Origin of the sequence: Caulobacter sp. LjRoot300, from assembly GCF_964253875.1 — a bacterium.
Classification (GTDB): domain Bacteria; phylum Pseudomonadota; class Alphaproteobacteria; order Caulobacterales; family Caulobacteraceae; genus Caulobacter.
The window spans coordinates 279359-392685 of the sequence record NZ_CAXUSA020000001.1; the positions used below are offsets into that span (position 1 = coordinate 279359).

The 113327-nt window shown below is 69.4% G+C and carries 104 protein-coding genes and 1 pseudogene (2 of these 105 running past the window's edge); 41 read left to right on the plus strand and 64 right to left on the minus strand.

The window, feature by feature from the left end; genetic code table 11:
• From ACSQ2G_RS01320 to ACSQ2G_RS01340, 5 genes are all read left to right on the plus strand, one after another.
• Window positions 1-834 carry the 3' portion of an SGNH/GDSL hydrolase family protein gene (locus ACSQ2G_RS01320; protein WP_436027641.1) on the plus strand. It extends 432 nt beyond the left edge of the window, so the window shows 834 of its 1266 coding nt (coding positions 433-1266); its start codon lies off the left edge, out of view; it ends in the stop codon at window positions 832-834.
• Window positions 835-965: 131 nt separating this feature from the next.
• Window positions 966-4745, plus strand: coding sequence for a LamG-like jellyroll fold domain-containing protein (locus ACSQ2G_RS01325; protein ID WP_436027642.1), 3780 nt, complete (start codon window positions 966-968; stop codon window positions 4743-4745).
• A gap of 51 nt (window positions 4746-4796) precedes the next feature.
• The gene (locus ACSQ2G_RS01330) at window positions 4797-5000 is read left to right on the plus strand and encodes a hypothetical protein (protein ID WP_436027644.1); all 204 of its coding nucleotides are present in this window, start codon (window positions 4797-4799) and stop codon (window positions 4998-5000) included.
• Window positions 5001-5305: 305 nt separating this feature from the next.
• Window positions 5306-5584, plus strand: a complete 279-nt coding sequence (locus ACSQ2G_RS01335) for an HU family DNA-binding protein (RefSeq protein ID WP_028037777.1) — start codon at window positions 5306-5308, stop codon at window positions 5582-5584.
• 186 nt (window positions 5585-5770) lie between these two features.
• Window positions 5771-6364, plus strand: coding sequence for a hypothetical protein (locus ACSQ2G_RS01340; protein WP_436027646.1), 594 nt, complete (start codon window positions 5771-5773; stop codon window positions 6362-6364).
• Here ACSQ2G_RS01340 and ACSQ2G_RS01345 read toward each other — a convergent pair.
• A complete protein-coding gene (locus ACSQ2G_RS01345; protein ID WP_436027647.1) occupies window positions 6361-7152 on the minus strand; it encodes a LytR/AlgR family response regulator transcription factor in 792 nt (263 codons plus the stop codon). The two genes, ACSQ2G_RS01340 and ACSQ2G_RS01345, sit on opposite strands and share 4 nt — an antisense overlap.
• The gene (locus ACSQ2G_RS01350) at window positions 7149-8207 is read right to left on the minus strand and encodes a sensor histidine kinase (protein ID WP_436027649.1); all 1059 of its coding nucleotides are present in this window, start codon (window positions 8205-8207) and stop codon (window positions 7149-7151) included. Before ACSQ2G_RS01350 ends, ACSQ2G_RS01345 begins: the two co-directional genes overlap by 4 nt.
• A 179-nt stretch (window positions 8208-8386) precedes the next feature.
• Here ACSQ2G_RS01350 and ACSQ2G_RS01355 point away from each other — a divergent pair, with 179 nt between their 5' ends.
• From ACSQ2G_RS01355 to ACSQ2G_RS01365, 3 genes are all read left to right on the plus strand, one after another.
• Window positions 8387-8827, plus strand: a complete 441-nt coding sequence (locus ACSQ2G_RS01355) for a MarR family transcriptional regulator (RefSeq protein ID WP_436027651.1) — start codon at window positions 8387-8389, stop codon at window positions 8825-8827.
• Window positions 8824-9345: a hypothetical protein gene (locus tag ACSQ2G_RS01360; protein ID WP_436027653.1), complete on the plus strand. Its 522-nt coding sequence runs from the start codon at window positions 8824-8826 to the stop codon at window positions 9343-9345. Before ACSQ2G_RS01355 ends, ACSQ2G_RS01360 begins: the two co-directional genes overlap by 4 nt.
• A 123-nt stretch (window positions 9346-9468) precedes the next feature.
• On the plus strand, window positions 9469-10101 hold the full coding sequence (locus ACSQ2G_RS01365; protein WP_436027655.1) for a hypothetical protein: 633 nt from the start codon (window positions 9469-9471) through the stop codon (window positions 10099-10101).
• A gap of 8 nt (window positions 10102-10109) precedes the next feature.
• Here ACSQ2G_RS01365 and ACSQ2G_RS01370 read toward each other — a convergent pair whose 3' ends face one another.
• Genes ACSQ2G_RS01370 through ACSQ2G_RS01385 form a run of 4 tightly spaced genes read right to left on the minus strand, consistent with a single transcriptional unit; the run spans window position 10110 to window position 14176 of the window.
• Window positions 10110-11060 (minus strand): helix-turn-helix domain-containing protein, encoded by a 951-nt coding sequence (locus tag ACSQ2G_RS01370; protein ID WP_436027657.1) that lies wholly within the window; start codon window positions 11058-11060, stop codon window positions 10110-10112.
• A gap of 8 nt (window positions 11061-11068) precedes the next feature.
• Window positions 11069-12145 (minus strand): acetamidase/formamidase family protein, encoded by a 1077-nt coding sequence (locus ACSQ2G_RS01375; protein WP_436027659.1) that lies wholly within the window; start codon window positions 12143-12145, stop codon window positions 11069-11071.
• Window positions 12146-12158: 13 nt separating this feature from the next.
• Entirely contained in the window at window positions 12159-12947 is a 789-nt protein-coding gene (gene ygiD, locus ACSQ2G_RS01380) for a 4,5-DOPA dioxygenase extradiol (RefSeq protein WP_436027661.1), read from the minus strand.
• A complete protein-coding gene (locus ACSQ2G_RS01385; RefSeq protein WP_436027663.1) occupies window positions 12944-14176 on the minus strand; it encodes an aromatic ring-hydroxylating oxygenase subunit alpha in 1233 nt (410 codons plus the stop codon). The genes ygiD and ACSQ2G_RS01385 overlap by 4 nt, the downstream gene beginning before the upstream one ends.
• Before the next feature lie 275 nt (window positions 14177-14451).
• Between ACSQ2G_RS01385 and ACSQ2G_RS01390 the strand changes: the two genes are divergently transcribed.
• The 3 genes from ACSQ2G_RS01390 to ACSQ2G_RS01400 all read left to right on the plus strand — a co-directional run bounded on the left by ACSQ2G_RS01390 (window position 14452) and on the right by ACSQ2G_RS01400 (window position 16895).
• Window positions 14452-15306, plus strand: coding sequence for a TauD/TfdA dioxygenase family protein (locus ACSQ2G_RS01390; RefSeq protein ID WP_436028904.1), 855 nt, complete (start codon window positions 14452-14454; stop codon window positions 15304-15306).
• Window positions 15307-15461: 155 nt separating this feature from the next.
• Window positions 15462-16283: an oxidoreductase gene (locus ACSQ2G_RS01395; protein ID WP_436027665.1), complete on the plus strand. Its 822-nt coding sequence runs from the start codon at window positions 15462-15464 to the stop codon at window positions 16281-16283.
• A gap of 126 nt (window positions 16284-16409) precedes the next feature.
• The gene (locus ACSQ2G_RS01400) at window positions 16410-16895 is read left to right on the plus strand and encodes a VOC family protein (RefSeq protein ID WP_436027667.1); all 486 of its coding nucleotides are present in this window, start codon (window positions 16410-16412) and stop codon (window positions 16893-16895) included.
• Between the two features lie 6 nt (window positions 16896-16901).
• Here the strand turns inward: ACSQ2G_RS01400 and ACSQ2G_RS01405 are convergent, their stop codons facing one another.
• From ACSQ2G_RS01405 to ACSQ2G_RS01445, 9 genes are all read right to left on the minus strand, one after another.
• Window positions 16902-18095 carry a M23 family metallopeptidase gene (locus ACSQ2G_RS01405; protein WP_436027669.1) on the minus strand — a complete coding sequence of 398 codons (1194 nt, stop codon included), beginning with the start codon at window positions 18093-18095 and terminating at the stop codon, window positions 16902-16904.
• A 213-nt stretch (window positions 18096-18308) separates the two neighbouring features.
• Window positions 18309-19121: a TauD/TfdA dioxygenase family protein gene (locus ACSQ2G_RS01410; protein ID WP_436027671.1), complete on the minus strand. Its 813-nt coding sequence runs from the start codon at window positions 19119-19121 to the stop codon at window positions 18309-18311.
• Between the two features lie 15 nt (window positions 19122-19136).
• Window positions 19137-19631, minus strand: a complete 495-nt coding sequence (locus ACSQ2G_RS01415) for a flavin reductase family protein (protein ID WP_436027673.1) — start codon at window positions 19629-19631, stop codon at window positions 19137-19139.
• Complete coding sequence (locus ACSQ2G_RS01420; RefSeq protein ID WP_436027675.1) at window positions 19628-21016, minus strand: peptidase M20; 1389 nt, start codon at window positions 21014-21016, stop codon at window positions 19628-19630. Before ACSQ2G_RS01420 ends, ACSQ2G_RS01415 begins: the two co-directional genes overlap by 4 nt.
• A 2-nt stretch (window positions 21017-21018) precedes the next feature.
• Window positions 21019-21657, minus strand: coding sequence for a cysteine hydrolase family protein (locus ACSQ2G_RS01425; protein ID WP_436027677.1), 639 nt, complete (start codon window positions 21655-21657; stop codon window positions 21019-21021).
• Complete coding sequence (locus ACSQ2G_RS01430; protein ID WP_436027679.1) at window positions 21654-22718, minus strand: LLM class flavin-dependent oxidoreductase; 1065 nt, start codon at window positions 22716-22718, stop codon at window positions 21654-21656. The genes ACSQ2G_RS01425 and ACSQ2G_RS01430 overlap by 4 nt, the downstream gene beginning before the upstream one ends.
• A gap of 12 nt (window positions 22719-22730) precedes the next feature.
• Window positions 22731-24029 (minus strand): MFS transporter, encoded by a 1299-nt coding sequence (locus tag ACSQ2G_RS01435; RefSeq protein ID WP_436027681.1) that lies wholly within the window; start codon window positions 24027-24029, stop codon window positions 22731-22733.
• Window positions 24030-24103: 74 nt separating this feature from the next.
• Entirely contained in the window at window positions 24104-26554 is a 2451-nt protein-coding gene (locus ACSQ2G_RS01440; RefSeq protein ID WP_436027684.1) for a TonB-dependent siderophore receptor, read from the minus strand.
• 238 nt (window positions 26555-26792) lie between these two features.
• Window positions 26793-26945, minus strand: coding sequence for a hypothetical protein (locus ACSQ2G_RS01445; RefSeq protein WP_436027686.1), 153 nt, complete (start codon window positions 26943-26945; stop codon window positions 26793-26795).
• Window positions 26946-27197: 252 nt separating this feature from the next.
• Between ACSQ2G_RS01445 and ACSQ2G_RS01450 the strand changes: the two genes are divergently transcribed.
• On the plus strand, window positions 27198-28238 hold the full coding sequence (locus ACSQ2G_RS01450) for a substrate-binding domain-containing protein (RefSeq protein ID WP_436027688.1): 1041 nt from the start codon (window positions 27198-27200) through the stop codon (window positions 28236-28238).
• A gap of 131 nt (window positions 28239-28369) precedes the next feature.
• Window positions 28370-28534 carry a hypothetical protein gene (locus ACSQ2G_RS01455; protein WP_436027690.1) on the plus strand — a complete coding sequence of 55 codons (165 nt, stop codon included), beginning with the start codon at window positions 28370-28372 and terminating at the stop codon, window positions 28532-28534.
• Here ACSQ2G_RS01455 and ACSQ2G_RS01460 read toward each other — a convergent pair.
• The 3 genes from ACSQ2G_RS01460 to ACSQ2G_RS01470 all read right to left on the minus strand — a co-directional run bounded on the left by ACSQ2G_RS01460 (window position 28531) and on the right by ACSQ2G_RS01470 (window position 31266).
• On the minus strand, window positions 28531-28878 hold the full coding sequence (locus ACSQ2G_RS01460) for a hypothetical protein (RefSeq protein ID WP_436027691.1): 348 nt from the start codon (window positions 28876-28878) through the stop codon (window positions 28531-28533). The genes ACSQ2G_RS01455 and ACSQ2G_RS01460 overlap by 4 nt on opposite strands.
• Window positions 28879-28906: 28 nt before the next feature.
• Window positions 28907-29590 carry a DUF882 domain-containing protein gene (locus tag ACSQ2G_RS01465; protein WP_436027693.1) on the minus strand — a complete coding sequence of 228 codons (684 nt, stop codon included), beginning with the start codon at window positions 29588-29590 and terminating at the stop codon, window positions 28907-28909.
• Between the two features lie 179 nt (window positions 29591-29769).
• Window positions 29770-31266: a L,D-transpeptidase family protein gene (locus ACSQ2G_RS01470; protein WP_436027695.1), complete on the minus strand. Its 1497-nt coding sequence runs from the start codon at window positions 31264-31266 to the stop codon at window positions 29770-29772.
• Window positions 31267-31482: 216 nt separating this feature from the next.
• Here ACSQ2G_RS01470 and ACSQ2G_RS01475 point away from each other — a divergent pair, with 216 nt between their 5' ends.
• From ACSQ2G_RS01475 to ACSQ2G_RS01495, 5 genes are all read left to right on the plus strand, one after another.
• Window positions 31483-32547, plus strand: coding sequence for a glycosyltransferase family 4 protein (locus ACSQ2G_RS01475; protein ID WP_436027697.1), 1065 nt, complete (start codon window positions 31483-31485; stop codon window positions 32545-32547).
• A 121-nt stretch (window positions 32548-32668) separates the two neighbouring features.
• Window positions 32669-34828, plus strand: a complete 2160-nt coding sequence (locus tag ACSQ2G_RS01480; RefSeq protein ID WP_436027699.1) for an amylo-alpha-1,6-glucosidase — start codon at window positions 32669-32671, stop codon at window positions 34826-34828.
• A gap of 47 nt (window positions 34829-34875) precedes the next feature.
• Entirely contained in the window at window positions 34876-36672 is a 1797-nt protein-coding gene (locus ACSQ2G_RS01485; protein ID WP_436027701.1) for a glycoside hydrolase family 15 protein, read from the plus strand.
• Window positions 36673-36755: 83 nt separating this feature from the next.
• A complete protein-coding gene (locus ACSQ2G_RS01490) occupies window positions 36756-37007 on the plus strand; it encodes a type II toxin-antitoxin system Phd/YefM family antitoxin (RefSeq protein WP_436027703.1) in 252 nt (83 codons plus the stop codon).
• Between the two features lie 212 nt (window positions 37008-37219).
• Entirely contained in the window at window positions 37220-38257 is a 1038-nt protein-coding gene (locus ACSQ2G_RS01495) for an acyltransferase family protein (protein WP_436027705.1), read from the plus strand.
• Here ACSQ2G_RS01495 and ACSQ2G_RS01500 read toward each other — a convergent pair.
• A complete protein-coding gene (locus tag ACSQ2G_RS01500; protein ID WP_436027707.1) occupies window positions 38244-39146 on the minus strand; it encodes an alpha/beta fold hydrolase in 903 nt (300 codons plus the stop codon). The genes ACSQ2G_RS01495 and ACSQ2G_RS01500 overlap by 14 nt on opposite strands.
• Before the next feature lie 134 nt (window positions 39147-39280).
• Between ACSQ2G_RS01500 and ACSQ2G_RS01505 the strand changes: the two genes are divergently transcribed.
• Window positions 39281-39754 carry a hypothetical protein gene (locus ACSQ2G_RS01505; RefSeq protein ID WP_436027709.1) on the plus strand — a complete coding sequence of 158 codons (474 nt, stop codon included), beginning with the start codon at window positions 39281-39283 and terminating at the stop codon, window positions 39752-39754.
• Here the strand turns inward: ACSQ2G_RS01505 and ACSQ2G_RS01510 are convergent.
• From ACSQ2G_RS01510 to ACSQ2G_RS01525, 4 genes are all read right to left on the minus strand, one after another.
• Window positions 39751-40599, minus strand: a complete 849-nt coding sequence (locus ACSQ2G_RS01510; protein WP_436027711.1) for a Ku protein — start codon at window positions 40597-40599, stop codon at window positions 39751-39753. The genes ACSQ2G_RS01505 and ACSQ2G_RS01510 overlap by 4 nt on opposite strands.
• Before the next feature lie 158 nt (window positions 40600-40757).
• The gene (locus ACSQ2G_RS01515; protein WP_436027713.1) at window positions 40758-42236 is read right to left on the minus strand and encodes an alpha,alpha-trehalose-phosphate synthase (UDP-forming); all 1479 of its coding nucleotides are present in this window, start codon (window positions 42234-42236) and stop codon (window positions 40758-40760) included.
• The gene (gene otsB, locus ACSQ2G_RS01520; RefSeq protein ID WP_436027715.1) at window positions 42233-43012 is read right to left on the minus strand and encodes a trehalose-phosphatase; all 780 of its coding nucleotides are present in this window, start codon (window positions 43010-43012) and stop codon (window positions 42233-42235) included. Before otsB ends, ACSQ2G_RS01515 begins: the two co-directional genes overlap by 4 nt.
• Before the next feature lie 135 nt (window positions 43013-43147).
• Window positions 43148-43834: an AcvB/VirJ family lysyl-phosphatidylglycerol hydrolase gene (locus tag ACSQ2G_RS01525; protein WP_436027717.1), complete on the minus strand. Its 687-nt coding sequence runs from the start codon at window positions 43832-43834 to the stop codon at window positions 43148-43150.
• Between the two features lie 161 nt (window positions 43835-43995).
• On the opposite strand from ACSQ2G_RS01525, the gene ACSQ2G_RS01530 reads away from it, so the two are divergent.
• Entirely contained in the window at window positions 43996-44370 is a 375-nt protein-coding gene (locus ACSQ2G_RS01530; protein ID WP_028037810.1) for a BlaI/MecI/CopY family transcriptional regulator, read from the plus strand.
• Window positions 44367-46076 (plus strand): M56 family metallopeptidase, encoded by a 1710-nt coding sequence (locus ACSQ2G_RS01535; protein WP_436027719.1) that lies wholly within the window; start codon window positions 44367-44369, stop codon window positions 46074-46076. Before ACSQ2G_RS01530 ends, ACSQ2G_RS01535 begins: the two co-directional genes overlap by 4 nt.
• Before the next feature lie 187 nt (window positions 46077-46263).
• On the opposite strand, the gene ligD is transcribed toward ACSQ2G_RS01535, so the two are convergent.
• Together ligD and ACSQ2G_RS01545 are read right to left on the minus strand one after the other, a co-directional pair.
• On the minus strand, window positions 46264-49059 hold the full coding sequence (ligD, locus tag ACSQ2G_RS01540; RefSeq protein ID WP_436027720.1) for a DNA ligase D: 2796 nt from the start codon (window positions 49057-49059) through the stop codon (window positions 46264-46266).
• Between the two features lie 127 nt (window positions 49060-49186).
• Window positions 49187-49585 carry an MmcQ/YjbR family DNA-binding protein gene (locus ACSQ2G_RS01545; RefSeq protein ID WP_436027722.1) on the minus strand — a complete coding sequence of 133 codons (399 nt, stop codon included), beginning with the start codon at window positions 49583-49585 and terminating at the stop codon, window positions 49187-49189.
• A gap of 153 nt (window positions 49586-49738) precedes the next feature.
• Between ACSQ2G_RS01545 and ACSQ2G_RS01550 the strand changes: the two genes are divergently transcribed.
• The 4 genes from ACSQ2G_RS01550 to ACSQ2G_RS01565 all read left to right on the plus strand — a co-directional run bounded on the left by ACSQ2G_RS01550 (window position 49739) and on the right by ACSQ2G_RS01565 (window position 53641).
• Window positions 49739-50554 (plus strand): 2-keto-4-pentenoate hydratase, encoded by an 816-nt coding sequence (locus tag ACSQ2G_RS01550; RefSeq protein WP_436027724.1) that lies wholly within the window; start codon window positions 49739-49741, stop codon window positions 50552-50554.
• A 66-nt stretch (window positions 50555-50620) separates the two neighbouring features.
• Window positions 50621-51895 (plus strand): MFS transporter, encoded by a 1275-nt coding sequence (locus tag ACSQ2G_RS01555; RefSeq protein ID WP_436027726.1) that lies wholly within the window; start codon window positions 50621-50623, stop codon window positions 51893-51895.
• Window positions 51896-52139: 244 nt separating this feature from the next.
• Window positions 52140-53177, plus strand: coding sequence for an oxidoreductase (locus tag ACSQ2G_RS01560; RefSeq protein ID WP_436027728.1), 1038 nt, complete (start codon window positions 52140-52142; stop codon window positions 53175-53177).
• A complete protein-coding gene (locus tag ACSQ2G_RS01565; protein WP_436027730.1) occupies window positions 53174-53641 on the plus strand; it encodes a heme-degrading domain-containing protein in 468 nt (155 codons plus the stop codon). The genes ACSQ2G_RS01560 and ACSQ2G_RS01565 overlap by 4 nt, the downstream gene beginning before the upstream one ends.
• 144 nt (window positions 53642-53785) lie before the next feature.
• On the opposite strand, the gene mrdA is transcribed toward ACSQ2G_RS01565, so the two are convergent.
• Window positions 53786-55753, minus strand: coding sequence for a penicillin-binding protein 2 (gene mrdA, locus ACSQ2G_RS01570; protein WP_436027732.1), 1968 nt, complete (start codon window positions 55751-55753; stop codon window positions 53786-53788).
• A gap of 232 nt (window positions 55754-55985) precedes the next feature.
• Window positions 55986-56417 carry a hypothetical protein gene (locus ACSQ2G_RS01575; RefSeq protein WP_436027734.1) on the minus strand — a complete coding sequence of 144 codons (432 nt, stop codon included), beginning with the start codon at window positions 56415-56417 and terminating at the stop codon, window positions 55986-55988.
• A gap of 921 nt (window positions 56418-57338) precedes the next feature.
• Here ACSQ2G_RS01575 and ACSQ2G_RS01580 point away from each other — a divergent pair.
• A complete protein-coding gene (locus ACSQ2G_RS01580) occupies window positions 57339-57554 on the plus strand; it encodes a hypothetical protein (protein WP_436027736.1) in 216 nt (71 codons plus the stop codon).
• Here the strand turns inward: ACSQ2G_RS01580 and ACSQ2G_RS01585 are convergent.
• The 7 genes from ACSQ2G_RS01585 to ACSQ2G_RS01615 form a co-directional block, all read right to left on the minus strand.
• Window positions 57551-58657 carry a sugar kinase gene (locus ACSQ2G_RS01585; RefSeq protein ID WP_028037821.1) on the minus strand — a complete coding sequence of 369 codons (1107 nt, stop codon included), beginning with the start codon at window positions 58655-58657 and terminating at the stop codon, window positions 57551-57553. The two genes, ACSQ2G_RS01580 and ACSQ2G_RS01585, sit on opposite strands and share 4 nt — an antisense overlap.
• Window positions 58658-59332, minus strand: a complete 675-nt coding sequence (locus ACSQ2G_RS01590; protein ID WP_028037822.1) for a bifunctional 4-hydroxy-2-oxoglutarate aldolase/2-dehydro-3-deoxy-phosphogluconate aldolase — start codon at window positions 59330-59332, stop codon at window positions 58658-58660.
• A 607-nt stretch (window positions 59333-59939) separates the two neighbouring features.
• Window positions 59940-62657: a phosphoenolpyruvate carboxylase gene (gene ppc / locus ACSQ2G_RS01595; protein ID WP_436027739.1), complete on the minus strand. Its 2718-nt coding sequence runs from the start codon at window positions 62655-62657 to the stop codon at window positions 59940-59942.
• 183 nt (window positions 62658-62840) lie between these two features.
• Complete coding sequence (gene kduD, locus ACSQ2G_RS01600; RefSeq protein WP_436027741.1) at window positions 62841-63611, minus strand: 2-dehydro-3-deoxy-D-gluconate 5-dehydrogenase KduD; 771 nt, start codon at window positions 63609-63611, stop codon at window positions 62841-62843.
• A 150-nt stretch (window positions 63612-63761) separates the two neighbouring features.
• Window positions 63762-64610, minus strand: a complete 849-nt coding sequence (kduI, locus tag ACSQ2G_RS01605; RefSeq protein WP_436027743.1) for a 5-dehydro-4-deoxy-D-glucuronate isomerase — start codon at window positions 64608-64610, stop codon at window positions 63762-63764.
• Between the two features lie 18 nt (window positions 64611-64628).
• The gene (gene uxaC / locus ACSQ2G_RS01610) at window positions 64629-66095 is read right to left on the minus strand and encodes a glucuronate isomerase (protein ID WP_436027745.1); all 1467 of its coding nucleotides are present in this window, start codon (window positions 66093-66095) and stop codon (window positions 64629-64631) included.
• A gap of 102 nt (window positions 66096-66197) precedes the next feature.
• Window positions 66198-67292, minus strand: a complete 1095-nt coding sequence (locus tag ACSQ2G_RS01615; RefSeq protein ID WP_436027747.1) for a LacI family DNA-binding transcriptional regulator — start codon at window positions 67290-67292, stop codon at window positions 66198-66200.
• A 146-nt stretch (window positions 67293-67438) separates the two neighbouring features.
• Here ACSQ2G_RS01615 and ACSQ2G_RS01620 point away from each other — a divergent pair, with 146 nt between their 5' ends.
• Together ACSQ2G_RS01620 and ACSQ2G_RS01625 are read left to right on the plus strand one after the other, a co-directional pair.
• Window positions 67439-68962, plus strand: a complete 1524-nt coding sequence (locus ACSQ2G_RS01620) for a UxaA family hydrolase (RefSeq protein WP_436027749.1) — start codon at window positions 67439-67441, stop codon at window positions 68960-68962.
• A complete protein-coding gene (locus ACSQ2G_RS01625) occupies window positions 68959-70401 on the plus strand; it encodes a mannitol dehydrogenase family protein (protein WP_436027751.1) in 1443 nt (480 codons plus the stop codon). Before ACSQ2G_RS01620 ends, ACSQ2G_RS01625 begins: the two co-directional genes overlap by 4 nt.
• Before the next feature lie 45 nt (window positions 70402-70446).
• Here ACSQ2G_RS01625 and ACSQ2G_RS01630 read toward each other — a convergent pair whose 3' ends face one another.
• The 3 genes from ACSQ2G_RS01630 to ACSQ2G_RS01640 form a co-directional block, all read right to left on the minus strand.
• Window positions 70447-71007: a sugar transferase gene (locus tag ACSQ2G_RS01630; protein WP_436027752.1), complete on the minus strand. Its 561-nt coding sequence runs from the start codon at window positions 71005-71007 to the stop codon at window positions 70447-70449.
• Between the two features lie 14 nt (window positions 71008-71021).
• Window positions 71022-73964, minus strand: coding sequence for a polar localization protein TipN (locus tag ACSQ2G_RS01635; RefSeq protein WP_436027754.1), 2943 nt, complete (start codon window positions 73962-73964; stop codon window positions 71022-71024).
• A gap of 162 nt (window positions 73965-74126) precedes the next feature.
• Window positions 74127-74327 carry a hypothetical protein gene (locus ACSQ2G_RS01640; protein WP_310081750.1) on the minus strand — a complete coding sequence of 67 codons (201 nt, stop codon included), beginning with the start codon at window positions 74325-74327 and terminating at the stop codon, window positions 74127-74129.
• Window positions 74328-74629: 302 nt separating this feature from the next.
• On the opposite strand from ACSQ2G_RS01640, the gene cysD reads away from it, so the two are divergent.
• Together cysD and cysN are read left to right on the plus strand one after the other, a co-directional pair.
• Window positions 74630-75562 carry a sulfate adenylyltransferase subunit CysD gene (gene cysD / locus ACSQ2G_RS01645; protein WP_310081751.1) on the plus strand — a complete coding sequence of 311 codons (933 nt, stop codon included), beginning with the start codon at window positions 74630-74632 and terminating at the stop codon, window positions 75560-75562.
• The gene (gene cysN / locus ACSQ2G_RS01650; protein WP_436027756.1) at window positions 75563-77506 is read left to right on the plus strand and encodes a sulfate adenylyltransferase subunit CysN; all 1944 of its coding nucleotides are present in this window, start codon (window positions 75563-75565) and stop codon (window positions 77504-77506) included. It begins immediately after the preceding gene.
• 105 nt (window positions 77507-77611) lie between these two features.
• On the opposite strand, the gene ACSQ2G_RS01655 is transcribed toward cysN, so the two are convergent.
• The 8 genes from ACSQ2G_RS01655 to era form a co-directional block, all read right to left on the minus strand.
• Window positions 77612-78793 carry an MFS transporter gene (locus ACSQ2G_RS01655; RefSeq protein ID WP_436027758.1) on the minus strand — a complete coding sequence of 394 codons (1182 nt, stop codon included), beginning with the start codon at window positions 78791-78793 and terminating at the stop codon, window positions 77612-77614.
• Between the two features lies 1 nt (window position 78794).
• Window positions 78795-80504, minus strand: a complete 1710-nt coding sequence (gene metG, locus ACSQ2G_RS01660) for a methionine--tRNA ligase (RefSeq protein ID WP_436027759.1) — start codon at window positions 80502-80504, stop codon at window positions 78795-78797.
• 1127 nt (window positions 80505-81631) lie between these two features.
• Window positions 81632-81967, minus strand: coding sequence for a UrcA family protein (locus ACSQ2G_RS01665; protein WP_436027760.1), 336 nt, complete (start codon window positions 81965-81967; stop codon window positions 81632-81634).
• Window positions 81968-82097: 130 nt separating this feature from the next.
• The gene (locus ACSQ2G_RS01670) at window positions 82098-83462 is read right to left on the minus strand and encodes a serine hydrolase domain-containing protein (protein WP_436027761.1); all 1365 of its coding nucleotides are present in this window, start codon (window positions 83460-83462) and stop codon (window positions 82098-82100) included.
• Between the two features lie 126 nt (window positions 83463-83588).
• Window positions 83589-85865 carry a DNA topoisomerase IV subunit A gene (gene parC, locus ACSQ2G_RS01675; RefSeq protein ID WP_436027763.1) on the minus strand — a complete coding sequence of 759 codons (2277 nt, stop codon included), beginning with the start codon at window positions 85863-85865 and terminating at the stop codon, window positions 83589-83591.
• A 169-nt stretch (window positions 85866-86034) separates the two neighbouring features.
• Entirely contained in the window at window positions 86035-86766 is a 732-nt protein-coding gene (recO, locus tag ACSQ2G_RS01680; protein WP_310087133.1) for a DNA repair protein RecO, read from the minus strand.
• Entirely contained in the window at window positions 86767-87642 is an 876-nt protein-coding gene (locus ACSQ2G_RS01685; protein ID WP_436027764.1) for an arylamine N-acetyltransferase family protein, read from the minus strand. It lies immediately after the preceding gene.
• Window positions 87643-87806: 164 nt separating this feature from the next.
• Window positions 87807-88760: a GTPase Era gene (gene era, locus ACSQ2G_RS01690; RefSeq protein WP_436027766.1), complete on the minus strand. Its 954-nt coding sequence runs from the start codon at window positions 88758-88760 to the stop codon at window positions 87807-87809.
• Between the two features lie 88 nt (window positions 88761-88848).
• Here era and ACSQ2G_RS01695 point away from each other — a divergent pair, with 88 nt between their 5' ends.
• The gene (locus ACSQ2G_RS01695; RefSeq protein WP_436027768.1) at window positions 88849-89139 is read left to right on the plus strand and encodes a hypothetical protein; all 291 of its coding nucleotides are present in this window, start codon (window positions 88849-88851) and stop codon (window positions 89137-89139) included.
• Between the two features lie 7 nt (window positions 89140-89146).
• Here the strand turns inward: ACSQ2G_RS01695 and rnc are convergent, their stop codons facing one another.
• From rnc to pyrE, 6 genes are all read right to left on the minus strand, one after another.
• Window positions 89147-89848, minus strand: coding sequence for a ribonuclease III (gene rnc / locus ACSQ2G_RS01700; RefSeq protein ID WP_436027770.1), 702 nt, complete (start codon window positions 89846-89848; stop codon window positions 89147-89149).
• Between the two features lie 10 nt (window positions 89849-89858).
• Window positions 89859-90707 carry a signal peptidase I gene (lepB, locus tag ACSQ2G_RS01705; protein WP_310087141.1) on the minus strand — a complete coding sequence of 283 codons (849 nt, stop codon included), beginning with the start codon at window positions 90705-90707 and terminating at the stop codon, window positions 89859-89861.
• A gap of 169 nt (window positions 90708-90876) precedes the next feature.
• Window positions 90877-91017: a hypothetical protein gene (locus tag ACSQ2G_RS01710; RefSeq protein WP_310087144.1), complete on the minus strand. Its 141-nt coding sequence runs from the start codon at window positions 91015-91017 to the stop codon at window positions 90877-90879.
• 383 nt (window positions 91018-91400) lie between these two features.
• Window positions 91401-91802, minus strand: a complete 402-nt coding sequence (acpS, locus tag ACSQ2G_RS01715; protein ID WP_436027773.1) for a holo-ACP synthase — start codon at window positions 91800-91802, stop codon at window positions 91401-91403.
• Window positions 91799-92554, minus strand: coding sequence for a pyridoxine 5'-phosphate synthase (locus ACSQ2G_RS01720; protein ID WP_436027775.1), 756 nt, complete (start codon window positions 92552-92554; stop codon window positions 91799-91801). The genes acpS and ACSQ2G_RS01720 overlap by 4 nt, the downstream gene beginning before the upstream one ends.
• 5 nt (window positions 92555-92559) lie before the next feature.
• Window positions 92560-93144, minus strand: a complete 585-nt coding sequence (gene pyrE / locus ACSQ2G_RS01725; protein WP_436027777.1) for an orotate phosphoribosyltransferase — start codon at window positions 93142-93144, stop codon at window positions 92560-92562.
• A 135-nt stretch (window positions 93145-93279) separates the two neighbouring features.
• On the opposite strand from pyrE, the gene ACSQ2G_RS01730 reads away from it, so the two are divergent.
• Both ACSQ2G_RS01730 and kdsA read left to right on the plus strand, forming a co-directional pair.
• A complete protein-coding gene (locus ACSQ2G_RS01730) occupies window positions 93280-93693 on the plus strand; it encodes an NUDIX domain-containing protein (RefSeq protein ID WP_436027779.1) in 414 nt (137 codons plus the stop codon).
• Between the two features lie 39 nt (window positions 93694-93732).
• On the plus strand, window positions 93733-94584 hold the full coding sequence (kdsA, locus tag ACSQ2G_RS01735; protein ID WP_436027781.1) for a 3-deoxy-8-phosphooctulonate synthase: 852 nt from the start codon (window positions 93733-93735) through the stop codon (window positions 94582-94584).
• A gap of 201 nt (window positions 94585-94785) precedes the next feature.
• Here the strand turns inward: kdsA and ACSQ2G_RS01740 are convergent, their stop codons facing one another.
• The 9 genes from ACSQ2G_RS01740 to folK form a co-directional block, all read right to left on the minus strand.
• Window positions 94786-97017 carry a RelA/SpoT family protein gene (locus ACSQ2G_RS01740; protein WP_436027783.1) on the minus strand — a complete coding sequence of 744 codons (2232 nt, stop codon included), beginning with the start codon at window positions 97015-97017 and terminating at the stop codon, window positions 94786-94788.
• 113 nt (window positions 97018-97130) lie between these two features.
• The gene (gene rpoZ, locus ACSQ2G_RS01745) at window positions 97131-97490 is read right to left on the minus strand and encodes a DNA-directed RNA polymerase subunit omega (protein WP_007671240.1); all 360 of its coding nucleotides are present in this window, start codon (window positions 97488-97490) and stop codon (window positions 97131-97133) included.
• A 223-nt stretch (window positions 97491-97713) separates the two neighbouring features.
• Window positions 97714-98151 (minus strand): DUF4279 domain-containing protein, encoded by a 438-nt coding sequence (locus ACSQ2G_RS01750; protein ID WP_436027786.1) that lies wholly within the window; start codon window positions 98149-98151, stop codon window positions 97714-97716.
• 581 nt (window positions 98152-98732) lie between these two features.
• The gene (locus ACSQ2G_RS01755) at window positions 98733-99248 is read right to left on the minus strand and encodes a cupin domain-containing protein (protein WP_436027788.1); all 516 of its coding nucleotides are present in this window, start codon (window positions 99246-99248) and stop codon (window positions 98733-98735) included.
• An 85-nt stretch (window positions 99249-99333) separates the two neighbouring features.
• Window positions 99334-99933 carry a YdeI/OmpD-associated family protein gene (locus ACSQ2G_RS01760; RefSeq protein WP_436027790.1) on the minus strand — a complete coding sequence of 200 codons (600 nt, stop codon included), beginning with the start codon at window positions 99931-99933 and terminating at the stop codon, window positions 99334-99336.
• Window positions 99934-99964: 31 nt separating this feature from the next.
• Window positions 99965-102040, minus strand: coding sequence for a M13 family metallopeptidase (locus ACSQ2G_RS01765; RefSeq protein ID WP_436027792.1), 2076 nt, complete (start codon window positions 102038-102040; stop codon window positions 99965-99967).
• A gap of 130 nt (window positions 102041-102170) precedes the next feature.
• Window positions 102171-102488: a HigA family addiction module antitoxin gene (locus tag ACSQ2G_RS01770; RefSeq protein WP_310087165.1), complete on the minus strand. Its 318-nt coding sequence runs from the start codon at window positions 102486-102488 to the stop codon at window positions 102171-102173.
• A 24-nt stretch (window positions 102489-102512) separates the two neighbouring features.
• Window positions 102513-102794, minus strand: coding sequence for a type II toxin-antitoxin system RelE/ParE family toxin (locus ACSQ2G_RS01775; RefSeq protein ID WP_310087167.1), 282 nt, complete (start codon window positions 102792-102794; stop codon window positions 102513-102515).
• Window positions 102795-102865: 71 nt separating this feature from the next.
• Window positions 102866-103342 carry a 2-amino-4-hydroxy-6-hydroxymethyldihydropteridine diphosphokinase gene (folK, locus tag ACSQ2G_RS01780; RefSeq protein ID WP_436028906.1) on the minus strand — a complete coding sequence of 159 codons (477 nt, stop codon included), beginning with the start codon at window positions 103340-103342 and terminating at the stop codon, window positions 102866-102868.
• Window positions 103343-103398: 56 nt separating this feature from the next.
• Here folK and ACSQ2G_RS01785 point away from each other — a divergent pair, with 56 nt between their 5' ends.
• Entirely contained in the window at window positions 103399-104010 is a 612-nt protein-coding gene (locus tag ACSQ2G_RS01785; protein WP_436027794.1) for an NYN domain-containing protein, read from the plus strand.
• A 2-nt stretch (window positions 104011-104012) separates the two neighbouring features.
• Window positions 104013-104690, plus strand: coding sequence for a uracil-DNA glycosylase (locus ACSQ2G_RS01790; RefSeq protein ID WP_436027796.1), 678 nt, complete (start codon window positions 104013-104015; stop codon window positions 104688-104690).
• 26 nt (window positions 104691-104716) lie between these two features.
• Here ACSQ2G_RS01790 and ACSQ2G_RS01795 read toward each other — a convergent pair.
• From ACSQ2G_RS01795 to glpK, 3 genes and pseudogenes are all read right to left on the minus strand, one after another.
• Window positions 104717-104796 (minus strand): annotated as a pseudogene (locus ACSQ2G_RS01795) (hypothetical protein); the annotation flags it as partial.
• Window positions 104797-104803: 7 nt separating this feature from the next.
• Entirely contained in the window at window positions 104804-105754 is a 951-nt protein-coding gene (locus ACSQ2G_RS01800; protein ID WP_436027798.1) for an SMP-30/gluconolactonase/LRE family protein, read from the minus strand.
• Window positions 105755-105768: 14 nt separating this feature from the next.
• Entirely contained in the window at window positions 105769-107259 is a 1491-nt protein-coding gene (gene glpK / locus ACSQ2G_RS01805; protein WP_436027800.1) for a glycerol kinase GlpK, read from the minus strand.
• Window positions 107260-107430: 171 nt separating this feature from the next.
• On the opposite strand from glpK, the gene ACSQ2G_RS01810 reads away from it, so the two are divergent.
• The 4 genes from ACSQ2G_RS01810 to ACSQ2G_RS01825 all read left to right on the plus strand — a co-directional run bounded on the left by ACSQ2G_RS01810 (window position 107431) and on the right by ACSQ2G_RS01825 (window position 111075).
• Window positions 107431-108519, plus strand: a complete 1089-nt coding sequence (locus ACSQ2G_RS01810; RefSeq protein WP_436028908.1) for a DUF2336 domain-containing protein — start codon at window positions 107431-107433, stop codon at window positions 108517-108519.
• 213 nt (window positions 108520-108732) lie between these two features.
• Window positions 108733-109515, plus strand: a complete 783-nt coding sequence (locus ACSQ2G_RS01815) for an NAD kinase (protein ID WP_436027802.1) — start codon at window positions 108733-108735, stop codon at window positions 109513-109515.
• Between the two features lie 119 nt (window positions 109516-109634).
• Entirely contained in the window at window positions 109635-110117 is a 483-nt protein-coding gene (locus tag ACSQ2G_RS01820) for an Hpt domain-containing protein (protein ID WP_436027804.1), read from the plus strand.
• A 121-nt stretch (window positions 110118-110238) separates the two neighbouring features.
• Complete coding sequence (locus ACSQ2G_RS01825; RefSeq protein ID WP_436027806.1) at window positions 110239-111075, plus strand: class I SAM-dependent methyltransferase; 837 nt, start codon at window positions 110239-110241, stop codon at window positions 111073-111075.
• A gap of 39 nt (window positions 111076-111114) precedes the next feature.
• Here the strand turns inward: ACSQ2G_RS01825 and folD are convergent, their stop codons facing one another.
• Complete coding sequence (gene folD / locus ACSQ2G_RS01830; protein ID WP_436027807.1) at window positions 111115-111993, minus strand: bifunctional methylenetetrahydrofolate dehydrogenase/methenyltetrahydrofolate cyclohydrolase FolD; 879 nt, start codon at window positions 111991-111993, stop codon at window positions 111115-111117.
• 109 nt (window positions 111994-112102) lie between these two features.
• On the opposite strand from folD, the gene crtY reads away from it, so the two are divergent.
• Both crtY and ACSQ2G_RS01840 read left to right on the plus strand, forming a co-directional pair.
• A complete protein-coding gene (gene crtY, locus ACSQ2G_RS01835) occupies window positions 112103-113290 on the plus strand; it encodes a lycopene beta-cyclase CrtY (protein ID WP_436027809.1) in 1188 nt (395 codons plus the stop codon).
• Window positions 113287-113327: the 5' portion of a phytoene desaturase gene (locus ACSQ2G_RS01840; protein ID WP_436027811.1), read on the plus strand. Its footprint extends 1459 nt past the window's final position; 41 of the gene's 1500 nt are visible here — the first part of the coding sequence; the start codon lies at window positions 113287-113289; its stop codon lies beyond the right edge, outside the window. Before crtY ends, ACSQ2G_RS01840 begins: the two co-directional genes overlap by 4 nt.

The window sequence follows — 113327 nt, forward strand, 5'->3', positions numbered from 1 at the left end:
CTGACGAACCTGGCCGTCACGATTCGCTTCGACGGCCCGCTCCCCGCCCAGCAGACCAGCCATCCCGGCTCGCGCACCACCTCGTGGTTCGGGGCCGGCGACCAATTGGCGGCCGCGGAGCTGACCGGCGGCAAGTCGCTGGACCATTGGTTCCAGATCTCGGGCGTCGACGTGCAGCGCCCGGCCGGCGCCAGCCTGGCGACCTTCGGCGACTCGATCACCGACGGCTATGGCGTCACCACCAACGGCAACAATCGCTGGCCCGACATCCTGGCCGCGCGCCTGCAGGCCGATCCGCGCACCCGGGGCGTGGGCGTGCTCAACGCCGGCATCGGCGGCAACCGCCTGCTGCTGGACGGCCTGGGCCCCAACGCCATGGCCCGCTTCGACCGCGACGTGCTGAACCAGGCGAGCGTCCGGTACGTCATCCTGCTGGAGGGCGTGAACGACCTGGGGACCCTGACCCGCGAACAGCCGGCCAGCCCCGAGGCCCACGCCGCCCTGGTGGCCCGGATGATCGCCTCGTACGACCAGATGATCCGCCGGGCCCGCGACCGCGGGATCAAGGTCTATGGCGCCACCGTCATGCCCTATGGCGGCTCGGGCTACTACCATCCCGACGCCAGCAACGAGCAGGACCGCCAGGCCGTCAACGCCTGGATCCGGACGCCCGGCCGCTTCGATGCGGTGATCGACTTCGACCGGCTGATGCGCGACCCGGCCAATCCCAGCAAGCTGGCGCCGGCCTATGATTCCGGCGACGGCCTGCACCCGTCCCTCGCCGGCTACAAGGCCATGGCCGACGCCGTGCCGCTGGACCTGTTTACGCGCTGAAGGCGGAAACACGCGGCCGGAAACAAACGGGCAGAAACAAACCTGCAATGTCCTGACCCTAGACCATGGTCTCGCTCGATTGACACCGGTTTCCATGAAAGACTGGACAGGGCGGATTCAGGGAGGGGCGAATGGCCCGCGCAAGACATAGCCTCAAGGCGGCGCTGCTGTTTTCGGCCGCGCTGACCGCCGCGCCCACGCTCGTCCACGCCGCCCCAGACCCTCGGGGCGACAGCGGCCTGCTGTTCCACCTGACCGGCGACAAGGGCCTGACCGCCGACCTGGCCGGCGGCGAAGCCGCCCCCAACTTCGCCGACAAGGCCAGGATCAAGACCGACCCGGTCCACGGCCCCTATGTCGAGGCGGCCGGCGAGGAGACGCTCAGCTGGATGGCGCCGGGCAATATCTACGCCCAGCGCGGCACGCTCAGCTTCTACTGGCGGGCCCGCGACCCGGTCGGGACCACGCCCTTCCCGCTGTTCCGCGTCGGCTACGCCGACCACACCAGCTGGGACATGGCCTGGCTGCGCATCGACTGGAACGGCAAGGGCTTCGACGCCTTCGTCACCGACAACAACCTCGCCCGGGTGCGGGTCAGCACGACCGCCGCCCCGCCCCGGCCCGACCGGTGGATCCTGGTCACCTTCACCTGGGACGAGGCCAAGGGGGTCGCCCTCTATATCGACGGCAAGCCCGTCGCCTCGAAGGCCCAGGCCGCCGCCCTCGACGCCGGGCTGGACCAGTTCGGCCCGCACAGCCGGGTGATCTCGCCCCACCAGGTGCAGAGCGCCTATCAGTTCATCCGCGGCGGCGACGTCGACGACATCCGCGTCTACGACCACGCCCTGGACGAGGCGGCCGTCGCCAGCCTGGCCGTCGGCAAGGACCCGGCCCCAGCCGTCGCCGCCACGGACGCCAAGACCTGGCTCCACCGCTACGGCTGGGATCGTCCGACCGACCCGCCGCCCTATCTGGCCGACGCCACGACCACGATCCGCAAGGTCGAGTTCACCGACCAGTATGACCTAAAGGAACGCATGAGCCTGGGCTCGGACGGCATCGCCGAGACCACCTGGCCTGGCGTCTACAACCGCTCCAGGCTGCCCGGCCGCCACGACTATTTCGAGCTGCCCGACTGGAACGTCTATGTCGAGGGCGGCAAGGCGATCACCTTCACCCTACCCGACGAACCCTGGAACCGCCTGGAGTTCCAGGGCGCCGCCTACGGGTCGCTGACCACCGTCGACGCGGCCGGCAAGGAAACCCCGCTGGCCAAGCGCCCCAAGGGCGAGCTGCGCACCTTCAACCAGTTCGCGGCCCTGAAGGGCGGCAAGCTGCGGTTCGACAACCTGGTGCAGGAAACCCCGATCCAGGAACTGGCGGCCTACAACGTTACGGGCGCCGCAGAACCGGACGAGTTCACCTTGAGCTACGTCGTGCGCCCCGGCGCCGACCCGGCCGCCTATCCGACGCTGGACGAGCTTTCGACCTTCGTGAAGGGCCGGTACGCGGCGGGGGAGCGGACTATCGTGGCCGCCCTGCCCGCCTCGGCCCCGACCAAGCCGCGCGCCGATGCGGGCGCCGGTCCGACCCAGCCCATCGTCCACCTGCTGATCCCCGCCGACTTCCGCCTGGCCCGCCCCGGCGGTCCGGTCGGCAAGTTCCAGTATGGCTGGCAAGGCGCCGACCTCGGCCTGGACGGCGTGGCGCTCGACATCCCCGCCCTGAAGGTCAAGGCCACGCATGGCGAGCTGTTCCCGCTGAACATCAAGGTCAAGGACCCGCTGTGGCCGGGCCGCGACCTGATCGACGTCAATGTCTCGGTCAAGCCGGGCGAGGTCCGCACGGTCTTCCTCGACACCCGCGACCGCCTGTTGCCGGCGGGCAAGAGCCTCTATCTCAGCATCGCCGCGGCCGGCGCCGACTTCGACGCTCGGCAGCTGGACGGCATGGCCGTGCGCCTGAAGTTCAAGCCCTCGGCCGACGCCAAGGCCGAACACGTCGCCGACCGCCTGGCCCAGGCGCGCGACAACCTGGCCTTCCTGGTCGAGGAGCACGACGTCTCCAAGCGCCTGGCCCGCTATGCGCGGCTGGACCTGGAGCTATCGGACCTGCTGCGCGTCGACCCGGGCAACCCGCGTGGCCGCGAGATGTGGGCCGAGCTCAATCCCGAGCAGCCCGGCGTGCCCGTCACCCTGCCGACCGCCCCGGCCGGCGTCCCCAAGTGGGCGTTTCTGCAGGTCGAGGACCTCAAGCGGGTGCGCAGGTTCATCGAATGGTGGATCGACAACCGCCAGGTCCCGTACGGCGACTTCGGCGGCGGCATCTCGGACGACGACGACCTGACTCAGCAGTGGCCGCCCCTGGCCCTGATGGGCGACATCCCCGACAAGACCACCGCCTCGCTGAACGCCCTGCTCGACGCGGCCTACAGGAACGACATGATCCCGGCCGGCCTGTCGAGGATCAAGACCGACGAGCTGCACTCATACGAGGAGGCGATCAACCTCAAGGCCGAGGCCATGTACACGAGCTACGGTGATCCCAAGGTCGTCGAGCGGATGATGGAGACGGCCCGGGCCTATCCGATCGTCGCCAACAGGGGCGAGGACGGCCATGTCCACATCCTCAGCCGCTTCTTCTCGGCCACGGACGTGTCGCGCGACGGGCCCTGGGGCTGGTCGCATCCCTATTCGTACCTGATCCTGCACCCGGGCATGCTGATCGCCGACTTCAACGGCGATCCCACCCTGCGCAAGCTGGTCATCGACCTGGCCGACGGCCACCTGGCCCACGGCAAGCAGGATCCGGACGGGACCTGGCGCTACCCGGAGGACATCAACGCCGCCACCGGCCAGTCGCGCGGCGAGCTGACCGGCAAGGGCCGCGGCAACGTCTCGGCCATGCAACTGTTCTGGGCGGCCTGGCGCTGGACCGGCGACGACAAGTACCTGCGCCCGCTGAAGGGCGAGATCGCCCACCAGTCGGGCCGCGGCCTGGACGAGCTGAACAGCGACGTCATCGACATGCTGGGCCTGCGCGCCCAGGCCGCGCCGATGATCAAGGCCATGGTCGACAAGGGCTCGGATGATCCCTTCGTGCTGTACGAAGCCTGGCGCTCGACCGGCGACACCGCCTATCTGGAAAAGGTCTATGGCGACGAGATCACCACCGCCGAGCAGCGGATGTGGATGGTCACCGAGGCCCATTGGTGGTCGGACCGCGTGGAGCTGTTTAGCGACATCCTGCAGCGCTCGCGGCTGGGCGGCATGGCCCTGCGCCGCAACCAGATGTTCCCCGGCCACCTGGTCAGCTGGCGGTTCGACACGCCGACCGCCGCCGAGGACGTCGGCATCCTGGTCACCGGCGGACAGAAAAGCTTCAAGGTCACCGGTTACAACCTGACCGGCCAGCCGCTGCACGCGGTGATGACCGGGTGGGACGTCGCGGCCGGCCAGTGGTCGGTGACGCGGGCCGTCGACGGGGCGGCCGAGCCCGCGGCTTCTGTGGCGTTCGAGCGCACCACCGGCCTGGACGTGACCTTCGCGCCCGGCAAGACCACGACCTGGGAGCTCACCCTGCAGACGCCCGCCGCCACGCCTGTGACCGAACGCCCCGACCTCGGGATCGGCCGCGACGACGTCAAGGTCGGCAAGTCGGGCCTGACCGTCACCGTCCACAGCCTGGGCGCCAAGCCGACCCCGGCCTCGGTCGTGGTCGTCGAGGACGCCTCGGGGAAGGAACTGGCGCGGGCGACCACGCCCGTCCTGCCGGCTCCCCTCGACCTGAAGCCGAAGACCGCCCAGGTCGCGCTGAAGGCCGGCTGGAAGACTGGCTACCGCGTGCGCATCATCCCCCCGGCCGGCGCGCCGGAGATCACCCAGCTCAACAATATCGTCACCGCCCCCTGATTTAGCTTGGAGACCCCGGAGCCGATCCGCTCCGGGGGCGTTGCTTCGCCCATGGCCGAAACCCTCACCGTACCCCGCGACCTCGTCCAGCGCCTGCGCGCCCGGCTGCCCGCCGTGACGCGCGAGCACCTGTTCGACTGCTACGCGATCAGCGAAACCACCTGGACCAAGCTGCGCGACGGCAGGCCGATCAAGCGCTCGACCCTCGAGCGGATCCTGCAACGCTACGAACGGCTGCTCGCCCACGCGGCCTGACGGCGGACGGTCGCGACCCTACAGCCAAGCTTCGATCGACGGCTGTCAGGCCGATTCTCCGGATTCGTCGCCGTCCTTCGCAAGCGCACAATCGGTTCGCACCTGCGCAGAAGCGCTTTTGGAGTCGGAGATCGGCTTCGGACTATTCCTATAGTAGGTTGATATAGCGGACGTTTTCCACAATTTAACGCTCGCCGGCTCCCGCCGAACCGGCGTGTTAACCCTCATTCTCATGATGAGGTGACAAAGCGCGTTTGGCCCGGCAGGGTTGGCTCTCTTTTGATTCCCAGCAGATGAGCTGATTTATGAACGTTTCTGATCTGGTCGACGCCGCCGTGGCCGCCGACGACAAGCTGACCAAGACTCAGGCCAAGGCCATCATCGACGGCGTCTTCAAGTCGCTGACCGAGGCCGCCGTGAAGGGCGAGGAAGTCTCGATCCCGGGCTTCGGCAAGTTCAAGGTCCAGGCCAAGCCGGCCCGCACCGGCCGCAACCCCTCGACGGGCGCCGCCATCGAGATCGCGGCCAGCAAGAAGGTCGCCTTCACGCCGGCCAAACAATTGAAGGACGCCGTCAACGGCTGATCCCTCGGCGAGCGGTCGGTCTCACCACCGGCCGCTCATCCTGGCTCGCCTCGCGCCGCCAGACGTCTTCCGGGTCGCCCGCGCGCCCGATGCAGGGGCCTCGCCCCTCTCCGCCTTTCCCCGACAGCTCGACCATCCCCGACAGCGCCTGGTCTCTTTCCCGGCGCCATGTCAGGCTCGCCGCGCATGAAGCACCTCCGACAGTTCACCGCTCTGGTCCTGGCGTTCGCCAGCCTCAGCGCTGGCGCTCGCGCCCAGACCCTCGACCGCGCGCCGGGCGAGAGCGACCTGGCGTTCGCGACCCGCGCCCTTCGACTGCCGAAGAACGCCGACCCGCATACGACGCCCGCCACCTGGAACGGCGCGCCGACGCTGTTCGTCGACTACACGACGGCCGAGGCCGAGCCGGAGCGCCCGCTGGTCGCGCTGCAGCGGCAGGCCGCCGGCGGCTACCGCGCGATCGACGTCACCGTGGGCGAGCAGGAGGGGGGCACGCCCGACGTCCTGGCGATCGGCTTCGCCAACGCCGACCGCGACGCCGACAGGGAGCTGATCGTCATCCTGGCCTGGTCGCAGGTTCATTACGATTTTTCGGGCACGCTCTACGAGGTCCGCCTGTTCGACCCGCCCAAGCCTGGCCAGGCGCAGCTGACGCTCCTGCCCGTCAGCGGCAAGTTCGGGGCCGGATGCGAATGCGGTCGGCGCGACGGCCCGGACGAACACTACCGCTTCAAGACCGTGGCGGCGGTCAAGGCCGAGCTGAAGCGGCTGGGCTACTAGCCGCCGGGTCGAAACAACCGGCGGACGGCGGCGGCTTGGCCGCGCGCCACCGGCAGGCGGTCGCCGCTCGTCAGTACCGCGACAAGGCCGCCGCCCGGACGCGGCGCCAGCTGCGTCACCCGGTCGCGCCGGACCACTGCCGAGCGATGGATGCGCACGAACACTTCAGGGTCCAGCCGCTCGACCAGGCGGCGGATCGAGTCGCGGACCAGATAGCCGCGCGCGCCCACATGCAGGCGGACATAGTCGCGCTCGGCCTCGATCCAGTCGAGGTCGCGCACCAGCACCCGCTGGGCCCCGCCCCGGGTCTCGATCCACAGCTCGGTCTCGAAACCGTTCGTCGCGCCGCCCCCCTCCGCCCGCAGGTCCCGGACGATGGCCCGCAGCTCGCCGATCCGCTGCTCGGCGTCGCGCGCCTGGACCTGGGCCCGGGCTCGGGCCAGGGCTTGCGCCACCCGCGCCCCGTCGAACGGCTTGAGCAGATAGTCCGCCGCCGCCAGGTCGAAGGCCTGGATGGCGTAGCGGTCGAAGGCGGTGGCGAAGATCACCACCGGCCCCTCTGGACCCGCCAGCGCCCGGGCCACGCCGACCCCGTCCAGTCCCGGCATCTTGATGTCGATGATCATCACCTGGGCGGCGGTCTCGCGGGCCAGGGCCAAGGCCTGGTCGCCATCGACGGCGGCGCCGACGATCCGCACGTCCTCGACCTGGCCGACCAGGCGCTGCAGACGGCGCAGGGCCAACGGCTCGTCGTCGGCCAGCAGGACGGTCAGGGCCGCCTCGCTCATCCCGCCCGCTCCAGCGGCAGGTCCAGGCGCACCTGGAAGCCCCGTGGGGCCCGCGGGCCGCAGGTCAGGGCGGCCTGGTCGCCATAGCGGGTCTCCAGCCTTCGGCGGACGTTCTCCAGCCCCACGCCCAGGCCCGGCGGTCCGTCCAGCGCCCCGCCCCCGTCGTCGGTGACGGTGATCGACAACCGGCCGTCCTGCTGCGCGGCGACCACCTCGACGACCACCGGCTCGCTGCTGCGCGCCAGACCGTGCTTGACGGCGTTCTCGATGATCGGCTGCAGGATCAGGTTCGGCACCAGGGCGTCCGCCAGGTCGGGGGGCGCGCGCTCGACATAGCGCAGACGCTCGCCGAAGCGGATCTGCTCGATGGCTACGTACTGTCGCTCGCCGTCCAGCTCCTCGGCCAGGGTGACCCTCTCGCGCACGTCGCGCTCCAGCGAACGGCGCAGGAAGCCGGACAGGCCCAGGATCATCTGCTCGGCCCGGTCGTTCTGGCGCTCCATCACCAGGGTCGCCAGGGCGTTGAGGGTGTTGAACAGGAAATGCGGGCTGATCTGGTAGCGCAGCATGCGGTTCTGGGTCTCGGTGGCCAGCACCCGCGCCGCCTCCAGCTTGAACCGCGCCTCGCGGGCGGCCAGGTCGGCGTGCACGGCCATGAAGATCGCCGCCCAGGCCACGAAGAACCAGAACACCGTGCGGCCGATCAGCATCACGCCCCAGAAGGTCGACTCCGGCCAGCGCGGCAGGATGGCGACATAGACGGTGTAGTCGACCACGCCGAACGCCAGCGAGCCGGCCAGCGACAGGCCCGCGACCAGGGCCAGGCGGCGCACGAACGGCCAGGGGGTCGAGCGCAGCAGCAGCGGCCCCATCGCTTGGCACATCAACGCCCCGACCAGGCAGACCACCGCCCGCCGCAAGGCTCCGTCCCAGAAGTGCGGCGCCCGGGCGCTGACCCAGCCCAGGGTCATGGCGGCGTAGGCCAGCAGCCACACCCCCGCCGTGGCTATCAGGATGGTCCGGGTCTGCCGCCGGTCGGCCGGGCTGGAGGTCATGGACCATTGTCGCCGCTGGCGCGCCGCACGCAAAGCGCCGTTCGCAGACGCAGCGGCGCGTTTCGCAGACGAACGAACCGCTCGCAGCAGGCCGCCGGCCGTTGGTCTCGCCGGGCCTGACAGGTCCATCCCGGCTGGCAGGATCGCGGCCGAGACTCGCAACCCACGGAGAAAACCGCATGACGGCGCAAGCCGCTCGCGTCCATCGCCGCGACGCCGTGCTGGCCGCCCTGGAGCTGTTCCGGCGGATCCATCCGCCGATCAGCCTGACCAGCGTGCGGGTGTTCCTCTATGTGGCCGACAATCCGGGCGTCAACGTCTCGGCCCTGGCCCAGGCCTGCGGCCTGACCGAGGCCGGCGCCTCGCGCGTCGCCCGCGCCCTGGCCGGACGCGGCATCGAGCGGCCGCTGCCGCCGTCGCTGGGCCTGCTGGACAGCGTGACCAGCCCCATCGACCCCCGCGAGCGCCTGCTGGGCCTGACCGAGCGCGGCCGCGCGCTGGTCGCCCGCATCGAGCTGCTGATCGCCGCCCACACGCCGATCATGCTGTCGGTCGCCCCCGTCGTCCGGGCCGACCGCGGCGACAGGCCTGCCGCTCAGACCCATGGAGAGGCTTCGTGACCGTCGCCCGCAAGACCGCGATCAGCCCCCTGGCCGCCGTATTGGGCGGCGGGCTCACGGCCGCCGTGCTGGACATCACCTACGCCTTCGTCGCCTTCGGCCTGCGCGGCGTGAGCCCGGCCAGGATCCTGCAGTCGATCGCCAGCGGCGCGCTGGGCAAGGCCGCCTATCGGGCGGGAGCGGGTTCGGCCCTGCTGGGCGCCTTGCTCCACCTCGCCATCGCCCTGGTCATGGCCGCGGTCTATGTCGCCGCCAGCCGCCGACTGCCCGCCCTGAACCGCCGCCCCTGGCTGTGGGGACCGCTGTACGGGATCGGCTGCTATCTGGTCATGAACTATGTCGTCCTGCTGGCGCGATTCGGCCCGAGGCCCGCTCCCCCGCTCGAGGTGCTGGTCGGCGGGGTGGCGATCCACATGGTCGGCGTCGGCCTGCCAATCGCCCTGTTCGCGGCCCGCGCGGCGCTGTCGCCCCCGCTCCCTACGGCGTCATCTCCGCCGGAGCGCCCGTCCAGGTCTTGACGCCGACCAACGACCGTGGCGCTCGCCAGGCCTTCAAAGCCTTGCCTTGGGCGCGTTTCAGCCTTGTTCCAGCCATTCCGCCCATGACCCTGTCCACAGCTTCAGGCTGTGGGGATGCGGGGGATGGACGCCAGGGGCGGAGCGCGTGAACGGAGCGCGGCGGTCGGGCTGTCGATCCTGGCTCACCTGGCGCTGCTGGCCGGTCTGCTCTGGGGCATGCGGTCGCCGCCCGCGCCGCCCGAGATCGTGGTCGAGCTGGACCTGGCGCCCGACACGCGATCGCCCGCGCCGCGCCGGCCGTCGCATCGCCCGCCCTCGCCCACGACCTCTCGAGCCTCGCCCGGACAGCCCACGGCCAGACCCGCGGCTCCAGCGCCGCCCGAGGTCATCCCGTCGCCGATGACATCCGCGCCCGCGACGGTCACGGCGCCACCTCCCCCCAGCCCCTCGCTGGGCGCCGCCCTGCGTCGGACCCTGGGCTGCGCCAACGCCAACCTGCATCGCCTGTCGGAGGCCGAACGGCGCGATTGCGAGCTGCGCCTGGCCGGCGCGGCGGGGCGCGGCGGACCTCTGGCCGGCGTGGATCCCGGCAAGCTGGCGGGCTATGCCGCCGAAAAGCAGCGCGAGCCCTTCCTGGCCCGCAAGCCCAAGAACAACTGCGTGCCCCGCGTCCAGGAAACCGACATGGCCGGCGGGCCGGGCGCGGCGCCCGACAAGGATTGGCGGACGGGTGTCGCCTGCGCCTTTTCCTTCTAGGCGCCGCGCTAGGCGGCCGCGCCCTGCCGGAACTCTCGCGGCGACTGGCCGTACTGGTCGCGGAACGCTCGGCTGAAATGGGCCGAGCCGTTGAAGCCCCAGCGAAAGCAGATCTCGGAGATCGACAGCCGGGCATGCTGCGGGCTGGCCAGGTCGGTGCGGCAGCGCTCCAGGCGGCGGGTGCGCAGGTAGTGGCTGAACGTCTCGTCGGCGCTGGCGAACAGCTTCTGGACGTAGCGGGGCGAGACCCCCTCCTCGTCGGCCACCCGGCGCAGCGACAGGTCGGGATCGGGCAGCAGGGTCTCGATGGTCTGGCACAGGCGCTGCAGGTGGGCGGTGGGCGCGCCGGTGTTGGCGCCCAGCACGTCGGTGGTCGCCCCGCCCTCGGCCAGGCAGATGGCCAGGAACTCGGTCAGCGACAGCTCGACGGGGCGGAGCTGGTCGACCGTCAGGTCCTCCAGCCCCTCGGCCGTGGCCCGCAGCAGGCCCGACAGGATGTGAGTGACGCCGGTCGCCGCCTGCAGCCGTCCCACCCGCAGGCTGACCGGGGTGATCAGCCGGTGGTCGAGGGCCACGCGCGGGGCGCGGACGAACATCAGGCGGCAGCGGGTCTCCAGCCGCAGGGCCGCGGCCTGGCCGGTCGGGCCGTAGGCGATGTCGCCGGGGACCAGCTCCTCGGCCAGGTCCTCGGTGACCAGGGTCGCCTGGCCGCTCAGCAGCACCGCCAGCCAGACCGCGGCCGGCTGGCCGCTCAGGCGCCCCGAGATCGCCTGGGCCCCGGCCTCGACCAGGGCGAACTCGATGCCCAGGGGCGAGGCCAGGCAGACCACCGAGGCGCTAGCCGGCTCGGCGTCGGACAGGCCCTCGACCGGCAGGCCCAGCCGGTTCATCGCCTCGCGCCAGGCCTGGGCCCGCTCGGCGCGGGGATGGCTGTCGGTGCTGAACGACCAGGCCTTCATGGCGCCCGCTAGCCCTTCATCTGGGGAAAGATGTCGCGCGGGATGCGCACGTGGCAGCCCTGCTTGCCGTCCACCACCTGGGTGACGCCGAAGTCGCTGGCCACACTCATCAGCGAATAGGCGTCGTTCCGCGACAGGCCGACATGGTCGGACAGCAGGGTCAGCATGTTCAGCGAGGCGTCCTTCATGGCCACGTTAAGATCCTCGTGGAAGCCATGGACAATCCACCACTTCGGCGTCTCAAGCAAAGGTCCGGGCGCGATGAAATCCTTGCGCAGCACGATCTGCATCAGCACGTTCAGCGAGCTCTCGATCGCCGTGCCGGAGATCTCGCCGTCGCCCTGGCTGACGTGCGGATCGCCGATCGAGAACAGGCCGCCCTCGACCTGAACGGGATAGTACATCGTCGCCCCCGCCCCGATCCGCCAGTTGTCGATATTGCCGCCGTGGGCGCCAGGCGGGATGGTGCTGACCCGGCCGTCGACAGCGGGCGCCACGCCGGCCGTGCCCAGGTGCGGACGGGCCGCCACCCGCACGCCGTTCAGGGCCGGCTGGCGGTCGCACTCGGGGCAGCGGGTGATCGTCCCTGGGATCAGGTACTTGCCCTCGAAGTCGTAGGCATAGAGGGCGCTGGCGGTGTTGGTGTTCTGATCCAGTTCGTAGATCGTCACCCGCTCCTTCTCGCCGAACTCCTTGTAGAGATAGCCCCAGTTGGCCGCGAGGTTGGAGCCGTAATTGTTGCGCGGGACCATGCGCAGGTAGCGCACCTCCAGCACGTCGCCGGGCTTGGCGTCTTCCACATAGATCGGGCCGGTCATGATGTGGACGCCGGGATTGCGGTCGGCCTCGGGGATTTCGGTGAAGATCCGGGTGACCGCCTCGTCCATCATCAGCTCGGGCGCGTCGCCGGCGTGGTGGGTGATCGCCTCGGCGCTGACCAGGTCGCCGCTCTTGATGCGCAGGGCCGGCTTGATCGACGGATCGAAATAGCCCCAGTGCACGGTGGCCGGCGTGGCGTTCAGGGTGTGCAGGGCGGTGGGCAGGACGTCGGGACGGGTCTGGCCGGGTTCGCAGATGAAGGGCATCGGTCTTCGATCCTCAGGCGGCCGAGAGCGTGACCGAGGTCATGCTCAGCGAGCCGTGCTCGATGTGGTCGGGGGCGAAGGCGGCGACGTCGCCGGGCAGGCGCGCGCCCAGCACGTAGAGCAGCGGCCAGTAGTGGTCCGGCGTCGGGACCGACCGGGCTGCGTCCTCGCCCTGCGAGGCGAAGTTCACCGCGCGCTCGGGCGCGTCGTCGATGATCGCCTGCTTGATGTGGTCGTTGAACCGCTGCGACCAGTCGTAGGGCGCGCAGTGGCGCTCGCCCCAGTTCATGGCCGGCAGGTTGTGGACGATGTTGCCGGTGCCGACGATCAACACGCCCTCGTCGCGCAGCGGGGCCAGGCGCTTGGCCAGCTCGAAGTGCCATTCGGGCGGCTTGTTGGCGTCCATGCTGAGCTGCACCACCGGCACGTCGGCGTCGGGATAGGCCTTGCTCAGCACCGACCAGGTCCCGTGGTCCAGACCCCAGCCCTGCTGGTCCAGCGCCACCGGCTGGGGGGCCAGCAGATCCTTCACCCGCGCCGCCAGTTCGGGCGAGCCCGGGGCCGGATAGCGCATGTCGAACAAGGCCTTGGGAAAGGAAGCTCCGAAGTCGTGAATGGTGCGCGGGGCGGTCATGGCGGTGACGGCGACGCCCTGCGTCAGCCAGTGGGCCGAGACGCAGAGGATGGCCTTGGGCTTGCCGAACGCCTCGCCCATCGCCTTCCAGGTCTTGGTCGTGTCGTTGGTCTCAAGCGCGATCATCGGGCTGCCGTGGCCGAAGAAGACGACGGGCATCCGGCTCATGCGACGACCTCCGGCTGGGTGGCGGAGGTCTTCATCGCCGCCCAGGCCTTCTGGTAGCGGGGGGTGAGCCAGCGGTTGAACTGCACCTGGGCCCCCTCCTGCCAGGAATAGCGGCCGCGCACCGCGAACCGCGAGCGCAGCCCCACCTGGACCAGTTCGTCGACATGCATGTCCTGGGCGATGATCTTGCCCGCCGAGGTCATGATCATCTCAAGCCGCTCCTCGAAGCCCGGCGTCTCGGTGGCGCCCGGCGCGACCAGCAGGCCGGTGTCCTGCTCCATGGTCTCGGGCCCCGTGGGCCGCAGGATCAGGTAGATGACCATGTCGCTGGTCATCACCAGCGACAGGGTCGGCGGGATGTTGGCGAAGGTGGCGCGGTTGCGGTCCTCGTCGGTCAGGCCGGGGAAGATCGGCAGCACCGCCTTCTGGGTCGGGTTGAAGCTGACGTCCGGATGGGTCGTGCCGTTGTAGCGCAGGAAGCCGGCGTCGCCCTCGGCGGCCTCGGGAAAGCTGCACAGCTCGCTGGGGATGAAGTCGTGCAGCGGGCCGCGGTGCAGTTTGTTGGCGTGGTAGCCGTCGTTGTTGTTCTCGAACATCACCTTCCAGTTCCAGGCGAACTGGCCGGTCATCGGCGGGCTCAGGCCCTCGGCGTTGGCCAGGTCATAGCTGGCGATGGCGTCCTCGACCGCCTTCAGGCGCGGGGCCAGCGGCGGCGCCTCGGCGTCGAAATTGATGAAGATGAAGCCCAGCCAGACCTCGACCTTGAAGCCCGGCAGCCGGACGGCCTTCTTGTCGAAGTCGCAGGCCCGCTCCATGGCCGGGGCGTTCACCAGGTCGCCGTTCAGCGAATAGACCCAGTGGTGGTAGGGGCAGACGAAGCCGCGGGTGTTGCCCCGGCCCTCGGCCACCAGCATGGCGCGATGCTGGCACACCGCCGACATCGCCTTGATCTCGTCGGAGCGGTTCTTGGCGACGATGATCGGCTCGCCGATGATCGTGGTGGTGAAGTAGTCGCCCTGTTCCTTCACCCAGTCGACCCGGCCCACGCACAGCCATTCGTGGTTGAACAGCGCCTCCTTCTCGAAGGCGTAGAAGGCCGCGTCGGTGTAGCAGGCCGGCGGCAGGGTCTCGGCCGCGTCGACGTCGCGCATCGAGCGCGACAGGCCGTCGAAGAAGGCGTCGTTCAGGTGGGGTGCGGCCAGGTGGGGTGCGGCGGGCGTGGGGCCCATGGCGGATGCGCTCCTTCGACTAATCGATACGAAGGCTAGGCGCGGCGTGCCCGCCGGTCTTGCACCAGCGCGCACGATAACTTGGCCGTCGCCCGATGCGCGGGCGGCGTCGCCGGGTTCTCGGGCGGAAATGAGCAAAAGACGCGCAAGGCGCGCGCATCGCCGACTTTGCGGGACGCGCACGGAAAGCGATCGGGCGCGCTGGGGAAAGACGCGCCTGGCGACGATGCCTAGCCTCGGGTCCAGACAGCTTCCAGAGGACCACGCCCGTGGACATGACGCTCGCCGACGACCTGACGATCTCGGACCTGAAGCCCGGCTTCGGCGCGCGGATCCACGACATCGACCTGCCGTCCGCCTCGGACGCCGAGCTCGACAAGGTGGTCGCCGCCTTCCACCGCCACGGGGCCGTCGTGGTGTCCGGCCAGACCATGACCCCGGACGACCTGATGCGCTTCATCGGCCGGTTCGGCGAGCCCGAGGACCATACCCAGACCCGCTTCACCCTGCCCGGCTATCCGAAGATCTTCATCCTCAGCAACCGGGTGGTCGACGGCAAGCCGATCGGCGCCCACAACGACGGCGTCGGCTGGCACACCGACTACAGCTACAAGCCCGAGCCGGTGATGCTGACCATGCTCTATGCGGTGGAGGTTCCCGACGAGGGCTCCGACACCCTGCTGGCCGACGGCTGCGCCGCCTGGAACGCCCTGTCGCCGGAAAAGCAGGCGCAGCTGCTGCCGCTGAGCCTGCATCACAGCTACCGGCACTTCATGGCCACCCGCGAGTTTGGGGCGCAGATCCTGTCGCCCGAGATGGCGGCGGCCAATCCCGACGTCGAGCATCCGCTGATCCGCACCCACCCCGCCGACGGCCGCAAGGCGCTGTGGCCCTCGACCGGCACGGTGACCGAGGTGATCGGCAAGCCCGGCCCCGAGGGCCTGGCCCTGATCGACGAGCTGGTGGCGTTCATGACCGGCGACGACTTCGTCTATCGCCACAAGTGGGCCAAGGGCGACCTCCTGATGTGGGACAACCGCTGCACCCTGCACACCGGCACGCTCTATGACGACACCAAGTACTTCCGGACCATGCATCGGCTATGGGTGAAGGGCGACAAGCCTTATTGATCCTAGGTGCTCCCCCCGTGGGGGAGCTGTCGCGAAGCGACTGAGGGGGGAGTATTCGGGCGGTTCGACAAGACACCGCCGCCTGATCACTCCCCCCTCCGGCCCTCCGGGCCACCTCCCCCACAGGGGGAGGATCTTGTTTTCCAGGAGTTTCCATGACCCAGACCTGGCTGATCACCGGCGTATCCGGCGGGCTCGGGCGCGAGATCGCCCTGGCGGCGCTCGCCCGCGGCGACGTCGTGTTCGGCACCGTGCGCAAGCCCGAGGCCGCCGAGGCCCTCGAGCGGCTGGGCGTGCGGGCCCTGGTGCTGGACGTCACCGACGAGGCGGCCGTCCGCGCGGGCGTCGCCCGGGCCGAGGCGACGGCGGGGCGGATCGACATCCTGGTCAACAACGCCGGCTACGGCCTGGTCGGGGCGGTGGAGGAGGCCTCGCTGGACGAGGTCCGCGCCCAGTTCGAGACCAACGTCCTCGGCCCCCTGGCGATGCTGAAGGCGGTGCTGCCGGCCATGCGCGCCCGCCGCGCCGGGCGGATCATCAACATCACCTCGGTCTCGGGCCTGGCGGTCTGGGCCGGCACGGGCGTCTACTGCGCCAGCAAGTGGGCGCTGGAGGGGCTGACCCAGACCCTGGCCGCCGAGGTGGCCGAGCTGGGGATCAAGGTCACCAACGTCGCGCCGGGCGGCCTGCGCACCGCCTTCGCCGGCGGCTCCAAGGCCGTGGTGGCCGGCAAGATCGCCGACTATGACGGCCTGGCCCGCGACGCCGAGCGGATCATGGCCGACCACGCCGGCCACGAGCCGGGCGACCCCGTGAAGGCCGCCCAGGCTATCCTGCGCATCGCCGACGAGCCCGCCCCACCCCTGCACCTGCTGCTGGGCGAGGACGCCCTGAAATACGCCGGCTACGCCGCCGCCGGCCTCCAGGCCGACATCGACGCCTGGAAGGACCTCACTCTGTCGATCGGCTTCGAATGAGCTGTGAATTCCTCGTCCTTCGACAAGCTCAGGATGAGGATTTCAACTGATCCGCCCTCGCATTCGCCCTCATCCTGAGCCTGTCGAAGGACGAGGGCGTCCCACCCGCCTTGCAAGGACACCTTCATGACCAACACCCTGATCTTCGTCGACCTGGCCTCGGACGATCCCGACGCGGCAGGCCGGTTCTACGCCGAGGTGTTCGGCTGGGAGAACGACGCCCGGCCTAGGGGCGAGTACCACCGCATGGTGCCGGGCGGCTTCTTCAAGAAGAGCGACGGGACCGACAGCGAGATCGGCAACCTGCACCTGGGTATCTTCAAGGCCGCCAACGCCCGTCCCCATCCGGAGCCCGCCGGCGTCGAACCGCGCGGCCTGTCGACCGAGGGCCGCAAGCCTCGAATCTGGGTGCTGATCGGCGACGACGACAGCGCCGATCGGATCCTGGGCGCGGCCGCCGGACTGGGCGCGGAGCTGCTGTGGCGCGACCACTACTGGGCCGAGTTCAACGGCTATAACCACGCCTTCCGCGACCCGTGGGGCAACGAGATCGTGCTGTGGGGCAAGGCGGGGGCCAGCCCGGAGATCCCGGAAAGCTTCACGCGGGAATAGGCCGGGTCACCGAAACTCCAGCACATCGCCGTCCAGCGGCGTCTGGTCGCGCCGGGCCGACGGCGGACCGGACGAGACCTTCGTCGTCTGGTCGAGCGCGTCGCTGATGGGCTCGCGGCCCAGGTCATCGAAGCGGTCGATCGCGAACGGCAGGCCCTCGGCCCCCTCGAAGGTCGGCGCGTTGGTGACCTGGAAATGCAGGTGGGGCGCGTTGGCGGCGCCCGACTGGCCCAGCTGGCCGATCACCGCGCCGCGCTTGACCCGGTCGCCGGCCTTGACGGTCAGACTGCCGGGCTGGAGGTGGGCGTAGGAGGCGAAGACCCCGGGCGCGATCTCCAGCACCACGAAATTGCCCATCAGGGAGCGGGCGGTCAGGTCGGCCGGCGAAGGCGGGCTAGTCATTGGCCTGTTGTCCGGCTGGCCGTCGCGGGCGTCGCGCACCACGCCGTCGGCCACGGCCAGCACCGGCGCGCCATAGCCCGCCCAGTCGGCGTTCGTCGACTCGGTCAGCGTGTCGAGGGCGGCGCGCACGGCGTGTCCCGCCCCATCCAGCCCGAAGAAGTCGATGGCGTAGCGTTGGGGAATGGCCACCCGGCCATTGGCGGCCACCGGGCTTCCCCAGTGGTGGGACAGGTGATTGCCCGGGCCCTCATGGGCCAGCCACCGCCCCGCGCCCAGCGGCGGGCCAATGACGATCGGCGGCGCGGCGTCGACGACGGTGAGGACGCCGTCGACCAGCTGCTCCGGCCCGGACGGCGGCCGGAACTCCAGCCGGTGGCGCAGGACCCTGGGCGGCCTGGCGCCGGCCGGCAGGTCGAGCCAGAGGAACAGCACCACCCGATCGCCGCCCTCGACCGGAACGCCGCCCCGCGCCACGTCCGCCGGATGGGCCAGCAGGTCGTTGACCTGGGCGTCCACGAAGCTGGCCAGCGGCGCGGCGCCGTCGTCGCCATAGACGCTCACCCGCTGCAGGATCAGCGCGCCGGTGTCCCGGTAGAAATTGCTGACATGCAGCTCGTAGGCCAGGTGGGTCGCCCCGTCGGTGGCGACCGTCGGCCGGGGCGGAGCCGGGACCCGAACCTCGACGGGCGCCTGGGCGAAGGTCGGGACGGGCGGCGCTATCGCGGCTTGGGCTTGGGTTTGGGCTGCCGCCAGCACGGCGACCAAGGCCAGGCTGAGGAGGAATCGACGCGACTTCACCAGGACGGCCTCCCGTGTTCCGCCTGTTTGAGAACGCCCTGCCCGCCCCTGTCAAACGCCAAGCGATTGGCGAGGCCTGGACGGATCGATCTATGGCCGTGCGTGGTCCTCGTCCTTCGACAGGCTCAGGATGAGGACCCTCTACCGACCCGGCAGTAGAAACCTCATCCTGAGCCTGTCGAAGGACGAGGTTTCGGCCCCGGAGCTGAAGCCCTAGAACGGCCGGTCGCCCGCCACGGTCACCCGGTAGCCCGTCCGCGTGTCGGGGAAATAGTCCCAGATCGCCTGGTGCCAGGTGCAGCGGTTGTCCCAAAAGGCCACCGAGTTCTTCTTCCAGCGGAAGCGCACCTGGAAGTCAGGGTTGGAGGCGTGCTGGTAGAGATAGCTGAGGATCGCGTTGCTCTCGGCCTTGGACACGCCGGCGACATGGGTGGTGTAGGACGGGTTGACGAACAGGCTCTTCCTGCCGCTGACCGGATGGGTGCGGACGATCGGGTGGGTCGAGCAATTGTACTTGCGGTCGAGGTCCGGGAAGATCGCCTTGTAGACCGGATTGGCGTCGTGCACCGCCGACAGCCCCTCCAGATAGGCCTTCATCCGGTCCGACAGGGTCTCGTAGGCCGCGTACATGCTGGCGAAGCAGGTGTCGCCGCCGTCGTCGGGCAGGACCTTCATGTAGAGGATGCTGCCCAGGGGCGGCTCGGGATCGCAGGTCAGGTCCGAGTGCCAGTTCTCGCCGGCCACGAACTTGGAATCGGCGTCGGCGTGGATGGCTACGATCTCCGGGTGCTCGGGCAGGCCGGGCACCCCCGAATGGATCGCCAGGTTCCCGAACTTGCGGCCCAGGTCCTTGTGGGCCTGGTGGTCCATCTGCTGGTCGCGGAAGAAGATCACCTGATATTGGGTCAGGGCCCGGTGGATCTCCTCGAACTGGCGATTGCTCAGCGGCTTGCCCAGGTCGACGCCGAAGATCTCGGCGCCGATCCGGCGGGTCATCGGCCTCACATCGAGCACGTCGTAAGTCATGCGGCGCAACTCCAACTAAACGGTGAGAAAACCGCCGCGCACATAGACGAGCGGGGCCTTGGCTTCGTCGACCACGACGCGCAGGACGCGGCCGACCAGGATCTCGTGATCGCCGCCATCGTGGGCGGCGTGCAGCTCGCATTCGACCGCGGCCACCGCGCCGGCCAGCAGCGGCGCACCGCAGACCCCGGCCTCGACAGCGGTCAGGGCGAAGCGGTCGTCCGCCCCGCTCCGGGCGAAGCGATGGGCCAGGTCGCCCTGGTCGCTGGCCAGGATGTTGACGCAGAACGTCCCGGCCTGGCCCAGCGCGGCCAAGGTGCGGCTGTCGCGCTTGAGGCAGACCATGACCAGCGGCGGGTCCATCGACACCGAGCTGAAGGCGCTCACGGTCGTGCCGACCAGGCGCTGCTCGTGACGGACGGTGACCACGGTCACCCCCGCCGCGAAACTGCCCATGGCCTTGCGAAAGTCGTGCGGCTCGGGGGCCATGTCCCTGGCGACGGCGCTCATCCTTCGGCCCCGAACGGGTTGTCGGGATAGACCGCCGAGGCCGGGCGTTTCCCGCTGTCCTCGGGGCTGGCCCGGCCGCAGATCGCCAGGGCGGTCAGGGCGTAGACCAGGGCGCTGTCGACCAGGTCCTGCGGGGTCGGCCGCCAGCGCTTGAAGCCCGTGGTGATGGCGGGGATGCGGTGCATGTTGAAGACGTTGTGGTCGCGCCACATGCTGGAATAGACCGGGTTGGCCAGGGCCACCGGATGGCCCAGGCTCAGCCGGGTGGCGTCGTCGACGGCGGCGACCAGCGGGGCCACCTCGCGGGCGTCGGCCTCGAAGCCGTGGCGCACGACCACCGGCTCGATGTCGATGCGGCCCAGGCCATTGTCGCGGACCATGGCCTCCAGCGCGTGCTGGATGTCGGCCACCCGCTGCTTCGGCGTCAGGCCGACCTCGAGATAGAGGTTCACCAGCTCGGTCCCGGCCCCGAAAGCGAACGGGATGCCGCCGCGGATCGAGGCGATCTGCGACTTGGGCTGGGCCACGCCGCCGGGACTGTCGTAGCGACTGGCCTTCTCGTACGCCCCGCTCCAGGCGTGGATGGCCTCGGTCAGCTTGCCGATCTTGTAGATCGGGTTGGGGTGCTGGGCCGCCGTCTCGGGATGGTCCAGCAGCGGGGTGAAGACGCCCTCCCCCCACACCTGGAAGCGGAACACCGCATAGCCGCAGCCCACCCAGGTCAGGCCGAAGTCGCAGCCCTCGGCGGCGATGGCGTAGTCGGGGGCGACACCGCCGTGATGGAACAGGTAGTGGGCGCCGATGTCCTTGCCCATGTAGGCGACGCCGCGATGCTCCTCGATCGGCTCGGGGCCGATCTCGCCGGGACAGGCGGTCAGGTACATCTTGCCGGCCAGCTCGTAGCCGGCCGTCTTCAGCGCCTTGGCGGCGATCAGGAAGCAGCTCATCGGCCCGCGATCATTGGCGATCGGGTAGCCGTACAGCTTGCCGTCCTCCAGCCAGCACTTTTCCCATTCGGGATTGGCCAGGGTCTCGGGCGCGTACTTGTAGGCGTCCAGGTCCGGGTTCCAGGTCGGCGCCTCGGTGTCGAGGTGGGCGGTGAACAGCAGGTTCTTGCCCACCCCCTTGCCGCCATGCGTGCCGATGATGTTCGGACGTTCCGGCGTCGCTCCGACCTTGCGAGGCGAGAAGCCCTCGCGCGCCATCCAGTCGTGGACGTAGTTGGCGACCTCCAGCTCCTTGCCCGAGGGCGCGGGAATGTTGCCCAGGGTCAGGGCCAGCGCGACCAGCTCGTCCTGGCTGATCGCCGCGGCGATGGCGGCGCGGTCCTCGTCGGTGACCTGGTAGGGCGCGCTAGCGCCCAGCGGCGGAAATCCGTCGGCCATGTTCAGGCAGCCCCTTTCCAGGCGTCGGCGATCGCGGCCGTGTCGGTCAGGATCGCGCTGTTCAGCGCCATCACCTTCAGCGAAGCCTCATGGAGGTCGACCTCATAGGCGGCGCAGGCGTCGGCAGCGACGAACACGTGGTAGTCCAGGTCGAAGGCGTCGCGGACGGTGCTGTCGACGCAGCACTCGGTGGTCAGGCCGGCCACCACCAGGGTGTCGACGCCCATGGCCCGCAGGCGCTGGTCGAGGTTGGTGCCGACGAAGCCGCTGTAGCGGGTCTTGCGCACCACCGGTTCGCCCGGCGCCGGCTGGGGCCCGTAGAACGCCGATCCCGCCTGGCCGGCCCGGCACAGGGCGGCGTCGACGTCCGGGTTTCCGCCGCGCCGGCGCAGGCGCTCGTTCCAGGCGGCGGAGTCGGTCTCGGGCGTGGTCCACAGGCCGACGAACACCACGGGCGCGCCGGCCGCGCGGGCGTCGGCGACCAGCTTTTCGGCGGCCGCCAGGGCGGGCTTGACCACGCCCATGTCGATGAACGCGCCCAACGCCCCGTCCGGCGAGGCGAAGTCGACCTGCATGTCGATCACCAGCACCGCCGTGCGGCTTGGCGCGATCCAGGCGGCCAGGTCGTCAGTCCCGCTCACGAATAGACCGCCCGCAGGCCCGGCAGGATGTCGGCCCCGAACATGGTCAGGCCCTCCACATAGTCCGGGAAGATCAGCATCAGCCCGTCCAGCTCGCAGTAGGTGACGAATTCCTCGATCTGGGCCGCGCAGCTTGGCGGCGAGCCCACGACGGTATGCGTCATGAAGGCCCCCTGCTGTTTTGCGACCGTGTCCAGCTTCTCGGCCGGCACGCCCCAGCTGGCCAGCATGGCCAGGATCGCGCCCATGTCAGCGCCGTCCTTGTAGTGCTCGACCATGGCCGCGGCCTTGGCGTCGGTGTCGCCGTGGACCACCGTGCACATGGCGTAGGTCTTGATGGTCTTGCCCATGCCTTCGGCCGCTTTCTTGGCCCGCAGCGAGGCGTCGCGGCGCTCGTCGGGCGTGCGGCCGCCGATGAAGCAGGCGTCGGCCTCGCGCACCGAGAACTGGAAGCCGCGGTCGGACATGCCGGCGCAGACGATTTCGGGCCGCGGCTTGGCCAGCGGCTTGGGCTTGGACTGGCAGTCCTTCATGTTGAAGAACTTGCCGGCGAAGTCGACGCTGTCCTCGGCCCACAGGCGCTTGACGATGGTGGTCCATTCTTCGGTCAGGGCGTAGCGGTCGTCGTGCGAGAGGCTGTCGTCCCAGGCCCCCATCTGGTCGAACTCGCCCTTGTAGGCGCCGGCCACGATGTTCAGCCCCGCCCGGCCGCCGCTGATGTGGTCCAGCGTGGCGATCATCTTGGCCGCCACGGCCGGGTTCTGCAGCAGCGGGTGGATGGTGGCCCAGATCCGCACGTTCTTGGTGGCCTCGGCGATGCCGGCCATCATGGTGACCGACTCCAGGGCCGTGCCCCAGTGGTCGGTCTCGCCGCCGAAGCCGCGGAACTTGCCCATCGACATCACGAAGTCCATGCCGACCTGATCGGCGGTGACCGCCGCGGCGCGGTTCTGCTGGTAGAGGCCGTCGAGGACCGGGGTGGTCTTGGAGATGATCCAGCCGCCGTTGGCGACCGGCAGGAAGACCCCGAAGTCCTTGTGCTTGGATGGACTGTGGAACATGGCGGCTCCTCCTTACGCGGCGTCTTGAAGCATATCAGGGACCGGTTCGGCGACCGGCTCTTGTGCGATGGCTTTGCGCGGCGGCCGCATGAAACAGGCCGCCACGAAGATTACGCCGATAATGGCGGCGCACACCTGGAAGGTTGGCGTGAAGCTGCCCAGGCGGTCGCGCATCTCGCCACCGACCACCGGGCCCAGGGCCGAGACCGCGCCCACCAGGCAGACCAGGGAGAAGATCTCCAGGTTGTTCTTGCGGCCATAGTAGTTGAGCAGAAGGATGCTGACGGCTAGCACGGTCAGGCCGAACCCGATCCCCACGCCCACGGCGAACAGCACCAGCAGCGGCCAGCTGGCGGCGTGGCCCAGGGCCACCAGGCCGACGGCCATCATCCCCTGGGCGCCGGCCAGCAGCCAGCGCGGGTCGACGCGGTCGCCCAGCAGGCCGCCGCCCATCCGGGCCGCCACCTGCATCAGGGACTCCAGGCTGATGGCCGCGATCGCCACGGCCGAGGCCACGTGGAGTTCGCTCAGATGGGTGGGCGCCAGGCTGACGGCGGTCACCCCGCCCAGCAGGTGGGCGAAATAGGCGGCCATGATCACCCAGAACTGCGGGGTCGCGACGGCTTCCTTCACCGTCCAGTCGACGGCGGTGCGATAGACCTTGGTGTTGGCGGGCGCGGCCTGGATGTCCTCGGCCACGGCCTTGTCGGTCTGGGCGGCGGCGGCTTCCAGCCAGGCGCGGCCGCCGACCAGGGCCGCGCACAGGGCGCCGACCACCACCGAAGCCGCGGCCTGGGCCCACCAGTAGGGCCGCCAGCCGCCATGGGCCGCGGCCATGCCCGTCACCACCATCCACGGACCGGCGACGCCGCCCAGCGAGCCGATGGTGAAATAGATCCCGAACGGCAGGGCGCGCTTCTTGAACAGCATCGACAGCACGTGGGTGCCGGGGATCAGGGCCATCATCTGATAGCCTGCGCCCAGCAACGCCGTGCCCAGCCAGTAGACCAGCAGCCCCGGCGACAGCGCCAGGCAGGCGAAGCCCGCGACCATTACCGCCGAACCGGCCAGGATGGCGCCGCGCACCCCGATCTTGCGGATCAGGATGGCGGGGAACTTCGACGAGGCCCCGCAGAACGCGCCCAGCAGGGTGAACCCGAGAAAGCCGTGGAAGAAGCTCCAGCCGTTCTCCTTGATCATCGCCGGCAGCACCACGCCCAGCGACGAGAAGGTCGAGGCGGTGATCAGGAACAGCAGCAGGCTCAGCGCGCCGAGCAGCAGCCAGGACCTCCATGGGATCGTCGTCGACATGGGCCTTGGGCCTCCGTCCAAGCTGGATCCCGCGCCCCGTCCCATCCCTTGAGACGGGGGCGCGGAACGGGAAACTAGAACTTGCGCGACAGGGTCACGCGCCACTCGCGGCCCTTGCTGGGCAGCGCGCCGAGGTTGGCGTAGCTGTCGGCGTCGGGCGTGAAGTAGAGCTTATCGAACAGGTTATCGATGTTGGCCGTCACCGTGTACGGGCCGTACTCGTAGTAGGCCGAGGCGCTGGCGACGGTGTATTTCGGATAGACGATGGGATCCTGCACCAGGGTCGCGGTCTTGCTCACCATCGTGGCGCCCAGGGTGGCGCCCACCTTGCCCCAGGCATGGGGATCGCTGGTGTAGGCCCCGTAGAGGCTCATCACCGAATGCGGGATCAGGCTGTAGGCGTAGTCGCCGCTCCGGCCGGGCAGGCTGGAGAAGTCGAAGGTCACGAAGCCGCCGCCGTAGCCGTTCACGCCCGTGAAGCCGGCGGTATAGGCCGGGATGTAGGCGAAGCTGTGGTCGGGCCCCTTGACCGTGGTGTGCTGATTGCTGCCCGCGAAGGTGAAGCTGAAGTGCTCGCTGGCCAGCCAGCGGACTTCCAGTTCCACCCCCTTGGCGCGGGTGCCCTGGACCGTGGGATTGGTCCCGCTGGTCAGCTGGGTGCGGTTCTGGCGATAGGCCGACAGCGAGCCGACCAGCGTGCCCTTCAGGAGCTGGAACTTGACGCCGGCCTCGGCCAGGTCGCTGTCCGACAGCCAGGAGTCGTTGGCCACCAGGCTGGCGGCGATATCGCCCGCCTGGCTCATCTCGAGCGCCGAGGCCTTGGCGTAGGTGATGTAGGGCAGAACGCCGATCGGCGTCTTGTAGCTGAGGCTGGCCGAATAGGTGGCCTTGCCCTTGGAGTCCTTCTGCTGGCCGACGACCTGGAAGGTGTAGAGGCCCGTATCCTCGGACTTGACGTCGTAGTCGTCGTAACGGCCGCCCAGCATCAGGTTCAGCGCGCCCAGATAGATGTCGCTGGTGAAGAACACGCCCGACTGCGTCCAGGTGCTGGAGTTGTCGTTTTCCCAGCCCAGGCCGGTCACGCCGGCCGGTTCGGTGCTGAAGGGGTCGTCGATGATGTCGGTGGCCGTGGCGCCGTGGCTGATGTCGCGCCGGTCCAGGGCGATCATGCCGCTGTTGTAGCTCTCGCGCCGGCGACCGTCGAACGACCGGTACGACGCGCCCACGAACGACTTGCTGGTCACCGGGCCCAGGTCATAGGCGAAGTTGTAGGTCACCCGCGCTTCCCAGACCGAGCTGTCGAACCAGGCCGGATAGCCGTAGGACACGAAGCGCTTGTTCTCCTGGTCGTCGTAGAACAGCTGCGCCTTGATCGAGCTGGTGGGCGACAGTTCCTTGGCCAGGTCGAAATAGAGCGTGTTGGTGTCGGTCTTCGAGAAGTCGGCCGGGCTGATATAGACCGTGCGCGGCGACAGCTTGGTCGTGCCGACGCCGGTGTCGAGCGTATGGCGGGCCAGATTGTCGGCGGCGTTGGGCTGGAACAGCAGGAACCTGTTGGGCGCGTCGATATAGAGATAGCTGCTGAAGGGATAGAAGCCCGTCTCGCCCGGCGTGATCTTGCCGTTGCCGTCGCTGTCGACCAGGGTGGTGTCGCGGCCGGTGGTGTAGGTCCGGTTGTCGATCAGGCCCTGGGTCAGGCGGTTCCAGCCCGGCGTCTGCACGTCGCCGTCCGAGTGGTACTTCATGCCGCCGAACGCCGTGGTCCAGCCGTCGCCCAGGTCGAAGTCGGCCGAGATCTCGCCGGTCTGGCGGCGCGGATAGACGCCCTTGTAGAAGCTGTGGCTGTCCTCGACCTCGCCATAGGCGTAGACGCCGCCGGTCACCGGTCCCAGGTTCACCGGCAGGCCGATCTGGGCGGTGGCGTTCTTGCGGTTGTAGGAGCCGTAGGTGGCGGTGACCTCGCCGGTCGGCTCGCTGAGATAGCCGCCCTCGTTCCGGCCCGACTTGGGGATGAAGTTGAGCATGCCGCCCACCTTGCCCGAGCCGTAGATCGGGGTCGGCGGGCCGCGCACGATCTGGATCTGGTCGGCCGCGCCGATCGGGGTGGAATAGGTGCCGCGGTTCTCGATCCGCTTGAAGCCGCGGAAGTAGTTCTCGGCCAGGGTGCCGCGGATGTTCAGCGCGCCGGGCACGCCGTAGAAGCTGGCGGTGTAGGTCCCGGGCGAGACGGCGGTCAGGCCGTCGATGGTCTCGATGCCGTAGCGCTGCAGGGTGGTGTCGCTGACGAAGCTGGCCGAGCGCGGCGTCTCCAGCAGCGGCTTGTCGAGGCCGAACACGGTGTTGTTGGGCTTGGTCTCCAGCAGCCCCGCCTTGTCGCGCGCCTTGACCACGATCTCGTCGACGGCGGTCGAGGCGTCGGCCGGTTCGGCCGCCGGATCGGCGGCGAAGGCGGGCGACGCGACGACGGACAGAGCGAGCAGAACAGCGACGGAAGATCCCGCCATCAAAAGCCGTTGGTTCGACATGACGTCCTCGTTCGAGGTCGTCGCGCCCATCACCCGCGGTGATTATCCCCAGGACGACGCCTCTTGAGGACCAGCATCGCCCAGCCGCCGCCGGCTGGCCGGCTCGGCCTCTGACATTTTGAACGAAATGTCTCCACCGCCCGGTTCTTGCTCAGTCGCCGCCCCTTTTCGCACGGCCGGGGTCAAGAAACTTGATCCACCGCGCACAAGGAGCCGCCAAAAGCGTAGGACGGGACGGTCAGCGCGGGCCGGTGTCGATCCAGACAACGTCACCGCGGTCGCGGTCGTGGACCCAGGGCACGGACCGGGCGCCGTCCCAGGCGGCGGTGATCAGGCCGCTGGCGATGACGACCATGAAGGCAAGGCTGCGGAACGTGGCGAACGCGGACATGGACGGGCCTCCTCGGCCGGAAACATGCCGCGTCACGGGTTGCCGCTTGGTTGACGGACCCTGTCTGGCGGCGCGACCGTGTGACGCGCCCGCTCCGGCAAGGCGCGACTTGACCCGCGGCGGCGCGGGGGATCGTCCGCACACGGATTCCGTCGCAAAACTGTCGCCAAACTGTGACAAATGACTTCGACACCGGACGTAGAGTTCGCGCGTCCCTTCTCGTTCGCCCCAGCAAACTAGGAAATGCCCCCAATGAAGACCCTGCTCGGAGCCACCGCCGCGCTTGGCCTGCTGGCCGGCGCGTCCAGCGCCCACGCCGCCCGCGACTACGTCTGGGCCGCCGGATCGTCGACCGTGTTCCCCTTCTCCACCCGCACCGCCGAGAACTTCGCCAAGAAGACCGGCAAGAAGGCGCCCAAGGTCGAGAGCCTCGGCACCGGCGGCGGCATCAAGATGTTCTGCGGCGGCATGGGCGAGAAGTTCCCCGACATCGCCAACGCCTCGCGCCCGATGAAGAAGTCCGAGTTCGAGGCCTGCAAGGCCAAGGGCGTCAACAACATCGTCGAGCTGAAGATCGGCTTCGACGGCATCGTCGTGGCCATGGACAAGTCCGCTCCGGACTACAGCTTCAAGGTCGAGCACCTGTATCTGGGCCTGGGCCAGACCGTGCTGCGCGGCGGCCAGTTCGTGGCCAATCCCTACAAGACCTGGAAGGACGTCGGCGCCGGCCTGCCGACCAACCGTATCCTGGTCTACGGCCCGCCGCCCACCTCGGGCACCCGCGACGCCTTCGTCGAGCTGGCCATCGAGGCCGGCGCCAAGAAGTTCCCGACCGCCAAGGCCCTGGCCGACAAGGACGAGAAGGGCTTCAAGGCCAAGGTCGACCCGCTGCGCACGGACGGCGGCTGGGTCGACGCCGGCGAGAACGACAACGCCATCATCGGCACCATCGAGAAGACCCCGGGCGCCCTGGGCGTGTTCGGCTACAGCTTCCTCGAGGAGAACGCCAACCGCATCAAGGGCGCCAGCGTCAATGGCGTCAAGCCCACGGCCCAGGCGATCGCCAGCGGCCAGTACCCGCTGTCGCGCTCGCTGTACCTGTACGTCAAGAAGGACCAGGTCGGCGTGACCCCGGGCCTGAAGGAGTTCGTCGCCGAGTTCGTGTCCGACGCCGCCACCGGCCGGGGCGGCTACCTGCAGGGCCGCGGCCTGATCCCCCTGCCCCCGGCCCAGCACGAGGCCATGAAGGCCGCCGCCGGCAAGCTGTCGCCGATGGCCGCGCCGAAGTCGTAGGCTTCCGGCCATCCGACGAGAAAGGGCCCTGGAGCGATCCGGGGCCTTTTTGCATTTCAGGTGCAAGCGCACAAAACTTGACCCGCCGGGGTCGATGACGCTCGATAGACCCCCCGCCAGCGGAGGACGCCATGAAGGACATGATCGAAGAGCGCCTGCAGGACCTGGAACGCCTGGTCCTCAAACAGGGCGAGCGTATCGAGGCGCTGGAAGGGGCCCTGGCGTCCCTGCGCCGCGTCGCGGGACGGGATCTTCTGGCCAAGGCGAAGGACCCGTCCGAAAGCCAGGCGGCCTAGTTCGTCGGGTGTTCCTGCTCGGTCCGCGAGGTCATGCCCGCGGCGGCGGCGTCGTCGGCCATCTGGGCGTCGACGGTCGGCAGCTCGGCGGCGGGGGGCGGAACGGTGACGACCGGCGGCGGCGCCGCGGGCTTGGGGGCGGCGGCCACCGGGGCCGGGCGGGCGGCGGCGACAGCGGCCGCGTCCTCGGCGGAAGTACGGATCTCGGCCGGTCCTGGCTTGTAGCCGCCGTGGAAGTCCATGGAAGAGGCGATCAGCAGCACGCCGGCGGTGGCGATGGCCCCGACCAGGGCCCCCAGGAGAATCCATCCGAACGGGTTGCTGTGGCGTTCGGCCTTGGCCATCCGGGCTTCCTCTGACTCCGCGGCCCCCTTACGAGCCGGCCCAACGCCGGACGGGTCCGACGTCGACATGGACGAAATTGCTGACGGGGTAATAACCCACGCCGCCGCGTCCCAGATCCAGGGCCGCGGCCCTCAATCGATCCAGCGCGACATCCTCCAGATAGACGTCCATGGCCTTGCCGTCCATGTGCAGGCTGCGCTTGGCGACCTGGCCGCTGCGTTCGTGCAGCATGGCGTTGGTGCGGGGCGAGCGGTAGCCGGAGATCACCTGGAAGTGCGCCTTGGTCTCGGTCTTCTGGGCCAGGGCCGACAGGGTGTCGAACAGCTCCGGATGCATCGAATAGACGTCGCCGGTGCGGTAGTCGCGCAGCACCTTGTCCAGGGCCTGGACGGCGTCGGGCACGTACTCGCCCTTGTCGAAATAGACTGCTTCCAGCTTTTCCTGGGTATGGATGTTGTGCAGCTTCAGCCAGCGCGGGGCGTGCGAGGCGGCCGAGGTCCGAGCGACCGGGGCCGCGACCGGCGGGGCGGCGGCGGCGGCCGGCAGGCCTTCGGCGGGCGAACCCTCGGCAAGGTCCGACTGGCTTTGCAGGAGATCGCCGATCGGGTCGGAGACTCCCAGTTTCGATTGGGCGAAAGCCGCCATCGGCCCGACCGCGCTCGCGCCGAGCACGCCGAGGCCAAGCCCCAACAGCTTGCGTCGTTCTATCATGATACGCTTCCCCGGACTGACCCCGCGCGACGCCGGAAGGCCGGATCGCCGCACTTGGCGACCCTCACGCGAGCACTAAAACGCCAGAGTCTTTACGAAACGGCCAAGGCCTTCCAGGCGGAAGACCAGCCGAAACGAAAGGCTGCTGCCCGGGAAGAGGCCTTACGCGTCGCCGCGGGTCAAGCTGGGCCGGGGGCTCCTGCGGCGATACGCTGCACCAGCTCCCTATCCCAGCCATACGGGTCGTCGCGGAAGTTCATCTGCCCGTCCGGGGTCATATAGGCCGTCCAGTAGAGCAGAAATACGGCGATGGGCTGGGCCAGGGGCGCGCGCACCGTCTTGCCCGCCGCCAGGGTGGCGTCGACCACGTCCTGCTGCCAGTCGGGGCTGGAGGCAAGCAGTTGCTTGGCCAGGGGGATCGGCTTTTCCAGCCGCACGCAGCCGTGGCTGGCCAGACGACTGAAGCTGGCGAACTTCGAGCGGCTGGGCGTGTCGTGCAGATAGACGCCGTAGGGGTTGTCGAAGTCGAACTTGACCAGGCCCAGGGCGGCCTTGGGGCCCGCCTTCTGCTGCAGCCGCGAGGTCCCCTCGCCCGTCGAGATGACGATGAAGTCGTTGCGCTTCAGATAGCCGGGATTGGCCCGCTCCTTGGGCCACAGCTCCTTGGCGGCGATCGACGAGGGCACGTTCCACGGCGGATTGAGCACGATCGAGCGGATCGTCGACTGCAGCATCGGCGTCTCGTCGCCGGGACGGCCGGTCACCGCCCGCATGGTCAGGTTCGGAGCGTCGTCATGGAAGACGCTCATCACCGCGGCGGCGATGTTGACCTGGATGCGGTCGGCCGGCAGTTGCTGGGGCAGCCAGCGCCAGCGCTCCATATTGGCCAGGATCTGGTCGATGCGGCGCTCGACCGGCACGTTCAGGGCCGCCAGGGTGGCGGGCCCCAGGCCGCCGTCCGGGTTTAGGCCGAAGCGCTTCTGGGCGCGCATCAGGGCCTGCTGCAGGGCGGCGTCGAACACCGGGGCCCTGTCGACGGCCACGGTCGCGTCCTCGACGGCCAGCCGGGCCTCCAGGGCGGCGATGCGCGGATCGCCGGTCGCGCCCAGCTTCAGCGGCACGCCCGCCGCCAGGGCCTTCCAGCCGCCGACCGCGGCGATGTCGCGATAGGTCGCCAGGCCCTTCCGCAAGGTCTGGTAGCCGGTATAGGGCGGCGGCAGGCTGTCCAGCCATGGGCCCAGGCGGTCCTGGGCGGCGGCCTGGATGAAGTCCGGGCCCGGGTCGTAGGGCGCGGGACGCAGGCCCCAGTCGCCGAGGAAGGCGTCCGGCGTCAGGCGGCCGGTGCGCACGGCCTTGGCGTAGCGCAGGGTCAGGCCGATCAGCTGGGCCTGCCCCGCCTGGCGGGCGGCGGCGTCGCGGGCGTTCAGCAGCGGCAGGACCGTATCAGGCGCGAAGGCCACGGATTCGAAGCCGTGGGTGTAGGCCTGGCCAAGGGTCCGCAGCAGCAGCTCGATCTGGTCGGACCGCAGGACCACGCCGGTCGGCGGCGGCAAGGCGGGCTGCTGCGGGACCCGCACCAGGGGCGGGTTCTGGAGCTGGGCGGCGGCCGACGACAGCGAGAAAAGAGAGACCGCGCCGCCAAGCAGCGCGTCACGTTTGGTCCAGGACTTGGTCACCGTCGAAAGGTCTCGCGCACGCTTGCACGCGGCCAGTCCGCGCGTCCTCAAATGGCCGCCGCGACCCTGGCTCGTCAACGTTCGTATCATTCAAGGCCAACGGTTAAGACAGCTTATGGTTCTTTAATTTCCGATGCGGAACCTTAAGGCCACACTGGCGGTTTGATTTGACGTCGGGGCGCATGGCCGCGCCCTTTCAGCGTCAGGATTCCACTCATGAGGATCGCCCAGGTTCCGCCCCTGTACGAAGCCGTCCCGCCACGCCTTTACGGCGGCACCGAGCGGGTCGTCGCGCACCTCACGGACGCCCTGGTTGACCTGGGCCACGACGTCACCCTGTTCGCCTCGGGCGACGCCCGCACCAAGGCCGAGCTGGTGGTCGTGCGCGACCAGGCCATGCGCCTGGACCCCGCCCCGCTCAAGTCGGACCTGGCCGCCCACATGGCCATGCTGGCCGAGGTCCGCCGCCAGGCCCGCCGCTTCGACGTGATCCATTTCCACACCGACATGATCCACTTCCCGATGTTCGAGGACATGCCGGGGCGGACCCTGACCACCCTGCACGGGCGGCTGGATCTGAAGGACCTGCCGGGCGTCTATCGCCGCTGGCCGCAGTTCCCCCTGGTGTCGATCTCGGACGACCAGCGCCGGCCCCTGCCCTTCATCAACTGGGCCGGCACGGTGCTGCACGGCGTGGCCGAGGAGATCTACGATTTCCGATCGAAATCAGATGGTTACCTGGCCTTCCTGGGCCGCATCTCGCCCGAGAAAGGTCCCGACCGGGCCATCGCCATCGCCAAGCGGCTGGGCAAGACGCTCAAGATCGCCGCCAAGATCGACGCCGCCGACCGGGCCTATTTCCACGACGAGGTCGAGCACCTGCTGGACCACCCGCTGATCGAGTTCATCGGCGAGATCGGCGACCACGAGAAGTCCGCCTTCCTGGGCGGCGCCGAGGCCCTGCTGTTCCCGATCGCCTGGCCCGAGCCGTTCGGCCTGGTGATGATCGAGGCCATGGCCTGTGGAACGCCGGTGATCGCCTACGACTGCGGCTCGGTGCCCGAGGTGATCGAGGAGGGCCTGACCGGCTTCATCGTCAAGGACGAGGACGAGGCGGTCGCCGCCGTCCGACGCCTGGGCGACCTGGACCGCCGGGAGATCCGCCGCCGGTTCGAGACGCGGTTCTCGGCGACCGCCATGGCCCGCCGCTACCTGGACCTCTATGGTCGACTTGAAGAAGCGTCCGCGCCGCCGCGCCTGACGCTGGCCCAAAGCGCCTGATCCGGCCTTCACGCGGTCGCCGCGTCGGAGACACGATCAGGTTTTAGGAATCGGGAACCCGCCTGCCGCCCGCGCGGCGCGGCGGGTTTTCGAGGGACCTCAGCGCAAGGGGCCAAAGGACATGGACGATCTCACACCCGGCCCGACCCCGGGCGGCGCCGTCGAGCAGGGCGAGACGGGTGAACCGCGCGTCCCCTACCGGCTGTTCGCCCTGAAGGACAAGGACACCTTCCTGGTGGCCGATGCGTTCGGCGACGTGCTGGGCGCGGCCGACGGCCTGTTCCACGACGACACCCGCCTGCTGTCGTGGCTGCGCCTGCTGGTCGGCAACCGCCCGCCGGCCCTGTTGAGCGCGGCGGTGTCGCAGGACAACGTGTTCTTTACCTCCCATTCGACCAACGAGCCCTTGCCCGCCCTGGGCGGAGCGGCGGCGCCGCACGGCGCGATCCACATCGAGCGCAAGCGGTTCCTCTGGGACCGACGGCTCTACGAGCGCCTGCGCTTCGTCAACTACAGCCGCGACATGGTCATTCTGCCGGTCGGCCTGGAATACGACGCCGACTTCCACGACATGTTCGAGGTGCGCGGCTCCAAGCGCCCGGCCAGGGGCCGGGTCCTGCCCGCCGAGACCAACGGCCGCTCGGTGACCTATGTCTATGACGGCCTGGACGGCGTGCGGCGCACCAGCATCATCTCGTTCTCCGAGCCGCCCGGACGCCTGGCTCCGCAGCGCGCCGACTTCATGTTCATGCTGACGCCCGAGACGCACTTCGACCTCCATGTCGAGGTGGGGGTCGAGCCCGCCCCTCCGCCGACCCGCGAGCGATGGCGGGCGGCGGCGGCGCGGGCCCGTATCGACATGCGCAACCGCCGCCGGCGGGGGGCGCGGCTGCACAGCTCGGGCCGACTGTTCAACGACTGGCTGGAAAAGTCGCGGGCGGATCTTGCCCTGCTGACCACCCAGTTCGCCACCGGCCCCTACCCCTATGCCGGCATCCCCTGGTTCTCGACGCCGTTCGGCCGCGACGCGATCATCACCGCCTGGCAGGTGCTGTGGATCGAGCCCAGCCTGGCCAAGGGCGTCCTGGGCTATCTGGCCGAGCACCAGGCCGAGGAGGTCAGCGCCTTCCGCGACAGCGCGCCCGGCAAGATCATGCACGAGACCCGCAAGGGCGAGATGACCGCCCTGGGCGAGCTGCCGTTCGGCCGCTACTACGGCGGGGTCGACACCACGCCGCTGTTCGTGGCCCTGGCCTGCGCCTATGCCGAGCGCACCGGCGACCTGGCCTTCATCGAAAGCCTTTGGGAGCCGCTGCTCAACGCCATCGCCTGGATCGAGCACTTCGGCGACAGCGACGGCGACGGGCTGATCGACTACGCCCGCGGCCTGGACTCCGGCCTGTCGAACCAGAACTGGAAGGACAGCGAGGACAGCGTCTTCCACGAGGACGGCAAGTTCCCCGACGGTCCCATCGCCGTGGTCGAGGTCCAGGGCTACGCCTTCGCCGCCTTCCGGGGCATGGCGGACCTGGCCGAGCGGCGCGGCGATCACGCGAACGCCGAGCGCTGGCGGGCCAAGGCCGAACACCTGCGGCTGGAAGTCGAGACCAAGTTCTGGATGGAGGACAAGGGTTTCTACGCCATGGCGGTCGACGGCCACGGCAAGCCGTGCCGGGTGCGCGGCTCCAATCCCGGCCACCTGCTGTTCTGCGGCCTGCCCTCGCCCGAGCGCGCCGCCAAGGTGGCCGACGCCCTGCTGTCGGCGGCGTTCCACAACGGCTTCGGCGTGCGGACCCTGGCCCAGGGCGAACCCCGCTTCAATCCGATGAGCTATCACAACGGCTCGGTCTGGCCGCACGACACGGCGATCTGCGCCATGGGCCTGGCCCGCTACGGCCATCGCGACGGGGTGGTGGAGATGACCTCGGGCCTGTTCGAGACCGCCGCCCACTACGAGATGCGCCTGCCCGAGCTGTTCTGCGGCTTCCCGCGCCAGCCGGGCGAGCCGCCGGTGGCCTATCCGGTGGCCTGCCTGCCCCAGGCCTGGGCGGCCGGCTCGGCCTTCATGATGCTGCAGGCGTGCCTGGGGATCACCATCGACGGCTGGCGGGGCGAGGTGCGCCTGACCGACCCGCGCCTGCCGATCGGCATCGACCACCTGCAGGTCGACGGCCTCAAGATCGGCGACGTCAGCACCGACATCACCTTCGAGCACGTCGGCGCCCATGTGGCGGCCCACACCAGCAAGTCGTCGCCGGTGCCGATCCTGATCCGGCGCTGACCGCCCGACAACCCGAACCGAACCCGAAAGACGAGCTGGACCAAACCATGCCGCAGAACCTCGACCTCTTCCCGATCGGCAACTGCGCCGTCAGCGCCCTGATCGACCGCGGCGGCCGCTTCGTCTGGGCCTGCGCGCCGCGCATCGACTCCGACCCGGTGTTCAGCGCGCTGCTGGGCGGGCTGGAACCCGGCGATCCTGCCGCCAAGGGCGTCTGGGAGGTCGTGGTCGACGGCGCCACGAGCGTCGAGCAGGACTACCTGCGCAACACCCCGATCCTGCGCACGGTGATCACCGACGCCGACGGGGCCAGCGTCGAGGTCATCGACTTCGCCCCGCGCTACCAGCAGTTCAGCCGCAGCTTCCGGCCCACCGCCTTCATCCGCCTGATCCGCCCGCTGACCAGCGTGGCGCGGATCACCATCCGCCTGCGTCCCACCGCCGACTGGGGCGCGCGAGCGGCCGAGCACACCCACGGCTCCAACCACATCCGCTATCTGTGCTCGGACATGACCTTGCGCCTGTCCACCGACGGGCCGGTGTCGCACATCCTGGAGGAACGAACCTTCCGGCTGGAGCGGCCGGTCGCCATGTTCCTGGGCGCCGACGAGGGCTTCAACGCCGACATCGGCGCCACCTGCAACCGCATGCTGCAGCAGACCCAGGAGTACTGGATGGACTGGGTGCGGGGCCTGGCCGTGCCGCTGGACTACCAGAGCGCGGTGATCCGCTCGGCCATCACCCTGAAGCTCTGCATGCACGAGGAGACCGGGGCGATCGTGGCGGCCATGACCACCTCGATCCCGGAACACGCCGACAGCGGCCGCAACTGGGACTACCGCTACTGCTGGCTGCGCGACGCCTATTACGTGGTCCAGGCCCTGAACCGGCTGGGCGCGGTCGACATCCTGGAGAACTACCTCGGCTATTTGCGCAACATCGTCGACCGGGCGGCGGGCGGGCACATCCAGCCGCTGTTCGCCGTGGGCTTCGAGCCGCAGCTGACCGAGCGCTTCGCCCCCGCCCTGCCCGGCTATCGCGGCATGGGGCCGGTGCGGATCGGCAACCAGGCTTACGAGCACCAGCAGCACGACGTCTACGGCCAGATCGTCCTGTCCACGGTCCAGGCCTTCTTCGACGAGCGCCTGCTGCGGCCGGGCACGGTCGAGGACTTCCAGAACCTCGAGCCGGTGGGCGAACGGGCCTTTCAGCTGCACGACCAGCCCGACGCCAGCCTGTGGGAGTTCCGCGGCCGGGCCAATGTCCACACCTATTCGGCGGTGATGTGCTGGGCGGCCTGCGACCGGCTGGGCAACGCCGCCGCCCGCCTGGGCCTGGACGACCGCGCCGACTTCTGGAACCAGCGCGCCGCCCAGGTGCGCCAGACCATCGACCAGCGCGCCTGGAACCAGACCCTGGGCCGCTACGCCGCCACCTTCGAGGGCGACGAGCTGGACGCCAGCCTGCTGCAGCTGGTCGACCTGCGCTTCATCGAGGCCAAGGACCCGCGCAACGTCGCCACCGTCGCCGCCATCGAGGCCGGCCTGCGCAAGGGTTCCTACCTGCTGCGCTACGCCATCCCCGACGACTTCGGCGCCCCGCAGACGGCGTTCAACATCTGCACCTTCTGGCTGGTCGAGGCCCTGTATCTGGCCGGCCGGATCGACGAGGCGCGCGAATTGTTCGACGAGATGCTGGCCCGCCGCACCACCGCCGGCCTGCTGTCGGAGGACATCGGCTTCGCGGATGGCGAGTTGTGGGGCAACTACCCGCAGACCTATTCGCTGGTCGGCCTGATCAACTGCGCGGTGCTGCTGAGCCGGCCTTGGACCTCGGTGCGGTAGGCCGCGGTGATCGCACCAACCACAGCCCGTTCGCGCCTTGCGACGCGAGCAACTGGGTATAGTCATGGCCATACGGAGCGCCCATGAGCACCTACAGCGTCGCCGACGCCAAGAACGGCCTGTCTCGCCTGATCGACCTGGCCCTGCAGGGCGAAGAGGTCGTCATTTCGCGGCACGGCAAACCCGTGGCCGAGCTGCGGCCCGTCGCCTCCGCCTTTCGCAAGGCGCCGCCCGCGACCTATGCCTGGCTTCAAGCTCGCCGTCGGGCCCGAAAGGCGGTTGGGCTGACCTCCGTGGAGCTGCTCGGCCAGCTCTACGACGGTCCCGAGGCTTGAGCGTCTATCTGGCGCCAGGGTCATTCTTCCGACCCTGGAAGACCATCTGCTGGCGCCCCTCGACAGGCGGCTTTCGCTGGCGGCCGTGGAACTGGGAGTTCGGGTCAAGCTGCTGATCTGACGCGCCTTGGGCTTTTACGAACGACGCCGGAACACGCGCGCCGCGCGTCCAGCCTCTTGCGCGCATCGCTACTATCGTCAAAACCGGGCGGGTGACGGAACACAGGACACAACGCCTCGCCGCCCTGGACGGCCTGCGGGCCGTGGCGGCGCTGGGGGTGCTGCTGTACCACGCCGCCGACTGGTCGGGACGGCCGGACCACTTCGCCCACGGTTATCTGGCGGTGGACTTCTTCTTCTGCCTCAGCGGCTTCGTCCTGGCCCACGCCTTCGAGCGGCGGGAGATCGGCTGGCCGGCCTATCTGTGGATCCGCATCGTCAGGATCTGGCCGCTGCTGGTGCTGTCGACCCTGATCGGCGCGGTCCTGACCTCGCGCCACAGCCCGCCCTTCTGGCCCAACCTGGCGCGCGGCCTGCTGCTGGTTCCGCGCCTGGGCCATCCGGCCGAATGGACCTTCCCCACCCTGTTCCCGTTCAACCCGCCGGCCTGGTCGCTGTGCCTGGAGGTGATCGTCAGCGCCCTGTGGTTCCCGCTGCGGCGGGCGCCCGACCTGGTCGTCGCGGCCATCGTCTTCTGCAGCGGAGCGGTGATGGCCTGGGCCGCCCTGGGCCTGAACGGGGTCGAGACCGGCTGGGACCAAGCCACCTTCTGGCTGGGCCTGGTCCGGGCCACCTTCAGCTTCAGCCTCGGCTGGCTGGGCTGGCGCTACCGGGCCTTGGCGCCGCGACCCCGCTTGGTGCTGCCGGCCGTGGTCCTGCTGGCGGTCCTGGTCATGCCGCTGGCGCCCGGCCGGCCCTGGAACGGATTGTACGACTTCGCCTGCGTGGCGGTGCTGTTCCCGCTGCTGGTGCTGACCGGCGCCCACGACCCCAAGGGCGCGGCCGGCGCGCTGTGCCGGACCACCGGCGACGTCTCCTACCCGCTCTACGCGCTGCACTGGGCGACGTGGGCGGTGATGCTGCGGCTCTATCCCGACGGCTGGAAGCCGTTGCTGCCGGTGTGGTTCCCCGCCCTGGCCGTGGTGCTGGCGCCGGTCGTGGCGTGGATCGCGTTCCAGCTCTACGACGCGCCCGTGCGACGATGGCTGCGCTACCGGAAATCCGCCGCCGAGGCGCTCAGCACCGGCTAGCGCCCGTCCCCGGCCGCTGCCCATCCATCCAGTCCACCGCCTCGACCACCCGGCCGCGCTGGGCGTCGAGGATCGCGGTGTGGCTGGCCAGGACGTCGATCACCACCGCGCGGCAGGCGCGCGCGGCTGGGGCGACCTGGGTGGCGCGCCAGGCGCGGTCCAGCGGCTTGTCCGGCGTCCGGCTGGCGACGATCGCCGCCACGGGGATGGCCGGACGCAGCGGCGGCAGGGCGTCGACGGCGGCCAGGCCGGGCAGGAAGGCCCGCTCTTCCCGCAGGCTGGCGCGGACGCTGCTGCGCCCCGTCCAGGCCCTGCGCCGCCGGGCCGCCGACTCGGCGGCCGGCGAGATGTCGTCCAGCAGCGGGACCAGGCGGGTCAGGCCGACGGCGCGGGCGAACGGCGTGAAGCCGGCCAGCCGCGCCTCGCGCTTCAGGTCGGCCATGGCCAGCGGTTGGTCCTTGGCGTCGGTCCCCACGGCGTCCACCAGCACCAATCCCGCCGTCCGCGCCGGCCACATCCGCGCGAAGGCCTCGACATAGAGCCCGCCGTTCGAATGCCCCGCCAGGATCACCGGCGCATCGCCCTCCTCCGCCGCCACCAGCGCCTCCAGGCGCGTGGCGATGGCGAGCGGCGAGCGGTCCAGGTCGTGGATCGCCGCCAGGCCGACGCCGTCGCGGTCGTAGGCGCAGACCTTGCCCTTGGCGGCCAGGTCCTCGGCCACCAGCGACCAGTCGGCCGCCCCGCCGAACGCCCCGGCCTCGAGGATCACGGTCGGACGCGAGGTCTTGCGGCCCAGGCATTCCAGTTGGCCGCCCGCGACGCCCTCCGGCCGAAGCCCCCCTTGCGTCGCGCATCCGGCCAGCAGCAAGGCGACCGACAACACGGTCATTGGTTTCATAGGAGGGTCCCGGTCGTTGCGCCCATTCGACGACGGCGGGCCGCGAAGTCAAACGTCCGGCGAACCACGACGTGACGGGCTGGACCGATGATGCTTTCCTGCCCGTCGACACGTCGCGAGGATCCATGCCGACAAGCCTTCTGATCGCCGGCCTGCTGGCCGCCGCCTCCAGTCCCGCCGCCCCCGATCCGCTGGCCTATTTCGAAGGCGCCTGGGACTGCGCCGGCCGCTTCGAGCCGTCGAAGAAACCCCTGGCCTCGGCGATGGTCTTCAGCCGCGACCCCGACACCGCGGCCTTGCTCAAACGGCATCGCGACGCGGCGCCGGGAACCTACAAGGCGACGGAGACCTGGAGCTTCGCGCGGGGCGCGGGCGGCTTTCGCGCCGCCATCGCAGACGGCTTCAGCGGCCTGCGCTGGTACGCCTCGCCCGGCTGGGAAGGCGATCGCTGGACCTGGACCCGCCAGGGGGCGAGCGAGCCAGGCGAGCAGTTCATCTATGTCCGCACCGGCTCGGCGACCATGACCGTGGATTGGATGATTTCGCGGGCCGGCGCGCCGATGGTCCTGGGCGACACCCTGGCCTGCATCAAGGCCTAGGACGCCTTCTTGCCCGCCGCCGACTTCCTGGCGGCCGGCTTCCTGGCCGCGGGCTTGGCCGTCGCGCCCGGCTTCTGGCCCAGGCTCTTGCGCAGGGCTTCCATCAGGTCGACGACATTGGTGTTGTCCGGCTCCTCGACCGTGACCTTGGCCTTGCCGCCCTTTTCCTTCTGCTTGATCAGGGCGCGCAGGGCGTCCTCGTAGCGGTCCTTGAACTGGCTGGGGTCGAACGGGCCTTCCTGCTGCTCGATGATCTTCTCGGCGATGGCCACCATCTGCGGGTCGGCCTTCCGATCGGGAATATCGTCGAACAGCTCGGCGGAGTCGCGCACCTCGTCGCGGCTGCGCAGGGTGTAGCAGACCAGGCCGTTGTCGCGCGGCTCGATGGCCAGCAGCCGCTCGCGCGTATGCATCACTACCCGGCCCAGGGCGATCTTGCCCGCCCCGGCCATGGCGTCGCGGATCACGGTGTAGGCGTCCAGCGCCAGTTTGCCGTCCGGCACCAGGAAATACGGATTGTCCCAGTAGAGCCGGTCGATGTCGTCGGCGTCGACGAAGCGCTCGATGTCGATGGTGCGGGTGCTTTCCAGCCGCACGCTCTGGATCTCCTCGGGCGTCAGGATCACATAGTGGTCCTTCTCGTACTCGTAGCCCTTGACCAGTTCCGAGCGGTCCACCGGCCCCAGGTCCGGATCGGTGGCGATCATCCTGATGCGGTTGTGGGTCTTGGGATGCAGCAGGTTAAACCGCACCTCGCCGCCGGGGCTGGTGGCCGTGTACATCGCCACCGGACAGGTGACGAGCGACAGCCGCAGGTGGCCTTGCCAGGTCGGCCTAGGCGCCATGGCCCGAACTCCAAAATCCGCTCATCCCGGCGAATGCCGGGGCCCAGATCCTAAGGCGGTGTGGATGACTGGAAGAGCTCGGCGCGCCTGGCGTCAGCCTCAAAGCCACGCCATCTGGGTCCCGGCGTTCGCCGGGATGAGCGGGGTAGACCATGATCTCAGGCCCTCCCGCCGGCCCGCACCGCCAGGGCGCGCGGCGGCGCCAGGGCGAGCTTGGCCCCGTCCGACTTGGTCCCCTTCGCCTTGGCCAGGGCCGGCGCCCGCACCGGTTCGCGCAGCTGGGCGACGAAGTCGTCGCGCCAGGCCGTGACGTCCTGGCGGGTGACGTTGTCGATCAGGCTCTCGAAGCGTCGCTTGCGCTCGTCCAGGTCCATGTTCAGGGCCCGGGTCAGGGCGTCGGAGATCTCTTCGGGGCTGTTGGGGTTGATGATCAGCGCCTCCTTCATCTGCCGCGCCGCCCCGGCGAACCGCGACAGGATCAGCACGCCCGGATCCTCCGGCGTCTGCGAGGCGATATATTCCTTGGCCACCAGGTTCATGCCGTCCCGCAGCGGGGTGACCAGGGCGGCCTTGGAGGCGCGATAGACCCCGGCCAGCTCGTCGCGGCGGTAGCTGCGGTTGAGGTAGCGGATCGGGTTGTAGTCCATGTCGGCATAGGCGCCGTTGATCCGGCCGATCAGCCCGTCCAGTCGGGCGCGCAGGTCCTGGTAGGCCTCGACCTCGTCGCGCGAGATCGGGGCGATCTGCAGCAGCATGACCTCGCGGCGCGCCTGCGGATTGTCGTGCAGGAAGCGCTCGAAGCCGATCAACCGCTCCTCCAGCCCCTTGGAATAGTCCAGGCGGTCGACGCCGACGACCATCTTGCGGAACACGCTGTGGGCCATCAGCCGGTCGTAGACGCGGATGGCGCGCGGGCTTTCCTTGATGCGGGCGAAGTCCTCGGCGTCGATGCCGATCGGGAAGGCCGCGGCCTGGGTGACCTGGCCGAAGGCGGTCAGCCGTCCGTCCTCGGTGCGCTCGCCGCCAACCTCGTTGAACACGTAACCCTCGAAGGCCTGGACGCTCTCCTCGGTCTGGAAACCGACCAGGTCGTAGTGGAACAGCGCCTCCACCAGCGGCCGATGGCGCGGCAGGGTCACGACCAGCTGGTGGGCCGGCCAGGGGATATGCAGGAAGAAGCCGATGCGGTTGGTCACGCCCAGCCGCCGCAGCTCCCGCGCCATCGGGATCAGGTGGTAGTCGTGCACCCAGATGATGTCGTCGGGCTCGATCAGCGGCAGCAGGGTCTCGGCGAACCGCCTGTTGACCCGGTCATAGCCCTCGCCGAACGAACGGTCGTAGGCGGTCAGGTCGACCCGGTAGTGGAACAGCGGCCACAGGGTCTTGTTGGCGTAGCCGTTGTAATATTCCTGGTAGTCGCCCTCCTCGAGGTCGACCGTGGCCACCGTCACACCCTCGACCTTCTGCATGTTCAGCTGGCCGGTGAACTCGGTGGTGGTCTTGCCGCTCCAGCCGAACCAGATGCCGGAATATTCCCGCAGGGCCGCGGCCAGGGCCATGGCCAGGCCGCCGACGCTTTCCTCGCCCTTGCCGACGGGCGGGTTGACGCGGTTGGAAACGACGATCAGACGGCTCATGCGGCTGCCCTTCCGATTGAAGCGCTCAGCCAGTCGAGCACGGCGTTGAAGTCGTTCAGGCGATAGGTCGCCTGGGTGGGACGCTCTGACGGGCCGACCAGCACGCCGTAGCCGCCCAGGCGGGCGGCGGCGGTGAAGCCGTCCTCGTCGGTCAGGTCGTCGCCGACGAACACCGGCGCCGCGCCATCGAACGGAACCTCGCGCAGGAAGGCCGACACCGCCTTGCCCTTGTCCTGGCCCGGCGTGCGCAGCTCGGCGACCATGTCGCCCAGCTGCAGCACCAGCTCCGACGCGCTCGCCAGCCGCTCGGCCGCCTCGATCACCGCGTCGGCCGCCGAGGGCGCGTTGCGATAGTGCAGGCCGACGCTGAGGCCCTTGTCCTCGAACAGCAGGCCCTTGTCGCCGCGCGCCAGGTCACGCAGCACGTCGCGGGCGTGGTCGATGTCGGGATGGGGCTGGACGCGGTCGACGCCGTTGCCCCCGCGGCGCACCAGGCCGTGGACGGCGGCGACGAACTTCACCCGGTCTTCCAGGATGCGGTCGACGTCCTCCAGCGCGCGGCCGCTGACGACGGCCAGGCGACCGTCCAGCGCCCGCGACAGGGCGTCGAGCAGCGCCGCGCGCCGCGGGTCGGGCCCCACCTGGTCGGGGCGGGGCATGATCGGGGCCAGGGTTCCGTCAAGATCGAGAAACAACGCCGCGCGGGGCGGCAGGGCGAGTGGTGGTGGCGGCAAATCGCTCGGCGCACGCCGAACGACTGACCCGAATGCGGTCATGGCGAGAAGGCCCTCTCCGATGATTACAGGCCCTTGAAACGCGCGTTGGCGGGGTTTCGATCCGCCGGAAGACGACCAAGCCGAGTCACGATGCGCTCACGGGGATGTGCGCGGAGGCCGGTTGACCTTGAAATCCTAGAGCGCGGCGGCCCTCAGGACGGCCTGGCCCAGGGCCGTATAGTCGCCGTCGAAGTGGTGGCCGCCGGGCAGCCTGACCTGGCGGATCGTGTCGGCCGGCAGGGTCGGACAGATGTCCGACCGCTCCTTGTCGCCATAGATGCAGGTCATCGGCAGGCCCCTCAGCGCCTCGACCGCCGGGGCCACCGGGAAGGAGTCGGCGGTCGGACGGTTCAGCCAGCTGGCCGGATGGAAGGTCAGATCGCCGTGCGGGCCGGTTCCGATCAGCACCAGCCCCTGGATCTGGCCGCGCAGGTCGGCCGGCAGCAGGGGCACGATGACCGGTAGGGCGTCGGCCCCGAACGAATAGCCGACCAGCACGATCTTGCGCCGGCCCCACTGCGCCTCGCGCCGGCGCAGCTGGTCGGCCAGGTCGTCGGCCAAGGCCTGGGGCGGGCGCTTGCCCAGGAAGTAGCGCAGCGAGTTGACGCCCAGCACCGGCACGCCGCCGGCGGCCAGCGCCTTGGCCACGCCCTGGTCCAGGCGGCCCCAGCCGCCGTCGCCCGAATAGAGCACCGCCAGGGTGTCGCCGGGCGCGGTGGCCGGCGTCTCGACCAGGCGCGGCGCGACCTTGGCCTCGGCGATCCCGGCGAAGGCCAGGCCGAGGACGGCGGCGAGGGTCAGCAGGCGAGCGCGCGGGGTCATGCCCTCATTGGTCCTCCTCAATCTTGACCATGCCGGGGCGAAGGTGGGGCGACGCGGCGGCTTTGGCCGGCCCGCGCCCAGGTTACGGCGAATTCACTTCGCCCGCCCCGCTACACGTGTAACGCTACAAATGTAGCGCCACTTCCAGCCGCGAGGCCGCCGTGATCGAATCCCTGCCCAGACGCGAACGCGAGGTCTTCGAGACCCTGTGCCGGCTGGAGGCCGGCACCGCCGCCGGCGTCCGCGCCGCCCTGTCCGACCCGCTCAGCGACTCGGCCGTCCGCACCCTGCTCTCGCGGCTGGAGGCCAAGGGCCTGGTCGAGCGGACGCCCGGCCCCGACGGCTTCCGCTACAGCCCCGTCCAGCGGACCGAGGCCGTCGCCGCCGGGGCCCTGCGGCGGATGATCGACACCTTCTTCGCCGGCTCGGCGGCCAGCGCCGCCACCGCCCTGCTGGGCCTGGGCCAGCGCCTGACCCCGGAAGAGGCCGCCGCCCTGGAGCGGATCATCGACCAGTCGGTGGAGCGCAAGCCATGACCTGGACCCTGCTCGCCTCCCTGCTGGTCAAGTCCAGCCTGGTGGCCGGGGCCGGCCTGGCCTGCGCGCGGTTCCTGACCGGGCGTCCGGTCGAGCGGGTGGACATCCTGCGCGCCACGGTCTGCCTGCTGCTGGCCCTGCCGGTGATCATGAACGTCCTGCCCGTCCTGGACCTGGCCCTGCTGCCGGCCTCGCCGCCGCCCGCCCCCCTCGCCGCTCCCCCCGCCCTGACGGCCGAGACGGTCGCCTCGACGCCGAGCGCCTCGCCCTGGCCTTCGCTCGGCCTGGTCGGCGGCCTGTGGCTGCTGGGCTTCGCCGCCATAGCCGGCCGGCTGCTGCTGGGGCTGCGCACCCTGAGCCGCTGGACCCGCCAGGGCTGCCCGGTGACCAGCGACAATTGGCTGGCCCCGCTGGAAGACCTGCCCCCCGAGGACCGTCCTGACCTGATCTGCAGCGACCGCATCGCCAGCCCGCTCAGCTGGGGCGTCGCGCCCGGCTCCATCCTGGTCGACCCGGCCAGCCTGGCGCAGCCCCGCGCCGCCCCGGCCATCCTGGCGCACGAGATGGCCCACCTGCGCCGCCACGACTGGATCTTCCTGGTCCTGTCCCGCCTGGCCCTGGCGATCTTCTGGTTCAACCCGCTGGTCTGGCGCCTGCACGCCGTGCTCGGCGAACGCTCGGAGGAAGCCGCCGACGCCGCCGCGGTCCAGACGATCGATCGCGCCCTCTACGCCCGGGCCCTGGTCGGCCTGGCCGCCTGCCCCGCCCCTTCCGCCCGCCCTGCCCTGGGCGCCGCGACCGCCATGGCCGCCGACGCCCGGACGCTGAAGACAAGGATCGCCTGCCTCATGACCGACACCGCCGCCCGCCGCCGGCCGCTCACCGTGGCCCTGGCCATCGCCGCCCTGGCCGTCGTGGCCACCCCGCTGGCTGCCCTGGCCGTCACCCGCCAGGCCTGGGTCGCGCCGCCTGCGCCTCCGGCCCCGCCGCCCGTCCATCTGGCCGCCCTCGTCCCACCGGCGCCGCCTGAGCCACCTTCGCCGGTCGCGCCGTGGGCGGTCGCGCTGTCCCCGCCGCCCGCGCCGCCCGCGCCGCCCGCGCCTCCGGCTCCCCCGCCTGAGCCGGTCGAGGCGTGGACGGTCGCTCTGTCCCCGCCTCCTGCGCCGCCTGCGCCGCCTGCGCCGCCGGCTCCCCCACCGGAGCCGTTGGAAGGTCTCGGTCACAGCTCTTTCCGGTCCGCGACGCCCGAGGAGGCGAAGGCTGCGATCGAGGCTCGCGCCCGCGGCGCCGAAGCCCGCGCCCAAGCCGCCGAGGCCCGGCGCCAGGCCCACGAGGCGCGGGACCAGGCCCGCCGCGCCGCCGATCAGGCGCGCGTCGAGGCCGACCGGGCCATGGCCGACGGCGAACAGGCCCGCAGGATCGGCGAGCAGGCCCGCCAGGAGGCCGCGCGCCAGATGGTCAAGGCCCGCGCCCAGATGGCCCAGGGCGCCGTGCAGATGCGCCAGGGCGCCCAGCAGATGCGCGACGAGGCCGCCCGCCTGCGCGACCCCGCCTACCGCGCCCGGCAGATCGAGGACAACCGCGCCCGGGGCAACATCGTCACCGACGCCGAGTTGCGCGCGCTGAGCGACAGCCTGCCCTCACAGGCCGACGACCTGGACCGCCAGGCCGACCGCCTGGCCCAGGAGGCCCGCACGGCCAGCTAGGAGACCAGCGTCTCTGAAGAGTGTCGGTCGCCCTAACCGTTGTCATCCCGGAAGCCTCGTAGAGGCTGTCCGGGACCCAGGGGACTGGGCTGGCCCGTTGCGGTTCACCTGGATCCCGGACAAGCGCTATGCGCTTTCCGGGATGACAACAGGGGAATGCCGCGCCGAACTTGGCTGACAGCACCCCTCACCCCAGCCGCTTGATCGCCGCCTTCAGGGGCTTGGCGGAGTCGAAATAGTCCTCCCACGCCGTGCTCTTGGCGATCAGGGCGGGAACGGTGCGGATCGTGTACTTGCGAGGATCCAGCCCCGCCTTCACCTGGGTCCAGTTCAGCGGCATCGATACAGTCCCCCCGGGCCTCGCCCGGGCAGATAGAGGCGCGACGGCGGTCGAGGTGCGGTCGTTGCGCAGGTAGTCCAGGAAAATCCGCCCTTCCCGCGCCTGCTTGCTCATGGTGATCAGGTACCGGTCGGGCGCATCGGCGGCCATGCGGGCGCAGACCTCGCGGGCGAAGGCCTTCGCTGCATCCCACGGAACCTTGTCGGACAAGGGCGTGACCACGTGCAGCCCCTTGCCGCCGGTGGTCTTGCAGAAGCTGGCCAGGCCCAGTTCCTCCAGCCGGTCGCGGATCTCGCGGGCCCCGGCGATCACGTCCTCGAAGGTGACGCCCGGCGCGGGGTCGAGGTCGAACACCAGGCGGCCGGCGACCTCGGGATCGTTCGGCTGGCAGTTCCACGGGTGGATCTCGACGGCGGCGATCTGGGCGGCGGCGACCAGGGCCTCGATCCGGTCGAACTGGATGTAGGGCTGGCGGTCGCCCCTGACCGACACCTGCTCGATCAGCGACGACATCCCGCGCATGGCGTGGCGCTGGAAGAAGGTCTCGCCGCCGATCCCGTCCGGGACCCGGATAATCGAGGCCGGCCGGCCCTTGATGTGCGGCAGCATCCATTCGCCCACCGCCGCCATGTAGCGGGCCAGGTCAATCTTGCTGGCCGGCGCGCCGTCGACATCAGGCCACAGCGGTTTGTCGGGCTTGGAGATCGTCACGCCCAGGACGATGCTGTCCGCCTTGGCTGTGACGATCGTCTGGGACTTCGGCGCGGCCTTGCCGGCCTTGGGGGCGGCCTTCGGCGTCGGCTCCGCCAGCTCGGCCGTCTCGGCAGAGGCGGGAACCTCGGCCTCGACCTCGGCGGCCGGCTTATCCTCGCGCAGGCCCTTGAACGAGGCCTGGCGGATCGAGCCATCGCCGGTGAAGCCCGCATATTCGATCTCGGCCACCAGTTGCGGCTTCACCCAGTGGACATTGGCGGCCTTGCGCGGCGCGCCCTGGCCTTCGAACGGCGAGGTGTCGCTCTCCAGCGCCTTCAGCCGCGGCAGCAGCTTGGCGACCTTGTCGCGTCCGAAACCCGTGCCGATCCGGCCGACATGGGCCAGCTTGCCGTCGCGATAGACCCCGGCGATCAGCGAGCGGAAGGCCGCGCCCGTCGTCGTCCAGCCGCCGATCACCACCTCGTGCCCGGCCCGGCACTTGGCCTTGGTCCAGGTCTCGCCGCGGCCCGAGCGGTAGGGCGCGTCCAGCCGCTTAGAGATGATGCCCTCCAGCTCCAGCTTGCAGGCCGACAGCAGCACCGCGTCGCCGGCCGTCTCGAAATGGTCGACGTAGCGCAGCCGCGCCTCGTCCTGCCCCATCATCGCCTTCAGCCGCGCCTTGCGCTCGCGCAGCGGCAGGTCGCGCAGGTCCTCGCCGTCCAGGGCCAACAGGTCGAAGGCGAAGAAGATCAGGTCGCCGCTGTCGCCGTCCGACAGGGCCGCCTGCAGGCCGGCGAAATCGGGCTGGCCCGCCGCGTCCAGGGCCACCACCTCGCCGTCCAGGATGCTGTCGGGCAGGTCGGCGGCGGCCTCGGCGATGGCGGCGAACTTCTCGGTCCAGTCCAGACCCTTGCGGGTGCGCAGGGTCGCCCGGCCGTCCTCGACGCGCAGCTGCACGCGGTAGCCGTCGAACTTGATCTCGTGCGCCCAGCCGGGCCCGGTGGGCGGGCGGTCCAGGGACTTGCACAGCTGGGGCTCGATGAAGTCGGGCAGGACTGTGGGCTTCCTGTCTCTCCCCTTCCCCTTCCTGTCATCCCGGGCGTAGCGAAGCGAAGACCCGGGACCGCCGGAAGCGCCGAGTTCACGCGTCGGTCCCGGATCGGCGCGCTGCGCGCTTGTCCGGGATGACATCTCCCTTTTCGCAGGTGGAGAAAACGTCCGCGTCTCCAGCGCCTCCCTCTGCGCCGCCTCCCGCTCGGCCTTGGTGCGCGAGGTCCAGACCGCGTCGCCCTTGCCCTTGGTCTTCAGGATGAACGGCGAAGGCCCCCGGCCCTTGCCGGCCGCGATGTCGGCCATGGTGCGGCCCGAGGCGATCGAGGCATCCTCCTCCAGGATCGCGGTCCCCTCGCCCGGCCGCGCCGCCTCGTCCTTGTGCTTGATCAGCAGCCAGTTGGAGCGCCTGCCCCCTTCTTGTCGCTTGGGGCCATCCTTGGCGGTGCGGTCCCAGTTCATCCGCACCAGCACCCACGAGCCGTGCAGCCGCTCGCCCTCGAGCACGAACTTCAGCTCGCCCTTCTTCAGGGCCTTGGCCACGTCCTCGAAGCCCGGCTCGGGCGACCAGTAGCCGCGGTCCCACAGCTGCACCGTGCCGCCGCCGTACTGGCCCTTGGGGATCGTGCCCTCGAAGTCGCCATAGTCCAGCGGGTGATCCTCGACCTCGACCGACAGCCGCTTGTCGGCCGGGTCCAGCGACGGGCCCTTGGTCACCGCCCACGACTTCAGCACGCCGTCGACCTCCAGCCGGAAGTCGTAGTGCAGACGCGTGGCGTCGTGCTTCTGGATGACGAATCGCGCGTGCGGCGCAGGCGCGACGGCCGTGTCGCCGCTGGGCTCGGCGGTCTTGTGGAAGTCGCGCTTGCGGCGATATTCGGCGAGCTGTCCCTGGGCCATGGCGAGATTCCCTGTCTGCCGCGGCATTTTCAAGCGAAGCAGACCCCGGCTTCTTGAAGAAAATGCGCAAAACAAAAAGCCGGAGCTCCGGCCCGACGTGGTCAGGACGGAAAAGGCTCTAGGGAAATCACCGCCCGGGGGTGGTGGTTCCGGATCGCTCGGCGTCGATCCGCTTGACCAGGGCCTTGGGCGCCAGGATTCGCCAGGCCTGGGCCAGCAATCCCGCCAGTTCGGCCCCGTCGATCACGTCCAAGCGCACCAGCACGGCGGGGAAGCCTCGATAATGGTCGTCGTCGAAGAAGCGCTCGGGCGCGGCCTCCAGCAGCATCTCCTTGGTCTCGCGTCGGCAGCGCACGGCGATCACGCCCTCCACCAGTTCGCGGCGAGCCTTGGGATGGGCACGGGCCAAATAGGACCAGGCGATTCCCTTGCCGCGCACATCGAACGCCAGACGCTCCCCTTCCGGGCTGGCTTCGACCTCGGGCAGGGCCAGGGCCAAACGGTGAAGAGCGGCGAGATCGACCATGACCGCCGATGAAAGCGCTCAGGACGCGGGCGCGGCAATCCCCTTGCCACCGGCGCCGCGTGGCCGATTGTCAATGACACCGGTTTCCATTATGCACGACCAAAGCCCGTCGAACGGGACTGTAGTGTGTTAGCGCGAGGGAGGATTCGCGGCGTGACCGTTTCCGAGGCCGAGAGCGAGGTGTTCGCACCGGCGTCCATCGCACCCCAATTCGTCGACGCGCGCCTGAAGGGCGTGTCGGTCCCCGGCTATCCGGGCGGCGTCCTGCCCCAGTCCATGGCCGAGGGCTACGCGGTCCAGGACCTGGCCATCGACATGTGGCCTGATGAACTGGTGGGCTGGAAAGTGGGCCTGGTCCCGCCACAGCATCGCGAGCGCCTGGGCGCCGAGCGCCTGGCCGGCTGCATCTTCAAGACCAAGGTCTGGGACGCGGGCGACGCGCCCACGCCGTTCCGCGCCATCGCCGGCGGCTTCACCGCCGTCGAGGCCGAATTCGTCATCCGCCTGGGCAAGGACGCCCCGGCCGACAAGACCGAGTGGACCGCCGAGGAAGCCGCCGAATACGTAGGCGAGCTGATCGTCGGCATCGAGATCGCCGGCAGTCCGCTGGCCACCATCAACCAGCTGGGCCCGCCCATCGTCGCCTCGGACTTCGGCAACAACGACGGCCAGATCCTGGGTCCGGTGGTCGAGAACTGGCGCGACATCGCCTGGGAAGACATGCCGGCCGAGACCTTCATCAACGGCGTGTCGGTGGGCAAGGGCGGCGCGGCCTCGATCCCCGGCTCGCCCCTGGCGGCTCTGGCCTTCCTGCTGGGCCACGTCGCCGCGCGCGGCCGTCCGCTGAAGAAGGGCATGCTGGTGACCACCGGGGCCAGCACCGGCATTCACGACATTGCGGCCGGCGATACGTCCCGCGTAGACTTCGGCCCGTTCGGAAGCGTGGCCTGCGTCGCCGTTCCGGCCTAAGAGAAATCCGTGAACCGGCGGGGGCGTCGGAATAACTACAAGCCCAAGGGTGAGGATGTGACGTCCATGGACGCTCCAACGATGCCGGCTCCGTCTGCGAAGATCGGGCGGTACAGGTGGGTCATTGTCGGCCTGCTGTTCCTGGCGATGGTGATCAACTACGTCGACCGCCAGACCATCGGCCTGCTGAAGGCCGACCTGAGCAAGGAATTCGGCTGGGACGAGACCCACTACGCCGACCTGGTGTTCTATTTCCAGCTGGCCTACGCCGTCGCCTACATGGCCTGGGGCAAGATCATGGACAAGATCGGGGCCCGCTGGGGCTTCGGCATCGCGTTCCTGATCTGGCAGATCGCCCATATCAGCCACGCCCTGGCGCGCGGCTTCACCGGCTTCGCGGTCGCCCGCATGGGCCTGGGCATCGGCGAGGCCGGCGGCTTCCCCGGCGGCATCAAGGCCGTGGCCGAGTGGTTCCCCAAGAACGAGCGCGCCCTGGCCACCGGCATCTTCAACGCCGGCACCAATATCGGCGCCATCGTCACCCCGCTGGTGGTGCCGGGCATCGTCCTGGCCTTCGGCTGGCAGATGGCCTTCATCGTCACCGGCATCGCCGGCCTGGTGTGGCTGCCGCTGTGGCTGATCGTCTATCGCCGTCCGCGCGAGCAGACGCGCCTGTCAGCCGCCGAACTGGCCCATATCGAGCAGGACCCGGCCGACCCGGTCGAGAAGATCGGCTGGGTCAAGCTGCTGGGCAAGAAGGAAACCTGGGCCTTCGCCCTGGGCAAGTTCCTGATCGACCCGATCTGGTGGATGTTCCTGTTCTGGCTGCCCGACTTCCTGGGCAAGCGCTACGGCCTGGACCTGAAGTCGTTCGGCCCGCCGCTGATCGCCATCTACCTGATGAGCGACGTCGGCAGCGTCGCCGGCGGCTGGCTGTCCTCGCGCCTGATGAAGGCCGGCTGGAGCATCAACGCCGCCCGCAAGACCACCATGCTGGTCTGCGCCCTGCTGGCCATGCCGGTGATCTTCGCGGCCAATGTCGACAGCCTGGTCGTCGCCGTCCTGATCATCGGCGTCGCCACCGCGGCCCACCAAGGCTTCTCGGCCAACCTCTACACCCTGCCGTCGGACGTGTTCCCGCGCGGCGCGGTGGGTTCGGTCGTCGGCATCGGCGGCATGCTGGGCGCGGTCGGCGGCATGGTGTTCTCCAAGTACATCGGCAAGGTGCTCGACCAGATCGGCACCTACACCCCGATCTTCCTGGTCGCCGGCAGCGCCTATCTGATCGCCCTGCTGGTGGTCCACCTGCTGACCCCCAAGATGGAGCCCGTGAAGATCTAGCGGTCGTCACGCGCGCCTGGAAAACGAGCCCCCGATCGCGAGATCGGGGGCCTTTCTATGCGCCCTCTCCCGGAGGGGAGAGGGAGGGGCCCGCGCTCGAAGAGCGTGGGAGGGTGAGGGGTGACGCCCTCACCGGTTTCACACGACGCCCTGCCGGCACGCCGTCCGACGGCTTATCCCCTCACCCTCCCATGCTGCGCATGGGCCCCTCCCTCTCCCCATGGGAGAGGGCTATAAGATTCGAATGTCTTCCCCCCTCCCCTTCAAGGTCGCCCTGGTCGGCTACGGCTTCGTCGGCAGGACCTTCCACGCCCCGCTGATCGCCGCCACGCCCGGCCTGCTGCTGCACACCGTGGTCTCCAGCGACCCGGCCAAGGTCCTGGCCGACCATCCGGGCGTGAAGGTCGCGCCCGACCTCGACGCCGCCCTGGCCGACGCCGAGATCGACCTGGTGGTGATCGCCACCCCCGACCCGCTGCACGCGCCCCAGGCCCACGCGGCGCTCGACGCCGGCAAGGCCGTGGTCATCGACAAGCCGTTCGCCGCCACCCTGGACGAGGCCCGCGCCCTGGCCGACCACGCCCAGCGGGCCGGCAAGCTGCTGAGCGTCTTCCACAACCGCCGCTGGGACAGCGATTTCCTGACCCTCCAGGCCCTGATCGCCGACGAGTCGCTGGGCGAGGTCGTGCAGTACGAGAGCCATTTCGACCGCTTCCGCCCGATGGTCCGCGACCGCTGGCGCGAGAAGCCCGGGGCCGGCGCCCTGCTGGACCTGGGTCCGCACCTGATCGACCAGGCCCTGCGGCTGTTCGGCCCGCCCCAGGCGATCCAGGCCGACCTGGCGGTGCAGAAGGACGGCGGCCAGGCCCCGGACTATTTCCACCTGGTCCTACGCTATCCGCGCCTGCGGGTGCTGCTGCACGCCAGCCAGATGACCATCGACTCGCGCCTGCGCCTGGCCGTGCACGGGACCAAGGGCAGCTTCGTCAAGCAGGGCCTGGATCAACAGGAGAACGCGCTGAAGGCCGGCGTCGCCCCGGGCTCCGAAGGCTGGGGCGCCGACCCGAGGCCAGGGACCCTGACCGTGACCGACGGCGAGGCGACGGCCAGCCGCGAGGTCGAGGGCGTCCCCGGCGACTACCTGGCCTATTACGCCGCCATCCGCGACGCCCTGTCGGGCCACGGGCCCAATCCGGTCCCGCCGGAGGAAGCCCTGGCGGTGATGGTCCTGATCGACCTGGCCCAGCGCAGCGCCGCCGAAGGCCGGGAGCTGTCGCTGTGACCGACGCCGAGCGGCTGGCCACGATCGCCGCCCAGGAAAAGGCCCTGGTGTTCCAGCGCTTCACCCTGGAGACCGCCTGGACCCTGGGGACCGCCCTGCGCGACGCCGCCCTGTCCCGCGCCGCGCCGGTGGCCATCGACATCAGCCTGCGCGACCGCCCGCTGTTCCACGCCGCCCTGCCGGGCGCGGGTCCCGACAACGCCGACTGGGTGCGCCGCAAGCGCAACACGGTCCTGACCCTGGCCACCAGCACCCTGGCCGTGGGCCTGAAGCTGAAAGCCTCGGGCGAGACCCTGGAGCAGCGCTACGGCCTGTCGCTCCGAGACCACGCGGCCCACGGCGGCGGCTTTCCGCTGACGCTGGCGGGCCTGGGCTGCATCGGCGCGATCACGGTCTCGGGCCTGCCGCAGCTGGAGGATCACGCGCTGGTGGTCGAGGTGCTGGAGCGGGTGCTGGCTCCCTAAGACCCGCTCATCCCGGCGAATGCCGGGACCCAGATCCTATAGCGGGATGGCTGATTGGAAGGGCTCAGCGCTCATGGCGTCAGCCTCAAAGCTATTCCATCTGGGTCCCGGCATTCGCCGGGATGAGCGGTTGAAAGGTGACGCTTAACCTTCACTCACGACTGGCGCATCGTCCGCCCCCACATCCCCCTCCCCCTCGTCCGGCGCATCGGGCAGCGGCGTCGGGCGCTCGATCCGCGCCCGGATTTCCGGGTCCTTCAGCAGCGCCACGCGCATCACCTCCCGCGCCCGCGGCGCGGCGGCGCTGGAGCCGAACTGGCCGCCGTGCTCGATGATCACCGACAGGGCGTAGCGGGGGTCGTCATAGGGGGCGAAGGCGATGAACAGGTTGTGGTCCTTCAGCCGCCAGGCGATGCCCTGATTGCTGCGCGAAGCCCCGGCCGCGTACTGGCGCACCTGGGCCGTGCCGGTCTTGCCGGCCATCTTCACGTCGCCCAGGCCCAACTGGCTCTGCTTGAAGGCCCCGCCGGTCGGATCGTTGGCCACCGCCGCCATGCCGGCCCGCACGATCTCCAGGTGCTCTTGGCTGAACGGCAGGTCCGGCACCGCGTCGCCCTCCGGCTGCTCGACCCCGCCGACCGACTTGACCAGGCGCGGGTTGAGCGCCTTCCTGCCGTTGGCCAGCCGCGCGGTCATCACCGCCAGCTGCAGGGCGTTGACGTTGATATAGCCCTGGCCGATGCCGTACGGCACGCTGTCGCCCGGATGCCAGACCGGGTCGCGCTTGAAGGCGGTTTTCTTCCAGTCGCGCGAACCGACCAGGCCCTTCTTCTGGCCCGGTATGCCAATGTCGAACGTGCCGCCATAGCCGAAGGCCTTGGCCGCGGCGGCGATCGGGTCGGGGCCGATGCGCAGGGCCATCTGGTAGAAATAGACGTCGCAGCTGTTCTTGATGGCGGCGTGCATGTCCTGAGCGCCGTGGCCGCCCTTCTTGTGGCAGTGCCAGACCCGGCCGCCGAACGCCCAGCCGCCGGAGCAGACCACCCGCTCGGTCGGGTCCACCCCGGCCGTCAGGGCCGCCATGGCCACGGTCGGCTTGAAGGTCGAGCCGGGCGGATAGGTGCCGGTCATCACCTTGTCCAGCAGCGGCTTGCGCTCGTACTCGGCCAGGGCCCGGTACTCCGGCCCCGACAGGCCCTTGACGAAGCGGTTGGCGTCGAAGCTGGGGGCCGAGGCCATGGCCAGCAGGTCGCCGTTGCGGCAGTCCATGACCACGATCGCCCCGCTCTCCTCGCCCATCACCTCCAGGGCGCGGTTCTGGATGTCGGCGTCCAGGGTCAGGCGGATGTCGGCGCCGGCCTTGGCCGGGATGTCGCCCTCCGGATCCAGCCGCACCGTGCGGCCCTGGGCGTCGACCTCGGCCTTGTTGGCCCCGGCATGGCCGCGCAGAGGGGCGTCGAAGGCCTTTTCCACGCCCAGCTTGCCGATCCGAAAGCCGGGATGGTGCAGCAGCGCCTGGTCCTGGGTCGGATCATCCTTGGCCTTGTCGAGATCGCGATCGGAGACCTTGGCGACATAGCCGATCACATGGGCGAAGGCCCCGCCGAACGGATAGACCCGCACCTCGCCCATGTCGGCCGTCACCCCCGGCAGTTCCGGCGCCCGGATGTTGACCCGCGAGAACTCCTCCCAGGTCATGTCCTCCATCACCGCCACGGGGGTCTTCTTCGGGGCGTGGGCCAGGTCCTTGAGCAGGCGGGCGCGGCGGGCGGCGTCGATGGGGACCAGCAGGGCCAACTCGTCCAGGGTCGCCGGGGCGTCGAACCCGGTGTCCTTGGTGACCAGCAGCCGGAAGTTGGGCCGGTTGGAGGCCAGGGCCACCCCGTTGCGGTCGTAGATCGCCCCGCGCGGCGGCGAGACCAGGCGGTAGTTGAACTGGTTGCCGGCCGAAAGCTTCTGGTAGCGCTGGGCCTCGACCAGCTGCAGCTGGGCCAGGCGACCGCCCAGGGCCAGCAGGCCGCCGCCGGCCAGGCCGCCCATCAGGAACGCCCGGCGGTGGAACACGCCTTGCCGCTGGTTGACCTCGGAAAAGAAGATCGCCGGCTCGCTCATCGCGCCGCCCCGCGAACGGACGGCGCAAAAACGGACCGGGCAAAAACGGACGGGGCAAAGACGTCAGGCGACGTCGCTCGACAACGCGCTCGGGGCGCGGCGGCCAGGGGAGTCATGGAATGGGAAGGGCCGCGCGCTGGAGTTGATCTGCGCGCAGAGTGGACCTGCGCCGGTCGCCGTCAAGCGCCTGGCCCGGCTTGCTGAAAATAAATCCGTCGCCGAGCGTGAAACCCTACGGCGCCACCGCCTCGGCCCCGTTCACGGCGAAGCCGTGCTGCTGGAGCGTATAGGTGCAGCTGGGGCAGATGGCCCGGTTGGCGACCACAGCCTTGAGGACGGCGCCCCGCCATACGCCGCCGTTCTGGACGGCCGAGGAGAACACCGCCAGCGCCTGCTGCTCGGCGTCGTTCATGTGCCAGGTGCCCTGGCCCGGCGTCGGCGACGCCCCGCCCAGCACCGGGACGTGGAGCGCGTTTTCCATCTGGCTGAGCAGCGTGCCGGTTATGCCGCTGGCGCTGGCGCCCGCCTCGGTGACCAGCACCGCCCGGTTGCCGTTCTGCAGCTTGATCACGGCCGCGCAGTACGAGGTGTAGCTCAGGGTCCGCGCGGGGAGATAGCCGACGATGAAGTTCATCGCATTGCGCGCCAGGGTGAGAGACTTCACGCTTTCCTCCATGAAAGTCAGGCGTTGGGGGCCAGGGATGGCCAGCGAGCCGGATAAACATTAAGGCGAATGGGATTCCACTGAAAGCCTGGATTGCATATCGAGAGACGCAAGGACGCCGGAGCGCGCCGCCCGGCGGGCCAGGGCTGCCACCTACGATCAAAACGGCTGTCATCCCGGACGAGCGCGCAGCGCGAAGATCCGGGACCAGGGCGTGAGCTCGGAGCTTGTGGCGGTCCCGGATCGGCGCTCGGCTTCGCCGAGCTTGTCCGGGATGACAGCTTCTTTCGGCGCGATCCGTTGGTGATGGCGCTGCCGCAAGGCCCGGACGGACGACCAAGAGCGCGCCGAGAAAAATCCCCTCATCGCTCACGGCGCGTTTTCCCAACAATTACAACGCCGAAATTTCACTTATCCTCCCTCTCCCACGCCGCCGCATAATCACTGCACCACAAGGCGATGGGGAGGGCGCTAAGGCCTGCGACCTTCGCGGCCTTGGGGTGCGGTCGAGCGGGCGTGCTCGTCGGCGGCGGCTCCGCGAGGGGCCGCGACTTTCGTCCATCTGGTGCTGGCCGAGCCCGGAACACGGATACGGCGTTGGACGAGGGGCCGAAGAGGGCGACAGGCTTGCGGTGACGCAGGCGTTCCGGGACCGGGCGACGCAAGCCCGGCCCGCCCGTCGGGGGCTTCGAGCGGCGAGGCGTCAACAGCGCCGACCGCCGCTTGCTCCCGGAAAACGACCGCGCGGAGCGTCGGTCCTGGTCGAAACGGTATTGTCTACAAAGCTTCCGGGCCTGGCCCGGCGCTCCGCAGCCCTCCCCGAACTTCAGCGGCCCGCCGCGTGAGGCGGCGAAACCGCGCTTAGTGTTGGGGACAGGCGCATGCGCCTGTCCCCGTCCGCATCAAGGGAGAAGACCTATCATGCCGAGAACCCGCACCCGCGTCCTCAACCGCACGCGCCCCCACGATCCTGACTATCCGCCAGCGCGCGTGGCGCACATCCGCCGCAAGCTCCGCAGGAAACTCGCCAAGCACTTCGGCGCGCTGCGCCGAGCCGAAGCGATCGCCGCACAGCAAAAAGCCCCCGGCCTTGCGACCGGGGGCTCTGCTGGTTCCGCCGACGAGGCCGGGGACTAGCGGATGACCCGCGCGCCCTTGCCCTTCATCACGGCCTCGACCTCGGCCTGGCGCACCATCGAGGTGTCGCCGGGCGTGGTCATGGCCAGGGCGCCGTGAGCCGCGCCGTACTCGACGGCGGCCTGGGGGCCCTTGCCTTCCATGAAGCCGAAGGCCAAGCCCGAGGCGAAGCCGTCGCCGCCGCCGACGCGGTCGTAGATCTCGAGGTTCTCGCGCATCATCGAGGCGTAGAACTCGCCGCCGGCGTACAGGATCGCCGACCAGTCGTTGACCGAGGCGGTCTTGGCGTTGCGCAGGGTGGTGGCGGCGACCTTGAAGTTCGGGAACTCCTTCACCGCGGTCTGGATCATCTTCTTGAAGTTGGCCGGGTCGATCGAGCTGATGTGCTCGTCCAGGCCTTCCACTTCAAAGCCCAGGCAGGCGGTGAAGTCTTCTTCGTTGCCGATCATCACGTCCACGTACTGGGCGATGTGGCGGTTGACCTTCTGGGCCCCTTCCTTGCCGCCCTGCGACTTCCACAGGCTGGCGCGGTAGTTCAGGTCGTAGGAGATCACCGTGCCGTACTTGCGGGCCACCTCGACGGCCTCGATCACGGCTTCGGCGGTGTTGCTGGCCAGGGCCGCGAAGATGCCGCCGGTGTGGAACCAGCGCACGCCTTCCTCGCCGAACAGCTTTTCCCAGTTCACTTCGCCGGGGCGGATCTGCGAGGCGGCCGAGTGACCCCGGTCGCTGCAGCCCAATGCGGGACGAACGCCGAAGCCCTTTTCGGTGAAGTTCAGGCCGACGCGGGTGTTGCGGCCCAGGCCGTCGAAGTCGCGCCAGATGACGTGGGAGGTGTCGACGCCGCCCTGCATCATCAGATCCTCGACCAGCCAGCCCAGGTCGTTCACCGGCAGGGCGGTGACGGCGGTCGAGCGCTTGCCCCAGCACTTCTTGAAGGCGCGGGCGACGTTGTATTCGCCGCCGCCTTCCCAGACGTTGAACTGACGGGCGTTGCGAACCCGGCCGAAGCCGGGGTCGAAGCGCAGCATCACTTCACCGAAGGAGGCGCAGTCCCACTTGGTTTCCGAAGCCGGGCGGATGTTGAGGATGTTGTCGGTCATTTAGGCTTTCCCACGAACCTTCTTGATGAGTTCCACCGTCTCGCGGACCTTGGCGGTGATGCCGGCGTAGTCGCCCGCGTCGAGCAGTTCTTGCGTGATCAGCTTGGAGCCCATGCCGGCGGCGACGATGCCCGCGCCGAACCACTTCTTGACCGAGGCTTCGTCGGGATCGACGCCGCCGGTCGGCATGATGCGGGTCCAGGGCATCGGGCCCAGCACCGCCTTGATGAAGTCCGGGCCGCCGACCGACGAGCCGGGGAACACCTTGACGATCTCGCAGCCCAGTTCCTCGGCGTAGGAGATTTCCGAGGCCGAGCCGCAGCCCGGCGAATACGGGATCTTGCGACGGTTGCAGACCTTGGCCACATCGGCGTTGAGGATCGGGCCGACCACGAACTTGGCGCCGTTGGCGATGTAGATGCCGGCGGTGGGCGCATCGACGATCGAGCCGACGCCCATGATCACGCGCGGATCGGCCGAGGCGAAGTGCCTGGTGACTTCGTAGAACACGTGGCTGGCGAAATCGCCGCGGTTGGTGAACTCGATGCAGGGCGCGCCGCCGTCGGCGCAGGCCTGGATCACCTTCTTACAGACCTCGACGTCCGGGTGATAGAACACCGGGATGACGCCCTGGTCCATCAGCGCCGTCAGAACGGCCATGCGGTCTTTCACCATCAGTACTGCTCCTCAAAGGATCGATCTTGCGTGCGGCCCCGTGTGAAGGCCTCGGCGTGGAAGATTTCGCCGTCTTCGGCGCTGGGCGACCGTTTAGACCGCGTCGCGCGCGGACGCCACTCCGGAGGCTCCCCCGACGTCAATTCGCGCGCCTTGCCTGCGTGGCTGTCGTCCTTCGTTTCCAGGCCCATTTCCCGGGCGCCGTCCCGATCGTCTCGGGTCCGGGCGTGCTGGGCTCTCAAAATAAAGGGCGCCGGACCGAGGCCCGACGCCCGAAAGTTTGCGCAGGAGCGAACTCTAGAAGAGCCGCGGACGCCCGGGACCGGGTAGGCCGGTCCAAAACGTCAGGTGAAACCGGCGGCAGATTGGCCAGGCCACTTTGCCACCGGTGTCATTTAGGAATCTACTCCGAAGCGACGCCTTGTGCAAGCGGCGTCAAAACGTTGTTTCGGTTTTGACGGCTGGGCTGAAATTGCTCCTCCCCCGCAACGCGGGGGAGGTGGCGCGATGCGAATACGCATCGTGACGGAGGGGGCGTCACCGCGGCTGGCACGCCCCCTCCGTCCGCTTCGCGACCACCTCCCCCGTTTCACGGGGGAGGAGAAGATCACCCCGTATTCCGCAACCCCGCCGCGATCCCCGCCACGGTCAGCTGGATGGCCAGACGGATGTTCTCGTCCTGGTCGCCGGCCCGACGGCGGGCCAGCAGCTCCAGCTGCAGGTGGTTCAGCGGATCGACCGACAGCCCGGCCAGGGCCACCGACTCCGCCAGCTCCGGCTGGTTGTCCAGCAGGGCCGAACCGCCGCGGATCGCCAGGGCGATCTGGCGGGCGCTGTCGTGCTCGCGCTGGATCGTGTCGAAGATCCGCTGGGCGTCGGCCTTGTTCGGGGACAGGTCCCTGTACCGGGCCGCGATGCCCATGTGGCTCTGGGCCAGGGCCAGCTCCATGTTCGACAGCAGCGAGGCGAAGAAGTCGAAGCCGCCGGCCAGGTCCTGCAGCTGCCCCGTCGACAGCCCGGCCCGCTCGACGCCGGCGGCGAAGCCGTACCAGCCGGGCAGCATGAACCGGGCCTGCGACCAGCTGAACACCCAGGGGATGGCCCGCAGGTCCTCGATCTTGCGGCTGGCGGTGCGGCTGGCCGGTCGGCTGCCGATGTTCAGCCCGACGATCTCGCCGATCGGCGTGGCCGACCAGAAGAAGTCCTCGAAGGCCGGGTCGTCGTACACCAGGGCCCGGAAGCCGTGGAACGAGGCCTGCGCCAAATCGGTCATGGCCGCGTCGACCTTGGGGTCGGGACGATGGGCCTCGCGCTCGCTGGCCATCAGCACCGCGGCGGCCAGGCCGTCGAGATTGCGGCGGGCGGTCGGCTGGTCGCCGAACCGGCGGGCGATCATCTCGCCCTGCTCGGTCATGCGGATGCGGCCCTGGACGGTGCCGGCCGGCTGGGCCAGCACCGCCTCGGCGGCAGGCCCCCCGCCCCGCCCGACGCTGCCGCCGCGGCCGTGGAACAGTTGAAGCCCGACGCCCATCCGCTCGGCCTCGAAGGCCAGGGCCGAGGCGCCCCGGGCCACACCCCGACGGCTGGCCACGTAGCCGCCGTCCTTGTTGCTGTCGGAATAGCCGAGCATGATCTCCTGCACCGGCCGATCACCGAGAATGGTGCGGCTGAGCGGCAGCTCCAGCCACTGGCGCAGCACCCGCGGGCCGTTCTCCAGGTCGCCGATGGTCTCGAACAGCGGGCTGATCTTGACCGAGGCGCGCGGCGCCGCCCCGCCCCAGACCAGGCCCACCTGCTTGAGCAGCACCAGCGGCTCCAGGATGTCCGACAGGGTCGCCGACTTGGAGATCACATAGGCGCCAATGCAGCCATGGCCGTAGTCGCGGACCGCCTGGGCGGCGGCCTCCATGGTCGCCAGCTCGCGGGTCGTCTCCTCGCCATAGGCGGTGAACGGCGAGACCAGGGGCCGCTGGTGCGACAGCTCGCCGATCAGCAACTTGGACCGGGCTTCCTCGTCGAGGTCCAGGTACTTCACGCCCGTGCCGGCCCGCTGGAACAGCTCGTGCAGCGTCCGTTCGTGGACGTCGGCGTTCTGGCGCAGGTCCAGGCTCATCAGGTGGAAGCCGCAGGCCTGGGCTACCTCGACCAGCGTGCGCAGGGCCGAGCCGACCAGCCGCTCGCCGCCGTTGCGCTCCAGGCTGTCGATGATGATCTTCAGGTCGGCGACGAAGGCTTCGGGATGGCCATAGGGCTCGACGTCGGTGCGGGCGGTGGCGAAGGCCACCCACTGGTTGGTCAGCTTCTGGGACACCGCCGACAGACGGTCGAAAATCAGCTCCAGGGCCAGACGATAGGGCTCGTCCAGGCGGTGGACGGACGGATCCTTGGTCTGGGCGGCCAGGGCCAGCAACTCTTCGGACACCGGCACATAGGCCGTGGACACCGCCAGGTTCGACCAGAGCTTGCGCACTTCGCTGGCGTACCAGTCGAGGATCACCCGCGATTGCGAGGCCAGGGCCAGCTTCAGGGTGTCGCCGTTGACGCCGGGGTGGCCGTCGCGGTCGCCGCCCAGCCACGAGCCCATTTTCAGCAGCGGAGCCATCTGGCCGTGCTGACCGATCTGCCGCGACCAATCGGCGTAGAGGTCGATGACCGCCGGCAGGATCGAGGTGCGGACGATCGACAGCGCGTTGCGAATCTCGTCCTTCACGGTGATCCGCTCCGGCCGATAGAGCCGGGTGCGCCACATCAGGGCGATCTCGCGGAACAGGTTCTCGCGGATCTCGGCGTCCAGGTCCGGCGGCAGGTGGTGACGGCGCAGGGCCATCAGGCGCGAGATCTCGGTCTCGCGGTCGACCATGCTGCGGCGGCGGACCTCGGTCGGGTGGGCGGTCAGCACCGGCACCACGTTCATGGCCGCCAGGACCTTGGTCAGCTCCTCCGGCGACTTGCCCTTGGCGACCAGCGCCTTGACCGCGTCGACCAGGGTGCGGGGGCGCGCGTCGCCGGGCCGGGCGTCGCCCTCGGCGTGGCGGCGGCGGCCGGCGACGTCCTCGCCGATATTGGCCAGCATCGAGTGGCTGGCCAGGGCCCGGGCCAGGAAGATCGCCTGCTCGCTCGACAGGTCGGCGAACAGATGGTCCAGCCGCGGGGCCTCGCCGTCCGGCGCCTCCTGCGAAGCGGCGGATCGCGCCGTGGCTACCAGCCGGGCGGCGTCCTCGCCGTCAAGATAGGCAATGGCCTCGTTCAGCAGGTCGCTGAGCAGGTTGGCGTTCTGTCGCACGTGGCGGCTGGTGGGGCGATCACCGTCGAGGGACAGAGGCATGCGCGAAGCTCCGCGGCCGTCGCGAGGACGCGACGGCTCACCAGGAAAGAAACGTCCGAAACGCCGACCGGATGTTGGACCCTTGCCGACGCAGCGGCGCCCTTACCGCGCTTTGCAGACCGCGAAAAGGCGGCCGGCGCAATGGTTCCGGTACCAAATTCGCTTTTGCGCAGATTCCTGCCTCTAGCGGGCCAGCCACCCGCCATCGACGGGCAAGGTAATGCCCTGGACGTAGTCCGCGGCCCGCGACGCCAGGAACACGGCGGCCCCGCCCAGGTCGCCCGGCTGGCCCCAGCGCCCGGCCGGGATGCGGGCCAGGATCGAGGCGTTGCGGTCGGCGTCGTTGCGCAGGGCCTCGGTGTTGTTGGTGTCGAAATAGCCGGGCGCGATGGCGTTGACGTTGATGCCCTTGGACGCCCACTCGTTGGCCAGGATCTTGGTCAGGCCGGCCAGGCCGCTCTTGCTGGCTGTGTACGACGGCACGCGGATGCCGCCTTGGAAGGACAGCAGGCTGGCGATGTTGATGATCTTGCCGATGCTAGTGGTGTCGCCGCCCTGCTTCATTACCTGCTTGGCGAAGGCCTGGGTCAGGAAGAACACGACCTTCAGGTTGGTGTCCATCACCGCGTCCCAGTCGGCCTCGCTGAACTCGATCGAGTCGGCGCGGCGGATGATGCCGGCGTTGTTGACCAGGATGTCGACCTTGCCGAAGGCGGCGATGGTCTCGTCAATCACCCGCTGGACGGGTTCGATCGAGCCGAAGTCGGCCTTGATCGACAGGAACTTGCGGCCGGTGGTTTCGACCGCGGCTTGCGTCTCGGTCGGGGCGCTGCGGCCGGCGGCGGCGATGTCGGCCCCGGCCTCGGCCAGCGCCACGGCCACGGCCTGGCCCAGGCCGGTGTTGGCGCCGGTGACGAGGGCGACCTTGCCTTCGAGGCTGAACAGATTGGCCATGGTGCGTGCTTCCTGATCCTGAATCTTGTCATCCCGGACGGCCTGAAAGGCCGATCCGGGACCGCCGGAAGCGCACGCGCTTGGGGCGGTCCCGGCTTTTCGCTTCGCTACGGCCGGGATGACAGCCGCAGGGAAGTGGAGCCCCCGCCCCTATTTCAGCTGGCAGATGTCCAGCACGTTCATGTCGGTATAGTCGAGGTTCTCCCCGCCCATCGCCCAGATGAAGGTGTAGTTCGAGGTGCCCGAGCCCATGTGGATCGACCACGGCGGGCTCATCACCGCTTCCTCGTTGGCGATCACGATGTGACGCATCTCGTCCGGCTCGCCCATGTAGTGGAAGACCCGGTCGTTCTCGCCGAGGCCGAAGTAGAAATAGGCTTCCGAGCGGCGGTCGTGCAGGTGCGGCGGCATGGTGTTCCAGACGCTGCCCGGCTTCAGCACGGTCATGCCCAGCAGCAGCTGGGCCGACTTGCAGGTGGTGGGCACGATATACTGGTAGATGGTGCGCTCGTTGGAGGTCTCCAGCGCGCCGCGCTCCAGCGGGACGGCGTTGGCGAATTCCAGCTTCTTGGTCTCGAACGCGGCGTGGGCCGGCAGGCTGGTCAGGTAGAAGCGGGCCGGGTTGGCGGCGTCGACGCTCTCGAACACCACATCCTTGGCGCCCATGGTCACGTAGATGCCGTCGCGCGGCTCGATGTCGTAGGCCACGCCGTCGACCGTGACCTTGCCCTTGCCGCCGCCGACATTGATCGCGCCCAGTTCGCGGCGCTCCAGGAACGGATGGCCGGCGGCCGAGGCGGGCTCGGTCTGGTCGTGCAGCTTGACGCCCTTGGACACCGGCGCGGCGCCGCCGACCACGAAGCGTTCGGCGTGATTGTAGTGCAGCACGATGTCGTCGGCCGCGAACAGGCCGTCCATCAGGTAGCGATCGCGCAGGTCGTCATTGCTGACCGCGAACATCATGTCCGGGTGGGTGGCGTGGTAGGTCTTGGTGAACATCGGGAGGCTCCGGAAAATCTATTCGGCGGCGTGTTTGATCGGCTGGACCGGCCGGGCCCAGTCGGGCCGTTGGTCGAGCTTGTAGGCCTTCTTGGGCAGGTTGTAGGTCAGGTCGACGATCAGTTCGGCGGCCTCGACCTCGTCCATGCGGTGCTCGGCGACCATGCGCGCCAGGAAGGCGCTGTCGACGCGACGGGCCAGGTCGTGGCGGGCGGGGATCGACAGGAAGGCGCGGGTGTCGTCGTTGAAGCCGACGGTGTTGTAGAAACCGGCCGTCTCTGTGACCTGCTCGCGGAACCGCATCATGCCCTCTGGGCTGTCGTGGAACCACCAGGACGGACCCAGCTTCAGCACCGGATAGTGGCCGGCCAGCGGGGCCAGCTCGCGGCTGTAGACGGTCTCGTCCAGGGTGAACAGGATGATCGACAGGCGCGGGTCGTTGCCGAAGCGCGTCAGCAGCGGCTTCAGCGCTTCGACATATTCGGTGCGCATCGGGATGTCGGCGCCCTTGTCGCGGCCGTGGCTGGCCAGCAGGGCGGTATTGTGATTGCGGTGCGAGCCGGGGTGGATCTGCATGACCAGCCCGTCGTCCAGGCTCATTTTGGCCATCTCGGTCAGCATCTGGGCGCGGAACAGCTCGGCCTTGGCCGGGGTGACTTCGCCCTTCAGCAGGCTCTGGAACAGGGCCTCGGCGTCGGTTTCGGACAGGTCGGCGGTGGCGGCGGTCGGGTGGCCGTGGTCGGACGAGGTTGCGCCGGCTGCGATGAAGGCCTGGCGGCGAACGCGGTGGCCTTCCAGATAGCCCTTCCAGGTCGTGACGTCCTGGCCGGAGACTTCGGCGAAGCGCTCGAACGAGCGGCCGAAGCGCTCGTCCTCGAAGTCGATCACCGCGTCGGGGCGATAGGCGGTGACCACGTGGCCGCCCCAGCCGCTCTCGCGAATGGCCTTGTGGTGCTCCAGCTTGTCCTGCGGGCCCTCGGTGGTGGCCAGGGTCTCGATGTTGAAGCGGTCGAACAGGGCGCGGGGACGGAAGGCCTCGGTGGCCAGCGCCTCGTTGATGGTGTCGAAATAGAGGTCGGAGGTCTCGGCGCCCAGGAACACCTTCAGGCCGAACACCTGGCTGAACACGTGGTTGAGCCACAGCCACGACGGCGTGCCGCGGAACAGGTGAAAGTTGCTGGCCAGCAAGCGCCAGGCCTCGCGCGGGTCGGTGTCGGGCACGCCGGCCTTGGACCGCACCTTCAGGGCGTCCAGGCTGATGCCCTGGCTGTAGAGCATGCGGAACAGGTAGTGGTCCGGCGCCAGCAGCAGGTCGGTGGCGTCCTCGAACGGCGCGTTGGTCGCGAACCAGGCCGGATCGGTGTGCCCGTGCGGGCTGATGATCGGCAGGGTCTTGACCTGGCCATACAGCGCCCGGGCGACGCCCCGCGTGCGCTCGTCGGCCGGAAACAGGCGATCGTCGGAAAAAACCAGGGGCCGGGTCATGGCGCTTCTTACTCCCTACTCCGCCGACGGCTTTCGCAGGCCGTTTTCGAGGCGGTTGGTAACCGGTGTCATGGCGCCATGCAAGCCAAAGCGCCGGCGATCCTAACCCACGGGCGGGGGGCTCGACGACTCCCGGACGACGAGATAGGGGATCGTGCTGTTGGGATCGTGCTTGTCGCGAGCCGCCGCGCCGATCAGCTTCTCGGCGGCGATCCGGCCCACTTCGCGGGTCGGGATGTGGATCGTGGTCAGCGGCGGCCAGACAGCCTGGGCGATCTGGAAGTCGTCGAAACCGACCACGGTCACGTCGGCCGGCACCTGCAGCCCGGCCCGGCGGGCGGCCTGCAGCACGCCGGCGGCCATTTCGTCGTTGCCGGCGAAGATGGCGGTCGGTCGGGGGGTCTGGGACAGCAGCGCCTCGCCGCAAGCCAGGCCCGACTCGAAAGTGTAGGCGCCCTGGACGACGTAGTTCGATTCCAGCTTCAGGCCGGCCTTGTTCAGGGCGTCCTCGAAACCCCCTCGCCGCTCGTGCGACGAGCGGAAGCTGGGCAGGCCGCTGATGAAGCCGATCCGCCGATGGCCCAGCTCGACCAGGTGGGCGCCCATGGCCTCGCCGCCCAGGCGGTCATGGCCGACGATCATGTGTTCGGGCTTGTCCAGTTCGACCGAGGCGATGCGAATATATTCGCAGCCGATCTCGCGCAGCAGCTTGGCCACCCGTTCGTCCTCCGACACCGACGGCGGCAGCACCACGCCGAACAGCTTCTGGCGCTCGACGAAGGTGCGCACGTCCTGCAGGAAGGTCGGGCTGCTGCGGTCGCAGGGATGGACCACCAGCTCGAAGCCGGACCCGCGGATGCCGTCCAGCAGGCCCAACTGCATGTTGACCACATATTGCGGGTTGGGATTGTCGTAGATCATGCCGATCAGGAACGAGCGGCGGAACGCCAGGCCCCGGGCCTGCGGATCGGGCGCATAGCCCCACTCGGCGATCACCGCCTCGATGCGTTCGCGGGTCTCGTCGCGCACGAAGGGCGATTGGTTGATGACCCGCGAGACGGTCTTCTTCGACACACCGGCCAGGCGGGCGATGTCGTTGATGGTCGCGCGCTTGCGGCCGCCTTCGAGGCCAGCCTCCAGGCCGGCGTCGATTTCCACGCCATCGGCGTCCGGCGAAGGGGTCTTGGACGAGGTCAAAGCGTTTCCATGCGGCGATCGTTGTTCCGTTTTGTCATACCCTACCGCCGACGGCGTCGCTACAAATGCACTTTCTGGCGCAATTGCCCTATGGTGACACCGGTTTCCCCGACGTACAGACCAGAAGGGCAGCACGAAAAGTTCCAATGGCAAAGGCTTTGATCAGCGAACCCAGTCCCCTTCCCTCCGAATCGATCCACGGCGTCGATCCGCGCGACCATGTGGCGACCGCCTTGCGCGACCTGCTCGCCGGCGAGGCGCTGGACCTGCACGGCCAGACGATCGTCGCCCGCGCCGACATCCCCAAGGGTCACAAGATCGCGGTGCGCGCGGTCGGCCATGGGCAGGACGTCCTCAAGTACGGCTGGCCGATCGGCCGGGCGACGGCGGACATCGCGGTCGGCGACCACGTGCATGTCCATAATGTCGAGACCCGCCTGTCGGGCGTCGAGGGCTTCGCCTATGCCGACGCCCATCCCGAGCCGCACGCCGCGCCGCCGGCCGGGACCTTCCTGGGCTATCGCCGCAAGAACGGACGGGTCGGCACCCGCAACGAGATCTGGGTGCTATGCACAGTCGGCTGCGTGGCCAACACCGCCCGGCGGATCGCCGAGAAGGCCAATCAACGCTTCGTCGGACGAGTCGATGGTGTCTTCGCCTTCCCCCACCCGTTCGGCTGCTCGCAGCTGGGCGACGACCTGGCCCACACCCGCAAGCTGATCGCGGGCCTGGCCGCCCACCCCAACGCCGGCGGCGTGCTGATCCTGGGCTTGGGCTGCGAGAACAATCAGCTGAAAGCCCTGCTGGACTCGGCCCCGGGCCTGGATCCGGAACGCCTGCGCTCGTTCACCACCCAGATGGTCGAGGACGAGCTGGAGGACGGCCTCGACGCCGTCGAGCAACTGGTCGCCATCGCCGAGCGGGACCGGCGCGAACCGGCTCCCCTTTCGGACCTGGTGGTCGGCCTGAAGTGCGGCGGCTCGGACGGCTTCTCGGGCGTCACCGCCAATCCCCTGGTCGGCCGCATCGCCGACAAGGTCTCGGACGCCGGCGGCACCCCCGTGTTGACCGAGATCCCAGAGGTGTTCGGCGCCGAGGGCGTGCTGCTGGCCCGCGCAGCGACCCGCCAGGTGTTCGACCAGGCCGTCGGGGTGATCGACGACTTCAAGCGCTACTTCATCGACAACCACCAGCCGATCTACGAGAATCCCTCGCCCGGCAACATAGCCGGCGGCATCACCACGCTCGAGGAAAAGTCCCTCGGCGCGGTGCAGAAAGGCGGCCGCGCGCCGCTGGTCGAGGTGCTGCGCTATGGCGAGCAGGTCGGCCCGCATGGCCTGACCTTGCTGGAAGCCCCCGGCAACGACGCCGTCTCCTCCACCGCCCTGACGGCGGCCGGGGCGACGGTGATCCTGTTCACCACCGGCCGCGGCACGCCGCTGGGCTTCCCGGCCCCGACCCTGAAGATCGCCTCGAACTCGGCCCTGGCCGCCCGCAAGCCGGGCTGGATCGACTTCGACGCCGGGGTGGTGCTGGCGGGCCAGACCATGGATGCGGCGGCCGACTCCCTGATGGATCTGGTCGTGGCCACGGCCTCGGGTCAGCCGACCAAGGCCGAACTCAACGGCGAGCGTGAAATCGCCATCTGGAAACAAGGCGTTACCCTTTGACCGACACCCTTTCCCGTCCTCTCCGCCTGAACGCCGTCAGCTATCCGGCCGCCAATCCCGGCGTCGCCCTGCCCACCTATGACCGCGACAAAGTCTCGGTCGGCGTCGTGCATTTCGGCCCCGGGGCCTTCCACCGCGCCCACCAGGCCTTCTATTTCGACCAGCTGCTGGCCAAGGATCCGCGCTGGGGCCTCTGCGCGGTGTCGTTGAAGAGCCCCGGCGTCCGCGACGCCCTGCAGCCGCAGGACGGCCTCTACACCCTGGCCCAGCTGGACGCCGAGACCACGTTCCGCGTGGTCGGCTCGATCCTGGAGGTGCTGGTCGCGCCCGAGGATCCGCCGGGGGTCTTCGCTCGCCTGGCCGCCCCCACCACCCGCGTGGTCACCCTGACCGTCACCGAGAAGGGCTACTGCCTGACCGGCGACGGCAAGCTGGACGTCGCCCACCCCGACATCGTCCACGACCTGGCCCATCCGCGCGAGCCGATCAGCGCGGTCGGCTACCTCGTCGAGGGCCTGCGCCGCCGCCAGCAGGCCGGCCTGCCGCCCTACGCCGTGGTGGCTTGCGACAACCTCGCCGACAACGGCTGGCAGCTGAAGGCGGCGGTCGTGGCCTTCGCCGGGTCGGTCGACCCCGCGCTCGCCGCCTGGATCGAGGCCGAGGGCCGCTTCCCGCGCACCATGGTCGACAGCATCACCCCCGCCACCGACGACGCCCTGCGCGCCCGGGTCGAGGCGGCCACCGGCCTGACCGACGCCTGGCCGATCCAGCGGGAGGCGTTCACGCAATGGGTGGTCGAGGACGTGCTGGGACCGGACGCGCCGGACCTGGCCAGCGTCGGCGTCACCCTGACCGACGACGTGCGCGGCTTCGAGCGCGCCAAGCTGCGGCTGCTCAACGGCGTCCACTCGACCATCGCCTATGCCGGTCTGCTGAAGGGCCATGAGACGGTATTCGAGGCGATCAGCGATCCGGACCTGGCCAGGATCGCCGAGGACCTGATGGTCCAAGACATCATCCCGACCTTGACCGCGCCGCGCGGCCTGGACCTCCTGGCCTATGGCCAGGCGATCCTGGGCCGGTTCCGTAATCCCGAGATCCGCCACCTGCTGAGCCAGATCGCCTGGGACGGCTCGCAGAAGCTGCCGTTCCGCATTCTCGGCACGGTCGCCGACGCCCTAGACGCCGGCCGTCCGGTCGACCGCCTCGCCCTGCCCCTGGCGGCCTGGATGCACTTCGTCCGTCGCCGCGCGGCGGAAGGCGTCAAAATCGTCGATCCCCTGGCCGATCGCCTGGTCGAAACGGCGGCCGCCTGCACCGGCGACGCCAAGGCCGACGTCGCCCGGTTCCTGAAGCTGGAGCCGGTGTTCAACCGTGACCTTGCGGGGAACGCCACGTTCGTGGCGGCGCTGGAGAAGGTGTACGCCGGACTGGCCTAGGATTCGTTTGGGGACACGCGCATGCGCGTGTCCCCGTCGGCGGCGCTACCGCGTCACATCCTTGCCGGTGACGACCGGCAGCACGGTCCGCAACAGGATCGTCAGGTCGAACCAGAATCCCTGGCGTCGCAGGTATTCGGCGTCCAGCGCCACCTTTTCGGGGATCGACACCTCGTCGCGGCCGTTGATCTGCGCCCAGCCGGTGACGCCGGGCCGCAGCGCCTCCACCCCGGCCGCCGTCCGCAGCGCGATCAGGTCGTCCTGGTTGAACAGCGCCGGCCTGGGCCCGACCAGGCTCATGTCGCCGACCAGCACGCTCCACAGCTGCGGCAGCTCGTCCAGGCTGGTCCTGCGCAGGAAGGCGCCGGGCGGCGTCAGCCAGCGGTCGGCGTCCTCCAGCAGGTGGGTGGCGACCTGCGGGGTGTCGATCCGCATGGTGCGAAACTTGGGCATGGCGAACAGGACGTTGTCGCGCCCCACCCGCTTGGACCAGTGCAAGGCCGGTCCTGCCGAGGTCAGGCGCACGACCGCTGCCACCACCAGCAGCGGGATCGCCAGCAGCAGCAGCGCCGCCGCGGACACCGCCGCATCGAACAGGCGCTTCACGTCAGGTCATGCTCTTAAGCCAGGTCCCCGAAGGCGGCGTCCAGCAGCAGGTAGGCGCGGCCGGCGTCGGACGACAGCAGAGCCGCCACCAGGAAGCCTTCGCGGTCCTGCTCGGAGGCCTCGTCCATCATGCCGGCGTAGCGGCGCAGGAAGCGCTCGGCCTCGGCCCGCAGCGGCGCGTCGGAGAACAGCCGGCGGACCAGCCGGCGGATGGCGGCGGGGGCCAGCTTCTTGACCACCTCGCGCGCTCCGCCTTCGTCGTGGGTCTGGATCGTGGCTGCGATCTCGTCGATGCGGGCGCGGGGCAACAGGGCCGTCGGGTCGATGCCCATGGCCAGGATCTCGCCGGCCATCTTCTCGCCCAGAGCGGCGTCGCCCGGCGCGGCGCTTTCCAGGCCCGACAGCAGGCTGCGCCACGACAGGCCGCCGCCCGGCTGCTGCGGCTCGGCCCGTTCGGCGGGCGGCGGCGCGGGCGCGGCGTTGCGGCCGCCAGCGGCGTCGAACACCGAGCGGAACTCGTCGTCGGTGGCGGTGGGCGTCAGGCGCAGGCGTGGACGCAGGCCAGCCTCTTCGGCGCCGGGCTCGTTGGCGGGCTTCGGGGCCGGCGGCGTTACGGGCGGCGGCGGCGGCGCGGCCTGGACCTGCCGGTTCAGCGGCGGCGGTGCGCGGGTCGGCGTCGCGATCGAAGGGGCGGCGGGCGGCGCGGCGTTCATCCGGCCGACCGCCTCGCTGAGCATGTCGTAGTTGCGGCGGACCCGTTCCTGGAAGGCCTGGTCGATCGCCGCCGTCTCCTCAGCGGTCCGGCACGCCGAGTTGCGCAGGTCCTCGATGCCCTGCTCGATCTGGGCTCGAACCTCGTTGGCGCGGGCCAGGGCCTCGGCGGGCAGGTCGGCGGTGCGGCGGCCGACATCGGCCAGCATGGCCTCCATCTCGGCGATGGTGGCGCGCGCCGCCTCGACGCTCTCGGACAGCTTCTGGGCCGTGCGGGCCCCGGCCTGCTCGACCACCTGGGCCGACTGCTCAATCAGGTCACGGGCCTCGTCCATGCGCGACTCGAACACCGTGTCGGCCTTCTGGCCGGCGGCGAAGGCGATCTCGTTGAGCTGGTCGACGCGGACGCGGGCGGCCTCGACGCGCTGCTCGACGCCTTCGTTGGCCTTGCGGGCCGCCTCGGCCATCGCCTCCATGGCCTGGGTCAAGGCTCCTTCCAGGTCGGCCCGCTGACCGCCGGCGGCGCTGGCCAGGGCGGCGATGGCGCTGGAGGTCTCGGCGGCCAGGGCCTCGCGTTCGGCCCGGGCGGTCTCGGCGACCTCGCGCAGCTGCTGGGCCGCGGCCCCGATCAGGCCGCGCAGCACCTCGGCGCCCATCGCGGCCATGTCGCCCATCTCGGTGGCGCCGGCGCGGGTGTGGCCGATGAACTCGGTCAGTTGGGCTGTGCGGGTCTCGCTCTCGGCGGCGAAGTCCTCCTGGTCGGTGCGCAGCGACTGGCTGGCGGCGACCAGGGCGGCGCGCTGGGCGGCCAGGTTGCGTTCGACGGCGCTCATCTGGTCGCCCACCCCCTGGCCGGCGGTTTCCAGGCGGGCGATCTGGCGCGACAGGTCCTCGGCCCCGACTCGGGCGGCGTCGGACGCCTCAGCCGCGGCCGCGGCCAGGTCGGCGGCCCGGGCCGCCAGCGCCGCCTCGGCCTCGCGAAGTTGGGTCTCGGCCAGGTCGGACGCCTCGGCGACCATACGAGCTTGGCTGCCGATCGCGTCGACCACGGCCGTGGACTGGGCGTCCAGGGTGGTGGACAGCGCGTGCATGGCCTGGCGCTCGTGGCCCAGCCCTTCGGACAGCTGCTTGACCATCCGCGCGGACTCGCTGGTGGTCTGGGACAAGGCCAGGGTCTCTTCGGCCAGGGCCTCGCGCAGGTCCTGAACCCGGGCGCGGGCCGCCTCGGCGGCGGCCGTCGCCGCGTCGATCTGATCGCGGATGCGCTCGACCACGCCGTCGACTCCCGCCGCCGCCAGGGCGGCCGGGCTGACCAGGCGGTCGGTCATGATCCGGGTGTGCTTCAACTCGGCCGAAACCCCTAGGGCCTGGCGCAGCATGTAGGCGCCCAGCAGGGTGAAGGCGGCCGGGCCGACGGCCAGGGCGGCGAACACCATCAGGGCGAACTGATCGACCTTCAAGGCGGGCACGCCGGCGCCGTAGCCGAGCGCGAAGGCGATCGGTCCAAGCGTCCAGAGCGCCGCGGCGGCGACCGCCAGGCTCCAGAACAGCGGCGCGGGCATAGGCTTCTTGCCTTCGCGGGCTGTGGACAAAGGGGTGACGGGCGGCGAAACTGGGGCGGTCTCGCGTGGCTTGGAGACCGTCGCCTCGAACCGCTGGGACGCGGCCGGAGGCTCCGGCTCGACCACCGGCGCCGGCGGCTGGGCGGTCTGAGCCGTCGAAACGGGCGCGGTCAGGAACGAGGGCAGCGGCGCCAGCGGCTCGGCCTCGATCGGCGCGCTGCGCCGGCCTCGGGCCGGGGTGAACGGGGCGGGATCCGCCTCCGGCTCGGGCGGCTTGAAGTTCGACTTCAGCGGCGGCGCCCGTGCGATCACGGCCTCCGGTGCGGGGGCCTCGATATCGGCCTTGGGAGGCTCGACGGGTTGGAAGGTCTCGACGACAGGCTGGGGCTGCGGCTTGGGCGCGCCGAAAAAGCCGCGCCGCGCGCTGACGCGAGGCGTTTCGGGAATCGGCGCGACAAACGGCTCGGCCGCCGGTTCGGCGCCTAGATCCAGAGGCCCGCGATCAAGAGCCGGCGGGGCCGGCGCGTCGGGAACGGCGGCGATGTCCAGATCCAGGTCGGGTTCGCTGACCGGCGCGTCCGCATCGGGCTGGACGTCCGTCTCGGCGGAACGACCGGCGTCCTCGACCGGCGGCTCCATCGGAATGCCGGTGAAATCAAGCGGTTGGCGCTTCTTGGGCTTCATACGCAGCCATAGTCCCAGGGCGAAACGGCTTGGGGCCGGATGAACGTCGCCGCGCGGACGCCCCTCTCGCACGCAACGAATAAACCTAGCGGCGAAAAGCCGGCGCGCATAGCGGGTTCCGCCGGATTTCCCATCCTGGACAGGGGTTGGCGAATGGAGAGCCTAGGCGCTGATCTCGGCCGTATGCAGACGGGGACAGCGCTCGACGGCCTGCACGGCCTGTTGACGGGGGGTGCGGGCGATGACCCGCTCGGCCTTGGGCGGGGACTTGGCCCGATGCTCGACGGCCATGCCGAACTGGCAAAGGGCCATCGACGAAAGCCAGAGCATGATCGCGGCGAGGAATTCGGCCAGGGATGACATCGGGAAGCCCATTTTCCGATAGCGGCGTTATGCAATGCTTCGCCGCGTCGCGCGAATGAACTTTTGGTCATGAAACGGCGCCGCTCGCCACGCCGCGCCGCCCGGGAGGTCCATCGAAGCTCACAGCGCCTGCAGATTTCCCCGCCTTGCCCCTGGCCCCCGCGAGACCTAGGTCCACGCTCAGGATCACCGCCCCGTCGTCGCGCCTTTCGTGCGCCGGCGGAGCTTTCCATTTGCGGATACGCGCTTTGCTCCCTACCCAAGTCGCTTCGCTGTCGCACGACGCCTTTGCGGATTTGTCCATGACCGGGCCGACTTCGGCCAAGCTCAGCCCCGCGAGGCTGACGCACCTGCAGCGTCTGGAAGCCGAGAGCATCCACATTCTGCGGGAGGTGGCGGCCGAGTGCGAGAACCCGGTCATGCTGTACTCGATCGGCAAGGACAGCGCGGTGATGCTGCATCTCGCGGCCAAGGCGTTCTATCCGTCCAAGCCGCCGTTCCCGCTGCTGCATGTCGACACCACCTGGAAGTTCCGGGCCATGTACGAGCTGCGCGACACCATCGCCGCGCAGCTGGGCTTCGACCTTCTGGTCCACAAGAACCCCGACGCCGAGGCGCGGGGCATCAACCCGTTCGACCACGGCAGCGCCCTGCACACCGATCTGTGGAAGACCGAGGGCCTCAAGCAGGCCTTGGCCAAGTACGGTTTCGACGCCGCGTTCGGTGGGGCGCGGCGAGACGAGGAGAAGAGCCGGGCCAAGGAGCGGGTGTTCAGCTTCCGCACCACCGAGCAGCGCTGGGACCCCAAGGACCAGCGGCCCGAGCTGTGGAAGCTCTACAACACCCGCAAGCACCCGGGCGAGAGCCTGCGGGTGTTCCCGATTTCCAACTGGACCGAGCTGGACGTCTGGCAATACATCCACCTGGAGAACATCCCGATCGTGCCGCTGTACTTCGCCGCCGAGCGGCCGGTGGTCGAGCGCGACGGGTCGTTGATCATGGTCGACGACGACCGCTTCCGCCTGCGGCCCGGCGAGGTCCCGCAGATGCGCAGCGTGCGGTTCCGCACCCTCGGCTGCTACCCGCTGACCGGGGCGGTGGAGAGCACCGCGGCCACCCTGCCCGAAGTGATCCAGGAGATGCTGCTGACCACCACCAGCGAGCGCCAGGGCCGGGTCATCGACCATGACCAGTCCGCCTCGATGGAGAAGAAGAAGCAGGAGGGCTATTTCTAGATGACCGCCGCCGCCCCCGTCACGGCCGACAAGGCCACGGTCTACAAGCCCTCCGACCTGATCGCCGACGATATCGACGCCTATCTGCTCGCCCACCAGCACAAGTCGCTGCTGCGCTTCATCACCTGCGGGTCGGTGGACGACGGCAAGTCGACCCTGATCGGCCGGCTGCTCTACGACAGCAAGATGATCTTCGAGGACCAGATGGCCGCCCTCGAAGCCGACAGCCGGCGGGTGGGCACGCAAGGCGGGGCGATCGACTTCGCCCTGCTGGTCGACGGCCTGGCCGCCGAGCGCGAGCAGGGCATCACCATCGACGTGGCCTATCGCTTCTTCGCCACCGACAAGCGCAAGTTCATCGTCGCCGACACCCCCGGCCACGAGCAGTACACCCGCAACATGGTCACCGGCGCCTCGACCGCCGACGCGGCGGTGATCCTGATCGACGCGCGCAAGGGCGTGCTTACCCAGACCCGCCGCCACTCCTACCTGGTCAAGCTTCTGGGCATCCGCCACGTGGTGCTGGCGGTCAACAAGATGGACCTGGTCGGCTGGGACCAGGCGACCTTCGAGGCCATCGTCGCCGACTATCGCGCCTTTGCCGCCCAGATCGGCCTGGAGGTGTTCACCCCGATCCCGATCTCGGGCCTGACCGGGGCCAACATGGCCAGCCGCGGCGAGGACTCGCCATGGTATCAAGGGCCGATCCTGATGGACTGGCTGGAGGGCGTCCAGGTCGAGGACGACCTGCGAAGCCAGTCGTTCCGCATGCCCGTGCAGTGGGTCAACCGCCCCAACCTCGACTTCCGCGGCTTCTCGGGCCAGATCGCCGCGGGGACCGTCAAGCCCGGCGACCGGGTCAAGTCCCTGCCCTCGGGTCGCGAAAGCACCGTGGCCCGCATCGTCACCAAGCCCGACGATCTGGACGAGGCCTTCGCCGGCCAATCGGTGACGATCACCCTGGCCGACGAGATCGACGTCAGCCGCGGCGACATCCTGGTGGCCGCCAACGACCCGGTCGCCGTGGCCGGCCAGTTCGAGGCCACCGTGGTGTGGATGGACGACGAGCCCCTGCCGCCCGGCCGCGCCTACCTGCTGAAGATCGGCACGCGGATGGTCGGGGCCAGCGTCACGGAGATCAAGCACCGGGTGAACGTCAACACCCTGGAGCACCTGGCCGCCAAGAAGCTGGAGCTCAACGAGATCGGCCTGGTCAACCTGTCGCTGGACCAGGCCATCCCGTTCGAGCCCTATGCCAAAAACCGCGACCTGGGCGGGTTCATCCTGATCGACCGGATCAGCAACCGCACCGTCGGGGCGGGGCTGATCAACTTCGCCCTGCGCCGGGCCGACAACATCCACTGGCAGCACACCGACGTGGGCAAGGCCTCGCGGGCCGCCCTCAAGGGCCAGCGCGGCCGGGTGGTCTGGCTGACGGGCCTGTCGGGGGCGGGCAAGTCGACCATCGCCAACCTGGTGGAAAAGCGCCTGCACGCGCTTGGCCGCCACACCTATCTGCTGGACGGCGACAATGTCCGCCACGGCCTCAACCGCAACCTGGGCTTCACCGAGGAGGACCGGGTCGAGAACATCCGCCGGGTCGCCGAGGTCGCCAAGCTGATGGTCGATGCCGGCCTGATCGTGCTGACCGCCTTCATCTCCCCCTTCCGCGCCGAGCGCCGCTTGGCCCGCGAGATCCTCGACGACGGCGAGTTCGTCGAGGTCTTCGTCGACACCCCCCTGGCCGTGGCCGAACAGCGCGACGTCAAGGGCCTCTACAAGAAGGCCCGCGCCGGCCAGCTGAAGAACTTCACCGGCATCGACAGCCCCTATGAGGCCCCCGAAGCTGCCGAGTTGGTGATCGACACCACCAAGATGGACCCCGTGGCCGCCGCCGAGCGCATCGTCGCCTGGCTGGAAGGCGAGATCGACTACGAGATCTGACGCGGCGAAATCCTCGTCCTTCGACAAGTTCAGGATGAGGATTTCTTCTGCGCCCGCGTTGAATTCGTCCTCATCCTGAGCCTGTCGAAGGACGAGGACGGCCATTCAGCGCGTTCGCTTTAGAAGCTGGGTCGCCCCGATCAGGCCCAGCCCGCCCATCGCCGCCATGGCCAGGTAGCCCCGGGTTCCGAAGGCGTCGAACAGCGGACCCGAGGCCAGGGTGCCGACGCCCAGCATGAAGCCGGCCGACAGGGCCGAGTTGATCGCCTGGGCGGCCGAGGCGCTTTGCGGCGGGGCCAGGCGCTCGATCAGCCGCAGCGAGGCCATGAAGCTGGCGGCGAAGGTCAGGGCGTGCAGGGCCTGCAGCGGGAACAGCAGCCACAGCGGCGGGGCGAAGGCGTAGGCGGTCCAGCGCAGCAGGGCCGCGCCGCCGCCCAGCACCAGCAGCTTCTCCGGTCCCATCTTGCGCCGCCACGGCTCGGCGAACCACATGAAGCCGACCTCGACCGCCACCCCGACGCCCCACAGCACGCCGATCATCGGGGCCGAAATCCCCTGCTGCCGCCAGAGCAGGGCCGAGAAGCCGTAGTAGAAGGCGTGCGCCCCCTGGATCAGGCCGGCGGTGATCACGGCCAGCACGAAGGTCCGGTCGCGCAGCAGGCCGCCCAGGCCCTTCCAGCGCTCGGCCCGGCCGAGCTTGGCGACGCCCACGTCGAGGACGCGGTCGGGCGGCAGGACCAGCACCGACACCAGGGCCACGCCGACCGCCGCCGCGGTGATCCAGGCGGCGATGACGCCGGGCGCCATGACCGCCAGGATCGCCCCCATGGCCAGGTTGGCGACGATGAAGGCCGCCGAGCCCGCGCCGCGCGGCACGCCGTAGTTGAAGCCGTCCAGCCGCGAGCGCCGCAGGGTGATCACGTCGATCAGCGGCGTCAGGGTGGTCAGGCAGGTCATGCCGACCAGCCAGCAGGCCAGCAGGCCCCAGAAGCCCGAGGCGAACGTCATGGCCAGGTAGCCGGCCGCCGCCCCTAGGGCCAGCAGCGCCAGGGGCGTGCGCCGCAGGGTGAAGCCGTCGGCCCACACCGCCAGCCCCGGCCCCAGGAACGGCCTGGCCAGCAGAGGCACGGCCAGGACGGCGCCGATCTCGGCCCCGGTCAGGCCGCGCGAGCGGAAATAGGTGGCGATGTACGGCAGGCTGACGCCGGTGCCGAGATAGGAGACGACGTAGAACAGGCCCAGGCGGGCTTGGGCGGAAAAGCGCCCTGCCCCGGCCGGGCGCGTCACCCTACTCCGCCCCGCCGAACCGCGCGGTCCATTCGGCGATCTGCTCGTCCTCGATCTTCTTGAACAGCACCTCCGGCGCGCGGACCGGCAGGCCGACCGGCAGGCTCGACAGCTCGGCGGCGGCGTCCGTGGTCGGCCAGGCCGGCGGCCAGGCCAGCTGGAAGGCCTCGCCAATCTTCTCGGCGGCGAACGGGATGAACGGGGCGGAGACGCGAGCATAGAGCGCCGCCAGGTTCAGGGCGGTGCGGACGATCACGGCGGCGCGGTCGCGGTCGGTCTTGATCGCCGTCCACGGGGCGGCTTCCTGCAGGTACTCGTTGCCGACCACCCACAGGGCGCGCAGGGCCTGGGCGCTCTTGCGCACCTCGATGGCGTCCATCTGCTCGGCGAGATCGGCGAGACGCGCTGAAACGTCGGCGTAGAGCTTCTCCTCCAGCGGACCGGGCGCGCCGCCGTCGGGGATCACGCCGTCGAACTTGCTCTCCGTGAACTTCAGGATGCGGTTGACGAAATTGCCCAGTACGTCGGCCAGGTCGCGGTTCACGGCGCTGGCGAACTGCTCCCAGGTGAAGGCGGTGTCGCTGCTCTCCGGCGAATTGGAGGTCAGGTACCAGCGCCACAGGTCGGGCGGCAGGATCTCCAGGGCCGCGTCCATGAACACGCCGCGCCGGTTGCTGGTCGAGAACTTGCCGCCGTACCAGTTCAGCCAATTGAAGGCCTTGAGCATGTCGACGCTCTTCCACGGCTCTTCCGAGCCGAGGATGGTGGCCGGGAAGCTGACGGTGTGGAAGGCGACGTTGTCCTTGCCCATGAACTGGACGTAGCGGACGTCGTCCGCGCCTTCGTCGGTGCGCCACCACGACTTCCAGTCGCGGTCCGGCCCCGCCTCGGCCCATTCCTGGGTGGCGGCGATATATTCGATCGGCGCGTCAAACCAGACGTAGAAGACCTTGTCCTCAAAGCCCGGGCGCGGGAACTCGCCCTTGGTCACCGGGATGCCCCAGGAAAGGTCGCGGGTGATGCCGCGGTCGATCAGGCCCTCGTCCAGATGCTTGTAGGCGATCGACTTGGCCAGCAACTGCCAGTCGGGATGGCCGTCGATCCAGGCCCGGATGCGGTCGGCCATCTTGGTCTGCAGCAGGTAAAGGTGGCGGGTGTCGCGCACCTCCAGGTTCCGCGAGCCGGAGATCACCGAATAGGGGTTCTTCAGGTCGGTGGGATCCAGCAGGTTGCCGCAGTTGTCGCACTGGTCGCCGCGCGCCTTGTCGAAGCCGCAGTGCGGGCAGGTGCCCTCGATGTAGCGGTCGGGCAGGAAGCGGCCGTCGTCGATGGAATAGACCATCTGGTCGACGCGTTCCTCGATCAGGCCGCGGTCTTCCAGCACCTCGCAGAAGTGCTGGGTCAGGCGGTGGTTCTGCGGCGAGGACGAGCGGCCGAAATGGTCCCAGGACAGACCGAAGGCCCGGCCGACATCGTGCTGCAGCACGTGCTGCTCGGCGCAGTAGCTGGCCACGTCCTGGCCGGCGGCGGCGGCGGCCAGCTCGGCCGGGGTGCCGTGCTCGTCGGTGGCGCAGATATAGAGCGTGTCGTGTCCCCGGGCCCGCTGGAAGCGGGCGTAGACGTCGGCCGGCAGCATCGATCCCGCCAGATTGCCCAGGTGCTTGATGCCGTTGATGTACGGCAGGGCGGAGGTGATCAGGATGCGGGCCATGGGTCTTCCGGGGGAGTCGAGGAGCGGTTGGATATAGAAGGCCCGGGGCGGAAACGAAAGCGTGGTGCGGCGCTCCCTTGCCCCCTGCGAACCGACTCATCCAGATCCTCCCCCCGTGGGGGAGGCGATCGCGCAGCGATCGGTGGGGGGCGTTTTGGGGTCGAAGATCCAGGTTGCGGTCATCTGCCGATCACTCCCCCCTCCGTCGGCTGCGCCGACACCTCCCCCACAGGGGGAGGATCTTGGATGCACGGCTTCGCCGCCTCACGCGGATCACCGCTGAGCGTATGGAAAGGGACGCGGAGCGCCGGACATCGTCCGGAGTGTTTGAGTAGTAACCGTTTTCGACGAAGCCCGAACGCTCCGCGCGGTCGTTATCCGGAAGCCCGCGGCGCTGAGCCCTGTTGGGGCCTCGCCGCCTTGAAGCCTCCGACGGGCGGGCCAGGTCAACGAACCCCGGTCCCGGACCGCGGGCGCATCACCGCCCGCCTGTTGCTCCGCCAGCCCTCGCGCCACGCCGTTTTAGTGTTCCATGCCCGGCCGGCCCTGGAGACGCGAGGTTTGGTCCCAAGGGACCGCCGACGGAGCTTCCCGCTCGATCGCCCCCCGCCGCCGCATCGGTCGCTGGCCATGCGCCCTTTCCATGCGTCGAGGTGAGGTCAGGATACGGGCGGTCTGGAAGGGGGAGGATCAACTCGGGTCGAGAAAGTTCAGGGCGTTGAAATCGCGGGAGTTTGTTCGCTGAACGCCGAGCGCAAGCCGGGGACGTGCTCTCACGGCAAGGCCTCGCCGATCGATCCACGGCTTCAGGGTGAGTGCATGTCCCCAACGCCACCCACGGCGTCATCGCACTTCAGCACCAAACTCAGCGGGTCCGTTTGGGGACACGCACTCACGACCAGCGCCCTGCAACCCGGCCGGTGTGTTGCCGTGAGTGCGCGTCCCCGGCCGCGGCGAGCGGAATCCTCGGCGCCCCTAAGCTCATCGACAACTCGGCGGGAGCCCCGTGGCGTCTCCCCTTGGGGGTGGGGACATGCGACGCCGTGAACGTTCCGAGGGATAGAGCGGCCGGGCCATGTGGCGCGCCCGACGCTCCCGCCACCTCCCCGGAGGGAGGATCCCGTAAGTCAGCCGCCGATCGCGTGCAGAGCCCTGGCCTGCTTGCGCGTCAGCTTGGACTGGACCTCGTCGCGGATGTCGAGGCGGCAGGCCCGGGCCGACCAGCGGTCCAGGCGCTCGGCGCGGACCCGGGCGTCGCAGACCGTTTCGCCGGCGGCCTCGATGCGCGCCTTGAACCGACGCGCGTCGTCGGGACGGGAAAGATCCAGGTCGCCGACCGGGATCGTGGCCAGCACCGGCGGCTTGGCCGGCGCGGCCTGGGCCGCCTGGGTCAGGCCCGGCACGGGCAGGGCCGCCAGGCCCAGCACCGCGATCGTCGAAAGCCTGGCGATGAAATGGCCCATGTCGGCCTCCCCTGTCCTGGCGACGCCGTCCGCGTCGCCTTCGAGAGGTAGATTGGCCAAACTTCTCCACGAAGACCCGTTACGTCTGCTTCATGACGCCGTATTCACGAAGTGAAGGACTTGTAATCCTTTAACGCGACGAAGAGTTCAGCCGGGCTTCCTTGACCGGCGGCCGTTCCAGGGCCTGGTAGACCACCGTGCGGGTGGTGGCGTCCAGGCCCGAGCCCACGCCGCCCAGGCGCTGGATCATGCCGATGAAGAACAGGTCGTTGGCCGGGTCGATCCAGAACCAGGTGCCGGCGCTGCCGCCCCAGCTGATCGTGCCGGGCCCGACCGGCGCGCCCGACAGGTGGGGATCGACCGCCACGGCCACGTCCAGGCCATAGCCCATGCCGGCGCTGAATGGGAATGGCTTCTGGTCGGGCCGCAGCACCCCGGCCGTGCCGTTGGTGGTGACCTGGAAGCTGGGCGGCAGGTGGTTGGACCGCATCAGCGCCACGCTCTCGGGCTGCAGCACGCGGACGCCGTCCAGCTCGCCGCCGTTCAGGATCATCTGGGCGAAGCGTGCAAAGTCGCCGGCCGTGGACAGCAGCCCCCCGCCCCCGGACGGCGCGGCCGGCGGCCGGGAGACGTCGCGCCACGGTCCCTCGCTGGCCGGGATCAGCTTGCCGGTGGTGGGATCGCCGTCATACAGCGCGGCCAGGCGCGGCAGCTTCTCGGCCGGGGCCCAGAAGGCGGTGTCTTTCATCTTCAGGGGACGGAAGATCCGCTCCTCCATGAACACCGGCAGGGTCTGGCCCGTCAGGCGCTCGACGATCAGCCCCTGCAGGTCGGCGGCGACGCTGTAGCGCCACATCACGCCGGGCTGGGCGTACATCGGCAGCATGGCAACCTTGCGCACCAGGTGGTCCAGGCTGTCGGACTGCAGCACCCCGGCCCGGTAATAGGCCTGGTCGGCCAGGCTGGCCGGATCGTCGGCCAGGCCGTAGGCGAAGCCGGCCGTATGGGTCATCAGCTCGCGCATGGTCGGCGGGCGGCTGACGGGGGTCAGGATCGGCCGTCCCTGGGCGTCGACGCCCGAGGCCACGCGCAGGTCGGCCAGCTCCGGCAGGTATTCGGTGATCGGGTCGTCCAGCTTCCACCGGCCCTCCTGGTAGAGGATCAGCATCGCCACCCCGGTGACCGCCTTGGTCTCGGAGCGGATGCGGAAGATGGCGTCGGCGGGCATGGCCTCGCCGGTCTCCAGGCTGCGCTTGCCGAACGCCTTCAGCGACACGACCCGGCCGTGGCGGCCCAGCACGGTGACGCCGCCGGCGATCTGGCCCTGGTCGACCAGGGTCTGCATCGTCTCGTCCAGCCTGCGCAGCCGCTCGGCCGAGAACCCGGCGGCTTCGGGCTTGGCCATGGGCAAGGGTGCGGCGCCCGCCGTACCAGCCGCCGCCAGCCCCAGCAGGCCGGCCAGGGCGCTGGCGGTGCGCCTGAACATCCCGGTCATCACATCAACCCCCGTCATCCCGGACGAAGCAAAGCGCAGATCCAGGACCGACGGAAGCGCGGCGCTTCGGATCGGTACCGGATCGGCGCGCTGCGCGCCTGTCCAGGATGACAGAGATTGGCGACATCACTTGGGCCGGAACCGCTTGGACGTCGGGAAGCCCTTGGGCGACAGCTTGCCGGCCCCGGCCCGGCGGCCGATCCAGTCCTTCCACTCGGTCCAGTCGCGGCGACGGCCGGCCGTGTCGATCCAGAAGGCGCCGCCCTCGGTGGTGAACGAGATCGCGTCGCGCAGTCCCCCTTCACGGTAGGACTGCAGCTTGACGCCCTTGCCGCGCGGCATTTCCGGCAGTTCCTCCAGCGGGAAGATCAGGATCTTGCCGTTGTCGCCGATCACCGCGATCTGGTCGCCCGTCGCCTCCAGGCAGAAGGCGGCGCCGGCGGAGTCGACGGTCAGCACCTGCTTGCCCGCCTTGCGGTTGGCCAGGGCCTCTTCCTCCGGCATCAGGAACCCGTAGCCCTGCTTCGAGGCCAGGAAGCGTTTGCGCCCGGCCTTGAACGGGAACATGTCGATGATCTTCACCTTGTCGTCGAGCTCGATCATCATCCGCACGGGCTCGCCATGGCCACGCGCCGACGGCAGGTTGGCGCAGCTGATGGTGAAGAACCGGCCGTCGCTGGTGAACAGCAAGAGCTTGTCGGTGGTCTCGGCCGGGGCCAGGAAGCCCAGCTTGTCGCCTTCCTTGAACTTCAGCTCGGACGGGTCGTCGATCTTGCCCTTGGCGGCGCGGATCCAGCCGCGGTCCGACAGGATGACGGTGATCGGCTCGCGCACGATCATCGCCTCCAGGGCGGCGTCGGCGTCGACCACCGGCGCATCCTCGAAGATCGAGCGGCCGATCACCCCGGTCGGGCGCGGCTTGTCGTGCGGATGCTTGATCTTGACCAGGGTGGCGCGCACCTGGCGCAGGCCCGTGCCGACCAGGTCCCACTGCTTCCTGTCGCTGGCCAGCATGGCCAGGATGCCGTCGCGCTCCTCCACCAGCTCGGCGTGCTCGCGGCGGATCTCCATCTCCTCCAGCTTGGCCAGCTGGCGCAGGCGGGTGTTGAGGATGGCGTCGGCCTGGATGTCGCTGAGGGCGAAAGCGGCCATCAGCTTCTGCTTCGGCTCGTCCTCGTAGCGGACGATGCGGATCACCTCGTCCAGATTGAGGTAGGCGATCAGCAGGCCGTCCAGGATGTGCAGGCGGGCTTCGATCTTGGCCAGGCGGTGGCGGGCCCGGCGGGTCAACACGTCGCGGCGGTGGGCCAGGAAGGCGATCAGGGCCTGCTTGATGCCCATCACCCCCGGGGTGCCCTTGGCGTCCAGCACGTTGATGTTGACCGGGAAGCGGCTTTCCAGCGCCGAGAGCTTGAACAGGCTCTCCATCAGCACTTCGGGCTCGACGTTCTTGGACTTGGGCTCGAGGACAAGGCGGATGTCCTCGGCGCTTTCGTCGCGCACGTCGCCCAGCAGGGCGGCCTTCTTGCTGTCGATCAGGTCGGCCAGCTGCTCGACCAGGTCGGACTTCTTGACCTGGTACGGGATCTCGGTGACCACGATCTGGTAGGTGCCGCGGCCGGTGTCTTCCTTCTCCCATCGGGCGCGGGTGCGCACGCCGCCGCGACCGGTCTCGTAGGTCTCCAGCAGGCTCTCGCGGGACTCGACGATCACGCCGCCCGTCGGGAAGTCCGGGCCCGGCACGCGTTCCAAGATCTCGGCCGTGGTCGCCTCGGGCTTGCCCAGCAGCAGCAGGCAGGCGTCGATCAGCTCGGCCGGGTTGTGTGGCGGGATCGAGGTGGCCATGCCCACGGCGATGCCCGATGAGCCGTTGGCCAGCAGATTGGGGAAGCCCGACGGCAGGACCACCGGCTCCTCGTCCTGCCCGTCGTAGGAGGGCTTGAAGTCGACCGCGTCCTCGTCGATGCCGTCCAGCAGCAGCATGGCCGCGGCGGTCATCTTGCACTCGGTGTAGCGCATGGCGGCGGGGTTATCGCCGTCGATGTTGCCGAAATTCCCCTGGCCGTCGACCAGCGGCACCCGCTGGGCGAAGTCCTGGGCCAGGCGGACCAGGGCGTCGTAAATCGACTGGTCGCCGTGCGGGTGGAAGTTGCCCATCACCTCGCCGACCACCTTGGCGCACTTGCGCGCGGCGCCTTCGGGGTTGAGGCGCATGTTGTTCATCGCGTGCAGCACGCGACGGTGCACGGGCTTGAGGCCGTCGCGCACGTCGGGCAGAGCCCGCGAGCCGATCGTCGACAGCGCATAGGCCAGGTAGCGCTTGGACAGCGCCTCGCTCAGCGGTTCGTCGAGAATGCGATCACCGTCGCCGGGACCGCCAGGGGGAAGGACTGGTTTGTTCATCTGGGAGATTCGTTACGCGTGAAAGGCACAGTAGCAGATGTCCGGGGCTCAAATCCTCCCCCTGTGGGGGAGGTGTCGGCGCAGCCGACGGAGGGGGGAGTTGGCTGATGCGGGACCACTCCCCCCACCGGCCTTCGGCCGCCTCCCCCACAGGGGGAGGTTTCAGTCCTCACAACCGCCCCGCCTCGCCCAGCCGGTCCAGCAGCCACACCCGGGCGGGGGGCAGCGGCTTGTTCAGCGGGTGGAACACGAACTGTTCGAGGAAGTGGCCGGTGATGTCGAGCCCGGCCTTGACGTCGCCGTCGACCAGTCCGCCCTGGGCCGACAGCATGAACGGCGGCAGGGGCAGCAGTTTGTCGTGGTAGGGCGCGCCGGCCGCGCGGCTGACCGCCCGGCCGGTGCGCGGGCTGACATAGACCAGGTCGTCCAGCGCGCCGGTGGCGGCGCATCGGGACAGGTCCAGGCCAAAGCCCAGGTCCTGCAGCAGTCCGGCCTCGAACCGTACATAGACGGCGGGCCAGATGGCGGGGATGGCCAGCGCGGCGATCAGGGCCTCCAGGGCGTGGAAGGCCCCGGGATGGGCCTCGCGCTCGGGCAGGGCCCCGGCGGCGACCGCGGCGGCGGCCGACAGACCCGACAGGGCCAGCGGCTCGTCGAACAGCGACGAAGGCCCCTCGCCCATCGGCTCCAGGCTGGCCGCGCCCAGCTGGTCGCCGGTCCGGGCGCGATAGCGGGCGATGACCTTAGCCCCGGCCTGCAGGAACGGCTTCATCCGCCGTGAGGCCGCGCCCGAGACGTGGGCGGCGAACTTGCCCCGGTCCTGGGTCAACAGCTCGACGATCGCCCCGGTCTCGCCGTGGACCCGCGCCGACAGTACAAAGGCTTCGTCTTCCCACTCCATCTAGGCTTGGGTTCCCCAGCCCACGATCTGCTCGATCACTGGCCGCCACGCCGGCTGGACCGGCAGGCGGAGCACGTCGCGCAGGGCCGTCTCCAGCTCGTCGGCCGTCAGGTCGCGCTGCTCGACCAGGGCGCCCCCGGCGTCGCGGTGGGTCAGGCGGTTGTTCTTCAGGGCGTAGCGGGCGGTCGGCGTGGTGCGGCCGGCCGTCAGGCTGAAGGTGAAGTGCGAGCTGGGATGGGCGTAGGTGTAGAAGTTGGCCTGCTCGTAGTCCTGGTCGGCCCAGGCGCCCAGCGCCACCTGGTAGGTCGCCGCCCAGCGGCCCGAGAGGTTGGCCTGGACCTGCCGCTCGCCGCCCAGCTCGTCGATCGGAAGGATGCGGAAATCGCCGTTGGGGGTAGCCTGGACCGCGTCGGAGAACAGCGCCAAGGGGCCCGTCAGCACGCAGCCGCCGAAGCCGACGTCGGCCAGCCAGACCGTCTCGTCGCCGGGAACCCGCACGGCCAGCACCATGTGCGAGCGCGGGCGCGGCGGCAGGTGGTCGGGAACCATCCACAGCACCCGCGCCATCAGCCCCGTCGCCTCGAAGCCCAGCGCCGTCAGCACCCGCTTGAACAGGCCGTTCTGCTCGTAGCAATAGCCCCCTCGCCCGGCCGCGATCAGCTTGGCGTCGACTTCGGCCGGATCCAGGCTGATCGCCTTGCCCAGCAGCACGTCGAGGTTCTCGAAAGGGATGGCGTCGGGATGCTTCTGGTGCAGGGCGCGCAGCACGTCGAGCGTCGGCTCGCGCGGGCCGTCATAGCCGATGCGAGCGAAATAGGCGTCCAGGTCGACGCTGGGCGAGGCCGCCTGGGCGGGCGCGATGTCGTGCTTGCTCACGGGGCGATATTCCCTGTCTGTTCCGGTTTCAAGGACAGGGTGCGAGCGGCGAAGTCAAGGGATCTCGGTGCGTGTTTTGGGCTCGCAGGAGGTTATCATCCCGGAGAGCCCCTGCGAGGCTTCCGGGATGACAACGGAGATTTGCGGATGAAGGCTCCGCGGTCCTAAACGTCGAAATCCAGGCCCATGTCGTTGAACAGGCCGCGCTCCTCGGCCCAGTTCTCCTTGACCTTGACGTGCAGGAACAGGTGAATCTTGCGGTCGAGGATGTCTTCCAGTTCCTCGCGCGAGGACTTGCCGATCCATTTGATCACCTCGCCGCCCTTGCCCAGCACGATGGCCCGCTGGCCGTCGCGCTCGACATAGATGGTCTGCTCGATGCGGGCGCTGCCGTCGGCGCGTTCCTCGAAGGCGGTGGTCTCGACCGAAGCCGCGTAGGGCAGTTCCTCGTGGACGCGCAGGTAGATCTTCTCGCGGGTGATCTCGGCGGCCAGCAGGCGGGCCGGCAGGTCGGCGGTCTGGTCTTCCGGATAGAGCCAGGGCCCCTCCGGCATCAGCGAGGCCAGCTTGGCCATCAGGTCGTCGACCCCCGCGCCGGTGCCGGCGCTGATCATGAAGACTTCCGAATAGACGCCGGTCTCGTAGAGGTCGTGGGCGACGGCCAGCAAGGTCTCGCGCTTGACGCCGTCGATCTTGTTGAGCGCCAGGATCACCTGGCGGTTGGCGGCCTTCAGGCCCTCGATGATGGTCTGGACGTCCTGCACCGAGCGGTGCTCGCCCGGGGTGGCGCGACGCTCGCGCGCGGCCAGTTCGGCCTGGACGTCGACCAGGTGGACGACGACCTCGCTGTCCTCGGCCCCGCTCCAGGCCGAGCGGACCATGGCGCGATCGAGGCGGCGGCGCGGGGTGAAGATGCCGGGAGTGTCGACCAGCACGATCTGGGTGTCGCCGGTCATGGCCACGCCGCGCACGGGGAAACGGGTGGTCTGGACCTTCTGGGTGACGATCGAGACCTTGGCCCCGACCATGCGGTTGACCAGGGTGGACTTGCCGGCGTTCGGGGCGCCGATGATGGCGGCGAAGCCGGCGCGGGTGTTTTGGGGGGCGGTTTCAGTCATTGCGGGTGCGTGTAGCACCGATGGGCCGAAAAAGCCCTCCTCGATTGCCAGCGTGCGAGGCTGCCGGCATCCTGTGTTCGGAGGCCGTATGCGGACTGACACGATAGAAGCGATCGGTATTGATGAGCAGGGCTTGCTGTGGGTGAAGCCCGCGACAGCATCCTTCCCGTATATCTATCGCGAGGCGATGGAGGTGCGCTGGGACGCTGAGCGCCTGCGCCTTTACAGCCCAAAGCCGCGAGAATGGTCCTACGAGGCCTGGTTCAGACAGATCCGGGGAGCCGCGCGCGAACAGGGCGTCGAGTTGAAGCTTGGACAAACCACATCGTGGTTCGGGATAGACGCCGATTTGCAGCAGGCCATCGCATCCAGCGCCTGAGCAGGCCCTATCCCCCCGCCCCCTCCCGCTCCAGCAGCGCCTTGGCCGCGGCCTTCTCGGCCTCCTGGCGCGAGCGGCCCTCGGCATATACCGGGTCGATCCCGGCGACCATCACCTGCACGGTGAACACCGGCGCGTGGTCGGGGCCCTTGCGGTCCTTGACGGCGTAGGTCGGCAGCGGCTTGCCCTGGCCCTGGGCCCATTCCTGCAGGGCGGTCTTGGGGTCGCGCGGCTTGCCCTGGCCGGCCTTGTCGAACTCGCCGGACCACAGGTCGAGGAACACCCGGCGCGCCGTTTCCAGTCCGCCGTCGCGGTAGAGGGCCGCCATCAGCGCCTCGGCGGCGCCGGCCAGGATCGAGTCGGTCTCGCGGCCGCCGATCTTGCTGGACGAGGCCGACAGCCGCAGCGCCGGTCCCAGCTCGGCGGCGCGGGCCACCCGAGCACAGGTCTCGCGGCTGACCAGGGCGTTGAGGCGCGGGGCCAGCTCGCCTTCCTTGGCCTTGGGGAAGCGCTCGGCCAGGGCCTCGGCGGCCAACAGGCCCAGCACGCGGTCGCCGATGAACTCCAGCACCTCGTTGTCGCCGGCCTTCTTGGCCCCGTCGCCCACGCTGGCGTGGGTCAGGGCCAGTTCCAGCAGCTGGCGATCCTGGAAGGTATGGCCGATCCGGCGCTCCAGGTCGCCGACGGCGACGGCGCGCCTATCTGTCATTTCTTGGCCGTCATTTCAGGACGCGGAAGAAGCGGCTCGGCCGGGCCTCGGTGAACCAGGTCCACGGCTTGAACAGATGGGCGTCGGCGTTCCAGGACAGCAGGATCAGCTGAGCGCGGCCCACCAGGTTCTCGGCCGGCACGAAGCCGACGCCTTCCTGCATGCCGATGTACTGGTCGTTGGCGTAGTCCCACTTGCAGGTGCCGGGACCGGTCTTGAAGGCCGAGACGCCGGGGTCGAAGCGGCTGTCCAGCGAGTTGTCGCGGTTGTCGCCCATGAAGAAGTAGCAGCCCTGCGGCACCACATAGACGCCGGTGTTGTCGGCGTCGCTGTCGGGGCCGTAGTCCTGGGTGGCGTACTTGCGGCCTTCGGGATTGGTCTCCTCGAAGCGGCCGGCCCGGACCGTGCCGTAGCCGGTGTCGACCAGGGCCGAGGGCAGTTCCTTGCGCGGCAAGGGCTTGCCGTTGATGTAGACCACGCCGCCGCGCACCTGGACCTTGTCGCCGGGCAGGCCGATCAGGCGCTTGATGTAGTCGACATTGGGGTCGCGCGGCAGCTTGAAGACGATGATGTCGCCGCGGGTGGGCGCCTTGCCCAGGATGCGGCCGTCGAACAGCGGCGGGCTGAACGGGATCGAGTGCTTGGACCAGCCGTAGCTGTACTTCGACACGATGATGTAGTCGCCCTGGTAGAGGTTGGGCTCCATCGACGCCGAGGGAATCGTGAACGGCTGGAACAGCAGCACCCGCAGCACCAGGGCGATGCCCAGGGCGTAGGCGACCGTCTTGACGATCTCGATGAACTCCTTGACCGCCCCGGCCTTGTCGTCGGGCGTTTCGGTGTCGGCGGCTTCGGTCATGCGCTGCGGGGCTCTCGACGGAATGGACGGCGGGCGAACCCGACGCGCCTAGCTAGACGGGGTTTACGGCGGGGGCAAGCGCAGCGCCCGTTAACTCGCCTTCATGGCGCGCGCGTCCCGACGTCGCGCCCGACCGGCGCGTGGTCCAGCTTGATCCCGGAGTCCGGGGTCAAAATGTGGCGAGGATGGCCAGCAGCACCAGGGCGAAGAAGCCCCAGCCGACCACCAGCCAGGCCAGCGGCCGCTCCTGCCAGGGCTTCGGCTGGCGGCCGCGCCCCGCCCTGATCTCGGCATCGCTCCAGATGGCCATGTGCTTTCCCCGTCCCAGAACGGCGCCGTAGGCGGCGTCTGGGGATGCGGGATGCAAGGCAGGGGCCGCGATTCTAGGTCCTCCCCCTGTGGGCAGGGCTATCGCATATGGCCAAAAGCGGTTGTCATCCCGGACGAGCGCGCAGCGCGAAGATCCGGGACCGACGCGTGAACTCAGAGCTTGCGGCGGTCCCGGATCGGCGCCCGGCTTCGCCGAGCTTGTCCGGGATGACAGATTTTTTCAGAGCAAATCCATATGCGATAGCCCTCCCCCCGTGGGGGAGGCGATCGCGCAGCGATCGGTGGGGGGATACGCCTGACGCGAGATCACTCCCCCCTCCGTCGGCTGCGCCGACACCTCCCCCACAGGGGGAGGACCTAGGCTCAGGTCGCCGGCACCGCCTCGATGATCACGAAGGCCTGGGCGTAGGGGTGGTCGTCGGTCAGCGACAGGTGGACCACCGCCGTCATGCCCTCGGGGACCATCGAAGCCAGTTGGGCGGCCGCGCCGCCGGTCAGGGCCATGGTCGGCTTGCCGGACGGCAGGTTGACCACGCCCATGCCCGCCAGGTGCACGCCGCGTTTCAGGCCGGTGCCCAGGGCCTTTGAGCAGGCCTCCTTGGCGGCGAAGCGCTTGGCGTAGCTGGAGGCGCGGTCGGGCTTGCGCTCGGACCGCCTGCGCTCGATCTCGGTGAAGACCTTGTGGGTGAACCGGTCGCCGAAGCGCTCGAGGGACTTCTCGATCCGTCGGATGTCGCACAGGTCCGAGCCGATCCCGATGATCACGCGGCATGCTCCAGCCGGGCGGCGTCCATCAGGGCCCGCATGCGCTGCATGGCCTGGGGCAGGCCCACGAAAATCGCCTCCCCTATGAGAAAGTGGCCGATGTTCAGCTCGGCGACCTGGGGGATGGCGGCGATCGGCTTGACCGTGGCGTAGTCGATGCCGTGGCCGGCATGGACCTCCAGGCCCAGGCTGGCGGCCAGTTCCGCCCCGGCCTTCAGCCGTTGCAGGATGGCGGCGGCGCGGTCGGCGTGGCCCTCGCGGGCGGCGTCGCAATAGGCGCCGGTGTGCAGCTCGACCACCTGGGCGCCGGCCTCGGCCGAGGCGCGGATCTGGGCGGGGTCGGCCTCGATGAACAGCGACACCCGCGCCCCGACGGTCCGCAGGCGGGCGACAGCCTCGACGATACGGACCTTGCCGCGCACCACGTCCAGACCGCCTTCGGTGGTGACCTCCTCGCGGCGCTCGGGCACCAGGCAGGCGGCGTGCGGCCGGGCCAGCAGGGCGATGCCGACCATCTCGTCGGTGACCGCCATCTCGAAGTTCAGCGGCTTGCCCCGCTTCAGGCACAGGTCGGTCAGCAGGACGATGTCGGCGTCGCTGATGTGGCGGCGATCCTCGCGCAGGTGGGCGGTGATGCCGTCGGCGCCGGCCGCCAGGGCCAGTTCGGCGGCCCTTACCGGCTCCGGATAGCTGGCCCCGCGCGCATTGCGGATGGTGGCCACGTGGTCGATGTTGACGCCGAGCCGCAGCATGCCGGTCAGCCCTTCAGGCGCCGGCTGCCCGGGTCCTCGATCGGGACGGCCGCCAGCTCCGGCGGCAGGGCGTCGGCGGGATAGGCCGGGACCTCCAGGCTGCACAGCGACACCAACGGCACGCCGACATCGACCTTGCCGCCCGAACGGTCGACGATGCAGGCCGCGGCGATGACGTCGCCGCCGGCCGCCTGGATCGCGGCGATGCACTCGCGCGACGACAGGCCGGTGGTGACGATGTCCTCGACCATCACGACCTTCTGGCCCGGCTCCAGGTGGAAGCCGCGGCGGAACTTGAAGCCGCCGCCCTCGCGCTCGACATAGATCGAGGCGACGTTCAGCCAGCGGGCGGTCTCGTAGCCGGGGATGATGCCGCCCACGGCCGGCGAGACGGCCACGTCGGGCTGGCCCACCGTGGCCACGATCTTCTCGGCCAGGGCCTTGCAGAGGCGCGCGCAGCGCTCGGGCCGCATGAACACCAGGTTCTTCTGCAGGAAGACGGGGCTGTGCAGGCCGGAGGACAGCACGAAGTGGCCTTCGCGCAGAGCGCCGGCGGCGCGGAATTCGTCGAGGACGTCGTCGTTGGTCATGAGGGCCGGATATAGGCCGGTGGGGGCGAGTCTACAAACAGGGGACGCACACTCGCTCCAACGACGGAGCCGGACTTCGTCGAGCCGTTGGGCGAGTGTGTGTCCCCACCGCCGGCGCGATGCTATTGCGAGCCCATGAGCACCTTGGAATCAGAACCCTTGCGCCCGCGCGTCGGCTGCGGCGCGGCGATCCTCGACGGTCAGGGCCGCATCCTGCTGGTCCAGCGCCGCCGCCAGCCGGAGGCCGGCCATTGGGGCCAGCCAGGCGGCAAGCTGGACTGGGGCGAGAACGGCCGCGCCTGCGCCGAGCGCGAGATCCTCGAGGAGTTGGGGATCGCCGTCGTCGCCGGCCCGGTGCTGTGCGTCACTGACATGATCGCCGAAGACAGCCATTGGGTGGCGGTGACCTACCGCGCCGACGGCTGCGTGGGCGAGCCGGCGATCCAGGAGCCGCAGGCCCTGGCCGACTGGGGCTGGTTCGCCCTGGACGCCCTGCCCTCGCCCCTGACCGCCGCGACCCTCGACGCGGTCGCCGCGCTTAAGGCATAAGCTCGCGCCAACCGCCCGACCCAACCAGAAAGATCCGCCATGTCCGTCGTCACCCTCAAGCGCTGGAACATCTCGATGGGCGCGGGCCAGCCGCTGGCCGTGATCGCCGGGTTGAACGTGCTGGAGAACGTCGAGCTGGCCCTGGAGGTCGGGCGCGAGCTGAAGGCGATCACCGCCGAGCTGGGCCTGCCCTACGTATTCAAGGCCAGCTTCGACAAGGCCAACCGCTCGTCGATCACCAGCTATCGCGGCCCGGGCCTGAAGGACGGCCTGGCCATGCTGGCCGAGATCAAGGCCAAGCTGGACGTGCCGATCGCCACCGACATCCACGAGGTCGACCAGGCCGAGCCGGTGGCCGCCGTGGCCGACCTGGTCCAGATCCCCGCCTTCCTGTGCCGCCAGACCGACCTGATCGTCGCCGCCTCCCGCGCCACGGCGGCGGCTGGCGGCTGGCTGCACGTCAAGAAGGCCCAGTTCATCGCTCCGTGGGACTGCAAGAACATCGTCCACAAGGCCCGCGAAGCCGCCCCGGACCTGCAGATCGTGCTGTGCGAGCGCGGCGCCTCGTTCGGCTACAACAACCTGGTGGTCGACATGCTGGGCATCGCGCAGATGCAGAGCCTGGGCGTGCCGGTGACCATCGACGCCACCCACGCCGTCCAGCTGCCCGGCGCCGACCCGCGCACCGCCGGCGGCTCGACCGGCGGCCGCCGCGAGGGCGTGCCGATCATCGCCAAGGCCGCCGTGGCGGCGGGGGCGGACGGGGTGTTCCTGGAATTCCACCCCGAGCCCGACAAGGCCCTGTGCGACGGCCCCAGCTGCCTGCCGCTGAGCGACGCGGCCGGCCTGCTGCGGACCTTGAAGGCGTTGCATGGGGTGGTGCGGGGTTAGGGTTCGCAAGCCACGGGACGGGCGCCACGCCCTAATGATCAGGCCGTAACTCAGTTGTCATCCCGTAAGCCTCGCAGAGGCTGTCCGGGACCCAGGGGACTGGGCTGATGCCTTGCGGCTGTCCTGGGTCCCGGACAAGCGCTACGCGCTTTCCGGGATGACAACCAGGAAACCTGTCCGCAGCCCCTACCCCCGCGTCCCCTACCCCCGCGTCCGGTCCACCGTCTCGACCGTCGGGCACGTCCGCAGGGCCGCCGAGATGTTGGTCAGGTGCTTAGCGTCGCGGACTTCCACGTCGATGTCGACGTCGAAGAAATCGCTCTGCCGGTGGTGCATGCGCAGGTTGACGATGTTGCCGCCGGCCTCGCCGATGATCGTGCAGACCTGGCCCAGCACCCCCGGCGCATTGCCGATGGTGGCGTGCAGCCGGGCCAGGGAGACGGTCTCGCGCTCGGCCTCGGGCGTCCAGTTCAGGTCGCGCCAGAGATCCTCGCGGTCCTCGTATTCGGCCAGTTTCGGACAGTCGATGGTGTGGACGTCCAGGCCGCCTTCTTTGGTTTCAGGCCCGTCCTCGCGCAGGATGCCGACGATGCGGTCGCCCGGCACCGGGCTGCAACAGTGGGCGAAATGTAGCGACACGCCCGGCGTCAGGCCGCCGCCGCGGACATAGAGCCGCGCGGCCGTGCCGCCCTCGATCTTGCGCCGGGCCGTGGCCACGGCGACGTCGGTGTCCTTCATGCCCGGGAAGGCCGTCTCCAGCACCTGGCTGGGCGACACCCGGCCGCGGCCGACGGCGTCGAACAGGGCCTCCTCGGTGTCGAGGGCGTAGCGTTCGAGGATCGGCCGCAGCGACACCTCCTTCAGCTTCTTGCCGGCCCGCTCGAACACCTGCTCCACCGAGGCCCGGCCCAGGCGCAGGAACTCTTCCTTCTCGGTCTGGCGGATATGCCGCCGGATGGCGGATCTTGCGCGGCCGGTCACCGTCAGCGAGCGCCAGTCCGGCGGCACCACGGGCTTGGAGCCCCGCACCACCTCGACCACGTCGCCGTTGTTGAGCAGGGTGCGCAGCGGCTTGAGCTCGCCGTTGATCTTCACCCCGATGCAGGTGTCGCCGACGCTGGTGTGGACCGCATAGGCGAAGTCCAGCGGCATGGCGCCCCGCGGCAGGCTGACCAGCTTGCCCTTGGGCGTGAACACGAACACCTGGTCGAGGAACATCTCCAGCTTGGCGTGCTCGACCAGCTCCTCGGCGTCGCCGCCGTGCTCCAGCACCTGGACCAGCTGGCGCAGGTTGGCCAGCGGATCGCGGCCGCCGGCCGCCTCCATGCCTTCCAGGTCCAGGCCGTACGAGGCGTCCTTGTAGCGGAAGTGGGCGGCCACGCCCTCCTCGTTGACGCGGTCCATGGCCTCGGTGCGGATCTGCATCTCGATGCGCATGCCGCGCGGCCCCACCACCGTGGTGTGCAGCGAGCGGTAGTTGTTGCGCTTGGGGGTCGAGATGAAGTCCTTGAAGCGGTCGGGCACGCTGGACCAGGCGCGATGCACCACGCCCAGGGCGCGGTAGCAGTCCTCCTCGCTGTCGACGATCACCCGGAAGGCGTAGATGTCGGACATCTGGGAGAAGCCGATCGACTTGCGCTGCAGCTTGCGCCAGATCGAATAGGGCGACTTCTCGCGGCCGAACACCCGGGCCGGCAGGCCCGACGATTCCAGGCGGGCGGCGATCTCCTGGCTGACCAGGGCCACGGCCCCGCCCTGCTCGGCGCGCAGGGTGTCCAGCCGGCGGATGATCGCGTTGCGGGCCACCGGGTTGGTGTGCTCGAAGCTGAGTTCCTCCAGCTCGGTGCAGATCCGGTGGCAGCCGATGTTGCGGGCCAGGGGCGCGTAGATGTCGCGCGTCTCGCGGGCGATGCGCTCGCGCTTGGCCTGGCTCTTGATGAAGTGCAGCGTCCGCATGTTGTGCAGACGGTCGGCCAGCTTGACCAGCAGGACGCGGACGTCCTTGGAGATGGCCAGGATGAACTTGCGCAGGTTCTCGGCCTGGCGGGCGTGCTCGGCCTGCAGCTCCAGCTTCGACAGCTTGGTGACGCCCTCGACCAGTTCGCCGATCTCGTCGCCGAACAGCTTGGCGATCTCTTCCTTGGTGACCGGGGTGTCCTCGATCACGTCGTGCAGCAGGGCCGTGACGATGGTGGCGGTGTCCAGCCGGTATTCGGTCAGGATGCCGGCCACCTCGATCGGGTGGGCGTAGTAGGGGTCGCCGCTGGCCCGCGTCTGGCTGCCGTGCATGCGCATGGCGTAGACATAGGCGCGGTTCAGCAGGGCCTCGTCGGCCGTCGGATCGTAGGCGTGGACGCGCTCGATCAGCTCGTACTGGCGGAGGAACTTCTGGCGGGGCTTGGGGGCCGGCGCGGGGTCGTTGGCCGGAACCACGGACGAAGACGCGCCCGATTCCCCTCCAGGCGATGGAGGAGCGTCGGGCGCGCGTTCGGAAGGAGCGGCGGCGGGCGCCGCTTCGAGAATGAGAGGGTCTGCGCCGTCGGGGCTCAGTACCGCTCCTCCTGACCGCCGTCGCGGTCGCTCTGCAGGGCGCGGACCAGTTCCAGTTCGCTCATCTGCATGTGGGTGGGATCAGCCAGCAGGGCGAGGGTTTCGGCCTCTTCCTCGGCTTCGGTGTGCTCGTCCACGCGTTGGAGCGTGGTGATCAGCTGTTCCTTCAGGCCCTCGTGATCGACCACGTCGTCGGCGATCTCGCGCAGAGCGACGACGGGGTTCTTGTCGTTGTCGCGATCGACGAGCAGCGAGGCGCCGGCCGAGATGCCGCGCGCCCGGTGGGCGGACAGCAGGACCAGAGCGAAGCGGTTGGGAACCTTCTCGACGCAATCTTCGACGGTGACGCGGGCCATGAATTCCTCGGGCTATGAGCCTTGGTTATCGCAAAATAGGGTCTCGAGCGGCGTTACACAACGCCGCATCGGCAGAGTCCCGGCTTTCGCGAGGGGGCGCTTATGCCGGGTTTGGCTGGAGAAGTCCAGCGGGACGGCGCCGGAGGCAGCTTCGGAATGAGATCCGGGCCGACCGGCCGCTGTCAGGTGTTGAGCCAGGGGTGGCTTTCGACCCGTTGCGGACTCAGCGAGCCTCGGACAATCGCTGATGGGAGAAAACCTCGAAGGCAAAATTGATCCGAAGGTCAGCTATTCTAGCCAGCAACGGATATTCAAAAACGTCGCCACCACCACCGGGCTCGCTGTGCCAGCCGATGTATAATTCAGATCGCCCCCCGTCTTCAACAAAGCCCCGGAGGAAGTCCCTTTTATCGTCCAACAAGTTCAGTTGCTTTTCGACTACTTTCGACAAGCTTAGCTCATACGGCGCGCGCTCGATAAGGGTCGCCATCCAATAACTCTCTTTGTGGCGACCAGCCAGCGGTGTCCCCTGCGGCGTATTTCGAGAAGCCCCTTGGTTCCAGCACCGCTCGGGATCAATCTGCAAGGCCGTTGATATTTCGTCGGGGGACCGTCGCGGAGACCAGAAACGCAGCATAACGCTATAAGTGGTTTCGATCATTCAGGACGACCTCAGCCAAGGATGAAACAACAAGCCGGTCCATATAGGCCAGCCAAGGAAACGGGCTCAACGGCTGTTTTCGAGCTTGAGTGGACGCTGGGAAAGTCCGCTTGCGGGTGATCGCTCGCGGACTAAGTTCTCCGGGACGAGGCGTGCGAGGGTTTGGGATGCAGGATGCTGTCAGAAAGCTCGTGGCCGTTGCCCCAACCCTTGACGACAGCTTGGACGAAGGGCCTCTCAAAGCGGCGACTGATCTTCTCGATCAGCTCGTTCAACCGATCTCCGAAGACGATGTCAGAGCGTTGTTGTCGCTTTTGCCGCCGTCAGGCGACACTGCCTTTGGGCTGAATTGGACAATTCTTCATCGAATTGAAGCTGCGCCGAGTTGGCCTATTTGGACCGCCCTAACCGACACCGACAATGAGTGGACCGCCATATTTCTAACTCGGCTGGAGAACGGCGGCTACATTCAGCCCCCGTCGAGTCCGAGCAGCTAAGGTCCGCGATCCACCCCTAACGGCCATTGGCGGCGTCCGCTTTCGGCGCTTCGGGAAACGGGACGTCACTGCCCCCACGATCGGTCATTTCGCGCCGGGCAATTTGATCCCCAGGAGCACCAGCCGGTCGCCGGTGATCCCGAACCAGTGAGGTACCCCCGCGGGGATCAGGACGACGTCGCCGGGGCCGAGCGGCCGTGTCGCGCCGCCCTCGATCCGGCTTCCCTCGACCAGGTTGGCGTTGGTGACTTTCGAATCGGCCATGACGCCGCCGGAAACAAGCGTGCCGGAGCCTTCCAGCACGATGGCGTATTCCGCTTCTGCGGGGTGAACGGCGGGGCGGCCCGGCTTCTTCCAGATTTCGATCGCCGCCACGGTCGCGCCGTCGCGGACCAAGGGTCGCCACATGAACCCCTGATCGGGTTTCATCTCGGCGAGCATCTCGCGGATCTGAGCCTGGACATCCGCGCCGCTCGCGAAACCGGACGGGCCTGCCGCCTGGGCGCCGCTCGTCTGCGCGGAAGCGGGGGCGACGCCCGACGAGACGGCGAGGAGGAGCGACGTCGCGCAGATTGTTGAAGCCCAGGCCATTGTCTTCATCGCAACTCTCCCAGGTCGTGAACCCATAAACGCGAACGATCGCTTCCACCCCGACTCGGACCTTGGCGCGATCGGCTCGCGGATCCTACCGCGGCTTCTGCGGATAGATCGTTTCGCCGCGCTCCAACATCGCGACGAAGGTCTCGATCTTCTTCCTGCGCCCCGCCTCCGTTTTCATGTTGTGGACGCGGAACGCCAGGGCGAAGCGGTTCTGTTCGGTGAGCTTGCCCAGCATCGCCTTGGCCTGTGGGCTGGCGTCGATCGCGGCCTGCAGGTCGTCGGGGATCTTCAGGCCCTTGCCGCTGCCATAGGCGCGGTCCCAGCGCCCGTCGGCCTTGGCCGCCTCCACCTGGCGCAGGCCGTGCGGCGTCATCCGCCCCTCGGCGACCAGCCGCGCGACGTTGTCGACATTGATCTGGCTCCAGACGCTCTTCTTGCCGCGCGGCGTGTAGCGCTGCAGGAAGCTCTGGTCGTCGAAGCCCTTGCGCACCGCGTCGATCCAGCCCCAGCACAGCACCACGTCGATCGCCTGCTTGGGGGTGATCGAGGGCAGGCCCGAGCCGACCTTGTGGATCTTGATCCACACCTCGCCCTGCTTGTCATGGTGACGCGAGAGCCAGTCGTGGAAGGCGTCGGCATCGACGAATTCGTGGACGTGGTCGGGGTCGACCTCGATGGCGGCCATTCAACGGCTCCTCGGCATGGCCCGCCCCGCCCTACCAGACCTTCACGCGTTGCGCGGGCGGCAGGTACAGCGGATCGCCCGGCTTGATCCCGAAGGCGTCGTACCAGGCGTCGAGGTTGCGCACGGTCAAGGCGCGGTACTGAGCCGGTGCGTGGCCGTCCGTGATCAGCGCCTGGCGCAGCGAAGCGGGCCGCGAATAGGTCAGCCAGCTCTGGGCATAGGCCAGGAAGAACCGCTGGTCGCCGGTCAGGCCGTCGATCACCGGGGCCGGCTTGCCGCCCAGCGAGGCGTGGTAGGCGTCGAGCGCCGCCGACAGACCGGCGACGTCGGCGATGTTCTCGCTAAGGGTCTGCTTGCCGTTCACGGCCAGGTCGGGGAACGGCCTGTAGCCGTCGAACTGCAGGGCCAGGGCCGCGCCGGCCTTCTGGAAGTGGTCGAAGTCGGTGGGCGTCCACCAGTTGCGCAGGCGACCCTGGCTGTCGAACTGCGCGCCCTGGTCGTCGAAGCTGTGGCTGATCTCGTGGCCGATGGTGGCCCCGATCGCGCCGTAGTTGGCGGCGGCGTCGTAGCTGGAATCGAAGTTGGGAGCCTGCAGGATGGCGGCCGGGAAGTTCAGGCCGTTCAGCATCGGCAGGTTCACGGCGTTGACGGTCTGGGGCGTCATCACCCACTCGCCGCGATCCACCGGCTTGCCCAGCTTGGCCTTGGCCGTCGCGTAGTCGAAAGCCTCCGAACGCTGGAGGTTGCCCAGGGCGTCGCCGCGCACGATCGTCAGGCCCGAATAGTCGCGCCATTTGTCCGGATAGCCGACGCCGACCTTCAGCACCTCGACCTTGCGATGGGCCTCGGCCTTGGTCTCGGGCGCCATCCAGTCCAAGCCGTCGATGCGCTTTTCGAAAGCGGCCTTCATGGTGTCGACCATGGCCGAGACCTCGGCCTTGGACTGGGCCGGGAAATACTTGTCGACATAGAGCTGGCCGACCGCCTCGCCCAGCACGGCGTTGGTCGAGTTGACGCCCCGCTTCCAGCGGACCGCCAGTTGCGGCGTGCCCTGCAGGGCCGCGCCGTAGAAGGCGAAGCGCTCGTCGACGAAGGCCTTGGGCAGCAGATTGCTGTAGTGGTCCAGCAGGTGGAAGGTCAGGTAGTCCTTCCAGGTCTCCAGGCTCTCCGTCTCGACGACCTTGCCCAGGCCCACGACCATGGTCGGGTGCCAGACGATGAAGCGCGGCTGGTCGGCCAGGCCCGCGGCCGTGAAGAAGGTCTTCCAGTCCAGGCCCGGGGCCTTGGTCGCGAAATCGGCCTGGGTCCAGCTGTTGTTGGCCTTCTGGACGTCGGCGCTGTCGGCGCGGCTGCCCGAGGCCTGGGCGATCCGGGTTTCCAGGGCCATGATCCGCGCCGCCTTGGCCTCGGCGTCGGCCACGCCCCCAAGGGTCAGGATCTTGGCGACATGGGCCACGTACTTGGCGCGCGCCTCCCGCATCGCGGCGTCGTCGCCGATATAGTATTGCCGGTCTGGCATCCCCAGGCCGCCCTGCAGCAGGAACGGCGCGTACTGGCTGGTGTCGTCGAACGCCGGCGAGACCCACAGGCCCAGCACGTTGTCGGTATAGAAGTCGGTGGAGTTGAGGGCGTCGACGTCGGCGCGGACATTGCCGCCCAGCACCGCGGCCAGGGCCTTCCTGTCCTTGATCGCGGCGATGCGGGCCAGGTCGGCCTTCAGCGGCGTGATCCCCTTGGTCTCGATCGCCGCCTCGTCCATGTAGCTGGCATAGTAGTCGCCGACCTTCTGGCCGTCGCCCGCGCCGCCGGCCCCCATGCCCTTGTTTTGGGCCGCGGCCTGGATCAGGTCGACGGTCCGCTTGGCGGCTTCCTCGACCATCACCGCGCTCTTGCCGTAGCTGCTGCGGTCGGCCGGGATCGGGTGGGCCTTGATCCATTCGCCGTTGGCGTAGGTCCAGAAGTCGCTCCCCGGCGCCACCGACCTGTCGAAGCTGGTCTGGTCGACGCCGCTCTTGTCACCGGCCCAGGCGGCCGAGGTGAAGGCGGGAGCGGCGGACAGCAGCGCGCAGGCGGCGACGCAGGCGAGCAGCGAACGGGTGAAGGACATGCGAGACGTTCCCCAAGGCGCGCGCCGGGCGAGGCGGCCGCGCTCAGCGCGAAGTTTGGGGCGGACTATTGGGCCGAGGCCGGCGGGCCGCGAATTAAAGTTTGGCAATGTTGGCGGGCGACAATCCCGGCTAGGCGGCGCTCAGCGGCTTGATCGCGGCGAGCGCCTCGCGACTGGCGATCGCGTCCTTCGACAGATCGTGCTGCGCTTGCAGGTTCATCCAATATTCGGCCGAAGTTCCGAACACGCGCCCAAGGCGCAACGCCGTATCGGCCGTCACCGATCGTTGCTCGCGTACCAACTGCTCCACCCGACTGCGATCCTTGAGGCCCATGGCCTTGGCCAAGCCACCCGCCGACAAATTGAAGGCCGGCAGATAGTCCTCGCGCAAATGCTCGCCGGGGTGGGCCAGCGGCGTCTTGAAGGTCGTGTAGTCGCGGATAGTCATCCTATTGTCCCGTGTCGGTCGACATCAGTGATAGTCGACGAATTCAACGCTCTCGGGGCCGTTGACGCCCCACTCGAAGCAGATCCGGAATTGGTCGTTGACGCTGATCGACCATTGGCCCGCCCTGTCGTGAACCAGTCGATGAAGACGATTGCCGGGCGGCGTGCGCAAATCCTCGACCTGGGTCGCGGCGTCTAGCGCTTGCAGCCGTCGACGGGTCACCACGAGGAGATCGCCGGGGAAGCCCTTGGGACTTTCACCTTCGAAGACCTGCTGGATCAGCCTTCCTTTCCAACTCTGGATCATCGGCCCTCCCCGACAGATTGTAGCTCATGACGCTACACATGCAAGAACTTGTAGCGCATCGCACTACACTTTCATTGGGAGCGCGCGTCGCGTCCCACCGTCGCCGTCGCGGCCAAGTCCGCCGCCGTTCGGTCGTTGACCGGGTGACGCCAGTCGGGCGCGATCTCCGCCAGCGGTCCCATCACGAACAGACGCTCATGGGCCCGAGGGTGAGGGACGATCAATCCCGCCTCGGTCACCGTCCGACCATGGGCGATGAGGTCCAGGTCCAGGGTGCGGGGGGCGTTGGCCTCGGCGCGCACGCGGCCGAAACGGGCTTCGATGCGGTGCAAGGCCGCCAGCAGGTCGACCGCCACCAACGCCGTCTCGACCAAGGCCACGCCGTTGAGATAGGCTGGCGCGGTCGGGTCGGGCCAAGCGGCCGAGGTCCACCAGGACGAGCGGGCGGCCGCCGTCAGCCCTTCGTCCGCCAGGGCCGCGAGCGCGGCCTCCAACAGCGCCTCGCGACTCGGATAGGATCCAGGCAGACTGCAACCCAGGGCGACCACCGCGATTTCATCCAGCCATTTTTGATCGTGCTGATTTTTCAAGGAATTCCGATCACGTGACCTTCTACCCGACCGAGCGCCTGGCGCTGTTCATCGACGGGGCCAACTTCTTCTCCGCCGCCAAGGCGCTGGGCTTCGACATCGACTACCGCAAGCTGCTGGACGAGTTCCGCAAGCGCGGGATCCTGGTGCGCGCCTACTACTACACCGCCATCGCCGAGAACGAGGAGTATTCCCCGATCCGGCCCCTGGTCGACTGGCTGGACTACAATGGCTTCACCCTGGTGACCAAGCCGGCCCGCGAATTCACCGACAGCCAGGGCCGCAAGCGCTGGCGCGGTGACATGGACATCGAGATCGCCGTCGACATGCTGGAGATGGCCGCCACCGTCGACCACCTGGTGCTGTTCTCGGGCGACGGCGACTTTCGCGCCCTGGTCGAGGCGGTGCAGCGCAAGGGCCGGCGCGTCACCGTGGTCTCGACGATGAAGAGCCAGCCGCCGATGACCAGCGACGACCTGCGCCGCCAGGCCGACAACTTCGTCGACCTCGCCGACCTGGGCGCCATCATCGGCCGGCCGCAGCGGTCCAACCCCCTGCCCCGCTTCGTCACCGAGCCGGCGCGCGGTCCGGAACGGCGTGACGACGACGACGCCGACGAAGACTGAGCATGGGCCAGCACTCCAACATCCCCGGCGAGGTCGTGCCCTCGCCCGCCGAGCCGCCGCGCGACTGCCCGCGCTGCCCGCGCCTGGTGGCCTATCGCCGCGAGAACCAGGACCTGTATCCCGACTGGTTCAACGGCCCGGCCCCGTCGTTCGGCGACCATGAGGCGCGGCTGCTGGTCGTGGGCCTGGCCCCCGGCCGCAAGGGCGCCAACCGCACCGGCCGGCCGTTCACCGGCGACTATGCCGGGACCCTGCTCTACGACACCCTGATCAAGTACGGCTTCGCCACCGGCAAGTTCGAGGCCCGGCCCGACGACTCCCTGAAGCTGATCGGCAGCGCGGTGACCAACGCCGTCCGCTGCGCCCCGCCCGGCAACAAGCCCGAGACGTCCGAGGAGAACAACTGCCGGCCGTTCCTGACGGCGCGGCTGGAGATGTTCCCCAACCTCAAGGCCATCGTCACCCTGGGCGACGTCTCGCGCCGCAACCTGCTCAAGGCCCTGGGCCTGAAGGCCTCGGCCGGCCTTCCCGGCCATGGCACGGAGTTCCAGGCCGGGCCCTACCGGGTGTTCAACAGCTATCACTGCTCGCGGCTGAACACGAACACCGGCCGGCTGACGACGCCGATGTTCGAGGCGTTGTTCGAGCGGGTGAAGGCCTATCTGGACGCCAATCCGTAGCGCTTTGCGTCCTTCGAGGCCCGCTACGCGGGCGCCTCAGGATGAGGAGCGTTTTGCTGAATTCCTCATCCTGAGGTGCGAGCCGTAGGCGAGCCTCGAAGGACGCAAAGCCTTCACCACACCAGTCCCGTCGTCTTCAGCCGCACCTGCGCCAGGGTGTGGTTCGAGGCCAGGAACAGGGTGCGCCCGTCCTCGCCGAACGCGCAATTGGCGATGGCCGTGCCCGTCTCGATCACCCCGATCAGCTCGGCCCGCGGCGTCAGCACCATCACCCCGCCCGGGCCGGTGGCGTAGAGCCGGCCGTCGGTGTCCAGGCACATGCCGTCGGGCAGGCCCGGACCGCCGGCCTCACGCAACGGCCTGGCGTCGAAGAACAGCGCCTTGCTCGTCGGCAGACCGTCCGGGCCCAGGTCGTAGACCATCAGCTTGGGGTCGTCCGGGTCCGACACCGAGACATAGAGCCGGCTCTGGTCGGGCGACAGGGCGATCCCGTTCGGGAAGGTCAGCTCGGCGTCCAGCAGGACCAGCGTCCCATCGGGCGCCAGGCAATAGACGCCGTTGAAGTCCAGCTCGCGCAGCGGCGAGGCGTTACGGCCCTTCAGGCCGTAGGTCGGGTCGGTGAAATAGATCGCCCCCGTCGCCGCCACGGCCAGGTCGTTGGGGCTGTTGAACCGCTTGCCCTGCCAGCGGTCGAGCAGGAAGGTCTTCTCGAGCGTCTTCAGGTCGATCCTGGCCAGGGCGCGGTTGCCATGGTCGCAGGCCAGCAGGTGGCCGGCGGCGTCCAGCGCCATGCCGTTCTGGCCCGGTTCGGCGAAGGCGTCGGTGGGCGGGCCGTCGTAGCCCGACGGGTTCAGGACCTCGCTGACGCCGTCCGCCTCGCTCCAGCGGTACATGACGTTGCCCGGCACGTCGGAGAACACCAGGTAGCCGCCATCGCGCACCCAGACCGGCCCCTCGGCCCAGACGAAACCGTCGGCCAACTGCTGAATCTGCGCGTCCGGGGCGACAACGGCGTCGAGCTTGGGGGAAAGGCGGTGGATCTGGCCGACGGCAGGATAGGTCACGACGGGCGCCTCGCTCACGATCGCACCCTCGGCAGCGCATCCAGCCAGCGGGCATAGGCCTCCTCGCGCACATTGACGCTCACCGCCGGCGTCAGCACCTCCGCCTCCGGCCGCGCCTTCACCGCGTCCTCGACCGAGTCGTAGATCCCCGCCCCCACTCCGGCGAACAGGGCCGCGCCCAGGGCGGTGGTCTCCTGGTAGCTGGCGCGGTGCACGGGCAGGCCGGTCAGGTCGGCCAGGCGCTGGCTGAACCAGGCGCTCTTGGCCATGCCGCCGTCGATGCGCAGGGCGGCGTCCTCGAAGGCCGAGGGGGCGTCGGCGCGCATGGCCTCGATCAGGTCGCGGCCCTGGAAGACGCAGGAATCGAAAGTGGCCTGGGCGATCTCGGCCAGGCCGGCGTCACGGGTCAGGCCGAACACCGCGCCGCGCGCCTCGGCGTCCCACCAGGGCGCGCCCAGGCCGGTGAAGGCCGGAACCACCACCACCCCGTGCTCGGCCCGGGCCGAGCGGGCCAGGGCCTCGGCCCCGCGCGGGCCGCCGGTGACCCCCAGCCCCTCGTTCAGCCACTGGATCGCCGCCCCGGCCACGAAGATCGAGCCCTCCAGGGCGTAGGTCGTCCGTCCGCCCACCCGCGCCGCCACCGTGGTCAGCAGTCGCGACGCCGAATGCGGCCGGGTCTCGCCAGTGTTGACCAGCATGAAGCCGCCGGTGCCGTAGGTGACCTTCATCTCGCCCGGATGGATGCAGCCCTGCCCCATCAGCGCCGCCTGTTGGTCGCCGGCCACGCCGCGGATCGGCAGGGGCCGGCCCAGGATGTCGGGCGTCACCCGGCCGTAGTCGGCGGCGCAGTCCAGCACCGCCGGCAGCAGGGCGCGCGGCACGTCCAGCAGGGCCAGCATTTCGTCCGACCAGTCCTGGGCCTGGATGTCGAACAGCAGGGTGCGCGAGGCGTTGGTGGCGTCGGTGACGTGCGCCCCTTTTCCCGTCAGCCGCCAGATGACCCAGCTGTCGATCGTGCCGCACAGCAACTCGCCCGCCTCGGCCCGGCGGCGCGCCCCCGGAACCTTGTCGAGGATCCAGGCGATCTTGGTGCCCGAGAAATAGGGGTCCAGCAGCAAGCCGGTGGCGGCGGTGACCGCCGGCTCGTGGCCTTCGTCGCGCAGCCGGTCGCAGACATCAGCCGTGCGGCGGTCCTGCCAGACGATGGCCGGATGGATCGGGCGGCCGGTGGCCTTGTCCCAGACCACCACGGTCTCGCGCTGGTTGGTGATCCCCAGGGCGACGATGTCGGCGCTGTCGCGATCGCATTTTTCGACGGCGTCGCGCAGCACGCCCACGCAGGCGGCGTAGATCTCGTCGGCGTCATGCTCGACCCAGCCGTCGCGGGGATAGCTCTGGCGCAGCGGCCGGCTGGCGTCGCAGACCGGCTTGCCGTCGGTCTGGAACAGGATGGCCCGGGTGCTGGTGGTGCCCTGGTCGAGCGCGAGGATCAGAGGTTGGCCCATGCGTCAGCGTCTCCCTGGCGTTCTCTTTTCCGCGGCATCGCGACGCTTGTCATCGTCGGTGCGTGATTCCCCTGTTTAAGCATGTTTTCATCTGACGCCGCCAAGGTCCGACTTGGTTAGGCTTGGATTTCGAGGAGGCTGGTGAACCAGTCCGCCCAGACCGCGCAGCTTCTGTCCCTGGCCCGCAGCCGCGAGCCGGCCGACCGCGAGCGCCTGCTCGCCGGCATCGTGGAGATGTGCGACGCCGGCCAGGCCGAGGGCCGCCCGACCGCGCCCGAGGTCCAGATCCTGCTCGACTCGATCTTCATGACCTTGGTTGTCGAGGCCGAGCGCGACATCCGCGCCCGCCTGGCCCAGAGCCTGGCCGACGCCGCCTGGGCGCCGCCGGCCCTGATCAACATCCTGGCCCTGGACGAGATCGAGATCGCCCGGCCGATCATCGCCCGCAGCCCGGTCCTGCGGGACCGCGACCTGATCCGCCTGCTGGTCCAGGCCACGCTGGAGCACCAGATCGAGATCGCCCGGCGCCCGCAGCTGTCGCCGGCGGTGGTCGACGCCATCCTGGCCAAGGACGAGTCGGCCGTGCTGACCGCCCTGGCCTCCAACCCGACCGCCCAGATCTCGCCCGAGGGCCTGCGCCGCCTGGTCGACAGGGCCCGCGACGTGGTCGCCCTGCGCTCGCCCCTGGCCCGGCATCCCAACCTCTCCGGCGACCTGGCCGAGCAGCTGTACCTGTGGGTGGGCCGCGCCCTGCGCGACGCCCTGACCGCCCGCTTCCAGCTGGATCCCGACAGGATGGCCAAGGCCGTCGAAACCGCCCTGCGCGGCGCCCATTCCGGCGCGACCGCCGTCGTCGACCGCCCCGTCGTCGAGCAGGCCGAGGACCGTGAGGAAATGGAGGCCGCCCTGGTCGAGAAGCTGGACGCGGCCGGCCAACTCCGTCCTGGCTACCTGCTGCGGGTGCTGCGCGAGCGCCGCCTGCCGCTGTTCCTGTTCGCCCTGGCGCGCCTGGGCCAGTTCGACATCCGCCAGGTGCGGCGGGCGGTCGACAGCAATCGTCCTGAGCTGCTGGCCCTGGCCTGCTCGGCCGTCGGCATCGACCGCAGCGTGTTCCCGACCATTCTGGCCCATGTGCGCGAACTGAACGGCGGCCGTCCGGGCGGCGGCGCCGAAGCCGCCCGCAAGGCCAGCGGCGCCTTCGGCCCCTTCGCCCCCGACATCGCGGCCATGGCGTTTCGCCGGGCCGTCAGCGCAGCTTAAGCAGGACCGTCCACTTTCGCCCCCTTCGTTGTCATCCCGGACAAGCGCGTAGCGCGCAGATCCGGGACCGGCGCGTGAACTCAGCGCTTCCGGCGGTCCTGGATCGGCGCTTCGCTTGTCCGGGATGACAAGCTTTTGAGAGCGCCGACCACCAGGTCGCTCATACCAAAACCCAGGTTTGACAACCCGCCGCCGATCCAGCCTCTTGGCGGCATGTTCCAGCCCCTGCCCTTCGTGACTCGCCTGACCTTCAAGGCCAGTGACCGCCCCGAGGCGCAGGAGGCGATGGAGCGCCTGCGCGGCCGCTACGGCGACGTCGGCGACGAATCCGCGCAGGTGATCGTCGCCCTGGGCGGCGACGGCTTCATGCTGGAGACCCTGCACGACACCTTGCAGCGCCAGACGCCGATCTACGGCATGAACCGCGGCTCGGTCGGTTTCCTGATGAACGAGTACAGCGAGGACGGCCTGCTGGAGCGGATCAACGTCGCCGAGCGGGCCGTGATCCACCCGCTGGCCATGGTCGCCATCGACGCCAACCGCAAGCAGCACCGGGCCTTGGCCATCAACGAAGTCTCGCTGCTGCGCCAGACCCGCCAGACCGCCAAGCTGCGCATCAGCATCGACGGCAAGGTGCGGATGGGCGAGTTGGTCTGCGACGGCGCCCTGCTGGCCACCCCGGCCGGCTCCACGGCCTACAACCTGTCGGCCCACGGCCCGATCATCCCGATCGGGGCCCAGGTCCTGGCCCTGACCCCGATCAGCGCGTTCCGCCCCCGGCGCTGGCGTGGCGCGCTTTTGCCGCAGACCGCTAGGGTGACGTTCGAGATCCTGGAGTGCGATAAGAGACCGGTAAGCGCCGTGGCCGACAATTTTGAAGTTCGCGACGTCGTCGAGGTCCACATCGCCGAGGATAGCAGCGCCAGCCTCTCCATGCTCTTCGACGCAGGTCGAAGCCTAGAGGAACGGGTTTTGACGGAGCAGTTCTCGGCCTGACAACACGAAGGGTTATTGGTCTGGGCGTCCCTGCCCATTGGTCTGACAGAAACCGGCGTCTCATCTAATGTTAACGCCTTGATCCTATATTTCAGACCAATGCCCAGGGAGAAGCGTCCGTGACCAACAAGTCCGCCGCGGAAGTGATTCAGGTGCCGAACATGCTCAAGCTCAAGGTTGGGGGACGAGGCGGGATCGACATGGCGGCGATCGCCAAGGCCGAGGCCGCCCTGAAAAGCCTGTCGGGCAACTTCGCCCAGTGGCTGGACGACGAGATCGTCAAGCTGGAGGTCGCCCGCCAGGACGTCCACGCCCAGGGCCTGACCGCCCAGACGGTCGAGACCCTCTACCTGCGCGCCCACGACCTGAAGGGTCTGGGCTCCACCTACGAATTCCCGCTGATCACCCGCCTGGCCGGCTCGCTGTGCAAGCTGATCGACGATCCGGCGACGCGCCTCTCGGCCCCGATGTTCCTGGTCGACGCCCACATCGACGCCATCAAGGCCTGCGTCCGCGACGACATCAAGGTCGACACCCATCCGGTGGGCAAGGTCCTGGCCGCCGAGCTGGAAGGCCGCGTGGCGGAATATCTGGCCGGCTGATCGGCCTGCATCGAACAACCTGGGGAGCCCCGGCCAGCGCCGGGGCTTTTTCTTTGCGTCGAGCCTCGCCGATCGCGCCTGGCCTTCCCATGTCGACAACTGGACCGACCGGGGACGCCGCATGATCGAGAGAGAACCCAGCCGCACGGCCTGGATGGCGGCGACGCACCGGGCCGCGCATCAGGTGCTTGAGAGCGGCCGGATCTTCGCCGATCCGCTGGCCCTGCCGATCCTGGGCCTCGACGCCGAGACGGTCGCGCGCGACGCCCTGGCCCATCCGGAACGGCGGGGCATGCGGGCCTTCATCGCCGCCCGCGCGGCGTTTGCGGAAACCGCCCTGGCCCGCGCCGTCGAGGGGCGCGGCCTGGACCAGCTGGTCGTGCTGGGGGCGGGCCTGGACACCTTCGCCTATCGCAACCCCTTCGCCGACCGCCTCAAGGTGTTCGAGGTCGACCATCCCGCCACCCAGGCCTGGAAGCGTCGCCGACTGGGCGAGGCCGGCGTGACCGCACCGGGCGATGTGGTCTACGCCGCCGTCGATTTCGAGCGCGACACCTTGCTGGACGGTCTGCGAAACGCTGGATTCGACGACCGCCGGCCCGCGTTCTTCGTGTGGCTGGGCGTGGTTCCCTATCTGACGCCGCAAGCCGTTCGCGCCACCCTGGCGGTGATCGGCGGCCTGCCGGGCTCGGCCGTGGTGTTCGACTATGCCGACCCGCCTTCGGCGCTCTCGGACGAGGCTCGCGCCGCGCACGCCCTGAGGGCCGAGCGGGTGGCGGCGCTGGGCGAACCCTGGCTCAGCTATTTCGAGCCCGCCGTCCTGCACGCGCTGCTCCGGGACCTGGGTTTCGTCGCCATCGAGGATCTCGGACCGCCCGACCTGGCCCGGCGCTACTGGCCCGTCGTCGCGCGACATGCGCCCGAGCGGGGCGGCCATGTCCTGCTCGCCGCGACTTGATCGGGCTCGATACCCGCTAGGCGCGAACCGATCAGGCCGCTAGTCCGCGATCCCGTTCAGCCGCTTGGCGGCGGCGACCGTGTTGGCCAGCAGCATGGCGATGGTCATCGGCCCCACTCCGCCCGGCACCGGGGTGATGGCGCCGGCGACCGCCTTGGCCGCCTCGAAGTCGACGTCGCCGACCAGCCGGGTCTTGCCGTCTTCCTTGGGAATGCGGTTGATGCCGACATCGATGACCGTGGCGCCCGGCTTGATCCAGTCGCCCTTGACCATCTGCGGCCGGCCGACGGCGGCCACCAGGATGTCGGCCTCGCGGCAGACGGCGGCCAGGTCCTGGGTGCGCGAATGGGCGATGGTGACGGTGCAGTCGGCGGCCAGCAGCAACTGGGCCATCGGCTTGCCCATCAGGTTGGAGCGCCCGACCACCACGGCCCGCTTACCGCTCAGATCGCCGACCACGTCCTTCAGCAGCACCATGCAGCCGGCCGGGGTGCAGGCGGTCAGGGCCGGCAGGCCGCTGGCCAGGCGCCCGGCGTTGGTCACGGTCAGGCCGTCGACGTCCTTGTCGGGCGAGATCGCCGCGACGATGGCCGCCTGGCTCATATGGTCGGGCACAGGGAACTGCACCAGCAGCCCGTGGATGGCCGGGTCGTCGTTCAGCCGCTCGACCAGCGACAGCAGCTCGGCCTGCGAGGTCTCGGCCGGCAGGCGGTGGGTTTCGGAATGCATGCCAGCGGCCAGGGTTTGCTCGCCCTTGCTGCGCACATAGACCTGGCTGGCGGGATCCTCGCCGACCAGCACCACGGCCAGGCCCGGCGTCAGGCCATGCTGGGCCTTCAGGTCGGCGACCTCGGCGGCCACCTGCTCGCGCAACCGGGCCGCGAAGGCCTTGCCGTCGATGATTCTGGCTTGCGACATGGGCGTCTCCCGTTTGCGCGTGCCTAACGTCTCCCTGGACGCCACGCAATACGCACGGCCGCGTACAGGAAGTCGCTTGAGCTTTGTCCAATCATGCTAGAGGCGGAGCATGGTCCCCGCGTCCCCGACCCAACGCGCCGACGTCGTCCTGGTGGGCGGCGGCCTGGCCAACGGCCTGATCGCCCTGCGGCTGAAGAGCCTGCGGCCGCGGCTGCGCGTGATCCTGCTGGAACAGGGCGCGACGATCGGCGGCGAGCACACCTGGTGCCACTTCGCCACCGACGTCGACGCGGTCGAGGCCGGCTGGCTGCGGCCGCTGATCGTCCACCGCTGGTCGGGCTACGAGGTTCGCTTTCCTGGCCACCGGCGGCAGCTGCCGACCGACTACCTGGCCATCACGTCGGAGCGCCTGCACCAGGTGGTCGGCGCGGCCCTCGGCGCCGACGCCTGGCTGTCGGCGAGCGTCTCCGACGTCAATCCGCACCAGGTGACCCTGGCCGACGGCCGGACCGTCGTGGCCGGGGCGGTGATCGACGGGCGCGGCCCGCGCAGGAGCTCCAGCCTGGCCCTGGGTTACCAGAAGTTCGTCGGCCAGGGGGTGCGGCTGACCGCTCCGCACGGCCTGACCCGGCCGATCATCATGGACGCCACGGTCTCGCAGGAGGACGGCTACCGCTTCGTCTATGTCCTGCCGCTGGACGACACCCGCTTGCTGATCGAGGACACCCGTTACAGCGACGGCCCGGCCCTGGACCGGCCCGCCCTGCGCCGCGCCATCGCCGCCTACGCCGCGGACCAGGGCTGGACCATCGCCGCGATCGAGCGCGAGGAGGACGGCATCCTGCCCATCGCCCTGGGCGGCGACATCGACGCCTACTGGCGCGAAGCCCCGCCCCACGTCGCCGAGGTCGGCCTGCGCGCTGTCCTGTTCCAGCCGACCACAGGCTACTCCCTGCCCGACGCCGCCCGCCTGGCCGAAGCCGTGGCCGCCCTGCCGCGCGTCACCAGCGCCAGCGTCCGCGCCTGCGTCGAGGCCCAGTCCAAGACCGTCTGGCGGCGGCGACGCTTCCTGCGGCTGCTGAACCGCATGCTGTTCCGCGCCTGCGCGCCGCAAGACCGCTACAAGGTGCTGGAGCGCTTCTACCGCCTGTCGCCCGGCCTCATCCAGCGCTTCTACGCCGCGCGGCTGAGCCGGTGGGACAAGGCGCGGATCCTGATCGGCAAGCCGCCCGTGCCGATCTCGGCGGCCATCAAGTGCATCGACGAACGCTCGGTGTTCGGAGGACAAGACGCATGACGACGACCCCGAAGCCGAAAGCCGCCGTGATCGGCGC

Coding starts and splice junctions, on each gene's coding strand:
- ACSQ2G_RS01395 (WP_436027665.1), top strand. CDS start 15,462: ATGACCCAGACCTGGCTGATCACCGGCGTATCCGGCGGGCTCGGGCGC.
- kduD (WP_436027741.1), bottom strand. CDS start 63,611: ATGGCCAATCTGTTCAGCCTCGAAGGCAAGGTCGCCCTCGTCACCGGC.
- ACSQ2G_RS01410 (WP_436027671.1), bottom strand. CDS start 19,121: ATGACTTACGACGTGCTCGATGTGAGGCCGATGACCCGCCGGATCGGC.
- ACSQ2G_RS01490 (WP_436027703.1), top strand. CDS start 36,756: ATGAGCACCTACAGCGTCGCCGACGCCAAGAACGGCCTGTCTCGCCTG.
- metG (WP_436027759.1), bottom strand. CDS start 80,504: ATGGCCCGCATCCTGATCACCTCCGCCCTGCCGTACATCAACGGCATC.
- ACSQ2G_RS01670 (WP_436027761.1), bottom strand. CDS start 83,462: ATGACCGGGATGTTCAGGCGCACCGCCAGCGCCCTGGCCGGCCTGCTG.
- ACSQ2G_RS01730 (WP_436027779.1), top strand. CDS start 93,280: ATGAGCACCTTGGAATCAGAACCCTTGCGCCCGCGCGTCGGCTGCGGC.
- ACSQ2G_RS01750 (WP_436027786.1), bottom strand. CDS start 98,151: ATGATCGAAACCACTTATAGCGTTATGCTGCGTTTCTGGTCTCCGCGA.
- ACSQ2G_RS01510 (WP_436027711.1), bottom strand. CDS start 40,599: ATGGCGCCTAGGCCGACCTGGCAAGGCCACCTGCGGCTGTCGCTCGTC.
- ACSQ2G_RS01525 (WP_436027717.1), bottom strand. CDS start 43,834: ATGACCCCGCGCGCTCGCCTGCTGACCCTCGCCGCCGTCCTCGGCCTG.
- otsB (WP_436027715.1), bottom strand. CDS start 43,012: ATGACCGCATTCGGGTCAGTCGTTCGGCGTGCGCCGAGCGATTTGCCG.
- ligD (WP_436027720.1), bottom strand. CDS start 49,059: ATGGCCCAGGGACAGCTCGCCGAATATCGCCGCAAGCGCGACTTCCAC.
- cysD (WP_310081751.1), top strand. CDS start 74,630: ATGACCGGGCCGACTTCGGCCAAGCTCAGCCCCGCGAGGCTGACGCAC.
- ACSQ2G_RS01775 (WP_310087167.1), bottom strand. CDS start 102,794: ATGATCCAGAGTTGGAAAGGAAGGCTGATCCAGCAGGTCTTCGAAGGT.
- ACSQ2G_RS01590 (WP_028037822.1), bottom strand. CDS start 59,332: ATGGTGAAAGACCGCATGGCCGTTCTGACGGCGCTGATGGACCAGGGC.
- ACSQ2G_RS01720 (WP_436027775.1), bottom strand. CDS start 92,554: ATGCTGCGGCTCGGCGTCAACATCGACCACGTGGCCACCATCCGCAAT.
- ppc (WP_436027739.1), bottom strand. CDS start 62,657: ATGCCTCTGTCCCTCGACGGTGATCGCCCCACCAGCCGCCACGTGCGA.
- ACSQ2G_RS01465 (WP_436027693.1), bottom strand. CDS start 29,590: ATGATAGAACGACGCAAGCTGTTGGGGCTTGGCCTCGGCGTGCTCGGC.
- ACSQ2G_RS01475 (WP_436027697.1), top strand. CDS start 31,483: ATGAGGATCGCCCAGGTTCCGCCCCTGTACGAAGCCGTCCCGCCACGC.
- ACSQ2G_RS01560 (WP_436027728.1), top strand. CDS start 52,140: ATGTCTTCCCCCCTCCCCTTCAAGGTCGCCCTGGTCGGCTACGGCTTC.
- ACSQ2G_RS01370 (WP_436027657.1), bottom strand. CDS start 11,060: ATGAAGGCCTGGTCGTTCAGCACCGACAGCCATCCCCGCGCCGAGCGG.
- ACSQ2G_RS01335 (WP_028037777.1), top strand. CDS start 5,306: ATGAACGTTTCTGATCTGGTCGACGCCGCCGTGGCCGCCGACGACAAG.
- ACSQ2G_RS01825 (WP_436027806.1), top strand. CDS start 110,239: ATGATCGAGAGAGAACCCAGCCGCACGGCCTGGATGGCGGCGACGCAC.
- ACSQ2G_RS01815 (WP_436027802.1), top strand. CDS start 108,733: ATGTTCCAGCCCCTGCCCTTCGTGACTCGCCTGACCTTCAAGGCCAGT.
- ACSQ2G_RS01455 (WP_436027690.1), top strand. CDS start 28,370: ATGAAGGACATGATCGAAGAGCGCCTGCAGGACCTGGAACGCCTGGTC.
- glpK (WP_436027800.1), bottom strand. CDS start 107,259: ATGGGCCAACCTCTGATCCTCGCGCTCGACCAGGGCACCACCAGCACC.
- ACSQ2G_RS01790 (WP_436027796.1), top strand. CDS start 104,013: ATGGGCCAGCACTCCAACATCCCCGGCGAGGTCGTGCCCTCGCCCGCC.
- crtY (WP_436027809.1), top strand. CDS start 112,103: ATGGTCCCCGCGTCCCCGACCCAACGCGCCGACGTCGTCCTGGTGGGC.
- ACSQ2G_RS01710 (WP_310087144.1), bottom strand. CDS start 91,017: ATGGCCATCTGGAGCGATGCCGAGATCAGGGCGGGGCGCGGCCGCCAG.
- uxaC (WP_436027745.1), bottom strand. CDS start 66,095: ATGACCCGGCCCCTGGTTTTTTCCGACGATCGCCTGTTTCCGGCCGAC.
- ACSQ2G_RS01505 (WP_436027709.1), top strand. CDS start 39,281: ATGCCGACAAGCCTTCTGATCGCCGGCCTGCTGGCCGCCGCCTCCAGT.
- ACSQ2G_RS01450 (WP_436027688.1), top strand. CDS start 27,198: ATGAAGACCCTGCTCGGAGCCACCGCCGCGCTTGGCCTGCTGGCCGGC.
- ACSQ2G_RS01460 (WP_436027691.1), bottom strand. CDS start 28,878: ATGGCCAAGGCCGAACGCCACAGCAACCCGTTCGGATGGATTCTCCTG.
- ACSQ2G_RS01480 (WP_436027699.1), top strand. CDS start 32,669: ATGGACGATCTCACACCCGGCCCGACCCCGGGCGGCGCCGTCGAGCAG.
- ACSQ2G_RS01375 (WP_436027659.1), bottom strand. CDS start 12,145: ATGCCCTTCATCTGCGAACCCGGCCAGACCCGTCCCGACGTCCTGCCC.
- ACSQ2G_RS01580 (WP_436027736.1), top strand. CDS start 57,339: ATGCCGAGAACCCGCACCCGCGTCCTCAACCGCACGCGCCCCCACGAT.
- ACSQ2G_RS01420 (WP_436027675.1), bottom strand. CDS start 21,016: ATGGCCGACGGATTTCCGCCGCTGGGCGCTAGCGCGCCCTACCAGGTC.
- ACSQ2G_RS01365 (WP_436027655.1), top strand. CDS start 9,469: ATGGACGCCAGGGGCGGAGCGCGTGAACGGAGCGCGGCGGTCGGGCTG.
- ACSQ2G_RS01665 (WP_436027760.1), bottom strand. CDS start 81,967: ATGGGCCATTTCATCGCCAGGCTTTCGACGATCGCGGTGCTGGGCCTG.
- ygiD (WP_436027661.1), bottom strand. CDS start 12,947: ATGAGCCGGATGCCCGTCGTCTTCTTCGGCCACGGCAGCCCGATGATC.
- ACSQ2G_RS01760 (WP_436027790.1), bottom strand. CDS start 99,933: ATGGCCGCCATCGAGGTCGACCCCGACCACGTCCACGAATTCGTCGAT.
- ACSQ2G_RS01755 (WP_436027788.1), bottom strand. CDS start 99,248: ATGAAGACAATGGCCTGGGCTTCAACAATCTGCGCGACGTCGCTCCTC.
- ACSQ2G_RS01445 (WP_436027686.1), bottom strand. CDS start 26,945: ATGTCCGCGTTCGCCACGTTCCGCAGCCTTGCCTTCATGGTCGTCATC.
- ACSQ2G_RS01430 (WP_436027679.1), bottom strand. CDS start 22,718: ATGTTCCACAGTCCATCCAAGCACAAGGACTTCGGGGTCTTCCTGCCG.
- ACSQ2G_RS01620 (WP_436027749.1), top strand. CDS start 67,439: ATGGCAAAGGCTTTGATCAGCGAACCCAGTCCCCTTCCCTCCGAATCG.
- ACSQ2G_RS01400 (WP_436027667.1), top strand. CDS start 16,410: ATGACCAACACCCTGATCTTCGTCGACCTGGCCTCGGACGATCCCGAC.
- ACSQ2G_RS01765 (WP_436027792.1), bottom strand. CDS start 102,040: ATGTCCTTCACCCGTTCGCTGCTCGCCTGCGTCGCCGCCTGCGCGCTG.
- ACSQ2G_RS01330 (WP_436027644.1), top strand. CDS start 4,797: ATGGCCGAAACCCTCACCGTACCCCGCGACCTCGTCCAGCGCCTGCGC.
- ACSQ2G_RS01635 (WP_436027754.1), bottom strand. CDS start 73,964: ATGAAGCCCAAGAAGCGCCAACCGCTTGATTTCACCGGCATTCCGATG.
- ACSQ2G_RS01585 (WP_028037821.1), bottom strand. CDS start 58,657: ATGACCGACAACATCCTCAACATCCGCCCGGCTTCGGAAACCAAGTGG.
- ACSQ2G_RS01545 (WP_436027722.1), bottom strand. CDS start 49,585: ATGGTCGATCTCGCCGCTCTTCACCGTTTGGCCCTGGCCCTGCCCGAG.
- ACSQ2G_RS01485 (WP_436027701.1), top strand. CDS start 34,876: ATGCCGCAGAACCTCGACCTCTTCCCGATCGGCAACTGCGCCGTCAGC.
- era (WP_436027766.1), bottom strand. CDS start 88,760: ATGACTGAAACCGCCCCCCAAAACACCCGCGCCGGCTTCGCCGCCATC.
- kdsA (WP_436027781.1), top strand. CDS start 93,733: ATGTCCGTCGTCACCCTCAAGCGCTGGAACATCTCGATGGGCGCGGGC.
- ACSQ2G_RS01640 (WP_310081750.1), bottom strand. CDS start 74,327: ATGTCATCCCTGGCCGAATTCCTCGCCGCGATCATGCTCTGGCTTTCG.
- cysN (WP_436027756.1), top strand. CDS start 75,563: ATGACCGCCGCCGCCCCCGTCACGGCCGACAAGGCCACGGTCTACAAG.
- ACSQ2G_RS01385 (WP_436027663.1), bottom strand. CDS start 14,176: ATGGGCCCCACGCCCGCCGCACCCCACCTGGCCGCACCCCACCTGAAC.
- parC (WP_436027763.1), bottom strand. CDS start 85,865: ATGAACAAACCAGTCCTTCCCCCTGGCGGTCCCGGCGACGGTGATCGC.
- ACSQ2G_RS01350 (WP_436027649.1), bottom strand. CDS start 8,207: ATGACCTCCAGCCCGGCCGACCGGCGGCAGACCCGGACCATCCTGATA.
- ACSQ2G_RS01555 (WP_436027726.1), top strand. CDS start 50,621: ATGGACGCTCCAACGATGCCGGCTCCGTCTGCGAAGATCGGGCGGTAC.
- pyrE (WP_436027777.1), bottom strand. CDS start 93,144: ATGACCAACGACGACGTCCTCGACGAATTCCGCGCCGCCGGCGCTCTG.
- ACSQ2G_RS01325 (WP_436027642.1), top strand. CDS start 966: ATGGCCCGCGCAAGACATAGCCTCAAGGCGGCGCTGCTGTTTTCGGCC.
- ACSQ2G_RS01695 (WP_436027768.1), top strand. CDS start 88,849: ATGCGGACTGACACGATAGAAGCGATCGGTATTGATGAGCAGGGCTTG.
- mrdA (WP_436027732.1), bottom strand. CDS start 55,753: ATGAGCGAGCCGGCGATCTTCTTTTCCGAGGTCAACCAGCGGCAAGGC.
- ACSQ2G_RS01435 (WP_436027681.1), bottom strand. CDS start 24,029: ATGTCGACGACGATCCCATGGAGGTCCTGGCTGCTGCTCGGCGCGCTG.
- recO (WP_310087133.1), bottom strand. CDS start 86,766: ATGGAGTGGGAAGACGAAGCCTTTGTACTGTCGGCGCGGGTCCACGGC.
- ACSQ2G_RS01345 (WP_436027647.1), bottom strand. CDS start 7,152: ATGAGCGAGGCGGCCCTGACCGTCCTGCTGGCCGACGACGAGCCGTTG.
- rpoZ (WP_007671240.1), bottom strand. CDS start 97,490: ATGGCCCGCGTCACCGTCGAAGATTGCGTCGAGAAGGTTCCCAACCGC.
- ACSQ2G_RS01440 (WP_436027684.1), bottom strand. CDS start 26,554: ATGTCGAACCAACGGCTTTTGATGGCGGGATCTTCCGTCGCTGTTCTG.
- ACSQ2G_RS01770 (WP_310087165.1), bottom strand. CDS start 102,488: ATGACTATCCGCGACTACACGACCTTCAAGACGCCGCTGGCCCACCCC.
- ACSQ2G_RS01355 (WP_436027651.1), top strand. CDS start 8,387: ATGACGGCGCAAGCCGCTCGCGTCCATCGCCGCGACGCCGTGCTGGCC.
- ACSQ2G_RS01415 (WP_436027673.1), bottom strand. CDS start 19,631: ATGAGCGCCGTCGCCAGGGACATGGCCCCCGAGCCGCACGACTTTCGC.
- kduI (WP_436027743.1), bottom strand. CDS start 64,610: ATGTTCACCAAGACCTACCACGCCACCCACCCGGACATGATGTTCGCG.
- ACSQ2G_RS01500 (WP_436027707.1), bottom strand. CDS start 39,146: ATGACCGTGTTGTCGGTCGCCTTGCTGCTGGCCGGATGCGCGACGCAA.
- lepB (WP_310087141.1), bottom strand. CDS start 90,707: ATGACCGAAGCCGCCGACACCGAAACGCCCGACGACAAGGCCGGGGCG.
- folD (WP_436027807.1), bottom strand. CDS start 111,993: ATGTCGCAAGCCAGAATCATCGACGGCAAGGCCTTCGCGGCCCGGTTG.
- rnc (WP_436027770.1), bottom strand. CDS start 89,848: ATGACAGATAGGCGCGCCGTCGCCGTCGGCGACCTGGAGCGCCGGATC.
- ACSQ2G_RS01535 (WP_436027719.1), top strand. CDS start 44,367: ATGACCTGGACCCTGCTCGCCTCCCTGCTGGTCAAGTCCAGCCTGGTG.
- ACSQ2G_RS01340 (WP_436027646.1), top strand. CDS start 5,771: ATGAAGCACCTCCGACAGTTCACCGCTCTGGTCCTGGCGTTCGCCAGC.
- ACSQ2G_RS01515 (WP_436027713.1), bottom strand. CDS start 42,236: ATGAGCCGTCTGATCGTCGTTTCCAACCGCGTCAACCCGCCCGTCGGC.
- ACSQ2G_RS01390 (WP_436028904.1), top strand. CDS start 14,452: ATGACGCTCGCCGACGACCTGACGATCTCGGACCTGAAGCCCGGCTTC.